Origin of the sequence: Methylobacter tundripaludum SV96, from assembly GCF_000190755.2 — a bacterium.
Taxonomy (GTDB): domain Bacteria; phylum Pseudomonadota; class Gammaproteobacteria; order Methylococcales; family Methylomonadaceae; genus Methylobacter_A; species Methylobacter_A tundripaludum.
Genome location: NZ_JH109153.1, coordinates 288,357 through 399,763, shown reverse-complemented (window position 1 = coordinate 399,763; position 111,407 = coordinate 288,357). Strand labels below are relative to the sequence as shown.

The window sequence follows — 111,407 nt, the reverse complement described above, 5'->3', positions numbered from 1 at the left end:
GCTCCATGAACAAGGTAGAAGCCCTTGAACAATGGCAAGCAAGCGAGTTGTTTGATAGCAAAGAAAGGCTCGTCCTGGAATATGCCGAAGCGGTGACTTATACCGAACGGCGGGTTGATGATGACTTGGTTCAACGCTTGCATGAATACTTTAACGAGGATGAAATAGTGGAACTCACCGGGCTCATTGCCTTTCAGAATTTATCCAGTAAATTTAACAGCGCCCTGGATTTACCTGCACAAGGGTTTTGCCGTTTACCAGATCGCAATAATGAAAAATCAACCGTTTAGCCTTGCCGTTCACCACTAATGAGGGAAACACCACTATGAACGCATGGCACAAACTATCGGTTACCGAAGCCGTAAGCCTTCTCGCGACCGATGTGGAACAAGGGCTTTCTGTCAATGAAGCGAAAAACCGGCTCACCCGGTATGGGCAGAATAAATTGCGCAAGGGCAAGCGATTTTCTGCCTTGGTCATTTTTGTCAGCCAGTTTAAAAGTCTGGTTATTTGGGTGCTGATCGGTGCGGCGGCGGTTTCCGCCGCACTGGGCGAAACTGTAGACGGCATCGCGATCATTGCCATCGTCATTTTGAATGCGATAATCGGCTTCATCCAGGAGTATCGTGCCGAGAAGGCGGCGGCCGCGTTGGCTCGTTTGACAGCGCCCCATTGCCGTGTGGTGCGCGGCGGTCATAGCGTGGTGGTCGATGCGACTGAAATTGTTCCGGGCGATATCCTGTTGCTGGAAGGCGGGGATTTGGTCGCTGCGGATGCTCGTCTGATCCAAACATCCGTTCTTCGTATCAACGAGGCGTCACTTACCGGCGAATCTCAGGCCGTAGGTAAGTTCACCGACGGCTTGCCTATGGAAACGCCTCTCGCGGATCGGAAAAACATGGCCTTCCTCGGCACTAGCGTAACGGGGGGAACCGGCCGTGCCTTGGTGGTTAATACCGGCATGGAGACCGAACTCGGCCATATCGCCAAACTTCTGGAGACCGCAGAAAGCGGAGAAACCCCATTGAAACGCCGACTCGACCGGGTAGCGCGTTTGCTGTTGTGGGCCTGTTTCGGCGTTGTTGCGCTGATTTTTAGTCTCGGCTTATTGCGGGGAATTGCGCCGTTTGAGCTGTTCCTGAGCGCGGTGAGTCTTGCGGTAGCGGCCATTCCCGAGGGGCTGCCTGCGGTGGTGACTGTCGCGCTCGCTTTGGGTGTGCAACGGATGGTGCAGCGCAATGCCTTGGTGCGGCACATGGCCTCGGTCGAAACGCTGGGCTGCGCCGAGGTTATCTGTACGGACAAGACCGGTACACTGACGATGGGTGAAATGACGGCCCGCAAGTTGATTACGTCAGACAGTTTGTATCGCATCACCGGCGAAGGTTACGGAACGGAAGGCGCCTTTTTTTCCGGCAACGTGGAAAACCTGCCGTCAAAAAGCCCGGAACTTTTCGCCTTGCTGTACGCATCGGCTGCTTGCAACGATGCCGAACTGACTTTAATAGATGGCCGATCTGAAGTCGTGGGCGATCCCACCGAAGGTGCGTTGCTGGTGGTCGCCGCGAAAGGCGGCATTACCCGCGCGGCTGTCGAGACCCAAATGCCGCGACTGGCTGCCGTGCCTTTCGATTCCGACCGCAAACGCATGACCGTCATCCGTAATCGGGAAAACCACCCCTGGGCGTTCGTCAAAGGCGCACCCGAAGTTATTCTCAGCCGTTGCTCCCTGATCCGTACCGATCAGGGAGTCAGAGCATTGACCGAGAATGACCGTAGTCGGCTGTTACAAGCCAATGCCTTATTGGCGCACGATGCCCTGCGTGTGCTGGCCGTCGCTGAACGTTCCCTGGACAACTTCAGTTTCGAAGAAAGTATGGCCGTAAATGATACGGAGATCGAACAGGGGCTTACCTTGTTAGGACTCATAGGCTTACAGGACCCGCCCCGAGGCGAGGCAAAGGAAGCTGTGATCAAATGTAAGCGGGCAGGCATCAAAACCGTGATGATCACCGGCGATCATCCGGATACTGCACGGGCAATAGGTCATGAATTGGGCATTCTGGGCAAGGGCGATGAAGTGCTCGTAGGAGCCGAGCTTGACCGCCTGGATGACGAAGCACTGAAGCAATGTGTGTCAAAGGTTTCGGTTTATGCGCGAGTTACCGCCGAGCACAAGCTACGCATTGTCCGCGCATGGAAAGCGCGGGGCGTAGTCGTAGCGATGACCGGGGACGGGGTTAACGATGCCCCGGCACTCAAGGAGGCCTCCATCGGTATCGCCATGGGCATCACCGGCACCGAGGTGACCAAGGGAGCTGCCGACATCATCATTACCGATGATAATTTTGCCACCATTGTCGCTGCCGTAGAGGAAGGACGGGGCATTTATGACAATATCGCCAAAACCTTGGCTTATTTGCTAAGCGGCAATACCGGCGAATTGATCGTGATGCTGAGCGCGGTTTTGCTGGGCTGGCCGCTGCCGCTGCTGCCGCTGCACCTGCTGTGGATCAACCTGGTAACAGACGGCTTACCCGCGCTCGCTCTGGCGACTGATCCGATTGAGCCCGGCGTGTTGAATCGCCCGCCGCGACGTTCCCAGGATGCGCTGTTCAACCGGGAGTTCCTTACCCTCACCCTGTTCACCGGCTTGCTGACCGCTGGCGTCACGCTCGGCGTGTTTGCCTATGAACTCTATATCGACAACAGCCTTGAACAAGCCCGCGATGCCGCTTTTACCGCCCTGGTGATCGCCGAGCTGCTGCGCGCATTTGGTGCGCGCAGCGAGCAGCGTACTATTTGGCAGATAGGCTTGTTTTCCAACATGCGCTTGTTCCTGATTGTGGAGGTGAGCTTCGCCTTGCAGTTGGCGATACACCATGTTCCCATGTTGCAAACGCTGTTTCAGATCGAGCCGGTTTCTCTAAATCAGTGCGTATCGTGGATCGGCGTTGGATTCATACCGCTGATTGTCCTGGAGCTGAGAAAAATCATCCGTCGCCCCCGGGCAAAGAAGGATTAAAATAAAAATAAAACTTCAAGCAGACATACAATCCTACGCTTTGGAAACGGAGTATGCAGGTTAAGTTAGCACCGAATAGAGAAGACTGAAAACCACTTAGCGACTAAATTCAAACAAACAATTGGGTGATTTATGCAAACTTTTTCTAAACGAAGTTACAAGTTGAATTATTTTCTGGCATTGCTACCGGCACTAATCTCAGTCATTTTATTAACAAGTCCGGAAGCAGAAGCTACACCGAGCTTTTCCCGGCAAACCGGTGAAGCTTGTAGCGCGTGCCATACTCAATCCTTCGGGCCCAACCTGTCGCCTTTTGGCCGTGATTTTAAATTGGGCGGGTATACAATGGGCGGAGGTAGCGGCACTGCTGCCAAACTGCCGCCACTCAGCGCTACGGTCATGGGGACATTCACCAATACCCAGAAGGATCAGACAGTACAAAGCCAAAGTCAGCCGGATGGAACGCTCCGATCCGGCTATAATAAAAACAATAATTTCACTTTTGACGAAGCGTCGTTGTTTTATGCAGGTCGTATTTATGGCAAGGTTGGTGCGTTCAGTCAATTAACATATAACGGCTATGAGGATCGACTTGCAATGGAACACACCGATATCCGTTTTGCCGATCAATTAGATTTGGGCGACACCCCAATTACTTACGGTATCTCTTTAAATAATAACCCGACCGTACAGGACTTGTGGAACACCACGCCAGCCTGGGGATTTCCTTATACCGGCAGCGGGGTACAACCTAGTGTCGGAGCGAGTCCATTGATTGACGGAGCACTGGGATCTCAAGTAGGCGGCGCTACCGCTTATACGATGATTAACAATCTGCTTTATCTGGAAGCCGGCGCTTATGGCTCATTTTCCAGCAATTTCCAGAGAGGATTCGGTATCGCCGGGCCTGACAGGGTCAGTCTCGACGGTCCTGCGCCCTATTGGCGTGTTGCTCTGCAACATGACTGGCAGGGTCACTATTTTGCGTTGGGTCACTACGGTATGAGTGCCGATGTTTTTCCCGGACGTGACAAGACTTTTGGCGCTAATCATTTTACCGATGTCGCAGTCGATGCGACTTACCAGTACATGACGAATCCGAAACATATCTTTGAAGTCAAAACGGCTTATATTTATGAAGATCAGAAGCTATCGGCAGATCGAGGGGCGGCATCCGATCCGACTACGGGTAGAACCTATCTGGCAACGTATAAAATCAATCTCGCTTATACCTTTGACCAGACTTATGGTTTGACTTTTGCGTATAACAAAATAAACGGATCACATGCTCCCCTATTTGACGATGTGGGTAATATCGTTGCTCAAACCAGACCAAACAGCCAATTCTATACAGCAGAACTGGTTTATGTTCCATTTGGCAAATCCAATTCGTATTCATATCTGATGAATTTGCGTACCAGCTTGCAGTATATTGGCTATTCTCAAGCCAATGGCACAAATACTGATGCTCAATTCAACAACACCTTCATGGTGAATGGTTGGTTAGCTTTTTAACCTGAATCTACCCGACTAAACATCGGGTAGATTACATAATTCCTCATAAAGCTCGATTAAGTGTTCGGATTATGTTTTTTTGCCGGTTTCCAAGGAAGTATCCACATCTGGTATAAGCTGATGAACAACATTGCTGCTGAAGCTAATGAATAACCATAGCCGCCAATAATCGTAATCCAGGCGAATTCAGGGTTCAGCTTGGTGAGCCACCATGAAATAACATCGATAATCAGGAAGGCAAATGGAATCACTACCAACGTAGCCTTGATCCATTCCGGAATTCCCACCGCAAATACAAAAATCGCTCCCATCAGCATAAATATAAAGGCAATGCCAAAAAGATGGACATGTGACACTTTTGTCAGCGAGGTAAAGGAAATTCCTGTATCAATACTGGCACGCTGCTGAACATTTTCCAGTTTGGAAAAATCCGGCAAGGAAGATGCCGCATGGTGGCAAGCAGTGCAATGGGTCTCAAATATATTTTTAAACCTGGAATCCCAATCTTTGGCCGGAGCGCCTGCACGCGCCCATTTGATAATTTCAATACGTACCTGCGGTGGCGCATTATTTTTCATAGAGCCATTAAGCTTGGCTTCCAGGGTTGATCCATTACGATTACCGTAATAACTGTAAACAATGTCGTCTACGGATAGTCCAGGTTTGCCATCAGCCATACCGTGGGTCAGCATAATTTGCGCACCCGCCATCAGTAAGCCGAAGCCTATGGTCAGAAGGTAGCCAGTGAACAGCATCTTTATTGATAAAGGTAGCCAAGGCAGGCCTTTTTGGAGTTCTTTATAATTCATTAAGAGGGTATCCTGTGGACATATCAGAAGGATAGACAGGCATTGTAGCAACTGACATTTGCTTTTCGTTAAAATGTTTTAATTCGAGTTCTATTGCCCGTATCTGTCAGGGCAATCGCGCTGTGTTATCCCGATGACGCGAAGTAAATAATACGTATTGCCAAAAGCATGAAAACCGGATCTCTGATTTCATCGTGTTACGAAAACTATAGGGTAAGACAATGACAAAATATGTTCATGAAACAACTTATACCTGCCCCATGCACCCTGAAGTTCGCCTGGAAAATCCTGGCAACTGCCCAAAATGCGGGATGCCCCTGGAGCCGATGGCTCCGGTGGAAAGCAAGGTTGTCGAAATTCATACCGAATATGTATGCCCGATGCATCCTGAAATCATCCGTAGCGAGCCGGGTTCCTGTCCCAAGTGCGGCATGGCTCTGGAACCTCGAGATGTTTCAGGGGAGGAACAGGAAAACCACGAACTCACCGATATGAGCCGAAGGTTTTGGGTCAGTACTGCGCTGTCGATACCCGTGTTCATTTTGGCGATGGGCCACGATCTGATGCCGGGATTGATTGCTGGCGACTTTTTCACCCACTGGTTGCAATGGATTGAATTTGCTTTAGCCACGCCGGTGGTTTGGTGGGGCGGCTGGCCGTTTTTTCAACGCGGCTGGCGTTCCATCATCAATCGCAATTTAAACATGTTTACGCTGATCGCATTGGGTATCGGCGTCGCTTGGGGCTACAGCGTGGCAGCAACATTTGCGCCGGGCATTTTTCCGCCAACCATGCGTAATTCAGACGGCATGGTGGCTGTTTATTTCGAGGCAGCCGCCGTCATTACCGCATTGGTGTTGCTGGGGCAAGTGTTGGAATTACAGGCTCGAAGCCGCACCAACCAGGCTATCAAGATGCTGCTGGAGCTGGCGCCGAAAACAGCGCGTCGGGTGACAGGCGACGGCAAGGAAGAGGATATTTCTCTTGAACAGGTCCAACCGGGCGATGTGTTACGGGTCCGGCCCGGCGAAAAAATCCCTGTGGATGGTGTCGTGCAGCAAGGTTACAGCAGTGTCGATGAATCGATGGTGACCGGCGAGCCTATTCCGGTGGAAAAAAATGTAGGTGATAGGCTGATAGGCGCTACCGTCAACGGCACCGGAAGCCTGCTGATGCTCGCCGAAAAGGTCGGCGGCGAAACACTGCTGGCTCAGATCGTGAAGATGGTCGGCGAAGCACAGCGCAGCCGGGCACCGATCCAGAAACTGGCGGATGTGGTTGCAGGCTGGTTTGTACCGGCCGTTGTCATCATTGCCATCATTACCTTGATCGTCTGGTGGCAGTGGGGGCCGGAGCCACGTTTGGCTCATGCGGTTGTTAATGCGGTAGCTGTACTCATTATTGCTTGCCCCTGTGCGCTCGGTCTCGCCACGCCGATGTCGATTATGGTCGGTACCGGCAGGGGCGCTCAGCTGGGGGTATTGATTAAAAATGCCGAAGCGCTAGAGATCATGGAAAAAATAGATACGTTAGTGATCGACAAAACCGGCACTCTGACAGAGGGTAAACCCCGTCTTATGTCAGTTATAGCAAGCAAGGATTTTTCCGAAGAAGACGTGCTGTATCTCGGCGCAAGTCTGGAAAAAGCCAGCGAACACCCGCTTGCCGATGCCATTGTTAAAGGCGCCGAAGAAAAGGGCATCAAGCTGGCTGCCGGAGAACAATTTGAATCGGTAACCGGTAAAGGTGTTCGTGGCAGGATTTCAGGCCGCCAGGTTGCGCTGGGCAATGCCCAATTAATGGAGGCGCAGAATATCGATACAACGCCTTTAAAAAAACAGGCTGACGAACTCCGTCAGGAAGGGCAGACCGTCATGTTTGTTGCCGTGGACGGCAAGCTTGGCGGTCTTGTCAGTGTCGCCGATCCCATCAAATCGTCAACGCCGGAAGCCCTGAAAGCCCTGCACGAAGCAGGGATAAAAGTCGTCATGCTGACCGGCGACAACAAAATTACGGCCGATGCGGTGGCAAAAAAACTCGGCATAGACCGGGTCGAGGCGGAAGTGTTGCCCATACAGAAAACCGAAATCGTTAAACAATTGCAGTCTGAAGGCCATATAGTGGCAATGGCGGGCGACGGCATCAATGATGCACCGGCATTGGCGCAGGCACACGTAGGCATTGCCATGGGTACGGGCACCGATGTCGCCATGGAAAGTGCGGGTGTCACGCTGGTCAAAGGCGATCTGCGTGGCATCGCCCGGTCACGGCGGTTGAGCCAAGCCACCATGAGTAATATCCGCCAGAATCTGTTTTTTGCTTTCATCTACAACGCCCTCGGCGTTCCCGTTGCAGCCGGTGTGCTGTATCCATACTTCGACATTTTGCTTTCACCGATGATTGCGGCGGCAGCAATGAGTTTTAGTTCGGTTTCAGTCATCATGAACGCTCTGCGACTGCGAAAATTATCGCTTTAAAACATCATTTATCTAAAAAAGCGATTATTTGGATTCGAAGGAGATGTTAAAGATAAACGTTTTAGATCGCTTTATTAGGGTGCGTTTATGGGTTTTTAATGCACATTTATTGTGCGAATAGAATTGAGTAGAAGACAAAAAATGCCTAACGCATTGATTTATTATAAATGGCACTATTCGTGCTTTAAAAAATAGCTGTGCGGACTGGGTTGATGCCCTATTTTTTGTGCATCAATCCGCGAGCTATAAATCCCAAAAATCATTTGGGATTTTGGTGATGTAAAGCATTCAGCTAAAGAGCGGGTTACCTGATAGGTAGCAGCGCCTATTGATCGAAGAAGTTGAATTCTCTATCCTTGCTTAACAACCTGAAAAAACGATGATACTTTAAATTTTTTTGAATTATTTAGGAGAAAAACCATGAAAAAAAAGTTACTGATTGCCTTGCTTTTAACTGTTGGCTTAGTGTCGGCATGTGCCGAGATGAACCCGCATCCAATGGATATGAACCTGGCCGTGCAAAATGCGTCATCCAAAGCCGATCATGAGGCGCTGGCGAAACACTATGAAGAAGCAGCTGAAGAAATGCGGCTTAAAGCTGAGGAACACAAGAAGCTTCTTAGTCAGTATCAGTCAAAAAGCTATCTCTACGGTAGACAGGCTGAAGATTTTAAAGCGCATTGCGAAAGGCTGATTGATGTCTATGAAAAAGCCGCCGAGGAAAACTTGAGCATGGCAAAAATGCATCGTCAGATGTAACGCTTCAAATCAGGATAATTAGATCCCTACAAACAGTCTTGATGGAATAAACTGAAATCAGCGACGATTAAAGTACCACCAAGACTGCTACCTACCATTATTCAGGTCCTAAGGCGCGCACAGCGCGCCCTACGCACGCAAGAAAAACTCAAGATAATTTGTAGGCTCTAGTTACGGTTTAACGCCGCCGCGGCATCCTGCTCGTTACCGGCCAGATGCGCGTCGCGGGGCGGCAAGACGTCGGCGACGACTTCCAGACGCTTCCAGGCCGGTGCCGGTGTTTCGCAATGTTGTTTGGGAACGAATGACGACTCTTCGACCAAGGTCATTTTGTGGATATAGCGCGGACAGTTGGGGAACATTTCCCGCACTTTTACCCGCAACACCAGTTCCGCTTCGGGCCAGTGATTTTGCAAAGGATCATCGTCCTGAATGAAAGCGCTGCCGTTTAAACGAAGACGGGCTTGGCGCTGAAAGTCGACGAACAACAGGCTGACATGCTCGTTAACCAATACATTGCCCGCCGACAAGTACATGCCGCTGCCGTCGTAAAGCGGAAAAGCCAGGGTTTGTTCATCGATAACCTTGACCAAGCCGACGCTGCCGCCTTTGTAGGAACAGTTAGGACGTCCTTCCCGATCGACGGTGGCGAAGAAAAACATGTTTTGTTCTTCGATAAACGCCTTGTCTTCAGGGCTGATTTGGCCGCTGACAATCGCATCGACGAGACGGTCGGCCATGGGCCGGGTATCGAAACGGTCTTGCAGTTGTCGACTGCCTTCATGGAAAAATTCACTCATTGCTGCTCCTGGGTGTTAGTGGTTGATAAGGATAAGTCGGGAATATAACTTAAGCTTCCTTCGATAAGAACTATGGCGGCCTGCTTGGCCTGTTCGGCGGAACCTGAATGGCGCTTCATCTGTTCCGAAACGATGGCGCCTTCGACCAGCAGGCTTAATTGCAGCGCCAGACTTTCCGGCGATTTAGAGCCGCACTGTCCGGCCAGATCGGCAATATAGCTTCGGAAATGGTCGTAAAACTCAGCAGACACCTGATGCACCGGGTTACCTTCAAGCGGAAATTCGGCCGCGGCATTGATAAAGGCGCAACCGCGAAATTCGGGAACAGCCATCCATTCGCCGATGACATCAAAAACCGCCAGCAGCTTAGCTTTGGGCGTATCGGCCTTGGCGTCAACCTGTTCGACAAACCAGACTCGAAAATCCTCATCCCGCTTGCGCAGAAAGGCGAGCACCAAATCGTCCTTGGACAGGAAGTATTTATACAGACTCATTTTTGTGGTGTTTGCCGCTTTGACAATGGCATCGACGCCGGTCGCCCTGATGCCTTGGCTATAGAACAGCTCTGATGCGGCTTGCAGGATTTTTTCTTGCAGATTTAAGGTCATGGGCGAGGGCAGTAGAAAACAGGTTGATTGTCACTATACCGGTCGGTATACTGCAATGTCAATATACCGACCGGTCAGTATATTTTTTATAACCAAACAAAAAATGGGATAACACGATGGAAATATTATTAATTGGCGCTGTGCTGATGGTTTTTGCCGTTTTGGCTTCGGCATGGCTGATGACCTTTGCAAGATGGTTCCCTGTCAAAGGCATTGATGGCGAATTCCTTACCGACTACAAAACCCTGATCAGAGCGCATATCGATTTTGCCTTAATGGCGTTGTTTTGCCTGGGGTTTTATGCGGTCAAAGTGCCGTTATCGGTTACGGCTTGCTGGCTGGTGGTGATCGGCGGGATTACCAATCCTTGCGTGTTTGTGATTGCGGCATTTGATCCTGCTTTTTGGGAAAAGACAGTCTGGAAAGTTTACTCGGCTATCAGCTTTGTTGTCACAACGATAGGCTTTGGCTGGGTGGGTATCAGCTTGTTGAATTACGCCGTGTAGTCTCTGTTTAAATATTTACCGATTACATCAGAACAGACAGGGCAGGGCCGTTTTTGGCCCTGTCTGTGTTGAACTATTCGGTCAGCCGTAGGGCACCCGTGCGCGTTTTAGCTCCCAAGGCGCGCGCAGCACACCCCTACCCATCGTTGCCATTGGACAGGCTTAACATCGGTTAATAAATTGTAAAACTCTGAACTAGATCTGACAGATTCAAATATTATCTTGGATTGAGTCGGACATTGACTGTCTCGGTTCGTCTAAAACCGGATAGTCAGTGAAAGGTCGGTGAACTTTACGAATTATTTACATGCATATAAAAGCCGCCGATTTTTTGAGTTAGTAAATATAGGTATCATTACATATTGTGTATTCAGTTCTGAATATGTATTGTTGAACCGTGGGCGGGGTGATGGATTAGCAATTTTTGACCTGATAATGTATGAACATTTTCGGCCAATTGCAGACCTGTATATCATTTTGTCCAGTCAAGCGCCCCCTTTTGAGGAAAGGCAACAAAATATAGTTAAACAAACTACGAGGATTTTAAAATGGCTGAAGAAAAAGAAAAAGACTACACATGGTGGATCGCTGGCGTTGCTATTGCTGCTGTTATTGTTTTAGTCGTGCTGCTGAAAAAGGACGAAACTAAGCATTTGCAAAGTGGTGCGGTAGAGCAGTTGCAAACTGAAACCTTCAAGAATATAGAAAAGAGAAAAACCAGCAACGTCACTGGTGACGTAGGTAATTGAAATACTCACCCCCGTTATTTTCATAACGGGGGTGTTGTTACTTTATGTTGATTCCCCTATCGGTAAGTGGTGCCCAGCGGGAAGTTCGTTTGCGTTGTTAGCACAGCACAAGCTATTGATTTATTGAGCAGCAATGACCAACGAACTTCATGCGGTCCACTTAGCATTTACTCTAATTCAGCACTAAAGCCGTTAAAGAAAATCTGGTATGTAGCATTAAAGCGGCCCCCAGAAATCCAGACACCAGTTAGAGCAGACAGGGATAGTTTCTTTGGTTCCACCTACTACCTGCATGCAGGAAAGCCAAGCCCAGGTAGATTTCTTTAAGAATTCCTTAGGAGACTATCATGAAAGCATACATTCTTTTGATAATCGTTGCCCTTGTATCGTTCAGCCCTTTTGCATTAGCCGTTGAAGAACAACAGCAGCAACCCTTGACCGAAAAGGAAACGCAGGAACGCCTGAAGCAGCTGGAAAAGGAAATAGACCAAATGCGCAAAACGAAGGATCCGCAACAGCGTAGGCATATGATGGATGAACACATGGGACATATGCGCGGCATGATGAATGATATGGGTTGCTGCGCTGAGGGTGAGGGCCAGCATGGGATGCAACAAGTGGTGCCTAAGCAATAGTGCTGCGCCTGTGTTATGAAATCATTTGTGTGGTTCATAGACATCATTGCAATATACTTGCTGTCTATGAATCACACAAATCATTGCCTATGGCAGTACCCTAACCATTACATCAGCTAGGGCTGCCAAATTCGCCGCATCGCTCTTGGTTTGGCAGCCAGCTAGCATCCGTTATCCCAGTTTAAAAATAAATCTAGCTGTATCTCACCGTCCGGTTTGGGTCGAACTGAGACAGTCAATGCCTGATGCAGCATAGACTCATTTTAGAAACTGTCAGATCAAGTCCAGAGTTTTGCAAATAAATAGCATTAAAACTCTTCCCAATCCGTCATTATCAGCAGGCTGTAAGTGTAATTGCAGTCTGTCATTGGAACGGAGATAGTAATGTAGATCGGATAATATTCCGGCTTTTAAGCTTAATCAACGCAGTAAAGCGCGCCCGTAGGATGCAATAGCATAACGTATTGCGTCGCATGGCGAGATTATCATACGGCGCAATATGCGATAAAGCTGCTATTGCGCCCTACAGGCTGATGTTCAAGTAGGTAAGGAGACTCTTGTTAGCACTTAACCGCAGCAAAAGCACGCGATAATACAATTCTGGCATCGAGCATTGATTTTTTCGTATCTTCGGCGGCGTTGCTAGCCTCGGTTTTGGCTTGTTCGATACTGAAGGAATGATCCTGGATGCGGGCTGAGGCCTCTTGGGCTTGCTCGTACAATTTTTGCGCATCATCACGCAGCCTCTGTGCATCATCGCGAGCCTGTTCAGCCAAGCGCTGGGAATTTTGAGTTTCCGAAAGCGCTTGTTGCAGTTGTGATAATACAAACTCGGCCTGAGCACGAAGACCCCGTATCCTATCTATCTCTGTTTGCGCTTCACCGCGCTGTTGTTCAATTTCTTGAGCGCGACTGGCCGACTGCTCACAAAATTGGGCTGCTTGGGCGGCGTGTTCCTGAGATTGGCTCACTGTCTGGCCGGTCACATAGGCAGATGATTGAGCGTCGCTGGCAAATCGAGCGGCTTGTTGTGCTTCATTTTCCGCCTTAATGGCTGCCTGGGCTGCCGATTGGGCGCTGCCGTTTGCATCCTGAGCTGAGTTACCGGCATTTTCAGCATGTTGTTGGGCTTGCTCGGCACAATCTTGCGCGGTCCGTGCAGAAGCCTGGCTTTCAGTCGCCGCATGTGCGGCTGTTTCGGCGTGGGTGCTGGCTTGTTGCGCTTCATCCTCTGCCTTGCCAGCTGCCTGGGCCGCTGTTTGGGCGCTGTCATTAGCACTCTGAGCTGCGTTAGCCGCATTTTCAGCATGTATTTCAGTATGATGGAGAACTAATGCGGCTTGATGAGCGTGCTGATCAGCTTGAACTGCACGTTCGGATGCGGCTTGTGCCTGTTGTTCGGCGGCTCGTTGGGATTGTTCAGCAGACTGATAGAAATCTTCGCAACGGTTTGCCGCCTGTCTGGCGCGTTCAGCTTCTTGGTTAGCAATTTCGGATGCTTCGGAAATATATTCGGACATGAGCGTTACCTTCTTATTTGGGTAATTTATTATGGTTTAAGGCTGATTGGATTCTAACAGTAAAAGTATTGACTGAACAGCATCTTGCATTGTCTTGATTTTTATCCCTTGTTTTGCCCCTGCATGGGTCGGAAATTTCTCGCCATGTAGCCGGGTAGGTCGGACAAGCTGTTTATGCCTGACTTGGCTAACGCATTTAACTGAAAAAACCGACGCTGATAGTGGTAAGTTTTGGACGTTTTATTTACGCGCTTAGTTCACGCGGGGCGATCCAGCTCAGCATGAACCTTCCTGAAATTATTCCTGTCTTCATCTAATCTTAATCAAACCAACAGGTTTCCTCTCATCTTGTTTATGTAATCTTTACGCTGTCGTAACGAATTGTGCATAACGTTGTGTCGCGATGACTTTTGAGATGAGCGATTTTGACCGTTCATCATTGAATACAGACAGAATAAGGATATTAGCGAATATGTCACTCGCTTGAATGAGTAATATCGCGGGTTACGCTCCATCCGGAATTCACGCCGTAGTCAATTGTCCTCAGTTTCAGCTCTAGGAGGCTGTCGGATTAATAGAGCGAGCCTCCCCACTTAATCACGATTAAAATTTAAAAAAGTGGTTTATTGGGATTTTTAATGCCCATAGTTCTGTTTTATGGGCAGCTCAATGCTCTTTTTCCTCTCTCACCCTCTTAATACATGCATTCTTTTTAAATTCCAGCCTATACAGACTAAATTCCATTCACTTTGGACGGATTCCAGGCCTCGAAGCTGGAATTGCCTGAATCCCTGGACGTGTTTAATGATGCCAAACACGGTTTCGACAGTAGATTTTCGCTTGCCGTAGAGTGCTTTGCCCGCTTTGGTTGTTAAGCGATGGGTCATGGCCTCAACCGGCGGTAAGGTGCTTTCGCCTATTTCCGGCTGATGCTGAAACCGGGCGTCAAGGGCTTGGTTATGGCTTTGCCGCTTTTGGGCGATGTACGGTTTTATCTTTGCATCAGCACACGCCTTTACATTGGCTTGGCTGAAGTAGCCGGTGTCGGCCAACAGGTTGTCAACACTCCCCAAGCATTCCGGGAGCTGTTCCAGTTTGGCTAAGGCCGGTTCGATTTCTTGTTTGTCGTTGGTGTGTTGGGTGATGTGATGAGCAACGATCAGGTGGGTGGCAATATCAACACTGGCTTGGGCGTTATAGGCTTGTTCAAAACCATTAGGGGTCGGCATGATGCGGGACTCTTCATCGGTCAGGCTGACTTGATCTTTACCTTGAGGCGCATCGGTAGGCGCTTGGGGGGCTTTGCCGCCCATTTTCTTGCCGGTTTCACTCAGGTGTTGTTCACGCTTAGCCTGCTTTTCGTCATACTCGGCCTTTTCTTGCGCGTAACGCGCCTTGGCACGGGCCTGGATTTCCTGTTTGGCTTTGGCAATCACTGCTAAACGGTCTTGGCGGCGTTTGAGTTCCTTGGGTACATCCATGTCTTCTGGAAGCGGGGAATTGTCGGCGGCTTCAGCCAGTTTCATCAAGGTTTCAACTTCCTGTTTGAACTGGGCTTCCAGTTGATTGGCGTAATCCCAGCTCAAGGCTTTATGCTTGCTGGCATTGGCTTTAATCTTGGTGCCGTCCAGGCTCACCGTACCCAGCTTAAGCAGCCCCAAGGTTTGTGCAAGTACCAATATCTCGACAAATAGGCTTTCGATCTCTTTGCCAAAGCGCTTGCGAAAGCTGTTGATGGTGTCGTGATCTGGGTTTTCGTTGGCGCAGATGTATTTAAAGGCCATCGAGTCATGAGTGGCTTTCTCCAGTTTGCGACTGGAAAATACGCCGGTCGCGTAACCGTAGAACAGCAACGCCAACAGCATCGCCGGATGATAGGGGCGCTTTCCTTTGCCCGCATAGACGGCTGATAGCGTCCGTAAATCCAGTTGATCGACAATCTCGACAACAAAACGGGCCATATGATCTTCAGGCAAATAATCCTGAACACACGGGGGCAGAATGTAGGGGGTATCGCGATCAATCAGGATGAATTGGGTAGCCATTTTTGTTTTTTGATTTGGTGTTTCGATAGGGTTATTTTAACACTTTTTGCACTGCTAAATCCGACAGTCTCCTAGTAATTCATAAAGGCGGCCACCCAAGCCATTTCTAAACTATGTTGTCAAAAAGCGTGAAAAATATGCCGGTTTTGCCGGAAAAGAGCGTCAAAACTTACCAGAGGCCTTTGTTATCTTATTGTTATTAAAGTACATTCCGACGTATTTAACTGAAAAAACGACGCCGGAAGCGGTAAATTTTTGGATGCTTTTTTACAATCAACGCACCAAACATAAATTATAAAATTTTATTTAACGATTGAAATATGCCCTTTTTTTGGAGAAAAACATGAGAAAAAATAATTTAGCAACAATGTTGGTGCTTTCTGCATTAGCCACTGGGTGCGCATCTATGAGTGGCTGGCGTCCGATTGTCGATCCTCGCATGGACCAACATCCAGAAACCGCTCAGCGCGACATGGTAGAGTGTAAGGCACTGGCAGATCAAGCATCGGATATCACCAAAGAAATCGGTATGGGCGCGGGTGTTGGCGCCGTTACTGGTGCAGCTGGCGGTGCAGCTGTTGGCGCTATAGCGGGTAGTGCTGCAACAGGTGCCGCAGGTGGTGCTATTTTGGCCATTCCCGCTGGATTGTGGAAAGGTTATGAAGCCAATGAGGACTTTAAACGAGCATTCAAATCATGTATGCGTCAGCGCGGCCATACACTGGTCAACTAAAGGCAACCTTGAAAAATACAGTTCAGCCAAACGCACTTACTATGCTCCGCAGTTTAAAGAGCCATCGCTAGAACCCAGCCCGCTTGATTGACGAGTACACGTCGAAGAAATTAGGGCGATACGGAATGGAGACAAAGACTTGGGTCACCGTTTAAAAGCTTTCTTCTAATGCAATCAAACAATTGGCTATTAATGCCTGATGCAGCTTAGACTCATTTTAGAAGCTGTCAGATCAAGTCCGGAGTTTTACAAACTGACGTTACGCACGGTCTAGAACCGTCGTGAAAAAGATAGATCGCAGTCAGGAAATATCTTGCTCTGTGTCTGGGAATATCCGCCGTAGGGCGTGCCGTGCGCGCCTTGTGAACTAAGGAACAGGCTTAAGCAATGACCATGAAAGGCTGAAGATTTCAATCCTTCATGGTTTAAAAATAAAACCAGCTTACGTTATTCATGCTCATTGCTAAGGCGCGCACGGCGCGCCCTACTCACATCCGTCGCGGTCATTCAGTGAAGGGGCGTTATCCATTATCAAACCCTCTTTTTGCGGTTTTCGCGGGCAATGCGTAATATCAGTTACAAATAAATAGCATTAAAACTCTTCCCAATCGTCATTATCAGCAGGCTGTAATTGTAATTGCAGTTTGACCGGCGAGCTTTTAGCTGCACTTGTCCCGGCCAGCGTTATTTCTCTTCGTGCAGGACGATGAAAAGCATGGACCAAGTTATGCGAGTTACCTTCCACTTTAAAACTGCTCATTGTGACCGTCAGATCTTGCGCCTGCTCTTCCAGCGATTCTGCGGCCGCTGCGGCTTGTTCCACCAGGGCCGCATTTTGTTGGGTCACGTTATCCATTTGAGCGATGGCTTGATTGACCTGTTCGATGCCGGAACTTTGTTCGGCGGAGGCGGCGGTGATTTCAGCCATCATACTGGTAACGCCGCGGACCGATGCGACAATTTCTTCCATCGTCAGCCCCGCCTGGGTAACCAGTTGACTGCCGCCTGAAACTTTGCCTACCGAATCATTAATCAGGTCTTTAATTTCTCCTGCGGCCGTCGCGGCGCGCTGCGCAAGGTTGCGGACTTCCACGGCCACCACGGCAAAGCCCCGGCCTTGATCTCCGGCGCGGGCGGCTTCCACCGCGGCGTTGAGGGCGAGAATATTGGTCTGGAAAGCGATGTCGTCGATCACCGAGATAATGTCCCCGATCTTGCGTGAAGATTCGTTGATGTCGTCCATCGTCATTACGACCTGGCCGATCACTTCAACGCCTTTGCCCGCGATGTCGGAGGCGTCAACGGCGAGCCGGTTGGCCTGTTGGGCGTTTGCCGCATTATGCTGTACCGCGGAGGTCAGTTCTTCCATGCTGGCGGCAGTTTGTTGCAGGCTGGCAGCTTGCTCCTCGGTGCGATGGGACAAATCATTATTGCCTGCGGCGATTTCTTTAGACGCGGTATTAATGCTGTCGGTGGTCTTCTTGATTTGGTTAATAATGGCTTTAAGCTTTTCCACGGTGGTATTGGAGTCATCCTTGAGTTGTCCAAAGGTGCCGGAATAGTCGTTGGTGATGGTTTCGGTCAGGTCGCCGCGGGACAGGGCTTCAAGGACGCGCACCACTTCATTGAGTCCGGATTCGCTGGTTTGCATCAGTTGGTTGATGCCGACGCTTAGTTCGCAGAAGAAGCCTTCCTTGCCCTCTAAGTCGAAGCGTTGGGTAAAGTCGCCTCGTACTGCGGCATCCACTACTTTGGCGACTTCCTGTTCAATACCTACTTCGGCCGTTCGATCTTTCCATTCCACCACTACGCCGAGTTTCTCGCCGCGTTCATTAGTGATGGGATTGGCGACCAGATAAAAAGTGCGTCCGGCGATAGTAATCTCGCTTCGTAAAGTCGAACTGAATTGCGCCAGCAATGCTTTCTGATGCTCCGGGTTTTTGTGAAAAGAGTCGATGCTCGCCCCCAACAGTTTGTCGAAATCGAAATGCGGCATGGACTTGCGAATGTCGGTTTCGGCCAGCCTCAGCATATTATGCACTGCCGGGTTCATGTAGATAATAGTGCGCTCATTGTCGGCGATCATCACGTTTGCACTGATGCAATCCAATGCTGTCTTGATGCGCAGGGCTTCATTGGCTATTTGGCGATCCGCGGTTATACGCTCAAGCAATTGTTGCTGCATGTTTTTCATGGTTGCCAGCAAACTGCCGCTATCGTTTCGTTTAACGGCTATAGCATTATCCAGTTTGCCGGAAGCGATGTTTCCGGCCAAAGCGGCAACATCGCCAGGCTCGCCGCCCAATTGACGAATAATGCCGCGACTGATTAATGCTGTTAATGCTACGGCCGCCGCAACGCTGAAAGCGAAAATGCCGATCAGGATGAGGCTGTACAAATGGATGGTGTTTCGGGCTTGCGTCTCATCCGTTGCATTGCGAGCCGTCGTCAGCTGCACCACTTTATCAACAGCGATGCGGTGCTGTTCGTAGGCGCTGCGCATTTTTTGGAGGCTGGCCTGCGATGCGTTGCGGTCTCCTGCCTGAACGGCAGGCAGGAAATGATGCTCGGCTTCAGTATAAAAGTCTTGCGCCGCCTGATAAGAGGTTTGAAGCAGGGGAGCATGGAGCTCCTGTTCCAAAGCTTGGCCTAACCAGTAACTATGGCGGGACTCGTATTCCGTTTTTAGCGATTGAAAACGCGTCACTAAGGCGCTGACTTCAGCAGGGTCGGCAGCTTGCGTTAATTGTAGCGTTACCAGATAGGATTCGATGATGTACTCAGGCGGAGGCAGAATATCGGCAATAATATCTTTGCCCTGAACAATGCGTTGATAAATGGGGCCATTAACATTAAGTGTGTTCATGGCTTTGAAGGTTGCGAAACCGAACAGCGAAAAACCGATGACCAAGGTGCTCAAAATGATCGTAAAACGCATTTTGATCGTTAACAGACTGGGATTTTTCATCTTATTTAACATGATGCACACCTCTTTTATTTATGATGGGATTGTTACGTGCCGGTTATGCCGAATCTCAGGGTGTGTTCGTCGCCCAACCCAAGCGATTAGAAGCGTCGCCGGAACCGGTCGGTCACTTCAATTAAGTAGAATGATCAATAGGCTCATCCAGGCAGGATCAGCGTGAATATTGATTTTCCACGAGCGGGACGGGGGTTGCACCCCCGTTCCTAGCGTTTTCGATAACTACTGCCATATTTTCATCCGTCAAACGTTTCGGACGGGGTTGCAAACCCCGTCCAGCCACATGTTCAATAGGCTTATCCATGCAGGATCAGCGTGAATATTGATTTGCAAATTAAGCGCTATTCTTCAGAGCCGTAACATTTGGGGTAGTCGATGCACACCTCGCAAGAGGGTACGCGACACAGGTACAAGCCTTCCGCTTCGCAAAGCTGCTTGTATATGAACTTTTTCCATTTCATGTCCTTGTCGTTTTTTGCGGCTAGTTCGGGAAAGTTGTATTGCAGCATGGCGCTCAATTGCGAGCGCGACCAGAGACCTAAATCCTGCCATAAGTGATCGCTGCCCAGACTGCCGGCTACGATAACGCCTATGATCCAGTCTATTTCGATAATATCGGGCTTGCTGAAATGCTTGAGCAGGTTGACCAGGTCATCTTTTTCCAGCATTCGGCTAAAGTCCAGTTTGCTACCCGATGGCGCGTGGTCCGGAATGCTGCTGCCGGGAAAAAGACGGTTTGTTAGCGCGTTAAACTGCCCGGACTCCAACCCCATCGTGTCGGGCAAAACGCCTTGTCCGGCACACCAACTGGCCATCATGCAGGCCAGCCATTCATGATTAGGACTCATCATGGACTTGGGCTTTAGCCGGGCATAGATCTGCTCCCGGTTATCCTGGAGTTGGAGAGCGGCAGACATGATTAATATTCGACCAGAATATCTTCATCCCTGACTATCATCTGGCAAGCCAAGCGCCAGGGCGACGGTATATCGTCAACAATCATTTGCTCCATTTCTTCTTTGCTGATTTTGCCGCTAACGCGCAGCACTTCTTTCTCTTTTTCGGTTAAAGGGCCGCCCATGCGTTGGTGCTTTTGATCGACACTGCTGACTTTTACCAGGCAGGTGCCGCATTCGCCATCTTCGCATTCGTAATTGATCGGGATTTTGTTTTCCCGGGCCAGTTTCAGCAGTGTTTCGGTATGACTGCCTGCTACGGCATAGACGGTTTTATCCCGGTATTCGGGATTTGAAAAAGTAACTAAAGCCATGATTTACTCCTTATGAGTGTGATGTGTGGTCGCATGTTTCCGCGTGGGGATTCACCGACGATAATTCTTATCTGCATTCCCACGCGGAGCGTGGGAATGAGAAACGTGTTTTTTAAACCGGCCGAACCTTGATTGTTCCGCCCAGCACTTGCGCTTGGCACGCCAGCCGATTATGTTTACCGGCCATGTTTTCGCGCAGGACTTTATCTTCAAGCACAGACGGTTCGGCCAGATTGTTCCAGCCTTCGGTGACTTTCATAATGCAAGTACCGCAGTCGCCTTCGCGGCAGCCGTAAGTAATACCCGAACCGACCTTTTCGGAAATCTCGATCACCCGGGTGCCCGCAGGGGCCGAAACGGTGACATTAATATCTTCAAAGGTAATTGACGCTTTCGCCATTGCTACTCTCCTGGTGTGTTAAAAAAATATTAAGCAAGATCGGCCATATCGATCACTTTGGGTTGTCTTAAACCCATTAGATCCTGTGCCATTTCATGCCCGAATTCACGACAGATTTCGATTTCTTCCTCGGTCGGAATTAACTTAATGCGTATGCCCGGAATGGGCACACGCAATTTGAGACCGCGCAAGCGATCTTCAACCATTTTCACGCCTTCCCCGGTCCAGCCGTACGAGCCGAAAACGCCGCCCAGTTTCGATTTGAGATTGATGACGGCCAGCGAGGACAATAAATCCCACACCGGTTTAACCGCATCGCCGTTAATGGTCGGCGTACCGAACAGGATGCCGTCCGCGCCTTCTATTAAGTCGACAAACGGCGCTATTTCACTGCCTTCCAGGTCGTATAACGAGACGCGCACATGCTCCACCGCCATCGCGCCTTCATAAATGGCTTCGGCCATGCGCCGCGTATTGCCGTAGGAACTGATATAAAAGATCAACAAGGTTTTTTCGCCCGCGCTGATTTCGCTTTGCAACGCCGCGGTCGATAATTCGCGATAACGCTGCACATACCGTTGCGGTTGGTCGCGTAACAGTGGGCCATGCGCAGGCAGGATTTTATTGAGCGGCAGTAAAGGTTCAATCAGGACCAGCGCCCGATTCACATACTCTTTAAACGGCCGCATGATGTGGGCATAGTAATATTCAAACGAAAAGCGAAAATCGCCGACTTCATCGTTAAACAGCCGCGCATCGCAAAAATGGCAGCCGAACACATCGCCGGAAAACAGGGTTTTTTCTTCCACTAAATAAGTGCATTGCGTATCCGGCCAGTGCAAGTAGGGGGTGTGGAAAAACGTTAAGGTGCGATCGCCCAGCGAGACATTGTCGCCGGTAAAGACCGGCGTAAAATCGAACGCATCCTGTTTTAGCAGGGCTTTGAGCATGGATTGCGCTTTCTGGGAAATGTAAAGCTGGGCTTGCGGCGCGCGGCGCATCAGTTCGGGCAATGCGCCGGTATGATCGGGTTCAAGATGATTCAGGACGATGACTTTAATTTCGTCATAACGCGCTACCGATTCCAAACGGGCAAAAAAATCATCGGCAAAGTTTTCCTTGACGGTATCGATGACGGCAACGCCCTCGCTGCCCCTGACCACATAAGCGTTGTAGCTGGTGCCGTTGGCGGTTTTTAAGATGATGTCGAAGGTGCGTAGCGACGGGTCGAGCGCACCTATCCAGTGAACGCGTTCGGATAACGTAACTGCCTGCGGTACGCCGTCAATAGACAAGACCGGAGGTTTACTCATGACCGCAACTTGCTTGTGCAAGCGGGCGAGGGCAGCTTTCTATATCCTGATGAGGCTGGATTTCTTTTAAGCCGATCCAGTTATCGACCGCGTACTGATCGAATCCCGCCATCACTCTATCGCCGACTTGCATTAAGGGGCGACGAATTAACAACGGATTTTTCACCATCAGCGCTAACGCTTCATGCTCTGTCAGGTTATCAGGTTCAATCTCGCCCTGTTTGATGGCCGGGGCGCTGTAATTGAACCAATTACGTACCGCCAATTTACCGAAAAAAGTGCGCAAGCGGTCAGGCTGCCAGGCTTCAGTCAATAAATTCAGCGCCACAACCTGATGGCCCGCCGCAGCTAATAATTTCTTTTGCCGGGTATTGTTAATGCAACCGGGTTTTTCGTAGAAATAGACAGTAGCCATCAGGATATCCTCAATCAGTGGCCCTGCAACTCGGCCATTGCTTCCGCCATTCTTTCCGGCGGAATACCGGTTAAAGAGCCGGGTAAGTTAATGGGCTCGCCCAATGAATTCAATATCGCACCTTCAATAGGGCAAATACTGGCACATTGATAGACGGGGAAGTCGCCCTCGCATTCGGTGCATTTTTTGCTGTTAACCAAAAAATGCGGTTTAGCCTCATAAATGGCTTTACTTGGACAAACCGGTTCGCAAGCATAGCAATTAACGCAGGATTCAATAATTTTTACTGCCATGACAGGCTCCTAAAATGTTTCTTGTTCCCATGCTCCGGCGTGGGAATGGATTCAGCACCGCTCCAGCGGTGCGAGACGCAGAGCGTCTCTGGCGGCGTTCCCACGCCGGAGCGTGGGAACGATAAATTGCGGCTATCCCTAGGGCGGGACGGGGTTTGCAACCCCGTCCCTAATGTTTCTGCGATGTCTGAGCTATTTAACCAATCTCAAACGTTTCGGCCGGGGCAACATGCCCCGGCCGGCTTTGTGACGTTAAATTACGCACTGGCCCTAACTGAATCTTTAGCCTCATCCAACTTACCCGCCGCCGCCATCTCTTTGTAAACAGCCAGCACAGTTTCTTCGATGGGTTCCATTGCATGTTCGCCGTTCGGTGCGATTCCGGCCGCTTCAAGTTGCTCCCAAGGTTCATATCCGACTTTGGAACACAATACCGCTTCGCATCCTGCTAAAGCGCGGATAGTCAGCTGTAAAGTGGTTTCGCCGTCGCCGCAGGTGCTGTCGCCGCCGCAATATTGATCGGCTTTACGATGACTGATAAAGCGCACACCGTCCGGCGAGGCTTCATAAATCAGGAATTCTTTGGCATGACCGAAGTGCATGTTAATCACGCCTTGACCGCTGGTGGCTACGGCCATCAGTACCGGACGCGTAGTCAGCTTGGGTTCTTCTTTAAGTTGCTGTGCCTTTTGGGCTTTTTCCAGCCGTTTACTGTCCATCTCAGCCTGTATAGCGACATGAATCACTTTGCGTTTTTCCATCGCCGCTTGATAATCGATGTCCATCTCTTCAATCTTGTCCAGCGTAAACTCGTCGCCCCGATCTTCACCCAACAAGCCCACCGCATCGGCGCGGCATTGACGGCAATGGCGCATCATGTTCATATCGCCGGAACAGCTGTCTTGCAGGTCTTGCAATTCATCGGGGGTAGGGCCGCGTTGCCCCATCACGCCGTAGAAAGTGCCATGTTCGGCTTCGGCAATCAGCGGCATCACATTGTGCAAAAATGCGCCTTTGGATTTAACCACGCGACTCACTTCCGCCAAATGCTGATCGTTTATACCGGGAATCATCACCGAGTTGACCTTAACCAAAATGCCTTTGGCAATCAGCATTTCCAAGCCTTTTTGCTGCTGTTGAATCAGTATTTTTGCGGCTTTTACGCCGGTAATGCGTTTATTGTTCCAGTAAATCCACGGATAAATCTTCGCTCCGATTTCAGGGTCGACGCAATTAATGGTGATAGTGACATGATCGATATTGTGCTTGGATAATTCCTCCACCGAATCGGGCAGCGCAAGACCATTCGTTGATACGCATAATTTGATGTCCGGCGCTTCTTCGCTTAAACGGCGGAATGTTTCAAAAGTACGTTCGGGATTGGCTAACGGATCGCCGGGGCCGGCGATACCTAGAACGGTCATTTGCGGAATAGTAGCCGCCACCGCCATGGTTTTTTTAACCGCCTGATCCGGCGTCAGCACTTCGGAAACCACGCCGGGACGCGATTCATTACTGCAATCGTATTTACGGTTACAGTAATGGCACTGGATATTACAAGCCGGAGCGACAGCAACATGCATTCTGGCAAAATAATGGTGGGCATCTTCCGAATAACACGGATGATTCTGTACCTTCTCCCGTATCGAATCAGGCAATGAATCCATTTGATTGTCGGTTGTACCGCATGAACTGGCTGAACAGCCGCCTTTAGCCGCAGGGGCATCGTTTAAGACTGGTAATTCCATAGTATCTGACCTCGTAAGTTGCGTTTACTTGCTTACTAAAGCAAAAGCACAGGCCATGCCAACGGCAGTATTTTATTTTATTGTGTTGATTTATAGGGTTATTGTTTTAGTTGGTGGGCGTTATTGTTGCAAACGCAACAGTCATGTTTTTAGGTTTTGTAATTAATGGGACAATGACTAACGTGATTTTGATCTGATGCTTTTGAATTCAATATTATTAGGTACGTCAGTAGCACCTCCCAATATCTGCATATTCGACGTATGCGTTTTTGCGGTTAATGTGCGATAGAACCGGTTATAATTGCCAAGATTTTCGTTCACGGTAAAAAACTACAAAAACAAGTTCTATGGCTAACATACGTACCCATTACGACAACCTGAAAGTTACAAGAGACGCCCCCGCCAGTGTCATCAAAGCGGCCTATAAAGCCCTGTGTCAAACTTTCCACCCCGATAAATTCCAGGGTAGCACCGAGGAAGCTGAAAGAGTCATTAGACTTGTGAATGTTTCCTATGCCGTCTTAATAGACCCGGTTAAGCGTGCAGGACATAATGCCTGGATTCGGGAGCAAGAAGCCAAAGCTAAGCAGCAGAGTGAAAAGGCACCGTTCAACGATACCGGCAAAGCAACTGAACAACAGCGACAACGACAGCAGCAACAAGACACGCAGCCACCGCCATCGAGCACTGATAGTGAAGCTATGTTTCAGCGTGCATGTGACCTGAATGATCGGGGGCGGCATGCAGAAGCCTTTTCACTTTACCGACAATCGGCAGAACTAGGTCACGCAAAGGCTCAGTTCAATTTGGGTCTTATGTATGATCAGGGCCAATATGTTACACAGGACTATGCTGAAGCGGTTTCCTGGTATAGCAAGGCAGCCGAACAAGGCAATGCCAATGCGCAATACAATCTGGCGCTTAAATTCCAATCTGGCCAAGGCGTGGTACAGGATAATACCAAAGCAGCTTATTGGTATCGCAGAGCGGCAGAGGAAGGTAATGCAAAAGCGTAATAGTGTTGTGATAACAACTCTGTCGGGGATGCTTTGTATGCCCGGCATTTCGACGCTTCAATAGGGGGATGATTTTCGGATTTTCCTATCACCTACCATCACTGTAACGTTGGGCAACGAAAGGCAGTTGCGCAATAAAGCGAACACCATTGTTCAGACAAATAATGCCTTGATTTAAACACGGTAAAACGTAATATGTAGGGCGCAATAGCGCGGCATATTGCGCCGCATGAGAAGATCGCATATTGAATTATACAATCTCAATACAAGCTTTATTGTCGATAATTAACGCTTGTTCAATGGCTTGCTTATTATCGAGCAAGGTTTTAATTGTCGTCGTTTTGGAATGATTGCCCATCTTGAGCCAGACAATCTTGGGAGGTTGCCCATGAATCAGGCCCATTTCGTAAAAATCTGCATCCTGAGTAGCGATGATGTAGTCGTTATCAATGGCATATTGGCGAATGACATTATCATTGACATGCTCCAGACCGATCAAAGCTACCTGTGTTGAACCGGGGTAGCTGTCTTGGATGAGTGGCACGATTCGCCGCGACAGGTTTTCATCAAGCAATAGCTTCATAACGCTTTGATGATTACAGATTGCCGCTCCCTATCGGCTGCAAATTGCAGGCAGGCGGTAATGTCGTCATCCGTTAATTCCGGGAAGTCTTCGACAATTTCAATACGGCTCATGCCATCGGCCAGCCAGGAAAGCACATCATAAACGGTAATCCGTAAACCTCTAATGCACGGCTTGCCGCCACGTTTGCCGGGTTCAATGGTAATCATGTTGTGATAATCAATGCTCATGGCTTTGTACTCACTTGGGGTTCGATTGAATTACATTATATCCCGTTGATTAATAAATGGGATAACAACCCACCTCAAGCTACATCATGATACCAATCCAAAAGCTCTTCGCCGCCCCAGTTTTCCGCATCGCCGGGGATGTGTTCATCGGTTTGGTATAGCGTCATTTGTCCGGGTTTGGGTGACGTTACCAATAAGCTTTCTGCATAATCAACTGAACAGCCTTGTTTGCCGGTTTCATCTTTTAGCCATTGCGCTGCCATCGCGAGGGCTTCTTGTCGGGTTTCACCAAAGCCGAAGACGGCATAATCGTGTTGCACATATAAAATAGTCATTGTTGCTCCAAATGCTTTGGGGAGTTATTGATTAAATTTTTTGATTCACCACGAAGACACGAAGTTGATATTTATTCTTCGTGCTCTTCGTGTCTTCGTGGTGAAAAACCTGCTCAAAGATTCCTTAAATTTGCTTCATCGTAATATCCAAGGTCAAAATCCGATAAGCGATTTGCCTCGGCGTCATATTCAGCAGGCGTGCGGCTTTGGCTTGTACCCAACCGCTTTGCTCCAACGCGGCGATGACCCGTTCCCGGTCGTCCATGTTTTCATCATTAAAATCAATCGCGGGTGATTTTTGCGGTTTATGACTGATAGCGGTGCCGATTTCGTCTTCCAGGCCGGTGCTGACCATCACGTCGCGATCGATGATGCCGTTCGGGCTCATGATCGCGGCGCGTTCCAGCCGGTTTGCCAGTTCGCGAACGTTGCCGGGCCAGCTGTGTTTCATCAATATGCGTATCGCGCTTTCCTTGATTTCCAGCGGTCGGCCGCCTTGCTGCTGCGAAATCCTGCCGAGCAGGAATTCGGATAACTCTGGAATGTCCTCAGTCCTGTCGCGTAATGCAGGCATGAAGACCGGCATGACATTAAGGCGGTAATACAAATCCTCCCTGAACTCGCCTTTGGTCACTTCTTCCTCAAGGTCGCGATTGGTTGCGGCAATGATGCGCACATTAACCTTGATGGTTTGGGTGCCGCCGACCCGTTCGAATTCGCCTTCCTGCAATACGCGCAGCAGTTTGGCCTGGAACGATGCGGAAATTTCGCCGATTTCGTCGAGAAACAGGGTGCCGTTATCGGCCAGTTCAAATCGGCCTTTGCGTTGGCTGACCGCGCCGCTAAACGCGCCTTTTTCGTGGCCGAATAATTCAGACTCCAACAAGGTGTCGGGCAGGGCGGCGCAATTGAGCTTTAAAAAAGGTCCGCCGGCGCAGCCCGAGTTAAAGTGAATCGCATTGGCGACCACTTCTTTACCGGTGCCTGATTCGCCGCGGATTAATACCGTGGTATTCCATTTTGCAACCTGGCGAATCAAATCGAACACTTTTAACATCGGCGGCGAATGTCCGATGATATTCTCGAAGCTGTAGTTCTTGATCAGCGCCTGTTTGAGTTGATCCCGTTCGCTGAGCAGATTGCGCTGTTTGCGCTCGATGACCCGCAACATTTTGACGCTTTGCGCAATCAGGTTGGCGATCATCTCCATAAACCGGGCGCGCTCGCCCAGAAACTGGCTGTTATCGGGCTGGGCGGCCAGCACGCCGATGGTGTCGCCTTCTTCTATATAGATGGGCGAGCCGATAAACGGCAGTTCGGGATCGTACAATCCCAGACGGCCTAAAAAACGCGGCTCTTCGGACACTTTTTCAATGACGATGGTGCTGCCCTCGTCAAGGATGGCGCCCATCAAGCCTTCGCCCGGATTGTACCGGACCGGTTCGGTAAATTTACCGCCGCCGTTGGTATGGACGACGCTGACAATCATGCTGTTACTTTCAATTTCCCGCAGCGTTATCATGCCTGAACGCATGCCCGACCGTTTGTGCAGTATCTCCAAAACCGCCTGTAATTTGGCATGCAAATCGTGGGTGCTGTTTAATACCTGACTGATGATATACAAAGTATCAAGTTCAGCTTCGATCAGTTGTATACGCTCAGCCATTCTCTACCCCCTTAAAGACCTGTTTGTGCAGAGGAAAACTGATTTTGAACCGGCAGCCTTGATCGCAATCCGGGTCTATTTCAATAAAGCCCTGATGCTGGTTAACAATCTCCTTTGCCATCACCAGTCCCATACCCGCTTGGTTGCCGCCCATGGCGCGCGTGGTATAGAAAGGTTCGAATACTTTGGCGCGTTTTTCAACCGGAATACCGGCGCCGCTGTCTTCAATGCTGACATAAATCAAATCGGCATCGGTGTCGGTAGTGATTTTGAGCCGTTGTTCCCCGCCATTCGACTCGCAGATGGCTTCAATCGCATTGTCTATTAATTGCTTGAATAAGATGCGCAGGCGGTTTTCCGAGCCCAGCATGGTCGGCAATTTTGACAAGGGTTGCCAATGCACCTCTATATCGTTACTACAGATCCGTTGGTTATTGAGCAATAAGACTTCATGCAGAATCTGGTTGATGTTAACCGGAATAACGGCAGTTTGCAGAATCTCGGGAATACATTTTTGCATGGTCGCAACGGCTTCTTCCCCGGATTGCTGGATCTGTTGCAGGATTTGTAACAGACCGGCGTGTTGATCGTCCCGCCTGTGTCGTAAAATTTGCTCGGCCGCCCTAATTTGGTTCATCGGCATTTGAATTTGGTGCATCGCTCCCAGCAATGTTTCCCTGATACCGCGCACCCGCTCATCCTCAGCCATAATGGTTTTTAAGGTTTGAATATGCAGCTCTTCCATCTGCCTGCGTTGCCGGGTGATGTCTGTTAAGGTCAGTATCAGGTACTGTTTGGATGCATTCTCAAAAAAGGCGTCGGCGTTTACCTCATTTTCTACAAACCAGTTTCCGGCGCAAGAAAACCAACGGGTTCGCTGGCTGCCCTTGCTTTCTACTTTAAACTCGCGGTTATTAAAACCCTGTTCCTTGCTTTGCAGCTGCGACCATAAATCGCCCATTTCCTCCCGCAGCAATCGTAAAAAATAAGTTGCAGGCTCGCCTTTATCAAGATCGCTGACCAGCGCTTTGTAGTTATGATTATCCAAGATAACCCTATCCTGGTCGTCAAGTACAACCATGGCGATAGGCGATGAATTAATGACGGACTCTATCAATAATTTCTGGTTAATCACCTTTTTTTCGGATTCGTACGCTTGGGTAATATCTCTGTGCATGCCGATGTAATGAGTGACTGCCCCGGTTTCATTTAACATGGGGGCAATGGTCAAATCGGATAGATAACGCTGACCGGATTTATGCCGGTTGCATAAGGTTCCGCGCCATATTTTCTTAGCACTGATGGTGCGCCATAAATCGTGATACACCTCTTTAGGTGTGTGTTTGTCCGATAATAAGGATTCGTTTTCCCCCAGAATATCTTCAGGCCGGTAGCCTGTGACTCTGCAAAACTCTTCATTAACATAAAGAATTTTGGCTTTCTTGTCGGTAATGGAAATGGCTATCGGCACCTGTTCAACCGTTTCAGCAAACAAGCTGTACAGCATCTTGTCGCCATAGCCTTCGCCAAATAAATCAGGTGCAAGTTCGCCGATGACGTTCGCCATGTTGGTATGCGTCTGTAAAAATCGCAATGAAGTTTTTTTCATGTGTTATGGCCGGGTGTGAGAGTGCTTTAAGGTAGCTTTATAAGATTACTTAGCAAATATAACGCCAACATTAATGCGAATGTTTCACTGATAACTCAATCTGACATGGCTCAACCTTGTTTGTAATGCAAGACTACGAACTAAGCGGGTTCATGAATCATAAGACATTGTAAGGTTTGCGACAAAATATTCTTATCGGTGTCGATATGTATTACTTGTAACAGTTTTCATGCACTGATTTGGGAGGTTTTATGCGGAACGCTCGGGCGACAAACGTGTTGCGTCTGCATATTCATCGAATTGGCATAATTGATGCTTTGACCTTACAAACAACCCTAGAAACAGCCTGGAAAAACAGTGAGTGAATATCTTCTTCTTTTATTAGGTACGGCTCTGGTCAACAACGTGGTTCTGGTTAAATTCCTCGGGCTGTGTCCGTTCATGGGTGTCTCGAAAAAACTGGATTCGGCATTGAGCATGGGCTTGGCAACCACCTTCGTACTGACTCTAGCGGCGATGACCAGTTGGATGCTGGAACATTTTATTTTAGCGCCTTTTAATATTCAGTTTTTACGCATACTCGCCTTTATTCTGGTGATTGCCGCCGTGGTGCAGTTCACCGAAATGGTGGTGCATAAAACCAGCCCGGTGCTGTATCAGATACTGGGGATTTTCCTGCCGCTGATTACCACCAATTGCGCGGTTTTGGGCGTGGCGTTACTCAATGTGCAAGAGCAATACGGCTTTATGCAGAGCATGATTTTCGGTTTCGGTTCCGCACTCGGCTTTACGCTGGTGATGGTGTTGTTTGCCGGTTTGCGGGAGCGTCTGGCGTTAATGGCGGTTCCGACATTATTTGCCGGTACGCCGATTGCGTTTATTACCGCCGGGATTTTATCGCTGGCATTTATGGGTTTTGCAGGACTTTACAGTAAATGATTTACAGGAAATAAACTATGTACGTTTTATCCGCCATTGTAAGTTTAACTTTGTTAGGGCTGGTTTTAGGCTTGCTGCTGGGTATTGCCGGCAAGTATTTAAAAGTTGAAAGCAGCCCGATTGTCGATGAACTGGAAGCCTTGCTGCCCGGTTCGCAATGCGGCCAATGCGGCTTTCCCGGTTGCAGGCCTGCCGCCGAAGCATTGGCTGAGGGGTGTGCGCCTGCAACAATGTGCCCTCCGGGAGGCAGCGCGCTGGCTGAACAAATCGCCGCTTTATTGGGTTTGGATTTGGATTTAAGCGACGTAAAAGAACCCGAATTACTGGTCGCCAGAGTCAGCGAAGCCACCTGCACCGGCTGTACCCGCTGTTTTAAAGTCTGTCCTACCGACGCCATTGTCGGTGCGCCCAAACAAATTCACGCGGTCGTTGCCGATGCCTGCATCGCCTGCAAGAAATGTGTCGAAGTATGCCCGACCGAATGCCTGCAAATGCACCCGATCGAAGTGACTTTGCGTAACTGGCGCTGGGCCAAGCCTCTGAATGTTCCCGTGCAACCGATGGGAACAGGGAGTAATGCCGTATGTTAAGTTTGTTTAAAAAACCGCGTTTTCGGGGCGGCGTCCATGCAGAAGAGCATAAAACCGCGACCGCGGCACTGCCCATCGCCAGCGACTTTCCGCTGCCGAAAAAACTGTATATTCCGCTGCAACAACACGTCGGCAAACCCGCAGAGCCGGTGATTATGGTCGGCGAAAAAGTGCTGAAAGGGCAGTTGTTAGCCTACAGCCAAGGCCTGATTTCCGCGCCGGTACACGCACCCAGTTCGGGTATTATTGTTGACGTTAACGACTATCCGGCACCGCATCCGTCCGCGTTGCCTATCCGAACTATCGTGCTGGAAACCGACGGCAAAGATGAATGGATGGCAATATCGGTTGTTGACGACCCGTTCCAGCTAAACCCTGAAGAAATCAGCTTTCGTGTCGGTGCGGCGGGTATCGTCGGCTTGGGAGGCGCAACTTTTCCGACTGCGGTCAAACTCAATATGGGCCGAGAGAACCATGTCGATACGCTGATTATAAACGGTTCGGAATGCGAACCTTATTTATGCTGCGACGACCGACTGATGCAGGAACGCGCCGGGGAGATTATCGACGGTGTGCGTTTGATGCTGCACGGCATGGAAACCGAGCAGGCGGTGGTGGCGATAGAAGACAACAAACCGCAGGCTTATGTTGCGATGCTGGCCGCAGCCGAACCCTATGCACAGATTAAAGTCATACAAATCCCCACCCGCTACCCGATGGGTTGGGACCGGCAATTGATCCGTTATGTAACCGGCAAAGAAGTCCCGGTCGGCTGCCGCTCATCGGAAGTCGGCGTGACCATCCACAATGTCGGCACCGCTTATGCCGTGCATAAAGCCATTCGCCTTGGGCAACCATTGCTTGGCCGCGTGGTTACCGTAGCGGGCGGCGCTGTGAAACGCCCGATGAATGTCGAGGTTCCGTTTGGCACGTTAATCTCCGAACTGTTCGAGTTTTGCGAGGTGGATAAAGAACAAACCGCGCGCATCATTATGGGCGGCCCGATGATGGGCGATTCCCTGCCGCACACGGGGTTACCCACGGTCAAGGCCACCAGCGGCATTCTGGCATTAACGAAAAGCGAACTTAAAAACACCGAGGAACAACCCTGTATCCGTTGCGCCGGCTGTGTCAGCGTTTGTCCTGCGGGATTACGACCTTTGGATATGGCGAACAATATTCGCATTAACCAACTGGATGCGGCGGTGGATTTAGGCTTGAAAGACTGTATCAGTTGCGGTTGCTGTTCTTATATCTGTCCTTCGAATATTCCATTGGTGCAGTTTTTTAAATATGCCTCGGGCGAAGTCATCGCCAGACAGCAGGCGCAACATAAATCAGAGCAAACCAAGCGTTTGATCGATGCGCGCAATGCCCGTATGGAACGTATCGCCCAGCAACAACGCGAAGACGAGTTGGCCCGAATAGCGGCCAAGGCAGAACGGGAACGGCTAAAAGCCGAGCAGGAGGCATTGGTATGATTGTGCAACTAAAACCGAGCAGCGGCGCACATGTCGGTGCTAACAACAGTGTCAGTCATATTATGTGGCAAGTCATGCTGGCGCTATCGCCTGCGACAGCGTTTGGACTGTTGTGTTTCGGTTGGCCGGCGTTGAATCTTTTTGTTATCACGGTGCTATCGGCGGTTGCTTTTGAAGCCTTATGCATGCGCCTCAAGGGCAGGGTGGCTAAACCCGTCATTATGGACGGTTCCGCCGTACTGACCGGCTGGCTGTTGGCCATGACACTGCCGCCTTGGGCACCGTGGTGGATAGGCGTGGTCGGTTCCGGGCTGGCGATTATTTTAGGCAAACAGGTTTACGGCGGCTTGGGGCAAAACCTGTTCAATCCGGCGATGTTGGCACGCGTCGCACTGCTGATTTCCTTTCCTATCGAGATGACCACCTGGGCGAATGTATCGCCGTTGTTTTTTTCGCATTCGCCGGGGCTGGCCGAAAGTTGGCATATTACTTTTTCAGGCTTGGACAATATCGACGCCAATACTGGCGCGACTACGTTGGGCTTTATCAAAACCGAGTTTTCCCAGAACCGTTTACTGACCGACATCCTGAAGGACACCTCCGGTTTTCTTAGCTTTATCGGAGGGACGCGCGGCAGTTTGGGCGAAACCTCGACGCTGTTGCTGGGTTTGGGCGGCATCTGGTTAATTCGCCAAAACATCATTCAATGGCAGATTCCGGTGTCCTTATTGCTGACCGTTGCGCTGTTGGCCGGGGTTTTTCATACCATGGACAGTGAGCATTATGTCAGTCCGCTGTTGCATTTGAATTCGGGCGCGTTGATGTGCGTGGCGTTTTTCATTGCCACCGATTATGTCACTTCGCCGAATACGTCGACAGGGCAGCTGGTGTTCGGAGCGGGTTGCGGATTGCTGATTTTTGTTATCCGTACCTGGGGCGCGTATCCCGAAGGCGCTGGGTTTGCAGTGCTGTTGATGAACTCGGCGACGCCGCTGATCGATCATTACATTCGCCCCAGAATTTACGGACGCGACCGTAAAGGCAAGCCGCTTGAAATACCGAAATCGTAAATATCGTAGGCCGGAATAATCCGGTTGCAGCGTTAGCGAAAAGCGGTGTTTCCGGCATAGCAGTGCGCATGTCTGCCGGAAACGCTTTTCTCGTGCTAACGCTTGAAAAGTCTTATTCCGGCCTACGTAAGATACGTTTGATGAGCTCGTTCCCACGCGCTGCGTGGGAATGCATTGTAGGACGCGCTGCGTCCTGTAATTGGAAAGTTTATGTTTGACGCATTGTCGGCACTCACCGTTCGCGGCGCAGCGCGCCTTGACTGCATTCCCACGCAGCGCGTGGGAACGAGACAAAATATAGGAATACACCATGAAATTTGACCCAGCAACCATCGAACGCCTGAAACAAAAAATCGCCGTTTATCGGGAATTCCTGAAAAACTGGCTGGAGCCGTCGAATTTAGCTAAGCTCAGGCCCAAGCTGGAATTTCAAACCGGCGTCTTGGCGGGATTCGCTTTGATTGCCAGCGTACTGCTGGGCGTGACCAATTGCAGCACCGAAGGCACGATCCAACGGCGGCTCGATGAAGATTTAAAAAAATCGCTGGAAGAAGTGGTACCCGCCGCTCTTTACGATAACGACATGCTGCAAGACACGCTGACCATTCCGTCCGCCGAATACAATATCGGCGCAAACGAAACCACCGTTTATATCGCCAAAAAATCCGGCCAAGTCAGCGCCGTATGTTTCAAGTTTACCGCACCTGACGGCTATTCCGGCGCAATCAATATGATCATGGGCATAGACCGCGACGGCAATATTTTGGGCGTGCGTGTGCTCAGCCACAAAGAAACTCCGGGCCTTGGCGATAAAATCGAAGTCGCCAAGTCGGATTGGATATTGAATTTTGTCGGCCGCTCCCTGGACAACTTAGCGCCTGCAAAATGGGCGGTTAAAAAAGACGGCGGCGAATTCGACCAGTTCGCCGGTGCGACCATTACCCCGCGTAAGTCGGTGCAGGCCATTTACCGCGGCTTGCAGTTATTCAAAGCGCATCAAGACCAACTGATCAATCCTTGAGGGCATTGCCATGTTTTTATCGGAAACCTATCGCAAAATCGCCGCCGACGGCATTTGGAACAATAACATCGTGTTCGGGCAAAATCTGGCGCTGTGCCCATTATTAGCCGTGACCGGAACCGCCACCAACGGCTTGGGCATGGGTCTTGCCACGCTGGTGGTGATCATCGCATCCAACGGCCTCATTTCAGTGACCCGGCATTTAATCCCCAGTGAAATCCGTATCCCGATTTTCGTGTTGCTGATTGCCGCACTGGTGACTTTGGTCGATATTTTAATGAATGCCTGGGCGCACGAACTCTATAAAGTGCTGGGCTTGTTCATTGCGTTAATCGTCACTAATTGCGCCTTATTAGGCCGTGCCGAAGCATTCGCCTCCAAGCAGCCGGTCAAACATGCACTGTGGGACGGCTTGATGATGGGCCTGGGTTTTCTGATCGTGCTGGTCGCGCTCGGTGCGGCAAGAGAAATCAGCGCGTCGGGCACACTGTTCGCCAATGCGTCAGTGCTGCTGGGCGAATCGTTCAGGTTTCTGGAAGTCACCGTTATTCCCAATTACAAAGGCTTTTTATTAATGGCGTTGCCGCCCGGCGGATTCATCATGCTGGCTTTTTTGATTGTCGGCAAACGCTTGATAGACCAGAAAATCGCAGAAAGAAAAGTATCGGTCACTGTATTAACCCCGGTTATTGCTGAGGAGGAATCATGAACGTCGGAGTTTGTTACGCACAAGTCGATAGACAACTATGGATGCGCCTGGAAGTCCCGGATAACAGCACCATAGAAGAAACCATTAACCTGTCCGGTGTATTAAAACTTTATCCCGAGATAAATCTGTCCAGCCAAAAAGTGGGCATATTCGGCAAAATTGCCGCGCTGGATACGCCTGTCAATGATGGGGACAGGGTGGAAATTTATCGCCAAATCACTGTCGATCCGCAGACGGTGCAACGGCGAAGACGTTAGGTAATAGCCATGTATATATGCGTTTGTAAAGCGGTCACCGACTCGCAGATTTTAACCGCTATCGACAATGGTGTGTGTACGCGAAAAAAACTAACCCATTGTTTCGGGATAGGCAAGGATTGCGGGAAATGCAATAAAGAAGTCAGCGCTTTGCTTGAGCAAAGAATGGCGCCCGTTCAACTATTACCTTCTGCAACCAATCAACCCATAACGATTATTTAAAGGGAAAACATCATGAAAGGCGACACAAAAGTTATCGAGTTCCTCAACAAAGCACTGGAAAATGAACTGACAGCGATCAACCAGTATTTTCTCCATGCCAGGATGTACAAAAATTGGGGATTTACAAAGCTTAACGAAAAGGAATATCACGAATCCATTGACGAAATGAAACACGCCGATCAAATTATCGAGCGGATTCTGTTCCTTGAAGGTCTGCCGAACGTGCAAAATATCGGTAAAGTGATGATCGGTGAAAACCCCAAGGAAATGCTCGGTTGCGATTTAAAGCTAGAGCAAATTGCAGTGCCTTTGCTCAGGGAAGCGATTGCTTACTGCGAGAAAGTAAGCGATTTTGTTTCGCGTGAGGTTTTTGCCCATATTCTGGAGTCTGAAGAAGAGCATATCGACTGGCTGGAAACCCAGCTTGAATTGATTGAGAAAGTAGGCTTGCAGAATTATTTGCAATCGCAAATGTAAAGTTAGGCAGGTCGGGTAATAATTTTTCATTGCCCGATATTTTAATTCCGCTAGCTCCGCTAATTCCGCTAGTTCCCAAGCTCCAGCTTGGGAATTCTGTATTGGAAGCTCTAGCTCCCCGTCTCGCGAAGCTAGAGCTTCGCCTTCTGGGTTCCCAATCTGGAGATTGGGAACCAGCGCAACAGTAAAATACTACCCGAGTTGTCTAGCCGAGGTCAGGCACAGCTTTTTGTTGGGAATCAGGCGTAGGCAGGAATAAGGCCACCAAGCGCGTAGCGCGAGGTGGCGTTTCCGGCGAATTCGGGTGGTGTTTGCCGGAAACGCCAGTTCTCGCTAACGCTCGAACTGTCTTATTCCTGCCTATAGGACTATCTCCATTTGAGAGTCGATTAACCGCCTTTCGGTCCCGCAAGCCACCAAATTATCAGACCGACAACGGGCAGCAGTAAAATCAAAATCACCCATAAAACTTGCGATCCAGTTGTAGCACCACTTTTTACGATGCTAATAATGGCCCAGATGTCCAGGACAAGCACGATAAAACCTAGTAAACCGCCGACTTGAATATCCATACGTCCTCCTAACAGGTTCGTGTTTAATAAATAAACTATTTTATCTCATCAGTTTCAGACTTTACGCTTAAAAAACAGATGAGTTCTGTACGGTAACGCTCATTGCACAGCCATCATATTGGATTATGGAAATGTCGGGCATAAACAGCATGTCCGACCGTCAGGACTATCGACGAAAAGCACGATCAGCGTATGATGTTGATTTTTGCTGTCGTCCACTTTTTATTGCAATGGTGAACCTGATGAATTCAAAAAAAATAGACCTAACAGAGGCTGACTTGTCCAAAGCCTGCGACTACATTGCCAAACAGTTTGCAGCGCATAGCTGGTGGCCAACCGAACAACCGGGCGAAGCAAAGCGGGAATTTGATTTAATGAAAGGCAGCGCAACCGCTTTGAATGTATGGTGCGAGCGATGGCTGGATGCCGGGCAATGTAAAAAAATGGAAAAAGAGCTTCGATCGTAGTCGGGTAGGTCGTCGGATAGCAGCGTCGTAGGTTGGGTTAGGCGCGTCTTTTTGCCCCGTAACCCAACAACATTCGCGCGGCAAATGTCGGGTTACGCTACGCTAACCCGACCTACGGGACTTATTCCGGTCTACATGGCTGGCTCGGCATAATCAAGGTATTTGACCAGAATGTCGCGGGTAATGGACAACATCTTCCATCGTTCAAACTTATTGGTTGGTTTTGCATTCACCCAATTGCCGTGGCGTACTGCGTCTGCGTAGTGCTTCACTGTGGTGGTGATCGCATCGCGCTCCGTACCGAGTGTCGCATGCATGTCATCCCAGCGGTCGAGTCCTGTCTTGAACACAAAGGCGGACTTGATTCCTTCGATGGCACGATAGCAATACGTTGCGCAATCTGTTACGTCGGTTATTGCTCGAAGGTAGTCGCGAAGCGCCAAACGGAAGAATACATCTCTTCCAGATAGCTGAAACGCTCGATTGAAAGCGGGAATGTGAGGATTGATACCTAAAGTCTGCCCCGGCGTTTCACCTTCCGGTCTGACGCCAAACACGTGTGGAGTACCATCTTCCTCGGTAACCTGAATTAGTTCTACCGCGTAACCAGAACCAAGTGAAAAACCGAGGGAATTGACAATAATATTTGCAACATCGTCGGCCATAATTTTTGCAGAGATCCACCCGTCAATGCTAGGAACGTTCAATGTGATTGTGACTTGTGAAGCGTCGCAACTGGCAATAGCAGTACCGCCGCCTTCAAATCCCATCTCTATGCGGCTGAACGAGACATCGGCTCGTTCAGGATGCACTCGACCAGTGACAACGTACTTCATAGCTACCTAACGAATATATACGGCATCGATTGTTTTATAAAAAACCTAATTTGTCGTATATTTTTCATAATATTATCTAATTTATTGTTTATATTAAATTAATTATAAACTAATTAGGCGAGACACACAAAAAAGCGGCGCTCGTTTTAAAAAATGTCTCATTCCGAGCTTACTTGTAATGTCTTTTCCACCCCTATACTACGTCGTCTAAATGCCCATAAGCTGGTAACGTTTCCAGTCGTTTATCTTCCAGCGGCTTACCCACCGTAAAATGATAAAGGCTTTGGAATTTATCGTCCTTGAACCCTAAAAGCTCATGCACGCTGTCATCAAAGTAACAGCCGATACCGGTGCCGCGAAGGCCTGCCGCTTCCGCTTCCAGATACAGCGTTTGACCTATCAAGCCGCATTCCCAGAACAAGCGGCGGTAAAGCCACGGCGCGGCTTCGATGGTTTCGCCGAATTCCGCAACCATGCCCAGGCTGAAGGCGCTGTCGCTGGCGATGGGTTGATGGCAGGAAAGCGTTTTGGCGATCTGCCTGCAATCTCCTGAATGCAAATGATAAAGCGGTATTGCTTCGGATACTTTCTGCCAGTCGAAATCAGCCAAGGTTGCGGCCTGCAAGGATTCAAGGGCATCGTTATGTCTCGGCAGCGCATAGATGCCGGGAGCTAAACCTTCAACGCGATGCACGAAAATAAACAGGTGAATTTTCGGCGGCCAGCGCCACAGTTCGAATGCGGCTGTGGTCGGCAAAACGGCGGCCAGCATCCGGTAAAAATCAGTCTGCGGCAGGGGAGTCATTTTGCCGTCAAACTGTTGCGCGCTGCGGCGTTGACGGATAATTTCAGTTGCCGTTTTTGTGCAGGATGATTTTATAATTGGCTGTTGTACTGCCAGCCACTCAGATTCTTCGGTTTGCGGTTTGCTGGCGGCAGTTGAGACTTCATCAATGATCGGCCACTTATACATATGATAGGCGCGAAGGCTGTCGGCTTTGCCGAACCAGTCTCCCGATTGCGCGGCTTCCAGCAGGGCCTTGATGTCTAACGGCTTGCTGTCGGCGTGGGTATTAATCCGGCAAATAATGTCGGGGGATTCATGTTCCAGCTTTTTAAAATCATCCCGATCGAGTCCTAACAGCTTGGCGATGTCGTCATCCGACCATTCGGCCTGCAATTCAACCGACCAGCCCAGCGTCGCTGCCGCGTAACGCAATGCGCCCAAGGCATGGCCTAGATCATGCTGGCAATAGCGGAAAGCTCGCTCGCCGTATTTCCAGGCTTCCCGCCAATGGACTGAAGACAAACCGATCAATATGCCGGAATCGGGCAAATTGTCGGAAAACCGACAACGCTGTTCAAGACTATGGTCGTGACTGACATAGTGGTAAACGCCCGATTTGATGAAGTTATCGCCAGGGATGGTGTGTATGCCGCTAACTCGCCGGGAGCGGTTGCGGTCATCGCCGGTGCTGATCAGATAAGCTTCAGTCGGGTGAAGGTTGCCGCTGGAAGGGTTGCAGCGCAATGCCCAGCGGCTTGGCCCGAATTGTTTCCATGCCGACAGGCCGAAGGCTAATTCCAGCAATAAACCGACATTAGCCATGTCTAACGGTTTTGACGGTATTAATTCCGGGTTATCCAGGTCGGCAAACAACGGTTCAAGTTCGGCGCCGGGTAAGGGCAGCGTGACAATCTCGCAACCGGAAAAACGCCGGAATTGATCGGGTTGGTCTTCCCAATCGATGGATTCCGGGCCTTTGGCGTAACGCTCCAGGCTGTGTTTGGTGCGATTGTGGTAGTTTAGAACGGTTTGCTTATTCATAATGCCTCAAATACAAGGAGGAATCCTCCTTTACCAAAGTGGTCCGCTGTTCAGAAGAATAGCAACCCAAAATTTCCTGCATGGAAGAAATACCTATAATCCAGCTAATAACGCGGAATGAGAAAACAATTTCCGCTCAACTGGATTAAAAAGCTCGACAAGATTCTACTTTTTCGCCTTTTGCAGTCGCTATTGCCCGGACTGCCCGCCATAGTGACAAAGCTTTCGCGCCTGTTGGCAACGAGTAGGATTTTGTCATGGCTAAACCCAGCTTAACCTATAGTCCGGACGCATTTTGAGTAAGCAAATAAGGTGCCAGTATAGTCAGAATCGGCACAAAGCCTAAACCTAAACGCGACCGATAACGGTGAAACGCAAGATTCAGATGTATGCCCAGCAGGGATGTTCCAAGTTGTTTGGCTAACGGTTCGGCGACCAGAGAGGCGAAGGGAGTGCTGATTAGCCACGCTAATAAGCCATGAAAGCCGATAGCGATGAGCTAGTGCGGGATCGGGGTGAGTGTGGAGCTTGATTTTGGCAGGGGCCATGATGATGCAGTGCCAAGGGTTTTAAGCGATTTGTGAAGCGGAGGGAAGTCTAAAAGCCAAAAGACTTCCAAGGCCGTTAAGCCCTGGAAGTCTTCAAGTCAGTGGGTCAAACAGTGTGAATGGGTGCATCATTCGCATGATAATTGGCCGGCTTTACCTCGTTTACGGTTCAGGTTAACGTTACTGGCTATGGACGCTGTTGCGAATAGCGCTGATGAGATGACGAATTCGCCGGAAATAAAGCCAATTAAGCCGGTTACAAACATCGCGCCCGTTAAAATATCTTTGTAAAAGTCGTTCATGAGTAAATCCTCGTATAAAGTTGAAATGTTTTTTAGTCTACGATTTAACTATATAGAAGATGGCTATTGTTGACAATGCCGCTATTTACGCATGGATTGTTTCTTTATTATGCATAATAGATTCATAATCTATTCATATAAGTCGAGTAGCTTTATCGCGTGGTTTCACTTAGCAAGTGAGCCAATGCTTCAGGCCGTTCACTATTTTTTCCCATTCCAAACAGGTAATAGCTTCTAGTGCCGACAGGGTGAGTGTCGGCACGGTGAATAGGCGTTGCCGGGTTAAATTGCCAAGTCTCAAACAGGCCGGTAGTCCGCTTAACTTAATTAATGGTTTTGGGCTCCATGGCCAAATCTTCAACCCAGCAACCGACCGGGTTACCCAGGTTCATGTCTTTATCTTCAAAGCGCACCAGAAAAACGCTGCGATTCGGTTCTTCTTCCACATGCCCGATCAGGGTGATTACTCCGCGGGTTCCGGCTTCGGCTAATATTTCGCCTTCGACGCCATCAGGTATTGAGCCATCATCAGTAATCGTCTTGGCGGCATAAACGACATCGCCTAACTCTAAATCTTCTACGTTCATTTCGTATCCCCTTTCATTTTGTAGCAAACCTTACATTGTCAGCTGGTTGTGTGAGTGAAACCTGTTTGATAAGACGTTATTTATTGTCCAGTTGTTTTGTTAAGACCTTATTAAACAAGCTATTAATAAGTAAATAACGAAATGGCATACAGGTTGCTTTAGGTATTAACAAGAACGATGCCATACATTCAGGAGTGCATAAAAATGATTACATTAACAGAAAAGGCCATTAGCGCCGTCGGCCGCTTTATTGCCGGTTCGGAAACACCTACAGCCGGTTTACGGATAGAAGTCACCGATGGCGGCTGCTCAGGTTATCAATACGGATTGAAACTCGAAGGCAGCCAAACGCCGGAAGACACCGTCATTGATTGCGGCGAGGTAAAGGTGTTTATCGATCCGGCCAGCTTGCCGATGCTCGACGGCATGTCAGTCGACTTTCTCGACACCATCGAAGGTTCGGGATTTAAATTTACCAACCCTAATGCGGCTAAAAGTTGCGCTTGCGGGACTTCGTTTAATACCAGTAGCGAAGGCACTGGAACTAAAACCTGTTCTTAACTTATCAGCAAATTCAATCCGAGGATAAAGCCATGTGGGACTATTCAGACAAAGTTAAAGAACATTTTTTTAACCCCAAAAATGCGGGCGCGGTCGTTGATGCCAATGCGACAGGCGAAGTGGGTTCAATCAGCTGCGGCGATGCGTTACGGCTGACGCTGAAGGTTGATGATGAAAGCGAAATCATCCTTGAAGCCGGTTTTCAGACCTTCGGTTGCGGTTCGGCGATCGCTTCGTCATCGGTGCTGACCGAAATCATTAAAGGCATGACGCTGGATGATGCGTTAAAAGTGACCAACCAGGATATTGCCGATCAACTCGAAGGCTTGCCGCCGGAAAAAATGCACTGTTCGGTCATGGGACGGGAAGCGTTGCAAGCGGCGATAGCCAATTATCGCGGCGAAGAGTGGAAAGACGACCATGAAGAAGGTGCGCTGATCTGCAAATGTTTCGCGATTGATGCGGTGATGATCGAAGAAATGGTTTGGGCCAATAAATTGCGCACTGTTGAAGATGTCACCAACTTCACCAAAGCGGGCGGCGGTTGCGCGGCTTGCCATGAAGACATTGAAGCGATTCTGGAAAAAGTATTGGCCGAAAAAGGCGAGAAATTCGATCCTACCGCCGCACCGGTAGCGGCTCCTGAAAAAGTTGCAGCCGTTAAAGCGCCGATGACCAATTTGCAACGCATAAAAAAGATCGAGGAAGTGCTGGAATCGTTAAGACCGGCACTGATGGCGGACGGCGGCGACGTGGAACTGGTCGAAGTCATCGGCAACACCGCTTACGTCAACATGACCGGCGCGTGCAACGGTTGCCAGATGGCGGCGATGACGATAGCCGGAATCCAACAACGCTTGATGGAAGTCATGGGCGAATTCATTAAAGTCGTACCGGCATCGGAAATGGCGAAGCTGGTCAATATAGAGGTGGCGTGATGACTGACATTTATCTTGATAACAATGCCACCACCAAGGTTGATCCTGCGGTGGTCGATGTGATGATTCCTTATTTCCTTGAGCAATACGGCAATCCGTCATCCATCCATAAATTCGCCGACGGCGTGGCGCGCGGACTTAAACAGGCCCGGCAACAGGTTCAGGCCTTGATCGGCTGCGAGCATGATTCCGAAATCATTTTTACCTCGTGCGGCACCGAATCCAACTCCACGGCGATTCTCTCCGCGATCAAGGCTCAACCGAACAAGAAAGAAATCATTACCACGATGGTGGAGCATCCGGCGATTTTAAGCCTGTGCGATTATCTTGAAAAAGAGGGTTACACCATCCACAGAATGCCGGTCGACAAAGCCGGACGCTTGAACCTGGAGTCCTATAAAAGATTGTTATCCGACCAGGTGGCGATTGTCTCGGTGATGTGGGCCAATAACGAAACCGGTACGATTTTCCCGGTCGCGGAAATGGCAGAGATGGCCAATGCCGCAGGCGTGATGTTTCATACCGATGCGGTACAGGCAGTTGGCAAGATTCCGATGATGTTACAGGATACCAAAATCGATATGTTGTCATTATCGGGACATAAGTTGCATGCACCCAAAGGCATCGGTGTTTTATACCTGCGTCGCGGCACCCGTTATCGCCCTTTGCTGCGCGGCGGCCATCAGGAGCGCGGCAGAAGGGCAGGGACCGAAAACAGCGCGTCCATTGTCGGCCTGGGAAAAGCCTGCGAACTGGCGCTGGAGTATATCGAGTATGAAAACACCAAAGTCAAAGCCATGCGCGACCGTCTGGAACAAGGCATTACCGAGCAGATTGGGCATTGTTTCGTAACCGGCGATATGTACAACCGTCTGCCTAACACCACCGACATAGCCTTTGAATATATCGAAGGCGAGTCGATCTTGATGTTATTGAATAAATACGGTATCGCGGCATCGAGCGGTTCGGCGTGTACCTCCGGCTCTTTGGAACCTTCGCATGTGATGCGGGCCATGGATATTCCTTACACCGCCGCGCACGGCACGATTCGCTTTTCCTTTTCGCGCTATAACAGCATGGCGGAAGTGGATAAAGTTCTGGAGGTGATGCCCGGCATTGTGGCGACCTTACGCAAGTTGTCGCCGTATTGGGACGGTAACGGCCCTGTCGCCGACCCTGAAAAAGCGTTTGCGCCGACTTATGCGTAGCAAAGTAAGCTAAATAAATTATTCACCACGAAGACACGAAGAACACGAATGGAATGACTCGTTCGCTCGTTCCCAAGCTCTGGCTTGGGAACGCAGTGAGGGAAGCTCCAGCTTCCCGAAATACAGAAAGCTAGAGCTTTCTGGACTGAGGTTCCCAAGCTGGAGCTTGGGAACCAGCGTAACCTTCTCCCTGGCGGAGAAGTAGCTATCCCACTTAACTGTTGAGCTGGAAAATGAAAACTCAAGCACGCCATATCATCATAGACGACACCACGCTCAGGGATGGCGAGCAATCAGCCGGAGTCGCTTTTTCGCTGGATGAAAAGCTGGCGATTGCAACGCAGTTGGCGGGATTGGGTGTGCCGGAGCTGGAAATTGGCATTCCGGCAATGGGGCCGGTGGAACGGGAAGAAATCAAGGCGATTGCCGCTTTGGGATTGCCTTCAAAACTGCTGGTCTGGTCGAGAATGCGCCGCGATGATTTGCATGCCTGTCTGGATTTGAATGTACACAAGATTGATTTATCCATATCGGCGTCGGACCAACACATTCAGCACAAGCTTAAACAAAGTCGGCAATGGGTTTTAAACGCCATTACCAGCTGCGTTCAGGAAGCGCGAAGTTTGAACATGGAGGTGTGCGTCGGCATGGAGGATGCCTCGCGAGCGGATGTGGATTTCTTGATACGCATGGCTGAAACCGCTCAGCTGGCCGGAGCAAGCAGGATTCGTTTCGCCGATACGGTCGGTATTATGGAACCGTTCGGCGTATTCGAGACGATCAAAAAGTTAAGAGCGGCGACCGACCTGGAAATTGAAATGCATGCCCATGACGATTTGGGACTGGCCACCGCCAACACGCTGGCCGCGGCGCTGGCAGGCGCGACTCATGTCAATACCACGGTCAATGGACTGGGCGAGCGCGCCGGCAATGCCGCATTGGAAGAAGTGGTGGTCGGCTTAAAGCAGTTATACGGCCTTGAAACTGGGGTCAATTTGCAGAATTTACCCGAGTTGTCCGAGCAGGTTGCCCGGGCATCGGGCGATGCAATCGGCAGTCGGAAAAGCCTGATCGGCAAAAGCGTATTCAGTCATGAAGCGGGCATTCATGTCGATGGACTGTTAAAGGATCCGAACAATTATCAAGGCGTCGATCCTGCCGTTGTCGGGCGCAGTCATCAATTAATCTTGGGTAAGCACTCGGGAACGCAAGGTGTGATTCACGCCTATAAACAAATCGGCATCGCGGTAAGCCGAATACAGGCACAAGCCTTATTAACCCAGGTTAGGCGCTTTGTCAGTGATACCAAAAGATCACCTCAAACCGAAGAGCTTAATCTTTTTCATCAAAATCTTTAGAGGGCGATCACCATGAACGAACATAAAGAATTGCAGTCATGCGAGCCGGAAGTTAAAGAAACGTTGGAAATACCTGATCAGGACGATCGTAATCCCGGTTCTTTTTTCAGGATACCCGGGCCACCGATGCTGGGTAAGACCGGTTGGAGTTTAAATTAATTTTATTCCTGTGAGTCTGCCGGTTCCCAATCTCCGGATTGGGAACCGGCAGAATACGGGACGCAGCGCGTCCGGCACTGCATTCCCACGCAGCGCGTGGGAACGAGGGCGAACACCTCCGTACTCAATTAGGAGTTTAAAAAATGGTTATGGCCATATCAGATAATATTAAAAGCAAAGCACAAGCGCCGCTGGGCTTTCTGGCTCAATGGCATGAAGATGTCCACTGTGTTTTCGGCCGCGACCCCGCAGCGCATAGCGTCTGGGAAATATTGCTGACCTATTCGGGGGTTCATGCGGTGCTGGTGCATCGGGTCAGCCACCGTTTGTGGAAAGCTAACTGGAAATTGGCTGCCAGAATCCTGGCCGCATTTAGCAAAATGATTACCAGTGTCGATATTCACCCGGCGGCAACTATCGGGCGGCGCCTGTTTATCGATCACGCGCTGGGCGTGGTGATCGGCGAGACGGCTGAGATTGGCAACGATGTCACTTTATATCATGGTGTAACCTTGGGCGGCACCACCTGGAACAAGGAAAAACGCCATCCTACCCTGGGCAATAACGTGATGGTGGGTTCCGGGGCCAAGATTCTCGGAGCTATTACGCTGGGTAACAATGTCCGTGTCGGCGCTAATTCGGTGGTGATCAAGGATGTGCCGCCCTGCTGTACGGTGGTGGGCATTCCCGGCCGCATTATCCAAAGTAAAGGCACGCAAATACAAAACCGGCACGGTATTGATCTGGATCATCATTTGATTCCCGATCCGGTCGGCAAAGCGATTGCCTGTTTGATCGAACGGATAGATGAACTGGAGGCCGGGCAAAAGCAGGCGCACAAAGTATTGGTTGAAGACAGTTGCGATGTGTGCGATGCGGAAAGCATTTGCACTCCCAAAAAAGAGAGTCCGGTAAAACTGGCGGCGAGGCTATAAATGGATCTGTTGGATTTTGAAGCACAAGGTTTGTATTTTGAACAAGCGGATGTTGCAGGCGTTAAAGAGATGATAGCGAGCGCGGCGGAAAATTATGCGGATGGCGATGCCGAGTTGCCGTTATTGAAAGCGTATTTTCTGGCACCGGAGTCGTTAAACGTACTGGTGGCGTTAAACCGTTTTTATTATTACCAGCACCGGCTGGAAGAGGCTTTAACGGCAACCACCAAAGCCCTGGTGGTGATCAGGCCGACCATAGCGTTTCCCGAGGATTGGCGAGAGCTGCAACCTACGCATGTTAGTAATGCGCCGGCCGATTTATTAACGAATATCCGGCTGTATTTATTTACCCTGAAAGCCGTCGGCTTTTTAAATATGCGTTTGGAGAATCTGGATTTGAGCCAGTCTATTTTTGAAAAACTGGTCGAGCTTGATAGTAGGGACAGAATTGGCGCGCAGGGATTATTGGAATTGGTGATCAAGCGCAAAGTAACTACTCAGCAGTTAGAAAAATAGAACGCTGATAACGCTGATCATTATGATTGAATAAGGTTTTTTTTGAATTGTCCAGGAAAAAGCATTTGATCGCCGTTTTAAGATTATCAGTGTTTATCATAATCATCCGTGTCATCTGCGTTCAATTGTATTTGATGGTTGAGTAGTTACAGCGCAAAACAGATGTAGGCTGGGCTGGCGCAGCGTAAGCCACTATTTTTGAACCTCGATTGTTGGATTATGCTGCGCTCGGCAATTGCTCCTGCATTGCTCTACCTCCTGCATAATCCACAGGGATGTGGGGAATGCAGATATTGCAGGAGCAAATATCTGTCCATGCAGTCGTAACCCAATTTATTAACTGGAGCAAGATCATGTTGAAAAAAGAGTTAACTGAATCATTACTGACCCTTATGCCCATAGTGGCGTTTGTTATTCTGGCACTTTACCTTTTAATTCAGGATGCCTCTTCAGTCGGCCCTCTTTAACTACCGGAGAAAAACCATGAGTTTTGAAGAAGAAATGGAAGATTTGGAATCCGCAGAAGACTTTTTGCAATATTTTCAACTGGATTACGTACCCAGCGTGGTACATGTCAACCGTCTGCATATTCTGCAACGGTTTCATGATTATTTACAAAAAGCCGCTGATGAGATGCCTGAACATGAACCGGCAAAACGGGCTATTTACAGTAAATTACTGATGCGAGCCTATCAGGATTTTGTCGAATCCGACGCACAGACCGAAAAAGTGTTTAAAGTGTTTGCCATGGGCGAGTTATCGCAAACCGCATTTGTTTCTTTAAGCGACATAAAAACATGAAGCCCGATCGCTTCGACGAAGGCCGGTTTGAATTTGGCGAATCGGTTCGGGTCACCAGAAACGTCCGCAACGACGGCACTTATCCCGGTATGGAAGTCGGAGAGCTGTTGGTGCGGCGGGGCAGTGTCGGCAATGTCCTGGAAGTGGGCACTTTTCTACAGGATCAGGTTATTTTTACCGTACATTTCCTGAGTCAGGGGCGGATGGTCGGCTGCCGATTGGAAGAATTAATAGGCGCTGACGAACCCTGGAATCCCAGCCGCTTCGAGTTCAGGGACAAGGTGGTGTGCATTATCGATTTAGGCATACAGGGTAATATTCTGTTTACTAAAGGGACGGAAGGCGAGGTTTTTAAGGTGATTAGAGATAACGAGCTGATTCAATACCATGTCGCTTTTCAGGGCAGAACTCTGCAAGTGCCTGAAACAGCTTTGGCTCCAGCGCGCCCCGAGACATTTAACGAACCAGAGGTTTGATATGACGGTAATTGAAAAACCTGTCCAGCTGGAAACTTACAATTTACTGAGGGCGGCTTTAGCCTTATTCAAAAAATCGCCCAATGAATTGGCGGGGGCTGAGTTACAGCAGGCGCAAATCCAGGCGTTAAATGAGTTCAGGATTGAGAGCAGGGTGCTGAATACGCCTGAAGCGGCGGCAGTCATCATTACCGATCAGGAATTGCAGCACGCTTATCAGGAAATTCGCGACCGCTATGACGATGAGGACGCTTTTTTCAGCGATCTGGAAAAAAACCGGCTCAGCAAAGCCAGCTTGCAGGCGGCATTGCACCGTCAGTGTAAGGTCAACACGGTGCTGGAGTCGATTGCCAGTCATGCGCCCGCTATCAGCGAGATCGACATCGGCATCTATTACCACCTTCATGCCGAGCAATTTAATTGTCCTGAACGGCGTGAAGTCAGCCATATCTTCATCAGCATTAACCCCGATTATGCTGAAAATACTCCCGAAGCGGCTTTAAGTCGCGCTCAGGAGCTCGCCGAAAAACTGCATAAAAAACCGCACAAATTTGCCGACCTGGCCTTAAGGCATTCCGAATGCCCGACCGCGTTGCAAGGCGGCGTTCTGGGTATCGTGCCGCGCGGCACGCTTTATCCTGAATTGGATGCGGTGCTGTTCAACTTGAAACCGGGGGAAGTCAGCGATGTGGTCAAATCGGAAATCGGTCTTCATCTGCTGTTGTGCAAGAGCATACAAAAGGCTGAAACCTTGTCTTTGGCAAAAGCAACCCCAAAAATACGCCAGCTAATGAAAGAACGCGCCCGGCGTACCTGCCAGCGCGCCTGGTTAGCCGGTTTAGCCACTCCTGAATCTGAGGAAAGCGATAATGAGCGATAAAGAAATCAAACACTGTTCTTTTTGCGGCATAGAGCAATCCGCTTCGGTACCTTTGATTGCCGGTAGCGAAGGTTATATTTGCGGGGCTTGCGTGTCATTAGCCAATCAGGTGGTAACCAGCTGGAGCCGGAAAAAAGAGCTTTCCGAAATGCAGGGCGCATTGCCCATTCCGGCAAAAATCAAGGAACATCTCGACCGCTACATTATCGGCCAGCATCTTGCCAAAGAAATATTGGCGGTTGCGGTTTATAACCATTACAAACGGCTCAAGCATGAAAGCGGCGATGCGGGCTTGGGCGAGTTCGACAAGGATGTGGAAATCGGCAAGTCCAACATCCTGTTAATAGGTCCGTCCGGCACCGGCAAGACGCTGTTAGCGAGCACTTTGGCAAAAATTGTCGGCGTACCGTTTGTTATTGCCGATGCGACAACGCTGACCCAGGCCGGTTATGTCGGCGACGATGTGGAAAATATCCTGGTCAGACTGCTGGATGTCGCCGAAGGCAATATGCTCAATGCCGAATGGGGCATCGTTTATCTGGATGAAATCGACAAAATCGCCCGCAGTCCCGAACAGCAAACCGGCACTCGCGACGTGTCCGGCGAAGGTGTGCAACAAGCATTGTTAAGACTGGTTGAAGGTTCGCACGTTAAGATTCCGGCCAAAGGGCGCAACAAGGATGGCGAGACCACCATGGATACGCGCAATATCCTGTTTATTGCCGGCGGTTCGTTTCCGGGCCTGGAAAAACATGTCGAAAAACGCTTGGTGCCGAGCAATTCCGCTATCGGTTTTCATGCCGAAGTGAATAAAACGGCCGAAAAACCGTCATTGGACGATATGCTGAATGCGACGCAACCCAGCGATTTACGCAAATTCGGCTTAATCCCCGAGTTTATCGGTCGCTTTCCGGTATTGGCCCCCTTGGAAGCGCTTGATGTTGACGCCTTGATCCGGGTTTTGACCGAGCCCAAAAATGCGCTGGTGCGTCAGTATCAACAACTGTTTGCTTACGAAGGCGTGGAGTTGAAATTCGAACAGGATGCCCTGGTCGAAATCGCCCAAAAAGCCATCGAACGCGAAACCGGGGCGCGCGGTTTGCGCAGCATCATGGAGCAGATCTTACGTAAAACCATGTTCGATATTCCATCCTCCGATGACGTTGAGCAATGTATTGTCGATGCCGATGTGGTTAAAGGGGATGGCCAAATCAGGTTGATAAAAAAGACTGAAGCCAAACTTAGGCAGCAGGCTGGATAGAGCGAAATGTAGGGTACGCAAAGCATTAGCTATATGACGCTGGTTCCCAAGCTCCAGCTTCGCGACTCGGGAAGCTGGAGCTTCCCACACTGAATTCCCAAGCTGGAGCTTGGGAACTAGTACAAACTTCGTGTCCTTCGTGCCTTCGTGGTGAATTATTACCTCGTTTCACGCAGAACGAAGGAACGAGAAAACCAACAAAAAACGAGAAGCTTATGAAAACCGAAGATAAAATCCGCGCTCAACTGGCAGCCCAGCCGATCATCATTTACATGAAAGGCGTGCCGACCAATCCGCAATGCGGGTTTTCGGCTAAAGCAGTCGGCATACTCGATGCGACCCATATCCCTTACGCTTATGTCAATGTGCTGGAAGCGCCGTTTATCCGGGAAAAGTTACCGAGCATTTCCCACTGGCCGACCTATCCGCAGCTGTTTGTTAACGCCGAACTGGTAGGCGGTTGCGACATTATTGAAGAAATGTCCAACAATGGCAGTTTATTGCCCTTATTAACCGCCGCCGCGCCGAAAAAAGCGGAAGCCGAAAGCGAGGCATTAAGCGTTAGCGAGGTTACGCAATTGGTGCAGCAGGGCATTGACGATGCCAAAGTGATGATCGAAGGCGAGGGCTGCGATTTAACGATCACCGTGGTCAGCGCGCAATTTAACGAGTTAACGATAGTAAAAAAACAGCAGTTGGTTCTGGCAACGTTAAAGGAACCGTTGGCCTCGGGCAAGCTTCATGCAGTCAGTGTTAAAGCGTTTACCCCGGATGAATGGCAGGAAAAACAGCAGGCTGGCGGGTTGCTGCAAATTCAGTTGTAGGAACAGGTCGCTTGTTCCAATTATGTCAAGGCGATGTCGGTATGGAGACCTTCCAGGTTTTAAAAACCTGGAAGGTCTGGCCTGTAACGTTCCCGAACCGGAGCGTAGGCACTATTAAAACACTTAGAGGGGAAAATCATGGCTAAAGTAGGCGTTTTTTTCGGTACGGATACAGGCAATACCCGGCGGATTGCAAAAGACATAACAACGGCATTGGGTTCGGCTATCGCCGCCAAGCCGGTGAATATCCGCAACGCCGCGGTGGCGGATTTGCAGGCGTATGACACCTTGATTCTGGGTACGCCCACGTATGGCGAAGGCCAATTGCCCGGCTTATCAACCGGCAATGCGACAACCAGTTGGGAGGAGTTTTTGCCGACGCTGGCCGGGCAGGATTTCAGCGGTAAAAAAGTGGCGATTTACGGGCTGGGCAATCAAAAAAGCTATCCGGTAGAATTTGTCGATGCGATGTTTTATTTGTACGAGCAGTTTAAACAATGCAGCGCCACCCTAATTGGTGCATGGGATACCGAGGGTTATAACTTCAAAAACTCTAAAGCCGTCGTCGATGACCGCTTTGTAGGCTTGGTCTTGGACCAGGAAAACCAAAAAGAGCTCACGCCGGAAAGACTGGATACATGGTTGAAAATGCTGGCGAAGGCTTGGGATTAAAGTCCGGATCAGTCATGGCGAACGACCACACAAAACCAGCCTGTACGCGTGATGAATTGGATAAAGCCGACTATTTAACGCGGCAAATCCGTTTTAAAAAGCAGCCGGTTTCGGCCATTATGTTTGCGTTTGAAGGCATTGCCTATGCGTATGTCAATCATTGTATGCACATGCACAGACCGTTAAATTGCGAGCAGGACGCCATCTTCGATGAAACCGGCTTATATCTGCGTTGTTCGATGCACGGTTTTATCTTCGATCCCAAAACCGGAGAGTGCCAAAGTCCGGTTTGCTTTGGGCAACGCTTGCAATCGCTGCGTCTGGAAGAGATTGACGGCACCCTCTATTTTGCCGAAAAGCATCTGACCCTGATCGATTGAACGGTGATAGCGATGATAGAAGAATTAGCGGTCGTGGTGAAAATAGAAAACCATCAGGTCTGGGTCGAAGGCGGACAAAACAGTGCCTGCGGCGGTTGTCTGCAAAAAGCCTCATGCACCACCAATGCAATCGGCAGCGTTCTCAAGAAAAAGTCGGTGCCGGTCGATAGCGATATTCAACTGAAAACCGGCGATCGAGTCATGGTCGCTATCGATGAAAACCTGCTGCTACGCGCGTCCCTATTATTATATCTGGTGCCGTTAATCGCCTTGTTTACCGGCGCAGGCATGGCCGACTGGCTGTTGCCGGTTGATGCCCACTACGCGGATTTATGGACTGCCGGCAGCGCCGTGCTGAGCTTTATCGTTTCGCTATGGCTAATCAACAAAGCGCAAAGTCTGTTGATACTGAATTATTACGCCCGGCCTGTCGTCGTCAGGAAGGTCTAACCTTTGATGCCGGTATGAATGTTTGGGCCATTGATAAAGATATTCCGCTTAAGCTGCTGTTATTGGAACTGGTGCATCGTTACGGTGAAAATACCTTGGCGTTGAACAATCAGGAGCAGCATTTTCAAGCTATCGAACTCTGCACCGTTAACGAACCGGATATTTCCGCCTATATCTACACCTTCGGCCAGAATTCAGGACGTTACGGCATAGACCTGAAATACCCGATTTCCATGCATAACATTGTCGGCGAAAACGAAAACCTGACCTTGGATCAAATCATAGAGATCATCTCCACTCATCTTTTTTCTTAAACCCTGTACAGTATGAATCAAGAACAACACACCGAATTTCGCTATTTTGTCAGTTACAGCGGCGTCAAACTGCCGTTAAAGCTGGTCAACGAGATAACCGGAGACAGCTTAAACAATCGCAACACGTATTATCGCAGCCGTTTCGATGACCAGGACAGAATGCTGCTTTGCCAGAAAGTGGTTTATGGCGAGGTTGAATCCGAACATCAGTATCAATATTACGATGACGGCGTTTTAAAGTATGCGCAAATAATCGAGGACGATGAAGTGCGTGAGATTCACTTTAATGAGTCGGGCGAGATGGTGTGACTCCATAGGCATCAATTTAAGAGATAACACCACGAAGACACGAAGAAAAAACCAAGGTAAAAACTTCGTGCTCTTCGAGTCTTCGTGGTGAATTAATCATGTTATTGATTGAATATCTTTAAGCTGATGCGTATGGCGAGATAGTTTAACTCGACCGGTTTTGAGTTTAATTTCTTTGAAAAGCATCTAATTTGAAAAACAGTTGCTTGCGGGGATAACTTTACGGAACGTTAAGTTGATGCGTCCCTCCATCACGTTTTGATCGATTGGAACGCTGTGCAGCCAATGGTGTTGAAAATTCGGCTGCATAACCAGCAAAGTGCCGCTACGCAATAATACCCGGCCGTTTTCCGACGATTGTTTATGCCTGAACTCGAAGTGGCGTTCCGCGCCGAACGTCAATGACGCGATAAAGGGTTGTTCGCCCAGTTCCGGCTCATTATCCGAATGCCAACCGACATAATCATTGCCGTCTCGATACAGATTAACCAATACCGAATTAAAGGAGAAATTTAAGGCCGACTCGATTTGGGTTCTGATCTCGGACAGCAACGGCGTCCATGATCGGGTTTGCAACAGGTTGTTACTGTAGCTGTAGCGAATGCCCGGATCGGCATGCCAGGTTTGTAATCGGGGCAGGGTAAATTGCCGTCCGGCGACCGTATATCGATTATCAGGCCAATCTTGTTCATGCAGTAAACGCCGATAGATGCGTTCGCATTCGGCGGCATCGTAAAAGTCTTCAATGATCTCAAGTTCGGAGCCGTGTGCCATCGACTTACGCGTCGGATTGCATGTTAATGTGAGTTGCCAATGCGGTGTCCATCGTCGTCACATGCAGTCCGAACCACTGCGGAAGGCGGTCTTTGACAAACGAACGGCCAAAAGCAATCAGCCCTTTATCAACCCGCGATTTAAATTGCTTGAACTCCCCGAGAACCCGTTGATGTTCGCCTTTGTGATCGGTCACTCCCGGAAAGGAAAACTGCTGCATCAACTGGTTTTCCCGATCAAAATGCTGTTCGGTCTGTTCGTATAATTGCTGGAACAAGGCTGGGAAAGTTGCGTTATCGGCAGTTTCCAGCTTGTTTAACAGGCTGATAAATTCATCATGATCGTTATCGATTGGCTCATAGCCGACGATAGGCGTGGCGGCTTTTTCAATTATTGTCATTTTGTGTTCTCCTCATTTTTACGTGCTACGTCACTGCCATTAAGTTAATGATTTTAGTGAGCGCTGGTTTCCAAGCTGGAGCTTGGGAACCAGCGTATTCCTTAACTCGCTCGCGTTTCCACGCGCCGCACTTGTTGTTATACATAAGTATTGAAAAGCACGTCATCCCGGCAGGGATTCATGTCAGGCTATCCTGCCTGACACCCTTTGGGTTAATGCAAATCCGTTCCAGACGGATTTGTGCAGGGATCCAGGTTACATGGACGTATACAGCTCGCCATCCATGGCACTGGATACCCGCTTCCCGGCGGGTATGACGGCTTATGTAAAGACGAGTGCTCTCCAGTCTGGGGCGCTCCGACGTCTCGAACCGCAGAGCGGTTCAGGCTGCATTCCCACGCAGCGCGTGGGAACGAGGGGGAATATCCTCTGTAGGGCATGCTTTGGGAGCTAAGGCGCGCACGGCACGCCCTACGCATGGGTCACAGCTCGTTATCTATTATCAAACCGCGTTTTTGAGGTTTTTAGGCTAATCCAAACGATAGCCTTCCTCCATCAAGACGCGCCTTACCACCGGGCGTTCAAGCATCAAGCGATAGTGTTTCAGGCAATTTTTCGGCAGCGTAATCCCGGTTTTGTAGGCCCAAAATTCGACATAAAACAAAGCTGCATCGGCGATGCTGAAAGAACCCATGACATAGCCTTCAGCCGGTAAACCGTCATTAATGACGGCAAAGCCTCGCGTAACGATGTCCATGCCTTGAGCTCTAGCGGCTTCAAAATCGGCTTCGTTGACCGCGAACCGGTCGGTCGTAAAAATTCTGGCAAAACCCTGGCCGTGAACGGTGCCGACCACGTAATCCATCAACTCGATAACATGCGCGTCGCCGTCCGGGTCGTCGGGCAACAGTTTGGCTTTGGGATAGCTTCGCGCCAGCCAATAGGCGATCGCTTGAAATTCCGTCAATGCAGTGCCGTCGTTGCGCACCAGCGTCGGGATGGTGGCTTTCGGGTTTACGGCAAGATAGTCCGGCGTATTTTGATCCCCAGCCATTAGATTCACGAGATGCGCTTCGAAAACCAAGTCGAGTTCTTCCATTAAAATATGGATGCCTGTCGAGCAGGAGCCGGGCGTTAAATACAATTTCATTCGATTTTCCTGTGGGGTTTGAACGGACTGCGTTACCGGCATTCCAGAAAGTGGGTATTAACCGTTAAAGCAAAGTTTTGCCAAAGCCCGGCGATGTCCCGCATCACCGCGTTAAGGTAAGTTTTGTCCGGTTTGTGTTCGTCGGGGAAGTTGGATAATGCGCAGGAGGTGCGGTGTTTATCGACGACAAACAGTAAGAAGTCGTCGGTGAAGCCGTTGAACGCGCTTAACGCTTGCCTGGTTAAATCGGATAATCCTTGATCAACCGGGCTTGCGGCGCTATCGAACGGCAGCGTTTTTACAAAGGCCAGTGCTTCGTCATAAGCCTGTTCCAAAACGATCAGCACATTGCGTTGCAAGCAGCCGTCCCATTGTTGCCGCGAAAGGTCTTGGGCAAGCAACTGCACGTATTGTTTTTGCAACACCGGCTTTCGTTCGGCGATATAGCGGCGCAATTGAGCGATGCTGTCGGCGTTGGTTATCATTAATGTCCTTCGGTTAAATGCATAGCTATCTATACAACTTTTTTGTATTATAAATACAATGAGTTACAAAGCAGCTTGGCTCCCTCTCCTGCTGGAGAGGGTTGGGGTGAGGAGAATAAAAACAACCCTTTATATCCCCCTCATCCCAACCTTCTCCCTCAAGGGAGAAGGGGCCGGTACTTGTGTAGATACTTATGGTTAAATGCGACGGAAGCATTAATTTAATTTCTCCAGCAAGCCCGGCTTAATCTGTTCCAGCCAGCCGATAATCCGGGTTGTGGTCATTTCGGGTTGGCTATGATGATCCAGCACCAGGCCGACAAACTTATTGTCGATAACCGAGTGCGAGCGGCTGAAATGGTAGCCTTCGGTGCTCCAGGCTCCGATAACCTCTGCGCCGTAAGCAACACAGTGCTGATACAAATGAATCAGCGAACTGGCAAAGCGATCGTAATATTTCTGTTGATTGCCCAAACCGAACAGCGCAATTCGCTTTCCGGACAAGTCGGCATCATCGAGGCGGAATAAAAACTCTTCCCAGTTCCCCTGTTCACTGCCTGTGGTTCTGCCGGGCAATTCTCCGACCCCATAACTGGGCGCTCCCAGAATCAGGGCTTTATATTGCAATAATTCCGACACCTTGGCCCGATTCACATTAGCCGGTTCGCTGGCAATGTCATCGCCTAAAACCCGGTACATGATCTGGGCCATCGCTTCCGTCATGCCTGTCTCTGTGCCGTAAAATATTCCGATCTTGTTCATAATGAAACCCAAGTTAGTCGTCGATTAATGCACAGCAATATTTAAACCAACACCTAGTTTATTGAGTGGAAGCGGCCGTTGGCGCGTTCCGGAAGTAAACCTGCTTAGAGAGCCGTTGGTCATCTTAGTAACAATACGGCCGAAAAGTGGGCGGGTTTGTTACAAAATAACGACGCACCAGGGTGGGTTGGACACGATCCAGCGTTTGTCATCTCCTCGCCCTATCAATGACTTATGCTTATTTTTCACGCTTTCAAGCAATGCGCTACATGTCTGGCATCATAATTGATGCTTTATAAGCACTATGGATTTGGAAGCTGAACATTATGACCACCTACGCCATCGGCAATGTAAAAGGCAATTACCGGTTACTGGTAAAATTACTGGAGAAAATCCAGTTTGATCCGGACAACGATTGCTTATGGTTTACCGGTAATTTAGTCAATGAAGGGGCTGAGTCTCTGGCTGTACTCAGGTTCGTCAAGGACTTGGGTAAAAAAGCCGTTACGGTGTTGGGCAATCAGGAGTTGCACTTGTTGGCATTAGCGGAAGGTTTCGCACACCCCGAAGCGGGCGATACGCTGGATGACATTCTTAACGCCCCGGATCGGGACGAACTGTTAAAGTGGCTGCGTCGCCGGGGCTTTATTCATCACGATTCCAAACTCAACTTTACCCTGGTGCATGCGGGCATTCCTGCTGAATGGAGTTTTAGCCAGGCGTTAACCTTTGGCTATGAAGTTGAATCGGCATTATCGCAAAATAATTACATGGCTTTACTCGAAAACAGGGAGCAAGGCCAATCCCGTTGGCATGCAAAACTCAGGGGGTGGAAACGGCTGAGTTTTATTATCAATGCCTATACCCTGATGAAATATTGCGACGAGCAAGGCAAACTGGATTTCAATGCCGGCGGTGCGGTAGGAACTCAAGCGGAGGGTTTGCTGCCTTGGTACCGGCTGCCCGACCGTCTTACGTCCAATTTGAATATTATTTTTGCCGATGATGCTGATTTTGAAGACGACATTTTTCCCGGCATTTATCCTTTATCAAGCCAAGGACAGCTATCCGCATTGAAGTTGGCGGTAAGGCCTGAAAGAATCAGCATAGCCTGCTCGGAAGAGCTATTGGGCAAATAAGTGATCGGAATGCCCGGTTTATTTACGTGATAATGTTATGCGGGATGTTTTATCTCTCTTTTGACTGGGTATTAAAAGTTATCGCATATCTTCTTGCAAATATGACTAATGATGAGTTTTAAACTTTACTCAAAATCATAGAGCATTGTTATTTATGTTAACTCCGAGGTAGTTCGCTATGACAGCTAACGACCCATTGCAAGCAGTCAAATTTGTTTTAAAAACAAGAAAATATTTAAATGAACGGCCGATCAAAACATTAGACACTTCTCATCTTCCGCCAGCTAAGACTAAAAACTGTCAGAGGTGATCATAAATCAAACCAGCAAAGTGTTACGCGAGATAGTTCGGCTTTATTGTTTGGCACCCAAAAACGCCCTCACGATCAACATGAGGGCGTCATGAAAGCTCATCTCATCGCTAGACGACGGGGTTCAACTCGAAGGAATTTTTCTTCGTCAAAAAAAATTGAAAATACTTATCCTTATAAATGAGGAGAGCCTCTAAAAACCGCGCATTGTCAGTCTCTAATTTCGAAAAATTTTGCGACACAACCGGGCTAAGTGGGAGCACCGTCCACCGCCCCACTAGCATTCCGCCTTCGGGGTGTTTTACAGATACCCTCATGTTTTCTGGCTACTAGTGTCTGTGCCTCAATTGGCCAGACGCTGATGGTGCCTTGGATATGGCGTCCTGCAAGACAGACAGGGAGCGGGCGGATATGGAATCTGGCCGGACGGTAAGGGGCTCGCCGACACTGATGCTACATATCAAACCTACGCATTGCTCTGGATTTTCGTTGGACTCGGCTATATTACCTCCGCCATCGGTGACGCCCTGCACGTCGAATCCGAGATCAGCATTTCTGTCGGCGCGGTTGTTCGATAGCACCACACCGGCGAGACCGTCCGGGTAAGGGATAGACTGATTCCCAAAGACTCGCAGAGTGGCTCGAGCAGTTACTCCATCGTCATCAGGCTCGGCGCCATCAGGCAAACCCGTGAGCGAGTTAAAACCGTTACGGTTCAGACGATTACCGCTCACGTTCGTATTCTGAGCAGGACATCTTAGTGGCACAGATGAGTCGTCGCAAACAACCTCGATAAGTGCCCCGGAGTGGCTGCTGCGGCTTATCTGATTCCCTATGATCTGGTTTCCCTCAAACGCAGGAAAGATGCTTGTACTTTGGGGGAGCGCAAGCATGTTGATGCCCACCCTGTTCTCCCGGAAGATGTTGTGGCGAATCTTGTTGTTGTTGACCCCTCCGCCGTCTTCGTCCCAGAGATTGCTCCCCCGAATGTTGCCTACGAAGTTGTTGTGCTCAATCAGCACACCATTGCTTTTTTGGATACTGATTGCCCACCCATTTCCGGTGAACTTCGAGTTCCTCACCGTCCCGCCGTCACCGTAATAGAAAGACAGGGCGACATGGGGGATGTTTGTAAGGGTACTGTTCTTTACGGTGAAGTTGCTTCCAGCTTCAATAAAAAATCCGCGGGGTGCGCCGGCGCTTGTGATCGCGAGGTTCAACAGAGTCCCGTGATCGCCGAATGCCCAGTTGATGCCGTTGGTTTGGAGTGCCCCATTACGTATTGTGAGGCGGTCGCCTTCGACTAAAATAGAGCCTGTTGTGAGGGTGAATCCATTAAGGCTGAAAAACTTATTGTTCTCATGCCAACGGAAGCCGGTGTCGCAGGTTGTATCTTCAGTGAGACTATAACCACCTTGGACAACGATTACTCCCGGGCAGTCCAAGGGTGTTTGGGTGTCTGCATGCGCAAACGGTACGAGTAACATGAGACACCCGAAGGTTGCTAAAAAATGAAAGACTGTGTTTTCGTATTTTGTTTTCATGCTTTATTTTCCTCTAAGTATCGCCCCGTAAAGCAGTGGGCGGGCTGCTAACAGCCCCAAGGCTGCCTTTCGAACTGCTTCTGATTGTGCATGAATTTCCTATTTTTGAATTATTGGTTATTTCGAAAAATCATATTAGGTAGAGCGACTTACGATGTAATTGAGCTAGTTACCCATGAATTACGGTGAACTCATCTAAATTAAGTACGGTTTACAATAACCCTTTTAATAGCAATTACAATACGTACAAATACCCCCTGAGGGATGAATTGTTTGCGCCTAGTGACGGAAATCACTCAGCTCCATCCTTAAATTCATATTCACAGTCCTGTTTTGGCTGAAAGTCGGCATTACCCCTTTCAATACCCGATACTAACAACTGCAACCCGGTTAGGTAATTGATTGCTTTGGATTTCTGTCCTGTCGGGTGTTATAGTCCGAGAAAATTCACACAATATTTGATCATGATCGGATTTATTCTTTGCAGCGTGTCTCTGGCGGCTCTGGTACAGAACCAAAACCAATTTCTACCGCTACTTGCCACGCCGGTAGCTTTGGGCGTCGGCTTGGCGCTGATGGCTGCCAGTTTGCTGGCGGGCTATTTTAAAAAAGCCCCCACCGTTATCTGGCACGACGGATTTGCCACCAGCGGCCTGTTAGTCTGGTATGCATACTGGATGCAAGAGTTCAACTACGATGCGCCGATGTTCTTTTTCTTCCCGCTGTATTTCGCGTTGTTAACCTCAATCGTGACGCTAACCTTGATCAACAAGAGTGAATATTTCGACCTGGAATCTATCCGGCACCTGCGACACCTGGAAAAAAACAGCTATTTTAATATCGGTACGATTGTGGTGTTTGTGCTGATTAGTCTGCTGATTACCCGCCACTACATGCTTTACCCGATAGCGATGACGTTTTTCATAATCCGTCATACGATGACCGCCTGCCTGGAAATTATCGACAGCTGATACGTTTGTTTGCAGGGCAGGGCGAAGCCATTTGCAGGCGCGCCGGTCTCTTATTCTTCCAATGATTTAACGCGACGCCGGAAAGCCTGCAAGGCCGCACTTTCCATTATAATGTCGGTTCTTTCCTGGATATTTCTTGAACCATGCCTAACAACGCGCCCTTTCAACGAGCCGCAGACGCCCCGCCTTTGCCCACCGGTATTGTTAAGTTTATTGTGTACTGCTTAGCCGGTTTTCGCGGCTGGATTTTCCTGATGATGCTTTTGGAAACCGGGCAGGCGGCATGCAGTATTCTGGTGCCTTATGCGATTAAAGCCATTATGGACGGCGTGACCCATTTGTCAGGCGCGACGGTGCTGGAAAGTCTACGCGGGCCGTTGTTGCTGTTGGCGGGTTTGAACGTGGCGGAAATCCTGTTTAGCCGGGGGAGCGGCGCGGTATTGATTATCATGGGGCCGCGTTTGCGTCAGCGCACTACAAAAGCCTTGTACGCCTATCTGCAATATCATGCGCCGCGTTATTTCGGCAGTCATTTTGCGGGCGCTTTGGCCCATCGCATCAGCGAAACGGCGATGAGCGTCAATCACACGACATGGTCGGTGCTGTGCGATTTCTGGCCCATTCTGGTCACTTTCGCGGTTTCTATCGGGCTGCTATTCAACGTGCATCAAGGCTTGGGCCTGTTGGTCGCGGGCTGGGTGTTCGCGTATGTGAGCCTTTCATATTGGCTGGCGACGCGCTGTCAGCCTTATGCGCAGGGTTACGCGGCGACTCGCAGCCTGGTAAACGGCAAGATTGTCGATGCGGTGACCAACATCCTGAATGCCAAGTTGTTTGCACGCTTGCATTTTGAGCGGGAGTTTCTGGACGGTTTTTTGGAAACGGAAGTCCAGGCCGGGCGTCGCACTTTTTGGTATATGGAACGGGTGCGCTGGTTCCAGTTTACTGCCGCCGCCATGCTCAAAGTCGGCACGGTGTACTATGCGTTGACGTTGTGGGACAGTGGTTTGATCGGTGTCGGCGATTTCACCATGAGCATCGGGCTGGCTTTACTGATTATCAGCGATGCGCGCAATCTGACCCGGCGCTTTTTGGAGTTTTTCGAATATGTGGGCAATGTTGCAAACGGTGTGGAAACCATCGTTCAGCCGCATGAAATTGTCGATGTGCCGGGCGCGTTGCCGCTGGAAATCAGCCAGGGCCGGATTGAATTTCGTAATGTGTGTTTTAGTTATGAGCCAGGTCAGCCGGTGTTCGACGGCTTGAATGTCGTCATCGAGCCGGGGCAGAGGGTCGGGTTGGTCGGCTTTTCCGGTTCCGGAAAATCGACTTTCGTCAGCCTGATGTTACGCAACTATCAGCTGCAAAGCGGCAGGATCCTGATTGACGGCATGGATATTCAGCAGGTTTTGCTGGATTCGCTGCATGAGCAGGTGAGTTTAATCCCGCAAGACCCCAGTTTGTTTCATCGCAGCCTGAAAGAAAACATCGGTTACGGTCGCTTGGCGGCGGATGATACAGCCATTGAGGCGGCGGCGCGCATGGCGCATGCCGATGAGTTTATCAAGGTGATGCCTGAAGGTTACGATTCCTTGGTTGGCGAGCGCGGGGTCAAATTATCCGGCGGCCAGCGTCAGCGCATTGCGATTGCACGGGTGATGTTGAAAGATGCGCCGATTCTGATTCTGGATGAAGCCACGTCCAGTCTGGATTCGGTCACCGAGCGTACCATTCAGGAAAACCTCGACCGCGCGATGGGCCGCAAGACGGTCATTGCCATTGCGCACCGTTTGTCTACGATTGCGCATTTGGACCGGATTTTGGTATTCGATCAAGGGCGCATCGTAGAAGACGGCGGACATGATCAACTCTTGGCGCAACAGGGTGTTTATTATCGTTTGTGGACTATGCAGGCAGGCGGTTTCCTGCCGGAACGAGAGGAAAGCAACCCGCTGAACGGTTCAGCATCGAACAAGGATTAAACGAATCATTTTGTTAATGACCGGTTCAGATTCGCTGTAGTATTCTTTAGCCTCAAATCACAATTCATTGAAGGATGCTCACATGCGAAACAAAGCGATTTTATTCGGTTCATTTTTATTGGTTTCCAGCTCAGTGTTTGCCGAGCAGGGTTTGCTCGAAGGTGTGGCAAAACAAGCGGCTAAAGATACCGCTACAGTCGTAGCGCCGGACGCTGTTAAAAAGGCCGAGTCTGCCAACCAAACGCTGGAAAATGCCAAAAATTTAAAAAAAGGCGTAGAAAACGCGCCTGATGCGGTTAAAGATCAATTGAAAGAAACGCTGAAGGAATCAGTTGAGAAAAAGGTCGATCAAGCAACGCCGGAAGAGACAAAAAAAGCCGTTGAAGTATTAAAAGCCGGTAAAGAAAAGGTTGAAAGTGCGCCCAAATCCACTAAGGCAGTCAAGAGCAAAGTTAAAGCAAAAGCCGCTGAAAAGGCGCTGGATCTGTTGCGTTAATCTTCGACTAAGGTCGGCTTTATGTCGGGTAAAAAAATGCGTATGAGTCTGTCAATGCGCGGCATAAATGATCTTGCTTTCCCTGAATGGCCGCAGCTAAATCTGCGGCCATTTTCATTTTTAAGGCCGTATCCGTATTAGCGGGCCTTACGCTTTACTTACACTTGCAACGGCGTATCTGATCAAAAATTCCGGTATCCGTTGTTCCAGCCAATACTCCGGTTTAAAGGGGATTAATCCTGAGATGAAGCCTACATGACCGCCGTGTTGGGTCAATTCCAATTGTACACAGGGCGATATTTCATTCAGGTTGGGCAGCACTTCTTGGGTCATAAACGGATCGTCAACGGCCTGGATCACTAACGTGGGCACCGAGATCGATTTGAGATATTGCCTGGAACTGGAGCGTCGGTAATAGTCGTGTACATCGTCAAAGCCATGCAATTTGGCTACGACCCGATCGTCGTATTGCCAGAACGACTTGATTGTCGACAAATCGCCCAGTTCCTTGATCTTCATGGCTTCTTGAGCTTGACCTATGCTTTCAAGATGCAGCAGTTTGACGCGCATATAGGCTTTTAACTCTCTCAGTAAATTGAAGCGATAGAAGGTTGAAAAACCGTTATCCAGTTTTGTCGAGCAAATTCCCAGCAGCAACGGCACCGAAACCGCGACCGCGGCAAACAGATTTAACCGGTCGCCTTGTTCGCCCAGCCACTTTAAAAGCACATTGCCGCCTAATGAAAAACCTACGACGCCTAAAGGCGTTTCGGGTTCGCGTTGGCGCAAAGTTTGATACAGAAAATCAATATCTTCCGTTTCGCCTGAATGATAACAACGCGCTTTGTTATTGGATGCGCCGCTACAGCCGCGGAAATTAAGCGCGGCACTGCGAAAGCCTTGTTTGAGCAAGACGCTTTGCAAACCTTTGATATAGTCCGATTGCGAGCTGCCGGTTAAGCCGTGGATCAGCATAATCAGCGGCTGGTTACCGGTTCCGCAATAATCGATGTCGATAAAATCATGATCGGGAGTCGTTAATCTTTCGCGGCGATAATCGGGCGGATTAGGCGTTGTTCTTAATAAGGCCGGATAAAGCGTCTGTAAATGGCTGTTGCATAACCACCAGGCGGGCTTGAAGGTTGTTTTGGTAAGCATGGGCTATAGAATTCCGTAACAAGGATGCCTGATTGTAATACCATTCGCGAACAATCAATTAATCTTGGCGGTTACCGATATGAAAAAAGTAGTTATTTACAATCACGGGAAAGACAGCATACCTTGGGGCGAGAAGACCGTGCAATTTGCCGAGGTTGCCAAAAGCTACGGCTATGCGTTTGAAAGTCCGGATTACCAAGAACATTCGGATCCTGATAAGCGGGTCGAGCAACTGCTGGCGATGGATTTATCCGGCTACGATGAAGTCGTATTAATCGGCTCCAGCATGGGCGCTTATGTTGCAACCGTGGCCTCGGAATCGATTAAACCCAAGGGACTTTTCCTGTTGGCGCCCGCGTTTTATCTGCCCGGCTACCGGCAAACCGAGTTTACACCGACGGCTGAAGATATTCGGGTATTCCACGGCTGGCAGGACGATATTGTTCCGCCGGAAAATGCCTTTCGGTTTTGCCGAAAGTACCGCGTCCGTTTGAATCTATACGATACCGATCACCGGATGCTCAGTGCGATGCCACAGTTAATTGATGAATTCAGCCGGTTCTTGGCAGGGTTTGGCGGGTGATGACTTTATAAAGTTGAGTTTTAGAGCTGACGGCCTCATATCGTCAATAACCAAACTCAACAACAAGGCCATCCCATGACTACTTTGCACATTGTTTGCCCCCATTGCCATGCGGTAAATCGTATAGCGTCCGAGCGCTTGAGCCAACATCCCCGTTGCGGTCAATGCAAAGAGGCTTTGTTTACCGGGCATCCTTTGGAATTAACCGGCCGCAATTTTCAACAGCACATTGCCCGTAATGATATTCCTGTGGTGGTCGATTTCTGGGCGTCCTGGTGCGGGCCGTGCAAGATGATGGCTCCAGCCTATGCCCAAGCGGCTGCTGCACTTGAACCCAAGGTGCGTTTGGCCAAACTCAATACCGAGCAGGAACAGGATATTGCCGGGCAATTTAATATTCGCAGCATTCCTACGCTGGTCATATTCAAATCCGGCCGCGAAATAGCCCGCATGTCAGGCGCGATGAGCGCTGCGGATATTGTGCGCTGGGTCAACAGTAACGTTTGAACCCGGTACATAGCCTACTTGTCTTCGGCACTTTCGATTTCCTTTAAAAATTGGGCGACCCAGTGTTTGACGCGCGGCAGGCAGTTATTTAGCGAGGCCTGTTTTTCCGGGATAGCGAAGAAATCGGGTTCATGAAGGTAGGGGTTTTTGATGCTGCCGACATCGATGGCATCGTGACTGAGATCGACTATACGTCCGCCGATGATATTGTATTGATGCTGATAGTGGCCGCAGATCGAGCCGCCGAACACCTGATTCATGAACAGGCTGCCGTATTTGCACGATCCGGAAAGATCGGCTGGAGGAAGCACATGCCGTTCGGCAGCCTGCTCGCACCATTTACGAAACACAAAAATCTTGGCTTGCGCGAAACGGTCGTAGGAATAGGCGAGTTGCGCCTCCCGGTCTAAAGTCCAATCTGTCATGTTAAGGGCCTAAGTGAATTACATAGCGGCCCTCCACGATGGATTGGAGGGATAGAGGAGCGGGTAGGGCGGTTTTTTGTCCGCCCTACTTGAGTTCAGTGCGTCTTAACAAACCTCATCATGCGTAAACCTGACCCGTTCTTCAGCCGAGCGCCCCAGGGCTTTGGCAAACCACGGCGGCGGCGCATCGAAGACTTTTTGAAATTCCTTTAACTGATCGACCGCTTCGGTGACATCGGGGATCTTGATCGGGTAAATATCGGCGCGTATCACTTTAGCCGCCGCCGGGCCGCCGATGGATTGCACGAACATGACATGACAGTCTTTGATCAAATTGGCGCGAAACAGGTTTCTGTCCTCGCTGCTGTCGGCTTCAATCGTCGAGCGTATATCAACCAGTTTGTAATCATCCTGCGATAACTGATAAACCAGAAAACGGATGCAGGAACCGAAATGCCCGTTAATCAACGCGCCGCTGTTTGAACCGATGGCGACGCGGATAGAGTCCGGCATATCGCCGTCTTTATAAGGCAATATTTCCGGCAGGTCTTCATCTTCGGCCTCGTCGCCCCACAGGTAACGCACCGCCAGTTTGATATTGGCAAGACCGATGCCGATGTCCTCGCCGTCCTCTTCGCCGTCCAGGCTGCCTAAACCGGTTTTAAGATTGGTGACGGTGATGGATTTTAATTTTTCATCATCCAGCGGCGAGCCGACTCGCTCGTGTAATATTTCCAGCAGCCTGGGTACGTCGATACCGGGCAGGATGCGTGAGGCTAAGGCAATGCGTAAGGCTAGTTCACGGGGCAATGCTTCCATTTTAATCTCCTGATTTAACAAGCTTGGATAATAATTTGAGTATTTTTCGGGTGGAGGCTAAATCCAGCGCAGTGAAATCGTCGTGCGATTTAAGGTCTGGATCGGCGCCGGCCGCCAATAGTTGTTCGACAACTTTTTCCCTGCCGCTGGATGCCGCAAAAATCAAGGCGGTAGCGCCGGAGGCGGAGTTTTGATGATTAATATCGACGCCTGCCTGAATCAGGGCATCGATACAGTCGCTGTTATCGGCATAACACGCCGCCCACAATGCGTTATTGCCGTATTGATCGATAACGTCCGGCGCTGCATTCTGTTCGATCAAAAAACGGACTACATCGCTACGGCCTTGCCGGCTTGCCAATATCAACGGATAAATGTTGTCACTGTTCTTTAAAACCGGCCGGGCTACAGAGAAATAGTTGTTTTGCAACCAATCCCGTATTTCAGGCTTCATCACGCTTCCTGATGTTTTTCTTTCCAGCCGGAATAACCGCCTTCCAGACTATAGACATCCTTGAAGCCGAAATCGCTGAAAAATTCGGCAAGGTGCTCGCTGGCATGGCCGTAATAGCAATAAATCAACAGGCTGCGCTGCTTATCGCCGCGCTTAACCAATGAATCTTTTAAGCCTTCATGAACGTGCAGAGCGTCTTCCAAATGTCCCGCCCTGTAATCTTTCATGTCCCTACAGTCCAGGATCATAGGCTTGGACTCTTTAATCAATTGTTCGGAATCGGCAATGGAGATTGTTTTGTATTTCATGGCAGTTTAATGACTCGGAAGGTCATTCCTCAACAGGATGCGAAGGTTGTAGTAAAACTAACAATAAAATAGATTTTGTTACTATTAAATGTCGTTAGTGGCTCTATTTGTTAGCGTTAAGGGCTATATAGATGCTATACAAATTACTCTAGCAAATTAGTTGCCATAATTTTGAACAGTGCGCGCTTTCTGGGGTTGGCGAGATATTTCAGGCAAAAAAAAGCGCCCTAGTCGAGAAAATAGGGCGCGGAAGGTACAACGCTCAGGAAAGGCTATGCAAACGAAACAAACTATGTAAATTATATATGCAGTAATAGTGCCAACATTTAATTCTCTTTTATTTCAATTGGTTGAGTCTATTTTAGTGATAACCACTATAACATTTGCACCAAACGCAGCTATTTGTGTTGGTTAACTGCCCTGATTTAGTGCACTTTCTGCGGACTTTTCCAGATCCATGCCCCGGAATATCGAGCAACGCTTGAATACATCCAAGGTCGGCGTTACTTTTTTGTGTTGGCAAAACTTGGCGACCAGTTTGGAAAGCCCTTTGATATCGCGGCCTGTCGCTTCCGGGAAGCTATCCACTAATTGATTAATTAAATCAGCATCAACATCCAGCTCGAATTGCTCGATCATGACCTGCCAGATTCGGCGGCGTGCATCGGCGTCCGGCGGATAATACTTAATCAACGCGATACAACGGGAAACAATGGCTTCATCAATGTCATCCACACGATTGGTGGTCAAAAACAGCAAGCCGTTGAAATATTCAAGCACCCGTAGAAATACCCCGACGACCGCATTCATCGCGATATTATTGTCGCGCCGCTTGATGTAAACATCCGCCTCGTCGATCAGCATCACCGCGCCCCAGCGCTGAGCGCGGGTTAATACGTCTTTTAAGGCTTTTTCCATCTCGCCGACGTTGAGTCCCAATTGCCCGGAATGCACGCGGTACAGCGGGCGTTTGATAATTTCGGAATAGACTTCGGCAGTCAAGGTTTTACCCACTCCGGCTGGCCCTGCGCACAGCACCGTGGTGCCGCCCGACTTGCCTTCAATAATGTCATCCATCAGGACATCCATTTCGGCGGTAAGAATATCGATCAGATCAATCTGTTCTTCGCGAAGAATCAGCTTTTGTTTTAATTCCGGTTGATAGCGATAAGGCTTGATGTCATTCACATGCACCCATAAATGATGATGCAGTTCCAGATGAAACATCAGCAGGTAGCAATGTACCGGCAGCTCGGTAAACAGGCCTTTGGGGATTTCTTTTTCCGATGCTTCAACTTCATTTTCGATCTTGAGGTCATAGCGATTGCTTTTGGCGGCTTTGCGTAAATACTTGGCAAGAATGTCGCCTTTGGCATCCACCGATAAGGCGCGCTCGCTGAGGATGCTTTCATCATTAACCAGGCGCGCAGTCCCGCCTTCGGTAGACAAAACCACGACATCCTTGCGCGCCCAATCGGTGCTGCGATGCGAAGCGGTGGGATCTTCGGCATAAAATCCGGTGCCTTTGCCTAAAAACTGTGTGCCGGACTGGCCGCACCATTCGAAATAACGTCCGGCGGCATCGTCATAAGTGGCGATAAGTTCAGGCGTTTCTTTAAGAAAGCCTTTGGCGACGAAAATTTCCGTGACCGTTTTATCGGCAATGTCCCGGGCGCGGATAGTAAGGGTTGAGGTCGCCACTTTACCTTTGGCATTGGCTTTGAGTTCAAGCGTGACCCGTCCGGTTTCTTCCTCGCCCGAAGGCGTAAAGTCCAGCCGGGTGACCACGTAGGCCATGGGTTTTCCGGCAACGTTGGTCTGGAATAACCAACCGCGTATCGCGTCATTGATAAGATAACGGGCAATTGCGGGTAGCAGCAGTTCCAGGTCGTGTTCTTCAAACTTGACGGTATCGTCGTTCATCGCTTTTTGCAGCGTTGAAAGCAACGCGACATGGCCTTGCATTTCAGTCCCGGCATTTTTGTAAAGCGACTGCAAAAAACTCAGCTCGGTGTTGGACAGTTGCTTGAATGACACCTCGGCTTTATTGCCGAAACGCAATTGATCATTCAATGCCGCCAGCCCCGGAAACTCACTGACCATGGCTTCGACATACTTGCGCTCAATCTGAAGTTTCATAGGATCTCTCTATCAATGCGTTGAATAATGAAGCGGGGTGGCTGTACAACACTGACGGGCGTTTAAATCCCGGCAGTGTTGTCAGCATCAGTGAAAAGCGGAAAATTATCTTTTAAGCAGGAGGTTCAGAAGGGCAATAATCACAATCTTAAATTGCGCCTACTGCCGCGTCTTTAATCACTTCGATAGTGTTGTCTTCGGCTTCGGCAAATGAAACGAGCGGCGTCTTCGGGGTATACGATTTGGCTGCCGCGTAAGCGATGGCGACCTTATCTTCAGCGGATTGACCCTTCAGCTCGCTTTTCTCAATATATAATTCTTCGAGCAATTCATTCCAGACCAAGCCTTCCTTGAAAGGCATTAATTTATAGGTAACGCCTTCCAGTTCGACCTGCAAGCCTTTACCGATATTTTCTACATAGATTAAAGCGATGCAGTCTTCGGCAAGATCGGCTTTATATTTTTCGACAAGAACGGGTAACAAATCGAGCGTAGGCAACAGGCCGTTGATAAATTTGATCTTGTCGTTTTCAACGATCAAGGCTGAATGAATCAACAAGGCTTCAGGCGGTCTGCGGTCGGTTGTTGAACCTTCGCGTAGCGATCCTTCTTTTAAAACCAGGTCGCCGCGATAAGCATAAACACCCGCAGTGCCGGTTTGACCGTTGACCAAAGTGACAGTTAATAAGCCTTTATCTTGATAGGTTTCGAGTAGCATTGTTTTTTCTCCGGATGGGTAATGTGTAAATTTTAGTATTAACCTTGATAAAGCAGGGTTTATGCCATGTTAGAATGTCGCTATATATTTATTTAAAAACAGCAGGGTAGGAGTGTTTTTGTGACTTGATTGTCGTGGTTATAGATGTTTAACCTAACAACTCAAATTTATTTTGTACGTAATTGTCGTAAACCATACATTTCAGTGAGGGGATCGCTGGTGTGCTGGTGTGCTGGTGGGCGCTAGTTCCCAAGCTCCAGCTTGGGAATTCGGTGTGGGAAGCTCCAGCTTCCCGTCTCGCGAAGCTAAAGCTTCGTCATCTGGGTTCCCAAGCAGGAGCTTGGGAACCAGCGTATTTCTTAACTTAATGGCAGTGACGCCGGAGCGTGGGAACGATATAACTTCGTGTTCTTCGTGTCTTCGTGGTGAAAAATTTTTAGCTTGCATTAACTCGATTCGGGGAGCGCGTTGCTGACATCCCACAGCCGCTTATAACTGCTATCCATACGCGAAAGCTTGGCCGTTACTTGATTGAGCCGGTTAAATTCAGGAAACCGGCCTTTGTTGCCGGTGCTGTACCATCGCTCCATAGCCAGGGTCAGCAGCTGTCTGCTCGTATAGTCCTGAGCTATCTGGCTCTTCAGCCACATCATGCTGTTACCGGGCGTTAAGTCGACAATCCGGTAACGCACCGCATCGTCAAAAATGCGCACCCCGCCGCCTTCCGCCGCAGTTTGATGCAGCTTTACGGGATCAATCACTTCAACACCGGCCAGATAGTCAATGCCGAATTCATGCAGTTCGGGCAACCACGGCACGGTCGGGCCCATCAATACGGTGGTGGCGTGTTGAGCAAGCTCGGCCAGACGCGGGAAAGTTTTATTGGTAATGGAACTGGCCGTTAAAAATACCCAGTCGGCGTCGGGCAATAAAAATTCGCAGGCGGGATCGGGATAGTCGCCCGGCATGGGCTGCCGTTCGATGATGCTGAGGTTGACCTGGTCGGCATAGCGTTCAATGCCCGGATAACGGCCGATAACAACGACTTTTTTGCCTTGCAGCCGGGGCAGGAAATGATCGAAAACAGCCAGATTGGCGCTGTCGGGAGCTGGCAACAGAGTTATGCCTGACGGCAGTTCATAGCGGTTTAAGCTGCAATTAATAGCCGCCATGGCAACCGTCGCCTTGTAAGGCTCCCAATCGGTAATCCATCCGGCCAATTCCGCCAATGTTCTACCGGCCAAGGTACCCGGCCACGATAAGGTGCGGGTGGGAAGGCCGGGGCTCATCGCCAAGCCTGTATGCTGTGCTTTACAAACCGTCCAAACCGGACCGATGCTTAATTCGGTGACTTGCGTATCGCTACCGGCATAATCCAGCAACAGCTCATAAATTCGCGCCGGATTTTCCATAGCGGCTATTCGGGCATTTCCAGCAACTTGGCTTCGGATTTAATCTGTTCGGCTTTGCCCCAGGCGGTGACGCCCTCGACAAAGCGACGGGTCTTGGTCGGATGCGGCTTGACGACATCGTACTCTGCGTAAAAGGTGCCGTCGCTATTGAACTGAAGCCTGCCGATGCGCTGTTTTTTAGGCTCATCGTACCAATAGCAGGCTAAGTTATCCGCTCCGGCATAAGGGTCTTTGATGAGTACAAAATCGGCATCATCGTAGCGCGGATAGTGACGAATGTCCGCTTCAGTAAAACCCAGTTCGTTGATTTCTTCAGTCAGCCGCTGACAGACGCATTCAGCCAGCTGACGGTTTATAGCGATGTGTTCGGATAAATTCATGACTCGGTAATCCCCGCGGCTAAATCCATAATGACCGACGCGCCCGAAAGGTCTTTGGGGTCCAGTTGTTGCAGGTGCGACAAAACAAGCTGCGCGTCAGTGGTAAAACCTTGCCTGAGCTTGATAAATGCTAAGGCCTTCAGTGTGTACAAATAAAACAAGGTGCTGTCATTGGCATACAAGTTCCATTCTGGCCGGCTTTGAACCAGTCTACGATAGTCGTTGGGAAAGCCGCCTTGTTTTGCCGCCTCTTCCAGACCTGCCAAAACAATCCGTTCCGCATCAACGAGACGCTTTTGAAAAAAATAAAACTTATACAGCGCAAAATAGGTTTGCAAACAATGGCTGTCCAGCGATTGCGCTTGTAAAAACAGGTTTTCCGCGCGGCTCGGGTCAACCGAGCTTGCGGCGACCGCCGCTTGCAGAAGATTATTAACTTCGTTGGGCATATTCGGGCTAAACATCACCCGTTCCTCTACAAACGCAACTGAGCCCATTACCAGATCTCGGCAGGAACCATCAGCTCGGCAACCGGTTCGCCGCCGAGCAGATGCTGCTCGATGATGGTTTTTACGTCATCTTTTTTCAGCTTGCCGTACATAATCCCTTCAGGGTAAACCAGAACGCTGGGACCCATCATGCAAGGCCCCATGCAGCCGGTGTTGGTCAGGGCGATTTTTTCAAACAGGTTGCGGGCTTGAATTTCGTTCATGAATTCATTCATGATTTCGGCGCAACCGCTGCTGGCGCAGGAACCCCTGGGATGTCCCTGCGGACGGTTTTGGGTGCATACAAATACATGTTTTTCGGGTCTGGGCATGATTGTGATCCTTTTAAAAAAATTATTCAGCGGTTAGAAAATGGAACGCAGATGCCAAAAGTAGGCGCCTCTAGGCGACGCTGATAATTATGATTAAATAAGATTTTATCTGTGTTCATCATATTCATCTGCGTCATCAGCGTTCCATTGCGATTGATGGCTGAGCCTTTACGCAGCTTGTTTATGTTCGTGGGTAAAACAGCTTTTTGGGCACACTTTGGAGCACGCTTCGCAGCCGATGCAATCGAGTTTGTTCTTTAAACTCATGACCATGCTGTTGTCGTCATCGTCTTCAAAATCGCCGTAATCGTCATCAAAGTCATCCGGGTCGAGGGCTTCGGCTTTTTCCACCAAATCGAAAACATCGCGCGGGCAGACTTTAAAGCAGCGGCCGCAACCGATGCAGGTTTTTTGATTGATGTCGGTGACGTAAGCGGGCGTCCACTCCGTGCCGCCAAAGGTAACGCCGGTTACAAAATCAGACATGGCTATTCTCCTGCTCAGGCCGCTTCAGTTTGCGCGGCAATTAGTTTTTGGTTGGCTTCATCCCAGGCTTTGCAGGCATCGTAAGTCGCTTGGGCGATACCCAGCAGATCACCGTATCCTTCGGGCAAGCTGTCTTCAATTAGGTCATGCAATACCATCGCTTGCTCATTGGCCAAGCGTTTGGTCTTTTTGACTTCTTTTTCCAGTTTTTTCAATTCTTCAGACATAAGCGCCTCCTTAGTCGGTTGCAGCCGCATTGTATTTTTCGATTAATCCCAGCGCTTTTTCGATGGTTTGGTCGCTTTTTTCGCGCAGGTCTTCCAGGCTTGAGAAGCCGAAACGATGGGTATCGCGCAAGATTTTATCGACCACAATCAGCTTGCCGACCATGATTAACGCGCGGCCAAAGCCTTCGTGGCTGAGATGAACCATCGGTGCAGCCATCAGGCCGGTTTTTTTCTCAATCAGCGTCGCCAATGAGTTGTAATAGGCTTTTAAGCGGGCAATGGTGATTTCATCAGGATCGCCGATCACCGGGATGTTCTTTTTGCGTTCTTTGGTCAGCACGATAGGGTCGATGATTTTTGCTTCCGACCAACCTTCATAGGTATCGTAAGTATCAATCGCGCGTAATTGTTTGATCATGTCTTTGACGATGTCGGAACCTAGATTGGTATCGTCTTCTTGTACGACTAATGCAGCAATGGCCATGTTTATTTCTCCGTTAAGTGATAAATTTATTCTCGTTCCCACGCGCTGCGTGGGAATGCGGTGTCGGACGCGCCGCGTCCCGTGTTTAAGCAACATGCATTTCTATATGCTACCCCTAGGAGGCTGTCGGATTAATAGAGCGAGCCTCCCCACTTAATCACGATTAAAATTTAAAAAAGTGGTTTATTGGGATTTTTAATGCCCATAGTTCTGTTTTATGGGCAGCTCAATGCTCTTTTTCCTCTCTCACCCTCTTAATACATGCATTCTTTTTAAATTCCAGCCTATACAGACTAAATTCCATTCACTTTGGACGGATTCCAGGCCTCGAAGCTGGAATTGCCTGAATCCCTGGACGTGTTTAATGATGCCAAACACGGTTTCGACAGTAGATTTTCGCTTGCCGTAGAGTGCTTTGCCCGCTTTGGTTGTTAAGCGATGGGTCATGGCCTCAACCGGCGGTAAGGTGCTTTCGCCTATTTCCGGCTGATGCTGAAACCGGGCGTCAAGGGCTTGGTTATGGCTTTGCCGCTTTTGGGCGATGTACGGTTTTATCTTTGCATCAGCACACGCCTTTACATTGGCTTGGCTGAAGTAGCCGGTGTCGGCCAACAGGTTGTCAACACTCCCCAAGCATTCCGGGAGCTGTTCCAGTTTGGCTAAGGCCGGTTCGATTTCTTGTTTGTCGTTGGTGTGTTGGGTGATGTGATGAGCAACGATCAGGTGGGTGGCAATATCAACACTGGCTTGGGCGTTATAGGCTTGTTCAAAACCATTAGGGGTCGGCATGATGCGGGACTCTTCATCGGTCAGGCTGACTTGATCTTTACCTTGAGGCGCATCGGTAGGCGCTTGGGGGGCTTTGCCGCCCATTTTCTTGCCGGTTTCACTCAGGTGTTGTTCACGCTTAGCCTGCTTTTCGTCATACTCGGCCTTTTCTTGCGCGTAACGCGCCTTGGCACGGGCCTGGATTTCCTGTTTGGCTTTGGCAATCACTGCTAAACGGTCTTGGCGGCGTTTGAGTTCCTTGGGTACATCCATGTCTTCTGGAAGCGGGGAATTGTCGGCGGCTTCAGCCAGTTTCATCAAGGTTTCAACTTCCTGTTTGAACTGGGCTTCCAGTTGATTGGCGTAATCCCAGCTCAAGGCTTTATGCTTGCTGGCATTGGCTTTAATCTTGGTGCCGTCCAGGCTCACCGTACCCAGCTTAAGCAGCCCCAAGGTTTGTGCAAGTACCAATATCTCGACAAATAGGCTTTCGATCTCTTTGCCAAAGCGCTTGCGAAAGCTGTTGATGGTGTCGTGATCTGGGTTTTCGTTGGCGCAGATGTATTTAAAGGCCATCGAGTCATGAGTGGCTTTCTCCAGTTTGCGACTGGAAAATACGCCGGTCGCGTAACCGTAGAACAGCAACGCCAACAGCATCGCCGGATGATAGGGGCGCTTTCCTTTGCCCGCATAGACGGCTGATAGCGTCCGTAAATCCAGTTGATCGACAATCTCGACAACAAAACGGGCCATATGATCTTCAGGCAAATAATCCTGAACACACGGGGGCAGAATGTAGGGGGTATCGCGATCAATCAGGATGAATTGGGTAGCCATTTTTGTTTTTTGATTTGGTGTTTCGATAGGGTTATTTTAACACTTTTTGCACTGCTAAATCCGACAGTCTCCTAGGCGGGACGGGGTTTGCAACCCCGTTCCTAACGTTTCCGCTATATACCAAAGCAAAGTGGTTACGCTAAACGTTTCGGACGGGGCAACATGCCCCGCCCGGCGTTGATGAAATATCACTCATCCCAGCCTTCATCTTCCATTTGATTAAAGCGCTGAGGATCGGGACTCTTATGCTGATTAATCGCCTTTGCCAGCCAACTGGAGGGCCCAGCTTTCATCTCATTTTGCAGGTCAACGATCAGGTCTTTAATCTTGCCGCCTTCATGGACCTTGACCGGCTGTATGTTTTTGGTGATCAGTTGGTTAATGGCCGAACCGCCAATGGCTTGGCAATACACCGCCGCACAGCCATCCAGTAATTCGATCTTGACCGACAGCTTATCTTCATTGCCGTCCTGGCTGAGTTCGCCGAATTGGGCGGCTTCCAGCAATTGCGCGTCGTCCATATCCACCGCATAAATCGCGAAGGATTTGGCCGAGCCGAAATGTTGGTTTACCGTTTCCATATCGGTCGTGGCAAACGCTATTTTTAATGCGGTTTCCATAAACTTCCTCTCATCAGTGCTTTGCACTATGTGCATGCGTCTTGTTAATGACATGACAGCGGGTAGTCTGTTAGTTCGCTGGCGGGTTTTTGGGCGTACACCGAGCGGTAAATCGGAATTTCTTCATGCGAAAAATTGATGACCAGGTTGGCCAGATCAAACAGCGTTTGCCGGGAGCCGCGATAACCGATCCAGGTTTTCTGGTAGCCGCCGATAATGTCGTACAACGGGAACCCGGCTCTCAAAATAGGCGTGCCCAGCCGTTCGGCGGTATCGACAGCGTGAGAATTGCCGATCACCAGTTGCACCTTGTTGGCTTTGCCGATCAATTCCATGTCTTCAAGGTCGCCTATTTTGATGCTGGCGACGGGGATTCGCGCCAACAGCGGCACGTTGCAGGAAGTGACCGCGGCAACGACTTCCGCACCCATTTCCTGAACCTGATCGACAAACGCATTCAGTAAATCCGCATCGGCGGCAATGGCGATACGTAATTGGCCGAGCATAAAATGCGTGTCGAGCATGGCGTCCTGTAACTGCGAGCGCTGCCGTTCAATGCGCTCAGGCACATCGTGACCGCTGATTTCAGCCAATGCGGAAATCAATGCATCATTGGCTTTCAAGCCGTAAAGATGATCGAGGGCATAGGTCGGTACGCCGGTTTTTTGTTCCAGCAATTCCGCCGCTTTGGTTAGCGATGGGCCGATAACCACCGTCGCCAGCGCATCGCCGAGCGTCGCCATTTCAGATATCAGGGTGCCGCCGATAGTGACAGGGCTGAAATCTTCATCGGTCAAACAGCCGTCCAGCGAATCGGAAATATCCGGTACGAAAACCGGCCTGAGCTGGAATTGCTCGAAAATATCCCGAAGCGCTTCGAGATCGCCTGGTGTCAGCATGTAATTGACCAGGACATTGACCTGGCGCTTTCGTTTGCCGGGATAAGTTCCGGCCTCCTTGGCATCCGGTACCAAAGCGCGAATAATTTCAGTCAGAGTCGCCGCAAAACCGGTTTCGACGCTGCCGGTAAAATCCGGGGTATTAACCGCGACAACTGCAATATCGGCAAATTCCGGATTAGCTTCCCTAAATTCCCTGACATTCCGGTGTACATCAGCGCCTTGTGTTTCTGCCAAACCGGTAGTCAAAATAGTAATCAGGGCAGGGCGGGATTTTTCGGCAATGGTAAGAATGCCCTCGCGCACATTTTCGTCCGCTCCCATCACCGAACTGCCTTGATCCATTGCCGTACTTTGCAACGGAATAGGTTCCCTGAAGTGGCGTACAAAAAACACTTTGGCAAATGCGGTGCAGCCTTGCGAGCCGTGCAGCATCGGCATGGCGCGATTAAAACCCAATGTCGCCAGCGAGCCGCCTATCGGTTGGCTGGCTTTCAGCGGATTGACCGATAGCGCTTTGTTTCTTTTCAGGATGTCAGCCATTGCTCGCCTCCTCGTCAATATTTGATACTGCTGAATTAAGAGTGGGAGCTCCTTCTCCCTGAGGGAGAAGGTTGGGATGAGGGGATTCAAATAAGCTTTTTTCCTTATTTTTGACTTTCCACGGCGCAGGCGCTCTAACCGCCTCCCATACCGGGCTTTCAATCGTCAATGCCAGTTGGCGCACCAGCTCCAGCATGCCTTGGTAGCCTTCATAACCGAATTCGCGTTCCTGGTTAATATCCAAAAACGGAACCTTGGCTTTCAACGCGGTGTACATGTTGCGACCGCCGGCGATCAGGATGTCGGCCTTGTAGTCATGGACGATTTTCAGCAATGCTCTTGGGCTGCCGTCGTCGATCATCACCGTATCTTCGCCCATCAATTCACGGATTCTGGCCTTGTCTTCTTCGGTGGATTTTTTGGTGCCGGTCGCAACCACCACCATGCCCAAATCCTGCAACGCGGAAATCACCGACCAGCTTTTTACGCCGCCGGTAAACAGCAACACCCGTTTGCCTTTCAGGCGCGCTTTCCACGGCTCCAGTTCTTTCCTGATCCGGGTTTCTTCGCGCTGTATCAGCGCCTCGGTGCGTTCTGTTAAGTCGGCATCGTTAAGCACTTTGGCGAAATCTCTTAACGATTGGCTGGTGTCGGTAATGCCGTAGTAACTGCCTTCAAACCACGGCGTGCCGTACTTTTGTTGTAATTTACGAGCGACGTTGATCATCGCTTTCGAGCAAACCATCATATTGACTTCGGCTTTGTGCATGGTTTGCACTTCGCGGAACCGCGCATCGCCGGACAGTGTGCATAAGATGCGCAGACCCAGTTCATCGAACAGCGGCAACACATGCCAGAACTCACCGGCGATGTTGTATTCGCCGATCAGGTTAACGTCATGGATCTTTATTTCCGCGCGTTGAACGGTTAACGGCAAGGGGTCGGGATCGCGGGTGCCGATCACATGATTAACCATGGCGTCGCCGGCAATGCGGTTGCCCAGATTCTTGGTGCCGTAAAATCCGGCAGAATCAATCGGCACCACCGGAACGCCCCAGCGCTCCTGGGCGGACTTGCACACCGCGTTAATGTCATCACCGACCAAGGCCGGGACGCAGGTGTTGTAAATAAACACGGCGGGCGGTGAGTAAGTATCTATCGCTTGCTTGATGGCATGGAACAAGCGTTTTTCCGAGCGTCCCATCACGATGTCCTGCTCAGTCAAATCGGTGGTCATGCCGATGCGGTATAAATCCGCTCCGGAAGAGCGCGTGCCCCGGTTGTCCCAGGAACTGCCCGCACAAGCAATCGGCCCGTGGACGATATGCGCGACATCGGCAATCGGCAGCAATGCAATCTGCGCACCGTCAAAAGCGCAGCCGCCTGCAGAAGCGCCGGGTTTGGGTTTGGCGCAACCGGATTTTTCCTTCTTGTTATGCTCACAGGCAGGTTCGTCCAGCAGCGCGGCAATGTCTTTAGTTGATTTCATCGGCTTGACCAATAGCTTTGTTTGATTAAGCTAAAGCAATCGTTGTGCCATTTTGTATGGCATTGAAATTGTTGTATTTTGTATGGGATTGGCTTGTAGCAAAGCTTACAAAATGGAGAAGAGGTATTACAAAGGCAATAACGACGATGTACGGTAAACATAGAGGCCGAAGCATACATTGCGCTGCACAAATGTACATTTGTGGTTTTGTTGTTTTCAATGTTATGCTGTTTAAACCACGAAGTCTGGAAGGAGAAATTTATGCGCCTATCTATCGAAGTAACTCAGGAACAACATCAACGACTCAAAGCTGTATCGGCTTTGCGGGGGCAGAGCATCAAAGACTATGTCTTGGAACGTGTCTTTCAGCCGTTGCCGGAAATAAATGCAGCAAGCGAGGAAGACGCATTGCGCCAACTGGAAGCGTTCCTGAAGCCGCGTATCGAGGCAGCAGAGCAAGGGGGAGTCGTCAACAAGTCCGTACAGCAGATTTTCGAGGAAACTCATCAAGAAGAAATGCAGTAACCAAATGCCGCCTTATGAGTTAACTCCTTCAGCAGAAGATGACCTCAAAGACATCGCCCGTTATACGTTGAAGCAGTGGGGTAAAAATCAGTCTTTGCAATATGCGGGACTGCTTGAGCGACGTTTTCTCGAAATTGCCGACAGATCGTCTTTTTCGCGTTCCTTCTCTGAACGCTACCCTCAAATACAGGTAACGCGGTGCGAGCATCACTACATTTTTTATATTCATCCTGAAGGGAAGCGGCCTTGCATTATCGCAGTTCTTCATGAGCGGATGAATAAGGTTGCGAAGCTTGAAAACCGTTTGGATTGAAATAACGATGGATTTTGAAAGCGTTTCTTGCTATGCCCAAAGCAGTATAATCCGGGGCAACAGAAAACAGGAGCCAAGACAGACCATGAGCACACCACACAACCACAATACATAACCAATGCAAACAGACAAAAATTGTCGGTGATTTTGCCAATGGCAGATTATCTGGAGTTGTTAGAAGACTTTGAAGACTTGGCTACCATTGCTGAGCGTAAAGATGAAAGTACTATTCCGCTTGAGGACGTTTTAAAAGAAGATGGATTAAACTTCGAAGTGCAATCTTAGTATTCACGCGGCGCAATACGCTATTACGCCCTACGGGGCTTAAATTTTAGAATGAAATCGCAATTATCAAATTTTCTCTCCTCTTCTCGATACAGTAATGCGAGAGAGTTATTATTAACGAGTAGAATAAAACACGATCTGCTGCTGGCGGCGGCAGTTTGCGGTTACGATTTACTAATTTATACGCCAACAGTTGATTGTGATGGATTTGATTTAATTTTCGATGATCGACTCACACTTGTCCCCATTCAACTTAAAACTGTCGCAGGAAAAACAAATAGCTGGAAAATTCACAGAAAATTGATTCGCCCGCTATTTTCTAACCTGGAAGGTTTTCGACTTCACTCACCTTCGCATGGAGCAGGACGTGGCGGTGGAATTCTTCTTGTTGATATTAAGGAAGAACATCATGGCGAGTCATTGGAAATCAGCTACTTCTATAGTGACTTCCTCATAATTCATCTTTTCCTTGAAAATTTATTTCAACCCAAAAGAATCTCTCCATTCAAAATTGATGCTCTCAAATACGAAATAATCGGTCAAATAGATGGCATGTTTAAGTTACCCAAGTGGGCTTTCGTAAAAGCCAAATCGCCTGAACATTTACTTGCATTAGCAGGATTGAGCAGCAGGGTGAACAGCCTATGGAGAGAGCATATGTATGAATTATTGTGCTGCAAAAACATCCCAAACTTCCTGTCTGTATTTGGCACTGAATATGAGATGAGAGAGTACATAAAAGAGCAAGTTGCTAAGTTGATAGACACTTAGCAAGTGGGCCAGATGAAACGGAGGAACAAATGGAGACAGGTCTTTTTTTGAAGAAAGTCAAAGTCACAAAACACAGATTTACCATTAAAATATCAACTTCTAACCTATCAGATGGAATCATCGCATGAAAATCATTTCCTGGAATGTCAACGGCGTTCGCGCTGTGCAAAGCAAAGGCTTTGCCGAAACGCTGGCGCTGCTCGATGCCGACTGCATTCTGTTGCAGGAAACCAAGGCCCAGGCCGATCAGATCGACAAGGCGCTGGAAGGCATTGACGGCTACCGGGTTTATTCCAACTGCGCCGAACGCAAGGGTTATTCCGGCGTCACGATCTTATCCCGGAAGGAGCCGCTGCAAGTTATCAGCGACATCGGCATTGTCGAGCATGACCGCGAAGGCCGCGTGATCGTCGCCGAATTCGAGAATTTTTTCCTGCTCAACGTTTATGTGCCGAATTCGGGCGAGGCATTGGCCCGGCTGGATTATCGCCAAACTTGGGATATCGAGTTTCTGGCCTATTGCCGGCAACTGCAAAAGAAGAAGCCGCTGATCGCTTGCGGCGATTTTAACGTCGCACACCAGGAAATCGATATTGCGCGGCCGAAGCCGAATTATAATAAATCGGCCGGTTATACCCAGGTTGAAATCGACGGATTCAGCCGTTTTCTCGATGCCGGACTGGTTGATACCTTCCGGCATTTCCATCCGGACACCGTCGCCTACAGCTGGTGGAGTTTCCGCGGCGGCGCCAGGGCAAGAAATGTCGGTTGGCGGATCGATTATGTGTTGACCAGTAAAACACTGGCCGGCAACGTCAAGCAGGCCTTTATTCTGCCGGAGATAAGCGGATCGGATCATTGCCCGGTCGGCATCGAGATTGATTTTTAAGATGCCTATACGCGAACAATTGATGCGCGCCCATCGCGCTGCATTGTCGAATTGCAGCCGATGCCCCGAGATGATCGGTCCGGTCGTGAGCGGGAGCCCGGTACTATCGAAGATTTTGCTGATAGGGCAGGCGCCCGGCGACAAAGAAGGCGGTTTCGGTAAACCGTTTGCCTGGACGGCAGGTAAAACGATGTTCAAATGGTTTGAGCGCATCGGGCTTGATGAACAGGCTTTTCGGCAGCGTGTCTACATGGCCGCCGTGTGTCGCTGTTTTCCGGGTAAAAATCCGAAGGGCGGAGATCGTGTGCCGAGTCCGGCCGAAATCGATAACTGCGCGGGCTGGCTGCAGGCGGAAGTCGATTTGCTTAAGCCCGACCTGATCCTGCCGGTCGGCAAACTGGCGATTGGCCAATTGATGCCGGTTAAAAGACTGAACGATGTGATCGGCAAGCTTCATCCCGTTACTTTTCACGGCCACCGCACCGAAGCGATTCCGTTGCCGCATCCGTCCGGTGCGTCGACCTGGCATCGGACCGAGGCGGGTCTTGCGCTGCTGGAATCGGCATTGACGATCTTGCAACAGCATCGGGCCTGGCAACAAATTTGCCAAGATCGTATGGCGGATATTGCGTAGGTTGGCGCTGAGGTACGAAGCCCAACAATTCAGTGGGCTTCCTTACGTCGGCACCAACCTACGAAAACTTAAACTCTCAACAAAGCCTTAGTCATTCTTTCGGAAAGTTGTTCTTCGACGAATTGCGGTTCGTTGGGCGGATACAGTTCCACTTCATCCAGTTCAAAATTATATTCTTTGCCCAATGCAATCAGTTCTCTGATTTTTTGAACGGCTAACAGCTTTTCTTTTAATTCAGGATCTGCTTTTGCGTGTTCAGAGAATGCTTTTATTTGTGCAATTGACATGGTGTTTACTCCTATGGTTTAAAAATATGCTTTGCATTGCAAAGCAGGTGATGAAAAATCGAGTGTTCGCTACACGCTATAAGGCGTGTTAATCCAGTCTTTAAGTACCGCGACATCGCGTTCGGGTAAATAAGAAAAATCTCCGCTGATATCCTTAAAAACCGCTACGCCGCTGTGCGGAGAAACCAGCTTGCCTTTAACCATATAAAAGAACCAGGCAAACGGATAACCGGCCTGCCGATCGAAACGGGTCAACAGGGTATGCAGCGAGGTGCCTTTCTTGCCGTTAATATCGTCCAGTTGCGGGACGTTTTTTTGCTGGGTATTGATGATTTCGACGTTGATTATTTGTTCCCCAAAGCGCCCGGTATGCCTGAAAGGCCGGACAATCCAGTCATCGCAAAGCGCGGCTTTTTGCTGGGCGCTGCTTCGGTTCCAGTCATCCATAAAACGTTGCGCCGGATGTTCTTTGATATGGTATTTATTGATTTCATCCATGAAAATCGACACGTCAGTTTTACGTCGATAAGAATAACGCGAGGTTCCAATGCAGAATGTTTCTATGCATTCCGGGTCCAGTGGATCAATAAATTCTTCTAAATCCTCAGGCGGACACTGTTCGCCGACCAGCAACCGGTCCGACATCTCATGGGTTTTATCGATGTCGATCTGGATGAATTGTTCTGCTTTGCTGCCGGTTTGAATAACAAAATACAGGGTGTTGCCGGTTTGCCGCGTGGCAATCAGCTTTTGTTCCCGTGCGTGATCAATCAGGGTTTGCAGGTTTTTGCCGCATTCGATATAGGTTCTTTCGGTCCATTCAATCAAATCATTGGCGATGCGGTTGCCGTCCATATCGACAATGCCGCCCAGGCGATACCATTCGGCGCCTGTTCTGGCCAAGCGAATCGGGTAGTCGGGGTTCAGCGATTGAAGTTTAGCGAGTATTAATTCATCGTTGTGGTCGGGCAGGGTGTGCTTACAGATTTTTGCAAGCTGTTGCCCGTCAAGTTGAAAAGGTTGATCAGCCATACACTGTTTCCTATTTCTCGATCCCATGCGTTGCATGGGCAATGCTTGTTAATCGTTCCTGCGCCGCAGCCCGGACATCAGGCTCGGGATCGTCAAGCAGACCGACCAATGCTTCGGGAGCAACGCGCTGGGCCGCGGTATAGCGCACGACCCAGTCGGCATCATTGAGCATGATCACGGCATCGTCCGGGTTCATCCGCTCGGCGACAATGCGTCTGACTTCAGGTGCATTGTCATGAGCCATTAAACCCAGGCTGACTTCGGGCAAACGTTCGGCAACGATTTTTCGCACTTGCAGGTCTTCATCGCGAATAAAGCGGAACAGGCGTCCTTCCGGCAGCCTTCTGGCTATCGTTAATCTGACGATATAGTCTTGGTCGTCAGCCATCTTTTCCAGATCGGCGGGCGCAATGCGATCCGCTACGGTCATGCGCACTTCTCTATCCGGATCATCGATTAACAGATGCAGCTGGGACACGGGTATCCGATAGGCGATTGCGCGCCTGACTACTTCATCTTCATCATGAATCAAGTCGGTCAATGCCTTTTGCGGTGCGTAACGGACCGCAATAGCGCGCCTTTCCCAAAAATTATCGTGCAGATAGTGCTCGGCATAACCGGGATTGACTCGAAAAAAGCGGTCGATTTGCCTTCCGCTTTCAACGAATACGCAGGTATCGCCGGGCATACAACGCCCCATTAGCAGGGTTTTGCCGCGAAAAGGGCATAGGCTGCAATCGGCAAAAGGAACGCTGACAGGATTTTCACGATTGGACATGTGAAGTACCGTTTAGTCCGCAATGACTTCTGCAACGACGATGCCCGTTGCAGCTTCATAATCATTGGTCAGGCACAGACAGTGTTCCCGGCCATCAACTAAATAAAGATTGAAGTCTTTATGCTCAATGACCGGCGTATTATTGGGCAGATCGTCATCCATACAGTAAGTGAAATGGATCGATTGGTACTGCTGTCTTAGCACCGAAATCGTGCTTTCATCGACACCCAATGCTTCGATTTCTGCCGCTATGGCGTTGACTTGATTTGTGGTGATCATCCCGTCGCTTCCCTTTCAAACCTGAATCGATTAGTTGCATCAATGCCCATGACTTTAGCCAGCCAGGGCGGCGGAGTTCCGGCAATAACGGTTTGCAGCTGATCGATGATGTCGGCAATGCTTTCAATGCCGGGCAGCTTCATGGGGTGTATGCCCAGTTTGACAATCTTTGCCGCCGCAGGACCGCCAACCGAGGCGATATAAAGTACCTGGCAATCCTGAATCAGTTCCGCCCTGAACACGTTTTTATCATCCACTTCCAGGCCCTTAGGTATGTCAGGGTTACGGATGTCGATTAACCGGGCCTCATCGGCTGAAACCTGATAAACCATGAATTGGCTGCAAGAACCGAAATGGCCGTCAACGTTAATGCCGTCATTACTGGCACAGGCGATACGAACGGAACCGGGCATGTCGCCGTCAACATAGGCTTGTTGTGTCTGCGCGGTAGGGTGAGTATCCAGGCCGGATTTAAGAATGCTTAAAGCATGGGTCAGTAAAGGTTCGTCAACATCTAAAAACTCACCCGCCAGCGCGGTTTTGAGTGTTTTCAGGTTAATGCCGACAATTTTTTCTTCAGTGATGGGAAGGCCGATGCAATCGGTCAATACCGAAAGCAAGCGTTTGGCATCGGTATCGGGCAGAGCGCGAGCCGCCAGCCCGATACGTAAAGCCAGTTCTCGCGAGAGTGTAGCCTGGCTGTTCATCTGCTTATGCCTCAAGCGGCAGAATGCAGTTATCGATAGGGCAAACTTTGACGCATTGAGGAATGTCAAAATCGCCTTCGCATTCGGTGCAGGTTTTTTTGTCGATTTTAAAGACAATAGAACCTTCTGTGATTGACATGGTTGGGCAGACCGGTTCGCAGTCGCCGCATGAAATACAATCCGCTTCAACAATATATAAGGCCATGATTATTCTCCTGAATCTAAACGTTTTGCGCGCAAGGTAACGGGGAAATCCGGCTGTTCATCCATCGGTTCGAAATAATATTTTGATCCGTCGCTAAGCAGGACTTCACCGCCCCATTTATCGGGACTATCGAATTCAACGGATTCCGCCACTTCTTCCAAATCTTTTTTGGGGACGTAGAAGACTAATTTGCCCTCTGCATTTTTTTTCAACATGACACTAGGCATTGAGTTCTCCGTTTACACGCATTGATAAATCCCCCCTAACCCCCCTTTTTCAAAGGGGGGATGAACTGTTCCTCTTTTTCAAACGAAAGGATAAACAGTTCCCCCTTTGTAAAAGGGGGCTAGGGGGATTTGACTTAACGAATCAAATCGTAGTTATAGTCAGTCGTACCCATACCTTTGGTTTCTTTATCCAACTGTTCCAGAACGGCATTAACCAAGGTTGTCAGCATATAAATAGCGCCTTCGTAACCCAGCGTTGTCATTCTGTGCAGGTGATGCCGGTCAAAGATTGGGAAGCCAATGCGGATCAACGGCACTTCAAACTCTTCGCCTTTATAGAAGGTGTCGCGTTGAATGAACTTGCCGTAAGAATTGCCGATCATGAAGTCCGGTTTGTTGGTAAAGACCAATGAACGGAAATGCCATAAATCTTTGCCGGTATGGACGACGGTTTTTTGTCCATAAGGCGAATCTTTGAGCATTTTATCCATCGCTTTCGCCCAACGTTTGTTGGCATGGTTGCACAATACGTCGGTCGGTTCAGCGCCCATTTCCAGCAGGAATTTGGTCATGCCCATCACAAAATCCGCATCGCCGTACAAGGAAAACTTCTTGCCGTGCATCCAGGTGTGCGAGTCAGTCATCATGTCCACCAAGCGACCACGTTCCAGTTCCAAGGAAGCAGGAATCGGTTTGCCGGTCAGTTCGGAGATTTTCATCAGGAATTCATCGGTCCATTCCAGGCCCATCGGAATATTGATGGCTGTAGCGGGTTGATGCATGATGGTTTGCACATACTTTTTGGTTTTTTCCAACTGCCAGGGTTGCAACAACAAGGTGTCGATCGCGTTAGGCGCGTCTTTCACTTCAGCTTGGGTCGTGCCGCCCGCATACATGCGGAAAGTGCCGTCTGCCGGTGTATCCAATACTTCGGAAGGATCGCTCAATAACGAGTAATCAACGCCCATTTCCTTCATCATGCGGTGCATGACGCGGTAGTTGCCCAGATAGGTTTCGAAGCCGGGAACCAGGTTGATCTTGCCGTTTGAACCGACTTTCTTGTCGTCCATATGATTCAGGGTGAAATAGCGCAACATGCCTTCGAACATGTTATCCCAACCCGTAGTATGGCTACCGACAAAGCTTGGGGTATGCGCATAAGGCGTTGGAAATTCCTGTTCGATATGTCCGGCTTTTTTAGCGTTATTGATAAACGCATTTAAGTCGTCGCCGATAACTTCAGCCATACAGGTGGTTGATACGGCAATGATGTCAGGCTTATACAACGCTTTGGCATTTTCCAAACCGGCCATCATGTTTTTCTGGCCGCCGAAAACCGCCGCATCTTCAGTCATGGAGTCTGAAACGCAGGCAACAGGCTCTTTGAAATGACGGTTGAAATAGGTACGGAAATAAGCGACGCAACCTTGCGAACCATGAACATAGGGCATGGTCTTTTCAAAACCCAGCGCGCAAAGTACCGCGCCTAAGGGTTGGCAGGCTTTAGCAGGGTTTACGGTTAACGCTTCACGGTTAAAATTGAGTTCTTGGTATTCCTTGGTGGTTGTCCACTGAAACACTTCATCAATTTTTTCCTGGGGATGACGCTCTTCATAAGCTTCACGTTTGTTGGCGAGGCTTTCCTTGTATTCATCGTTACGGAATAAAGGGTAGCTCGGTTGTATGTTTTCGACTTCTTGACTCATGATAATCTCCTACGCGCCACTAATCTGTGGACGACGGTTGAAGGAGTAGGAGCGGGTAAGGGGGAAGCCCCGCTCCTACACAAAATTAAGCGCTTGCGGCGACCGCTACATCTGAACTTTCAGCTGTTTTCCAGGGCACTTTCACCTGTTTCCAGCAAGGGTTATTCAGTGTCATGTCCATATCTCGGGCGAAGATGGCGAAGCCGTCATAACCGTGATAAGGACCGGAATAATCCCAGGAGTGCATTTGGCGGAACGGAATACCCATCTTTTGAAAAATGTACTTTTCCTTGATACCGGAACCGATCAAGTCAGGTTGAACTCGCTTAACGAACTCTTCAAACTCATAACCGGTTACGTCGTCATAAATCAACGTCGCATTGCCCATTTCCTTGATAGTACGGTCATAGTCATCGTTATGGCCGAATTCATAACCGGTACCGACCACTTCCATACCCAAGTCTTCATACGCACCGATAACATGACGTGGGCGTAAGCCTCCGACATAGAGCATCACGCGTTTGCCTTGCAGGCGCGGTTTGTATTTGGCGATAACCGCATCGTATTCAGCTTGGTATTTAGCGATAACTTTTTCAGCGCCGGCTTGAATCGTTTCATCGAATAACGCGGCAATTTTGCGTAACGATTCGGCAATTTTGGTGGGGCCGAAGAAGTTGTACTCAATCCAGGGGATTTTGTATTTTTCTTCCATGTGCCGCGCAATGTAGTTCATTGAGCGATAGCAATGGATCAAATTCAATTTCACCTTAGGCGTTTTTTCCATTTCCGCAATGGTGCCGTCACCGGACCATTGAGCCACTACACGCAAGCCCATTTCTTCCAGCAAAGTACGCGAAGCCCAGGCATCGCCGCCGATGTTGTAGTCGCCGATCACAGCGACATCATAAGGCGTCGTGGCAAAGCTTTCGTCGCCGTCACGGTTTTCCAATACCCAGTCGCGAATCGCATCGTTAGCAATGTGATGACCCAGCGATTGGGAAACACCGCGAAAACCTTCGCAACGAACCGGCACGACAGGTTTGCCGATTTCTTTGTTGGCTTTTTTGGCGACCGCTTCAATATCATCGCCGATCAAACCGATCGGGCACTCAGATTGAATACTGATACCTTTGTTTAATGGAAACAATTCTTCGATTTCGTTCATGATTTTCGCGAGCTTTTTATCGCCGCCGAAAACAATGTCTTTTTCCTGAAAATCGGAAGTAAAGTTCATCGTGCCGAACGTATTGATACCGGTAGTTCCGACATAATAGTTACGGCGACCGGCGCGCGAATACTGTCCGCAACCGACCGGGCCGTGCGAGATATGAATCATATCTTTAATCGGGCCCCAAACCACACCCTTGGAGCCTGCGTAAGCACAACCGCGAATGGTCATTACGCCGGGTTGGGATTTACGGTTTGAAGTAATACATTTGTTCGATTTTTCCAGGGATTGATCGTTAACCGCCAAATGCTTGGCGCGATCTTTCCTTGCTTGTTCGGGATAGACTTCCAGCACTTCTTGAATAAGCGCTTCGGTCTCTTCTTTTGTTAGAGCAGCCATGAGTGTCTCCTACTTATGCCGTGGGTAATCCCCCAACAGACAGGTTTTAGGACGGGAATCCCGTAGAGACGCGATTTATCGCGTCTCTACGGTTGGTCATTTATTAAGCGGTTGCTTCAGCGGCCGCTGTTACACCGATGATAGATTCGTCTTCTTGATCGATAATGCCGAATTCCATCATCAATTCTTCCAGTTCATCCATAGTGATAGGTGTTGGAATAACGAAGTTCTTGTTATCGCGAATTTTGATAGCTAAATCACGGTACTCTTGCGCCTGCTTATGTCCTGGTTCGTATTCGATAACCGTCATGCGACGAATTTCAGCGCGTTGTACAACGTTATCACGCGGTACAAAGTGAATCATGGTGGTGCCGATTTTTGCAGCCAAAGCTGAGATCAATTCATCTTCACGTGCAGTTTCACGTGAGTTACAAATCAAACCGGCCAAACGCACACTGCCTGAGTTAGCGTATTTCACAATACCCTTGGCAATGTTATTAGCCGCATACATCGCCATCATTTCGCCCGAGCAAACGATGTAAATTTCTTGCGCCTTGTTTTCACGGATTGGCATGGCAAAGCCACCACACACAACATCCCCAAGTACATCATAAAAAACGAAGTCAAGTTCATCATCATAAGCACCTTCTTCTTCAAGGAAGTTAATCGCAGTGATAACGCCGCGACCCGCACAACCGACACCAGGCTCAGGACCACCTGATTCAACGCATTTAATACCGCGGTAACCCGCTTTCAGTACATCTTCAAGCTCTAAATCTTCAACACTACCCGCTTCAGCAGCCAAGCTCATAATAGTAGTTTGAGCTTTTGCATGAAGAATTAAACGGGTAGAGTCAGCTTTAGGATCGCAGCCAACTATCATTACACTGTTGCCCAATTCCGCTAACGCAGAAACCAGGTTTTGAGTTGTAGTAGACTTACCAATTCCACCTTTACCATATATTGCACATTGACGTAATGCCATGATCTTCTCCTCTTATAGGACGTTGTTGTTAATGACATTAGGGATAAAGCAAGGGGTGTGCCAATTGCTTTTGTTGTATTTATGTCATTGAATTGTATTGATTATTGTTGTTTCGGCAAAGCGTAAGCAACGTTGTCTTTCAAACATTTTGTTATGTTCTGTAAGCTTAGTAACAGTACGGTTATTTAGCCTTGTCCTAATATCCATAGGAATCTACGCAGGCTATATCGCCGTCATTCCGGCAGGGATTCGCTACGCGCTCTATCGGGTCACGTCAGACTCCTGCCTGACGCCCTTCGGGTTAATGCAAATCTGTTCCAGACAGATTTGTGCCGGACCCGTTAGAGCGCGTAGCGAATCCAGAACACAGGGATGTGAGAGCATCCAACGACAAACTATTCAATAAATGGTTTTATCGTTTCCACGCAGCGCGTCACTGCCATTAAGTTAAGAAAAAATGTTAATCGAGTAGGGCGCGCCGTGCGCGCCAAAGGGATAGCAAGGTTTTTGTGCTGGTTCCCAAGCTCCAGCTTGGGAACCAGCGTGTTTCTTAACTTAATGGCAGTAACTCTGAAGTGTGCCGGATGTATTCCACGAGGAGCGACGATGCCACCTATTGGAGTCTAAATCGAATATTCGTGCCTGCCTTAAAGTTCCTGCGCCTATATATAAAAGTGTCGATACTGATTTATTGAAGATTTTGTGTTTGTAGATAGGATAAACAACAGAAGAATTGTTACAAACAGAACAAAATCCCAACCGCCTGTTTTCGAAGAGAATCATTTAATCATTTCATAATCATAAAGTTACGCTGTTTATCATGAATCGGTAAAAACTGGATTAAATATTGCTTAAGTAAAAAGATATACCTACTTAATAATGGAGTTTGCAATGTCTTCTACCGATTTTTCTGAAATACTTGATGGGTTGTACGAAAACAAGGTCGTACCTTATCTGGGGCCGGGCGCGCTTTTTGATGCAACCAATAAATTGACCGGAGCACCGATGCCTGCCGATAGCCATAGCCTGATTTTGGCGATGAATAACGGCAACCCGATGGCTCCCAAGCTTATGTATGAGTTTCCCAGGGCGGCGATGAACCAGGAGCTAAAAAGAGGCCGGAACTTTCTGGGCCAGTTTCTCACCAAGCTATACGGCGAAACCGAATATACGCGGGCGTCAGTGCATGATTGGCTGGCGGAATGGCGGCCTGCTTATGTTGTCGATATAAACAGGGATACCCAATTGCAAGATACCTATTCCGATGAAGAACATACGCTGATTGTCGGTGTTGCAAGAATCACCGCCAGCCAGTTCCGCTTTAAAATATATCACTTCGATGGCAGCGATTATTTTGAAATCCCGCAGGAACAGGTCGACCATAGATTGCCCATTTTGTTTAAACCTCTGGGTACGCCCAAGCCGGAAGCCAACTACATCGCTTCGGATGCCGATTATGTCGATTACATCACCGAGCTAATGGGAGGCTTCGCTATCCCTGACTTTCTTAAAGAGTACCGCAAGGGCAAACAATACCTGTTTATAGGCGTGCCGCTCAACAGGGATTCGGAGCGCATGGTGATGAGCGACATCGTTTACGGCGCGGCAGAGAAAAAAGGTTGGGTTTTAAACAAAAACCCGACCGATAAGGAAATCCGCTATTGTAAAAAAATAGGCTTGGAAATCCTGGATGTGGATGTTGAAGAACTACTGGCTACCGTACTTGTCTAATGACCCAGTCCGACGCATTCACTCATCATCGCCTGTTGCTTTACTACAAAGGCGACATCAGCGCCTTGATGCTGTTCGCCCAGCACAGCAACGGCAGCATCTGCTTTCCGGAGCCGCTGCCCGCGTTGTCCAGCGCACTGGAGCCTGAAGAATTCATCACCGAAAAAGTCAGCACTCATCCGGCCATGCTGGTTAACAACATCAATCAGCTTTTGCAACTGGACAACGACCTGTTGCGCGTCGAACCGGAGTTTAGCGAACAAATCGACGCGCCCGGCGGCATTATCACCGTCCACATGGCGCGCTTCATGCTGCTCGACCCGCCGCACAAACTGATGCAAAGCCGGGATTGCCGGATGAGGACCTTGCCGGAACTGCGCGGCAGGCCGCCTGCGGAAATGGAATTGTTGCGCCGCGCCTATGCCAAGGTGATGTAGGCCCGAGATGTTTGATTTTATGGACATGAGCTACGATGAACTCGGCGAGCCGATCGGCTCGGGGCCGTATATCCCGGATGCCGCGGAATGCATGCGTTGCGGCATCTGTATCGCTAGTTGCCCGACTTTTTGCTTGTTCCAGGTTGACGAAGAAACCCCGCGCCGACGCATTCGCACCATCAGCAAAATATTGGTTGAAAACCTGCCGATCAGCGCCGATGAACGCCTGCATCTGGATAACTGCGTACAATGCCGGGCCTGCGAAACCGTTTGCCCAAGCCGGATGGCTTACGGGCAGTTGTTCGATCAGGCTCAGGCACAGTTAAAGGTTAATCCGGGGTGGTTGGCAAAACTGGCATTCAATCTGATTGAAAATAAAGATTGGCTGAGGCGGTTAATGCCGTTGCTGGCTATTTACCTGAAATCGGGTCTGCAAAAACCGTTACGAAGCACCGGATTGTTGAAAAAACTGCATTTGGCGGATGCCGAAGCCTTGCTGGGTAAACCGGCATTACAGGCATTGGCGGTTTCTTATCCGACCAGTGTCACGAAACGCGGCCGGGTTGCGCTGTTCACCGGCTGCATCGCCGAACATTTCGACCGCGAGACCTTGCTGGCAGCAATCAAGCTGCTCAACGCGATAGGCTACGAGGTGCTGGTGCCGCCGCAACAAGGTTGCTGCGGAGCGATACACCAGCACAACGGCCAGTCTGCCGCCGGTTTGATCGACAACAATATCGCTGTGTTCAACGCGATGGACGTCGATGCCGTGCTCCACACCGCCACCGGTTGCGGGGCGATGTTGAGCGAATATCAAAATGATGATGAAGTGGGACAACTGTTCCGGCAACGCTTGTGCGACATCAACGAGTTTTTATTAGAACACTGGCCGGACGAGCTGCAACTGACGGCATCCAATCTAAAAGTCGCAGTACATGAACCATGTAGCCAGCGCAATGTCCTTAAAAATCGGCAAGCTGTTTATGCGCTGCTGCAAAAAATCCCCGGTCTAAGCATTACCGCGCTGGCCGAGAACCACATCTGCTGCGGCGCAGGCGGCAGCTACATGCTGACGCATCCAGATAACGCCGGGCAGTTGCGGGCTTTAAAGCGGCAAATCATCACCGATTCGTCGGCGGATTTGGTGGTTAGCGGTAATTTTGGTTGCGGGGTTTATCTGAATGCCGATGGGGGCAGGGTGGAGCATCCTTTATTGCTGTTGGCTCGGCAGTTGCCGTAGATGTAGGGTACGCATCGCGTACCATTTCCAAAGTATTCCTGTCACTCAAGCTCCAAAAAGGTGCGCGATGCGTATCCTACTTGGCTTCTTTTTTTATATCGTCCCAAGATACAGACGCAACCTTACCGGAAACAAGTTCTTGATACCTAAGTTCGGCTAATTCAGCCCATGTCTGCTCAACGCTTTCATCTTGGCTGATTTCAAGCGAAGAAATTAAACAATGAGCAACCAAGGCTCTTTCGTCAACATTCAATTGCTTTGCATTTTCTAAAACTTGATTAATGTTCATGGCCGATTTATCCATTAATTTGTATTTTTGAAATTTAGCATGTGGCTGAAAAGCACATAACTCTTGATTATTACAATAAAAGGGGTGCTCGATGTTTGGCTGATCCTATGCACTTGTCACCAGCAATGTATCCAGCCAAGCTTCAAAGTCGTTGTAATTCTTTTTGGAAAAAATCTTGGCAGGGAAACGCGCCAGTTCTTCCGCTACGACTTCGCGCTGACAAAGGTTACTCATATCATTGTCAGTCGTCAAAGCGTCCACGTAAGGCACAAATGTCGAGATGTGGTCAATATCATTTTGGCGAGATATGCCGAAGTTCGCATTGAATTTCTTGGGGTTGGGTCGATATCCTTGCCACCGCATCCTGAGTAGTTCCGCCTCAAAAGCAATTTTAATTCGCAGGGCGGGACATATTAGAATTGGATTGCTTTTCAACAGCTCCGACCATCGCAGGAGCACAGCCGATTCATCCAGTCCATTTACAACATCGCTAACAATTCGGCGAAACGGGGCATCGGATAGTTGTGGGATTTGGTTGGAGATTGGCTTTCCAGTTTCAAATTCTTCTGTGAGCTGCTGCATTATCAACAATATTTCGCATTGTTGATTGTAAGCATTAATACCTTGCTGTATATCGTTGCGCCAAAGCTCGGTAACGTGATTTAGACAATCACGAACCCCACGGCAGTCAGGTATATTCTTAACTTGCCGATCAATGATATTGAGGAATTTTTCGTTTATCTCGTCACGAGGCAGCGCATATGCGCGATTTAACCTTAGCCGCCAGGAGTTCGTAGGCACAACATTCATCCCAACCTGCCACCGATGGGGATCGTCTAGCCCAATATCGGTAAAAGGGAAAGGATCAGTGCCATCTTGTTCTATGAGCATTCTTCTGGTCTGGGCAGCAAAAACATCGTAGAAGTTACCAGCGATATTCCCATTAGCAAGATTATTCTGGAACTCCCAAAGTATCATCCTATTTTTCGTGTATTCATCAGGGATAGCCGATGTCTCGATACTATGGATATCGGACACTAAAAGAAAAATCTTCTGCTGTACTTTCAGTTCATAGAGTTTGTGATAAAGACGCTTTTCGATTCCCGTCTCATTCGCAGGAAAGCATATATCCGATAAGAACGATTGATCCAAGTACACAAGTTTTTTGCGGATTGATGGAAGCTGAAACGGAGTCCATATTTTGCATTGCGAACAATACCCTCGAGCCTCGTCTTTTTTTATGCTTTGTACAACATCTTGGACATTCAGGGTGTGCCCGCAATGTGGACACATAAAGCAGTTATGTTCAGAACAGAGCATCGGAAGCTATCAGCCTATACATAAGTAAAATATACATTTTCCTCGTTCCTACGCGCCGCGTGGGAATGCAGTCGAGGCGCGCTGCGCTCTGTGGCAGCCCGCAGCGCGGGCCGTCGCAGTTCCCACGGAGCCCGTGGGAACCAGAAAAAGTGCCGCAGCGATGAAGATAAAACGATCTTTCACAATGGCACGGCTTCCTGGAGTATCCTTTGGCACAAGTGTTTATTTAAGCCCCTTTCACTGACAATATCGACTTTGCGTTTTAGTGCGTCGGATAACGCTAAGCTCAATCCGACCTGATCCAAAAGCGTTGTTCCCGGCAGAAAATCCACCAGCAAATCGATGTCGCTGTCTTCGCGTTCCTCTCCGCGTATGACGGAACCGAATACGCGCACATTGACAGCATGATATTGACCGGCAATGTCGAGAATACGCTGTTTTTGTTGCTGTAAGGTTTGAAATAAGCTGGACATAAGTGATTCTTGTAGCCTACAAGGCAGTGTTGATGCCGTAAGATACTGACCTAACATGCTTTTCCAGTCAATTGTTTTCAGCGAGTAGACAAATGGAATACGGGGCATCGGGGTCACGAAATCTCGTATTACGCAAATTCCTACGGGCTGTTTGTTAACATTAATATACAAAGGTATGCATCACGCTCTCTACCAAGTGTTCTCCGCAAAGAGTTATACTGAAATCTTTAGCGGAAGAAGTTTTTTAGGCATACCAGCAAATATTGACGGAACTCGAAACCAGTATCGAATTTCTGCCGCCTCAACGAAGATCATACGAACATTCTTTAATATCGCTATGATTTTTAACTGCTTTAAGGTTTGTGCGATGAAAAATATCACTATATGGGTCTTAGGTCTGAGCTTATGTTCTTTCAATGCAGCCTATGCGATGAGATGCGGGAACCACCTGGTTAAACCGGGCGATTATAAAGATGATGTTCTGACTCGATGCGGTGAGCCCGATTTTGTTGAAACTCACACTAAAATAGTGGGCAGAACGTTACATTTTTCGGGTAGAACCATTGATTTGCAACAATATGAAGAGATACAAGTAGATGAGTGGGTATACAATTTAGGTCGTTTACGTTTGCGGCAATACCTTCGTTTCGAAAACGGCAGGTTAAAAGAAGTTAAAAGCTTAGGCCGAGGGTATTAAAGCGGTTTCTGGTAATGGAAGGGCGAGGCATCGGGCCGCTAAATCACGTATTACGCAGGCTCCATACAGGCCAAGTTCCCTTGCAGCCGTCGGGTTATTTCCAGACCGGATGGATGCCGTAATCATGAGGAAACACCGTGATGTATTGCACCACCCGCGGATAATGCGCCAGGTTACGGCCGCTGCCGTGCGGCAAGGCGTGGCGCCAGAGGACGAAATCTCCGGCGGAACCGGTAACCGGTTCCGGCCCCAGACTCTCCAAATCCTGTTCACGCGGATTTTGCTCCGGTGCGAGTTTTCCCAGCCATTGATCGATACGGCGATGAAATCCCGGTACGCAACGAAATGCGCCTTGTTCGGCGCTGGTATCGCTTAAGTACAGCAATCCATGAATACCGAAAGGGATCGGCAAGGCAAGGCTGACGTCCCAGTGCAGACGGCTGGGGCCGGATATATCGATGCCGCCGCGCTCCGGCCGGTTCAGGCTGGAGCGATCCACGGTAGTCCACAAGTCATCGGTTCCCCAAAGCTGCTCGAATGCTTTGCGGATGCGCTGCGACGCGCGGTTTTTATTCAGGACCGGATGCTGGAACAGCGGCACCCAAAACGTATGCGTTTCGTCGTACCAAGTCTCGGGGTTTTGCGGGTCCATGCCGAGAAAGTCCCATATCGCCGCTTCGGCTTCCCGGCAATCTTCTACTGAAACCGCGTTGCGTAACACCACGTAGCCGTTTTCCTGCCAAAACGCCAAGTCCGCTGCCGACAATACCGGTTCATGAATATCTGTTCCCTCAACGGGATAGGTACGGTGCGGTTGTTCCAGATAATGTCTAACCATTTTATTGAGGCGCTCGACTAAAGTGCGCTCAGGGACGCCGCCGAGCTTTTGCACAATCCATTGTTCGAATTCGGCATAAGTTGGACGCTGTTGGAACAGGTATTCCGCCGGTTCCACGATGCCCAGTCCCAAGCCCTGCATCAGTGTAAAATCCAGCCCGTATTCGTCCCGCACGCTGTCCTGGTCAAGCCGACCCCCGACTTCCAGCAGCCGTTTGCACCAATAGCGCCGCAAGTGCAGCACGCCCAATTCACCGGTTTCCATTGAAGAAATGCCAAGTTCAGGTTTTGCAGTCATCTATTTTCCGTTTGTTGTTCAGCGCTGTAACCGCGCCAGCTTGTGCAGGCCGACCGTGGGCGGCGCGCCGAAGGTCTTGCGGAATTCATGACTGAAATGGGCCGAGTCTGAAAACCCGGTAGCATGCGCCGCGCTAGTGAAGTTGTTGCCTTTTATGATTTCGCGTATCGCCTTCCGCATCCGGTTCCAACCTCGATAACGGCGGAAAGGAACGCCGATCTGTTGCGTGAACAGGTGCTGAAACCGCGAGGCGGACAGCCCGACCGTTCCGGCCAGCGTTGCCACCGAGGTGAGATCGTCGCCGTGTTCGAATAAAAACTCCACCACCTGGGCTATGCGCGGATCGATCGGCTCGGCGCTTGCCCGTCGTTTGGCAAAGCCCATCAGGTCGGCCAACGGTTCCGCAGTCCATTGAGGATTGTAGCGGTCTTCGTACAGGTCGCGCATGAATGAAATCTCCCCGGCCGTGCCGACCAACGCGCCGTTGACCTCGCGGGTATTGCGGATCAGCGGTTTCAGGGCATCGGCTCCGGCGATGTTCGGCTCGATATAAAACACCGTCAGCGGATCGCCGCCTATATCCAGCTCATGCAGGACACCGGCGGGAATAATCGCGGTGCGGCAGGACAACCAATCGCCGCCATCCAGTCGCAGGCGAAAATTGCCGTAAATTCCGGCGAGAAAAACCGGTGCGCCGTGCTGATGGCTCGCATTGTAATACAGCGGTCCGGTAAAAAACGTGCGGCCGTCGCTGATGTCCCAGAGCGCGTCGAATTTGACGGCCTCCGTCGCAGCACGTTCATACAAGCGAGGACTGTCTGCCATTGTTTATACTCCTTATTGTCTTGAGCCACCCGTTTTCAACGTAGGCGTTTGCGATGCAGTTTAGTCAAATCACCGACGATTGACAACTGACAGCGGCTTGAGCAATTCGCCGACATTGGCGTTCAACAAGACGGGACCCAAGTCCCCGTATAACGATGAGGATAACCATGACAAACCAAAAAATGACGATGACCAACCTTTTTCTTGTGGCGTTTGCCGGACTGTGTCTGGCGATAGCGCTTACCATCGCCTGGGTGCTCGGCGTCACACTGTTTTTCCCCGATGGCGTCTTGGCCGGACACCTCGTCGAACGGGCCGACATTATCAGGGCCCATATCGACTATTTGATGATGTCCCAATTCCTGTTTATCTTTTTCCTGCTGTTTCGGCAGTATGCCATCGATCCGCCGGTCTGGGTCGTTGCCGCCTGTTGTTTCGGCGCTTTCTTCAACCCATTGTCATTTCTGGTCAGAGGCTTGACGCCGAAGCCTTCGGTTGTCGCGACGATTCCTATTGAAGCGCATTTTCCGTTTCAGGCGGGATTGAGCTTCACGCTGACGACGGTCGGGTTTCTCACGGCTGTGGTGTTGGTCGTCAGGGCGGCCTGGAAATTGAGATCGGTGAAGAATTGAGGCTGACTTGCTGCCGCAATGTGCGGGGCTGTCTTCGGTGGGATGCACTCATCCTGGCGCAGCCTCGTACTCTATTTTTTAATAACTGATGTTACGCAGTTATTCGAATTTAGACTGCATTAACATTTTTATTATTAAAAGTGTCGCTACCGCGACGATTATTTGAATCGGCTTCTCGCACCCGAAGGCGAGTTACTTTCTTTTGCTTCGCCAAAAGAAAGTAACCAAAGAAAAGGCGACCCGGTTGCCGCTTGCGTCCTGCGCTCCTCGCTTTTATCGAGGGTCAGCAGAAGGGGCTCCTGCCCCTCTGCTGACGTGCGGCATCCCTGCCGCACCCCTAACGGGCTGTTCTCGATAAAAGCTCCGGTGCTCGGCGCGGCAAACGGGAGAAGTACCACCCGTGCGTAACATCAGTTAATAAATTATCAAGACAATTGCCTTAAAATGACAAATGCAGACATGTCGGCTTTTATCAAAACTCAGTAAAATAATAAAAAATCGGTAGCTTTGGTTAAATTCCATTTACTCAATAACCCCGTATTTACGCAATAACGACAACAACTTATAGCCAAGGCTCACTCATGATGAAACACTATTTGCTGGAAAAACCGTCGCCCTGGATTGTTAAACACGCTCCGTTGATACCTAAAGCGGGGCGGGTACTCGACCTTGCCTGCGGTAACGGACGCCATGCAATCTGGCTTGCCAAGCAAGGCTATCAGGTCGATGCGATTGATCGCGATGCGCAGGTGGTATCAAGCATGGAGGGGATGGACAATATCAATGTGTTTGTTGCCGACCTTGAAGCAGGCGACTGGCCTTACCCAGACCGGAAGTATGACGGATTAATCGTCAGCCGTTATCTGTATCGGCCATTGCTCCATACTCTTCCCGCAATGCTAAATCCGGGCGGAGTGTTGATTTATGAAACCTTCATGGCGGGTAACGAGCGCTATGGCAAGCCCAGCAATCCCGATTTTTTGTTGCTGCCGGATGAACTGTTCGAAATCTATTCACCTGTGCTGAATATAATCGCGTTTGAGCAGGGTGAAGAGACAATGCCACGGCCTGCCGTTATGCAACGCATTTGCGCGGCTAAGATATAAGCCGGTTAATGAACCGTGCGAGTTACCTTGAGCATAAGACGAGCCAGGAACAACAAAAATATTACGCCAACCAGGGTTGGAAACAATAAAAACGACCAGTCCGGCCGGGTCAAAAAAATAATCACAGGATTGGAACCCGCAGGCGGGTGAACGGTACGCGTGACCAGCATCGTAGCCAAGGCGGTGCCGCCAGCTAAAGTCATGCTCCACCAGTCGGGACCGACGAATTTGAGAAAACCCAAGCCGATTAAAGAGCAAAGGACATGGCCGACGATCAGATTGCGCGGTTGCGAAAATACCGCATCCGGGAATCCGAACAATAACACACAGGATGCACCGAAAGAGCCCAATATCCAGGGCTGACCGGAAAGTTGACTCAAGACGGCAATAGAAGCGATAGCCAAACTCGATCCGAGCCAAGCCAGCGCAATAGACGATAGTGAAGGTCTTGGCGGAAGGGCTTTACCGCCATTTCTGATTATATTTCTAAGCGACATGAGTTAAGCCCCTCCTTCCAAGTCGGTAAAGGGGATGCCGGCAATGACCTGCGCATCCCCTGTTTCAGCTCAAGCGATTGTTATCAATCCTTCTTGAACTGGGCGGCTTCTTCCGATCCGCCGGTGGCATTGCCTTTACTATAGGAATGCGCACCGACACCGGCCAGCTGACCACCTTGGACAATCAGGTATTCATCGCGGATGGGGCGGCCTTCAAAGTAGCACTCCAGAATCTCGCGGGTACCGGCAGCGTAACGTGTCTGTGCCGACAGGCTGGTGCCCGAAATGTGCGGTGTCATGCCATGATTCGGCATGGTGCGCCAAGGGTGGTCGTTGGGCGCCGGTTGCGGGAACCAGACATCACCCGCGTAACCCGCCAATTGACCGCTTTCCAGCGCATCGACAATCGCATCGCGGTTGCATAGCTTGCCGCGTGCGGTGTTGATCAGGTAAGCGCCGCGTTTGAAGTTTTTCAGCGTCTGCTCGTTGAGCATATGCTCGGTTTCAGGATGCAGCGGACAGTTTAAGGTCACGACGCCGCACACTTTGGTCAGGCTTTCCAGACTGGAGTGATAGGTCAGGTTAAGCTCCTGCTCGACCGCGCTGTATAGTCCCGCGCTACGAACATAGGCGTACAACGCGAACACCGAGTCGGTTTTCAGCATGATGTTGGGGGTTATGCCCGCTTCGCGAAAGGCCGCATCGATCAGGCGGCGGGTTATTCAAGGCAATAAGTCGCTAGTCGGTCCGGCGGTATCGAGATAATAATGGCCGTCGCCATGGCTGATCACCCGTTGATAGGGCAGGGCGTCAAGTTCGGTGAGGTAGGCAATGGAATGGGTTTTGATCAGGCAATAGATGACCTCGCCCTCCTGCAAGGCCATGTCCCGGCATGCGCCCGGCGTAATCTCGGCCAGCAGCGTAGTGCCGCAATCGACCTGCACGATCAGGCTTTCGCCGCTGGGAATCAGCGCGCAGATTCGGCCCTTGATTTGATTTTGTATCGATATGCCGTCGATATAACTACGCGACAAGGCTATGTCGTTGGCGCGTATCGACACTTGCGCTTCACTGCCGACAACTAAATGCGGCCGTAGCGGCAAGGTCAGCGGCAGGCCGAAGCTATGGGCCTGGCTGCAACCGGACACATAGTCGTGGCGGCGGACGGTCACCGGCAAAATGTTGTCGATCTGGCGGATGCCCAGATAGCGCAGCATGCCTTGCTGTTTGGCGACATCAAGCAACGAGCCGTTGTGCAGCACTTTGCCTTGTTCGAGTACGATCAGCCGGTCGGTCAGCTCCAGAATTTCTCCCAAGGATTGGCTGGCATACAGCACCGGCAAGCCCAGCTCATGCTGCAAGCGTTTCAGAATCGGCAGCAGTTGCATTCGGTAACCGTTGCCGATCGCGGCAAAAGTTTCATCCAGTAACAACAGCCGCGGCGATTTCAGCAGCGAGCGGGCCAGCGCCACCCGCTGGCGTTCACCGGCGGAAAGCAGTTCGATGACATGATTGAGGATAGGGCCCAGTTCCAAAAGCTCGATTAAAAAATCCCGTTTGAAAATGCGGCGGTGTTTCAGCGTGCGGTTATAGGTGGCGGTCAGGTTGTCGCGAACGGTTTCGGCCGAATCGGCACAGTCGATCTGTAATACCGCGCCTACAGGACGCTGTTCGCGCGGCATCATGATGCCTTTGCGGCTGTCGAACATGATTTTGCCGTCCAGCACGATATGTCCGCTTTGCGGTTGAATGGTACCGGCGATCAAACCGAGCACCGTGCTTTTACCGGCACCGGATTTGCCGAACAGGCCGACGCTGGAGTCGCTGATCGACAGGCGCGTGGTCAGGTCGAAATGTCCCCGGCGCAGTTTTACATTCATTTCCAGAAGCATGGTTACCTCTGTTAATTAAAAGGGGACAAGTTTCCTCGTTTCCACGCGCTGCGCTCGTCGTTATACACAAGTCTTTAAAAACACGTCATCCCGGCAGGGATTGCCGGGATCCAGAAGCCATGGATGGCAATACCGAAACAGGCAGCAAGTACGCCATAAAAAATTGCTCAATAAAATCAACCGTTCACATCCCTGTGCTCTGGATTCCGGCAATCCCTGCCGGAATGACGATCTACCGCAGACACTTGTGTATAACGATGAGCGTAGCGCGTGGGAACGAGAAAGCGGATGTTATATCTCCAGTTTATCAACCGGCGACAGCCAGAATCACCGCGCCGGCCTTGAACACCGCAGTGGCCGGTTTGCCTTTGCTCAAGCCCAAAGCTTCGACGCTGTCGTTAGTCACGGTGGCGGCAACCTGCTCGCCGCCTTTTAACTCGATATCGACTTCGGCGTTGACCGCGCCGGGTTTGACCTGGGTTATCATGCCTTGCAGCTGGTTGCGCGCCGAAAGCCGGTAGCCGCCGAAATCGGTAACGATGATGATTTGCGGGGCTTTGACCAGGGCGATAACTTCAATGCCGGTTTTGATCGCCAGCTTTTCGACGGATTCCTTGGTAATGGAGGCGACGATGGTTTCGCCGCCCTTTAAGCCGACATGAACTTCGGCATTGACCGCGCCGATGAGCACTTCAGTGACGGTACCTACAAACTGATTACGAGCACTTGCTTTCATGATGAATCTCCGGGGTGTTGGTTAATTTAATAGTGATGTACCCTTGATCTGCACGTAAACCGCCATGCCGATCTGCAAACCCAGCAACAGCGCCGATTTGCGGGTGATGTGCGCCAGCAGCGCTTGATCGCCGACCTGGTCGCATCGGTTCCCTACCGATTGCGACGCTTCCGCCATCCTTGGCAGTCGTAACTGCACTACGCTCTGGCCGTCGCGACCGTCGGCGATGCCGGTGATGGTCGCGGGCAGTACATTGAGTATGCTGGTGGCGGTTGGCGCTTCAAGGGCGATGCTGACATCGCGGGCGTAAATCTGTACCCGTAACGGTGTGCCAACCTCTGCATCGACCGCCGGTAGGCTGAGTGAACCTCCGGCAAAGGCGACGCGGGTCAGATGATAGTCGGCTTCATGTTCGGCGACGGCCGCCTGCCAAACCGTGGCGGCTTCCCGATCTTGCGCCAGCGGCACGTCGAGACGGCTTTGCGTTTCCGATAGCGGCCCCGAAGCCAGCGCCCGACCGTCTTCCATGATCACCAGCGTGTCGGCCAGTTGCGCGACTTCCTGCTGGGAATGGGTGACGTACAGCACCGGAATATCCAGTTGCTGATGCAGGCGGCTTAAAAACGGCAGGATTTCCTGCTTCCGTTTGAAATCCAGCGACGCCAGCGGTTCGTCCATCAGCAGGACTTCAGGATTAAGCGCCAAGGCCCGAGCGATGGCGACCCGTTGCCGTTCGCCGCCGGACAAGTGTCCGGGCATGCGCTCAAGTAAATGACTGATGCCCAGCAGTTCAAGGGTTTGCTCCAGTTTGACCGTGCCTGAATTGTGTTTGATCCGCTTCAAACCGTAGTGAAGATTCTCCCGTACCGTCAAATGCGGAAACAGGTTGGCTTCCTGAAACACATAGCCCAGCGGCCGTTTATAAGTAGGCAGGAACAGGTTGCGCTCGCTGTCCTGCCAAATATGGCCGTTGATTTCAAGGAAACCCAGCGGCGCCTGTTGCAGTCCCGCAATGCAGCGCAGCAGGGTGGTTTTGCCGGAGCCGGAATGGCCGAACAACACCGTAATGCCGGTGCCGGGCAGTTTTAAATCGACGTCCAGTTTAAAGTCGCCGTAGTCGAGTTGGAAGCGGGCTTGGATTGTTGTCATGTTTATCACTTAAGCGGGTGAGCGACGGGATGTGTTTTCAGCGCGGTGTACAGCACCAGCAATACGCTAAACGAGAACAACAGCAAACAGCCCGCCAACCAGTGGGCTTCGCTGTATTCCAGGGCTTCGACATGATTGTAGATTTGCACCGACACCACGCGGGTTTTGTCGGGAATATTGCCGCCGACCATCAATACCACGCCGAATTCGCCGACGGTATGGGCAAAGCCTAAGATAGCGGCGGTCATGAATCCGGGTTTCGCCAGCGGTACGACGACGCTGAAAAAAGTATCGAAAGGGCTGGCGCGCAAAGTCGCCGCGGCTTCCAGGGGATGTTCGCCGATCGTGGCGAACGCGGTTTGCAACGGTTGTACGACAAACGGCAACGAATACAGCACCGATGCCACCACCAATCCGGGAAAGGTAAACGGCAAGGTGCCAAGGCCCAGTTCGGTGGTCAAGCGGCCGATAGCGCCGTTCGGCCCCATCATTACCAGCAGATAGAAGCCCAGCACGGTCGGCGGCAACACCAGCGGTAGGGCCACCAGCGCGTTGCAGACGCCTTTCCAACGCGATGTAGTGCGCGCCAGCCACCAGGCCAACGGCGTTCCCAGCAACATCATCAGCAGTGTGGCATAACCTGCAACTTTGAATGTCAGCCACAAGGTGGCAATATCGGATGCGCTTAACATGGCTTCAAGGTTGGTTGGGGAGGTTGTAACCGTATTTACGGATAATCGTTTGGGCCTGCGGCGCTTTTAAAAATTGCAGCAGTGCCGGTGCGGCTGGATTTTCCACGCCTTTGCTCAGCAATATCGCATCTTGCCGAATTGGCGCATGGCGGTCGTCCGGTACGATCCACCCGGAGCCGCTGCCGATCTTGCCGTCGGCGATAACCTGCGACAGCGCCAGAAAACCCAGTTCGGCATTGCCGGTACTGACGAACTGGTGGGTTTGCGAGATGTTTTCGCCCAGCACAAATAAAGGTTGCAGCTTTTCAAAAAGCCCCATATGTTTCAACACTTCCAGCGCCGCCGCACCATAGGGAGCCAGTTTCGGATCGGCCAACGCCAGATGTTTGAACCCGTCTTTACTAAGGATTTGGCCTTGCTCGTCGACCAATCCCGGCGTTGCCGACCACAGCACCAGTTTTCCGAGCGCGTAGGTGAAGCGGGTATCGGCCACCGCCAGCCCTGCATTTTGCAATTTGATCGCGTTTTCCGCATCCGCAGCCATAAACACTTCGAACGGCGCGCCGTTCTCGATTTGGGAGACGAATTTGCCGGAGGAACCGAACGACAGCTTGGCGCTGTGACCGGTAGATTTTTCAAAAGCCTCGGCGATTTCGGTCATCGGTTTGGTGAAGTTTGCAGCTACTGCAACCAGCACCGTATCGGCCCAGGTTGCAGGAGCGATTAAAAGCAGCCATGCGGCGAGGATAGAGCGAAAAAAACGATTATGTAACATAAAATTCTCCAATAATTAAGTGATGTGTTGCTATGGCATGCCGCGCATACCGTTTACTGCGTAATCATCCCCGGCTGCTAAAAGCGGCGCTATGCGTAACCGCTTATCCATGCCGCCAAACCTTAATCGCCGAGATCGCCAATATCAACGCCAATGACGGCAGTAATACGTCTGCCGGAATCATTCCGAGCAACTGGCCGCCCAAGAAAGCGCCAAATAGTGATCCGGCAGCCATCGCCAGCGCAAAGTCACGGTTCCGGCCCAGCACCGCGAAACTCCGGTCGGTGCTGTAGCGGGCGAAGCCGGTCAGTATGGTGGGCAGGCTGACCGCCAACGACAAGCTCCCGGCAAGCTTGATGTCGGTGCCGAATAGCAATACCAGCGTGGGAATCAGCAGCTCTCCGCCCGCGACGCCCAACAACGAGGCGACCACGCCTATGCCAAAACCCGCGAGCACACCGGCGGCAACTTGAGGCGCGCCGGAAAGCGGTGGCAGGCTTGCGTTTGCCGGGTTATGGCCGAATACAAGCAACAAGGCTATTGCCGCCAATAACACGGCGATGACTTTGTAAAAGCTTTCGGTTTTTAGCTTTATCGCCCAGCCAGCCCCGAACCACGCGCCTAACAGACTTCCTGCCAACAGGTTCAGAATTATGCTCCAATGTGCCGCCAGCTCATTGAGCGGGACTGTTCCCATCCTGAATGGCAGCGCCGAGGCCACGACAATAAGACTTATCGCTTTATTGACAATAACGGCTTCCAGGGCGGCGAAGCCGAACGGCCCAATTAATAAGGGCAGGCGAAACTCCGCGCCGCCCAGTCCAATCAGGCCGCCCAATGTGCCGATAATGGCTCCGCTGCCGAATACGCTCAGCTTATCTGTTTTCATCGGCTCATCAATCCGTCAAAAACGCAACATGCTTTGTACATAGACATAATTGACGTCATTCTTATTAGTTGGCGCATTGGCGGTTTCCTTGGCGAAAGTGTCTTTGAACAGATGTGCCCAGCTGGTTTCGAAATTCAGGCTGCTGTTGAAATCCCAGCGAGCTGTCAGTTCGAGTTGCTGGCCGATAAAGTTATCGGTTCTACCCGTGGTATCGCGCAGATTGGCTGAGGTCCAACTGTCCTTATCCTCGGCCAGCCAGTAGAGCCGGTGACTGAGGCCAAGCTGCACATCGCTTCGCGGCGCGGCGGTTAAGCGCAAGCCCGGCGTATTGATATTGCTGCGGGCAAAGGCGCCGTAAATGCCGGTTGCACCGAACTCGAAGCGCCGCGCGCCATACAGAGTATCGAAACGCTGATCTTTTCTATCGTTGGGGTCGTGATCGCCGCTGGCGTAATCGTATTCCAGCGCCAAACGCGGCGACCAGGGAATATCAAAGGTGTAACCGGCATCCAGGTGTTGATACCAGGCGGAATGGTCCAAATCCGTGCCATTGTTGGCGGCGGTCGATGAACGCACCGTGCCGAATTGGCCGATGGTTTCGGTTTGAAAATCGAATGCGCCCTTGGCCGGTTTCATGTAAAAGCGCATGCCGGGCGTGAAATAACGGCGGTTGGCAGTCTGGCTGCGGTTGCGGTCGCCTTCGTCCAAATGGTACAAATACAATTCGGCATTAATGCCCCAGGCGATGTCGTATTTTTCCAGGATTCCGCCGGAAAACCAGGTTTGGTATTCCGGTTCATCGAAACTGTGGAATCCATCAAGAAGTTGCGCCGAGTTATTCGGATAGCGACCGACCGGTTTGGTCACAAAAGCATTGAATTGCCAGTTGTTATAATCGAGCAAACGCAGCCGTATGCCGTCGAAACTATTGATGGTGTTGCGCATCGCGTTTCTGGCAATCAACCGGCGACTACCGAAATTAAGCGATTGACGACCGACGATGACTTCCGCTCCCAGACCGCTGTAGGCTAAGTTCTGATCGGCCCAGGCCAGATAACCCTGGATAAAGTCAGCCTCGTCTACGTGGGTGTTATTGATCCCGGAGCCGCTATCGGAGCCGAACTGCCGTGCATCCAGAAACTCGGCTCCAGCGCGTAGGTGATTGAAGCGCGCCTCCAGGAATACGTCGGTTTGCAACGGAATTTGTTGGTCGCCGCCTTTACCTCCGGCTTTGAAACTGCCGTCCATGGTTTCGTAGCGGGTGCGCTGTTCCACCGACAGAGACAGCCATTTCGGTAGGTTCAGTGTATCGTGCAGATTCCAGACCGGTTTTTCGTATTTGTCCGAACCGAGTAAAGGATCAGACATTTGGCTGGAAAAAGCGGCAAACGGGGGTTTGGTGTAAGTTTTCTTTTCGGCGGCCTGAATAGCGTTGTTGGCGCCCATGCAAAAACCGCTGGCGACTATTAAACTGAGTGTATGGTTAACAGTAACGCCGGTAAAAGATTTTCTTCGCATCATCAATGACCTATAATTGTAATTATAATGTTCACATCGACGCTGATTCGTCGATGTATACAGCGTCTTATTCGGGAAAACTAAAAATAAGACACGGCTCCAGTTTAACAACGTTATGTATCAAAGTACATAACGTTGTTGGTGACAATGTTCCTTAGAGCAAGTGACGTGCCAATTATTAACATGGCGGTTACATCATTGAATTGTTTTGATTATTGTTTTGCGTCAAAAGAGTAAACAATGTGGTGTTTCAAACATTTTGTTCTGTTCTGTAGACTTAATGACAGTGCAGTGACTTAACACTGTCCTCACACCATTAGGGAAATAATGATTAATTCAAATCTTGTACCGCAACACAATCTTTTATGGCTGACAGCTTAAACCACAACAATATTTCAACAGCCTGGGTCGATGGCGAATTGCGGTTAGTCGGACTGGATAGCCGCATGATCGGCTTGCTAAGGGCGATAGATCAAAGCGGCTCAATCAATCAGGCCGCCAAGCAGATGGGCTTGAGTTACAAAGGCGCCTGGCAAATTATTGAAAGAGCTAACAACGGCGCACCGAAAACATTAGTCAGCACCGCCACGGGCGGCAGCAAAGGCGGCGGCACCTGTTTAACCGAGGCCGGACGCTCTTTGCTGGCGCTGTTTACCCGCTTGGAACAACAGCATCGGCAGTTTCTCGATCAGCTCAATCGTAGTCTCGCCGACGACCCGGATACGGTCTTGTTGTTGCAGCGGCTGGTGGTTAAAACCAGCGCCCGTAACCAGATTTTTGGCTGTATTACCGCGATTCAAGCCGGTGCGGTGAATGCCGAGGTCAGCGTGAAATTGAAAGGGGGCGAACAGGTTGTTACCTCCGTAACCTTGACGTCGCTTAACGATCTTGGCTTACAGGTCGGCGCCGATGCGGTTTTGTTGGTCAACAGCGCCGACATAACGCTAACAGTCGATTCCGATCCCTATCGGTTTACAGCGCGTAATCGTTTGTCATGCAGTGTGATTCGCGTCCAACAGGACGAGGTGAATGCGGAAGTGATTGTTTTGTTGCCCGGCGGCGAAACGCTGGTTGCCATGGTTACGCCGCAAAGCGTACAAAGCCTGGCGCTTATGCCCGGCATGCCGGTATGGGCGATGTTTAAAAGTAATGCCCCGGTTCTGGGCGTCATGTCTCCGCTTTGATAACGGTTAATCCATCTTCAACAACCGACCGGAATTGCGTTCATTATATGAATTCAAGCGCTCTGGATTTTTTATTGTCCGTCAAGTGTAAACGTTCAACCGGATTGATATAATGACAGTCGATTTTGTACTGCGAGACTGGAACGCTTGGGCTCCCGGAATGAGCTGTCACGAAGATTGGCAAAAGTGGCGCGACCATCAGACCTTTGCCCAAGAGGAAAAAGCGGCCATACCGGCTGCGGTGCCCAAGATACTGCAACGCAGATTAAGCCCATTAGCCAGAGCGGTTTTTAATGCCGCGGACGGTTGTATTGATAGCGATAAGTCATTGCCTATTGTTTTCAGCTCCGCCCATGGCGAAGTGAATAAATCATTGGAGATGCTAAAAAGCATGCAGAAAGGTGAGGAAGTTTCTCCGACAGCCTTTAGTTTGTCAGTTCATAACGCCATAGCGGGATTGTTTTCAATAGCCTATGACTGTCACCAGGAAATTACCGTGATTGCGCCGGGCCAGGACGGTATTGCTCCGGCGTTTATTGAAGCCCTGGGGCTTTTGCAGGAACACCATAGCGAGGTGCTGATCGTGTTGTATGATGAACCGCTATCGGATTTTTATCCGTCGTTGCCGTTTGCGCTCAATGCGCCTGCCATTTGTGCGCTGGCTTTAAAAGTGTCTTTAACCGGGAACGGCTTGCCGTTGCAATTTAACAACTCATCCGCGCATCGCGACGATGGCGAGCAGGCTTTGCAGATACTCTCTTTTATAAAATTTCTTGTTGCCGACGATAACACGTTGGTGCTGGGCAATCATAGACATAGCTGGGAATGGCACAAAAAATAGCGGCAAAATTAGGCTATGGCTGGCGTCTTCTGGCAACAGGATTAAGTTTTTTTAGTTTTGGCGTCGGCGGTTTATTGCTG

General features: G+C 49.9%; 128 protein-coding genes and 1 pseudogene (2 of these 129 cut by a window edge). 58 read left to right on the top strand and 71 right to left on the bottom strand.

The features are described 5' to 3' along the window. From METTU_RS14940 to METTU_RS14930, 3 genes are all read left to right on the top strand, one after another. Window positions 1-290 carry the 3' portion of a carboxymuconolactone decarboxylase family protein gene (locus METTU_RS14940; RefSeq protein ID WP_006892596.1) on the top strand. 280 nt of this gene lie to the left of the window's left edge, so 290 of the gene's 570 nt are visible here — the last part of the coding sequence; its start codon lies off the left edge, out of view; the stop codon is at window positions 288-290. Between the two features lie 35 nt (window positions 291-325). After that, window positions 326-3,025, top strand: a complete 2,700-nt coding sequence (locus METTU_RS14935) for a cation-translocating P-type ATPase (protein WP_006892595.1) — start codon at window positions 326-328, stop codon at window positions 3,023-3,025. Window positions 3,026-3,157: 132 nt separating this feature from the next. Beyond that, window positions 3,158-4,540, top strand: a complete 1,383-nt coding sequence (locus METTU_RS14930; protein ID WP_006892594.1) for a hypothetical protein — start codon at window positions 3,158-3,160, stop codon at window positions 4,538-4,540. A gap of 56 nt (window positions 4,541-4,596) precedes the next feature. Here METTU_RS14930 and METTU_RS14925 read toward each other — a convergent pair whose 3' ends face one another. Further along, a complete protein-coding gene (locus METTU_RS14925) occupies window positions 4,597-5,349 on the bottom strand; it encodes an Aq_1264-related membrane protein (protein WP_006892593.1) in 753 nt (250 codons plus the stop codon). A 221-nt stretch (window positions 5,350-5,570) separates the two neighbouring features. On the opposite strand from METTU_RS14925, the gene METTU_RS14920 reads away from it, so the two are divergent. Continuing rightward, on the top strand, window positions 5,571-7,826 hold the full coding sequence (locus METTU_RS14920) for a copper-transporting P-type ATPase (RefSeq protein WP_006892592.1): 2,256 nt from the start codon (window positions 5,571-5,573) through the stop codon (window positions 7,824-7,826). A gap of 420 nt (window positions 7,827-8,246) precedes the next feature. Next, entirely contained in the window at window positions 8,247-8,585 is a 339-nt protein-coding gene (locus METTU_RS14915) for a hypothetical protein (RefSeq protein WP_006892591.1), read from the top strand. Between the two features lie 167 nt (window positions 8,586-8,752). Here METTU_RS14915 and METTU_RS14910 read toward each other — a convergent pair whose 3' ends face one another. Further along, window positions 8,753-9,385 (bottom strand): pyridoxamine 5'-phosphate oxidase family protein, encoded by a 633-nt coding sequence (locus METTU_RS14910; protein ID WP_006892590.1) that lies wholly within the window; start codon window positions 9,383-9,385, stop codon window positions 8,753-8,755. Further along, window positions 9,382-9,993 (bottom strand): TetR/AcrR family transcriptional regulator, encoded by a 612-nt coding sequence (locus METTU_RS14905; protein ID WP_006892589.1) that lies wholly within the window; start codon window positions 9,991-9,993, stop codon window positions 9,382-9,384. The genes METTU_RS14910 and METTU_RS14905 overlap by 4 nt, the downstream gene beginning before the upstream one ends. Before the next feature lie 116 nt (window positions 9,994-10,109). On the opposite strand from METTU_RS14905, the gene METTU_RS14900 reads away from it, so the two are divergent. The 3 genes from METTU_RS14900 to METTU_RS14890 all read left to right on the top strand — a co-directional run bounded on the left by METTU_RS14900 (window position 10,110) and on the right by METTU_RS14890 (window position 11,883). Next, entirely contained in the window at window positions 10,110-10,499 is a 390-nt protein-coding gene (locus METTU_RS14900; protein WP_006892588.1) for a hypothetical protein, read from the top strand. Window positions 10,500-11,047: 548 nt separating this feature from the next. Further along, the gene (locus METTU_RS14895; RefSeq protein ID WP_006892587.1) at window positions 11,048-11,248 is read left to right on the top strand and encodes a hypothetical protein; all 201 of its coding nucleotides are present in this window, start codon (window positions 11,048-11,050) and stop codon (window positions 11,246-11,248) included. 347 nt (window positions 11,249-11,595) lie between these two features. After that, window positions 11,596-11,883, top strand: a complete 288-nt coding sequence (locus tag METTU_RS14890) for a hypothetical protein (protein ID WP_006892586.1) — start codon at window positions 11,596-11,598, stop codon at window positions 11,881-11,883. Between the two features lie 560 nt (window positions 11,884-12,443). On the opposite strand, the gene METTU_RS14885 is transcribed toward METTU_RS14890, so the two are convergent. Together METTU_RS14885 and METTU_RS14880 are read right to left on the bottom strand one after the other, a co-directional pair. Further along, window positions 12,444-13,403 carry a coiled-coil domain-containing protein gene (locus METTU_RS14885; protein ID WP_006892585.1) on the bottom strand — a complete coding sequence of 320 codons (960 nt, stop codon included), beginning with the start codon at window positions 13,401-13,403 and terminating at the stop codon, window positions 12,444-12,446. A 686-nt stretch (window positions 13,404-14,089) separates the two neighbouring features. Next, entirely contained in the window at window positions 14,090-15,448 is a 1,359-nt protein-coding gene (locus METTU_RS14880) for an IS1182 family transposase (RefSeq protein ID WP_006889238.1), read from the bottom strand. Window positions 15,449-15,791: 343 nt separating this feature from the next. On the opposite strand from METTU_RS14880, the gene METTU_RS14875 reads away from it, so the two are divergent. Next, window positions 15,792-16,181, top strand: coding sequence for a glycine zipper family protein (locus METTU_RS14875; protein WP_006892584.1), 390 nt, complete (start codon window positions 15,792-15,794; stop codon window positions 16,179-16,181). Window positions 16,182-16,773: 592 nt separating this feature from the next. Here METTU_RS14875 and METTU_RS14870 read toward each other — a convergent pair. The 8 genes from METTU_RS14870 to nifB all read right to left on the bottom strand — a co-directional run bounded on the left by METTU_RS14870 (window position 16,774) and on the right by nifB (window position 24,603). Then, entirely contained in the window at window positions 16,774-19,161 is a 2,388-nt protein-coding gene (locus tag METTU_RS14870) for a methyl-accepting chemotaxis protein (RefSeq protein ID WP_006892583.1), read from the bottom strand. 344 nt (window positions 19,162-19,505) lie between these two features. Continuing rightward, the gene (locus METTU_RS14865; RefSeq protein WP_006892582.1) at window positions 19,506-20,081 is read right to left on the bottom strand and encodes a nitrogen fixation protein NifQ; all 576 of its coding nucleotides are present in this window, start codon (window positions 20,079-20,081) and stop codon (window positions 19,506-19,508) included. A gap of 2 nt (window positions 20,082-20,083) precedes the next feature. Further along, a complete protein-coding gene (locus METTU_RS14860; protein WP_006892581.1) occupies window positions 20,084-20,434 on the bottom strand; it encodes a 2Fe-2S iron-sulfur cluster-binding protein in 351 nt (116 codons plus the stop codon). Window positions 20,435-20,546: 112 nt separating this feature from the next. Continuing rightward, the gene (locus tag METTU_RS14855) at window positions 20,547-20,834 is read right to left on the bottom strand and encodes a 2Fe-2S iron-sulfur cluster-binding protein (protein ID WP_006892580.1); all 288 of its coding nucleotides are present in this window, start codon (window positions 20,832-20,834) and stop codon (window positions 20,547-20,549) included. A 29-nt stretch (window positions 20,835-20,863) separates the two neighbouring features. Beyond that, a complete protein-coding gene (locus METTU_RS14850) occupies window positions 20,864-22,147 on the bottom strand; it encodes an FprA family A-type flavoprotein (protein WP_006892579.1) in 1,284 nt (427 codons plus the stop codon). Then, window positions 22,140-22,562, bottom strand: coding sequence for an ArsC/Spx/MgsR family protein (locus METTU_RS14845; protein ID WP_006892578.1), 423 nt, complete (start codon window positions 22,560-22,562; stop codon window positions 22,140-22,142). The genes METTU_RS14850 and METTU_RS14845 overlap by 8 nt, the downstream gene beginning before the upstream one ends. Before the next feature lie 14 nt (window positions 22,563-22,576). Beyond that, window positions 22,577-22,855 carry a 4Fe-4S dicluster domain-containing protein gene (locus METTU_RS14840; RefSeq protein ID WP_006892577.1) on the bottom strand — a complete coding sequence of 93 codons (279 nt, stop codon included), beginning with the start codon at window positions 22,853-22,855 and terminating at the stop codon, window positions 22,577-22,579. Between the two features lie 257 nt (window positions 22,856-23,112). After that, window positions 23,113-24,603 (bottom strand): nitrogenase cofactor biosynthesis protein NifB, encoded by a 1,491-nt coding sequence (nifB, locus tag METTU_RS14835; RefSeq protein WP_006892576.1) that lies wholly within the window; start codon window positions 24,601-24,603, stop codon window positions 23,113-23,115. Between the two features lie 347 nt (window positions 24,604-24,950). Here nifB and METTU_RS24070 point away from each other — a divergent pair, with 347 nt between their 5' ends. Continuing rightward, the gene (locus METTU_RS24070; protein WP_006892575.1) at window positions 24,951-25,619 is read left to right on the top strand and encodes a J domain-containing protein; all 669 of its coding nucleotides are present in this window, start codon (window positions 24,951-24,953) and stop codon (window positions 25,617-25,619) included. A gap of 250 nt (window positions 25,620-25,869) precedes the next feature. Here METTU_RS24070 and METTU_RS14825 read toward each other — a convergent pair whose 3' ends face one another. From METTU_RS14825 to nifL, 5 genes are all read right to left on the bottom strand, one after another. Next, window positions 25,870-26,202, bottom strand: coding sequence for a DUF5615 family PIN-like protein (locus METTU_RS14825; protein WP_006892574.1), 333 nt, complete (start codon window positions 26,200-26,202; stop codon window positions 25,870-25,872). Then, entirely contained in the window at window positions 26,199-26,432 is a 234-nt protein-coding gene (locus tag METTU_RS14820; RefSeq protein WP_006892573.1) for a DUF433 domain-containing protein, read from the bottom strand. Before METTU_RS14820 ends, METTU_RS14825 begins: the two co-directional genes overlap by 4 nt. A gap of 74 nt (window positions 26,433-26,506) precedes the next feature. Next, window positions 26,507-26,767 (bottom strand): hypothetical protein, encoded by a 261-nt coding sequence (locus METTU_RS14815; RefSeq protein WP_006892572.1) that lies wholly within the window; start codon window positions 26,765-26,767, stop codon window positions 26,507-26,509. Window positions 26,768-26,891: 124 nt separating this feature from the next. Further along, a complete protein-coding gene (nifA, locus tag METTU_RS14810; protein WP_006892571.1) occupies window positions 26,892-28,433 on the bottom strand; it encodes a nif-specific transcriptional activator NifA in 1,542 nt (513 codons plus the stop codon). Further along, on the bottom strand, window positions 28,426-30,042 hold the full coding sequence (nifL, locus tag METTU_RS14805; protein ID WP_006892570.1) for a nitrogen fixation negative regulator NifL: 1,617 nt from the start codon (window positions 30,040-30,042) through the stop codon (window positions 28,426-28,428). The genes nifA and nifL overlap by 8 nt, the downstream gene beginning before the upstream one ends. 357 nt (window positions 30,043-30,399) lie before the next feature. Here nifL and rsxA point away from each other — a divergent pair, with 357 nt between their 5' ends. The 9 genes from rsxA (at window position 30,400) to bfr (ending at window position 36,808) form a co-directional block, all read left to right on the top strand. Further along, the gene (rsxA, locus tag METTU_RS14800; protein ID WP_006892569.1) at window positions 30,400-30,981 is read left to right on the top strand and encodes an electron transport complex subunit RsxA; all 582 of its coding nucleotides are present in this window, start codon (window positions 30,400-30,402) and stop codon (window positions 30,979-30,981) included. A 17-nt stretch (window positions 30,982-30,998) separates the two neighbouring features. Beyond that, on the top strand, window positions 30,999-31,571 hold the full coding sequence (locus METTU_RS14795) for an RnfABCDGE type electron transport complex subunit B (protein ID WP_006892568.1): 573 nt from the start codon (window positions 30,999-31,001) through the stop codon (window positions 31,569-31,571). Continuing rightward, window positions 31,565-33,052, top strand: a complete 1,488-nt coding sequence (gene rsxC, locus METTU_RS14790) for an electron transport complex subunit RsxC (protein ID WP_006892567.1) — start codon at window positions 31,565-31,567, stop codon at window positions 33,050-33,052. Before METTU_RS14795 ends, rsxC begins: the two co-directional genes overlap by 7 nt. Then, entirely contained in the window at window positions 33,049-34,122 is a 1,074-nt protein-coding gene (locus tag METTU_RS14785; RefSeq protein ID WP_006892566.1) for an RnfABCDGE type electron transport complex subunit D, read from the top strand. The genes rsxC and METTU_RS14785 overlap by 4 nt, the downstream gene beginning before the upstream one ends. A gap of 310 nt (window positions 34,123-34,432) precedes the next feature. Further along, complete coding sequence (gene rsxG, locus METTU_RS14780; RefSeq protein WP_006892565.1) at window positions 34,433-35,143, top strand: electron transport complex subunit RsxG; 711 nt, start codon at window positions 34,433-34,435, stop codon at window positions 35,141-35,143. 10 nt (window positions 35,144-35,153) lie between these two features. Then, window positions 35,154-35,852 carry an electron transport complex subunit E gene (locus METTU_RS14775; RefSeq protein WP_006892564.1) on the top strand — a complete coding sequence of 233 codons (699 nt, stop codon included), beginning with the start codon at window positions 35,154-35,156 and terminating at the stop codon, window positions 35,850-35,852. After that, a complete protein-coding gene (locus METTU_RS14770; protein WP_006892563.1) occupies window positions 35,849-36,109 on the top strand; it encodes an RnfH family protein in 261 nt (86 codons plus the stop codon). The genes METTU_RS14775 and METTU_RS14770 overlap by 4 nt, the downstream gene beginning before the upstream one ends. Before the next feature lie 9 nt (window positions 36,110-36,118). Beyond that, window positions 36,119-36,331, top strand: coding sequence for a (2Fe-2S)-binding protein (locus tag METTU_RS22600; RefSeq protein WP_006892562.1), 213 nt, complete (start codon window positions 36,119-36,121; stop codon window positions 36,329-36,331). Between the two features lie 12 nt (window positions 36,332-36,343). Further along, the gene (gene bfr / locus METTU_RS14765; protein WP_006892561.1) at window positions 36,344-36,808 is read left to right on the top strand and encodes a bacterioferritin; all 465 of its coding nucleotides are present in this window, start codon (window positions 36,344-36,346) and stop codon (window positions 36,806-36,808) included. A 389-nt stretch (window positions 36,809-37,197) separates the two neighbouring features. On the opposite strand, the gene METTU_RS14760 is transcribed toward bfr, so the two are convergent. Beyond that, on the bottom strand, window positions 37,198-37,380 hold the full coding sequence (locus METTU_RS14760; RefSeq protein WP_006892560.1) for a PLDc N-terminal domain-containing protein: 183 nt from the start codon (window positions 37,378-37,380) through the stop codon (window positions 37,198-37,200). A 242-nt stretch (window positions 37,381-37,622) separates the two neighbouring features. Between METTU_RS14760 and METTU_RS14755 the strand changes: the two genes are divergently transcribed. Next, window positions 37,623-37,847: a hypothetical protein gene (locus tag METTU_RS14755; RefSeq protein ID WP_254257980.1), complete on the top strand. Its 225-nt coding sequence runs from the start codon at window positions 37,623-37,625 to the stop codon at window positions 37,845-37,847. A gap of 131 nt (window positions 37,848-37,978) precedes the next feature. Here METTU_RS14755 and METTU_RS14750 read toward each other — a convergent pair whose 3' ends face one another. The 4 genes from METTU_RS14750 to METTU_RS14740 form a co-directional block, all read right to left on the bottom strand. Then, window positions 37,979-38,683 (bottom strand): DUF8168 domain-containing protein, encoded by a 705-nt coding sequence (locus tag METTU_RS14750; protein WP_006892558.1) that lies wholly within the window; start codon window positions 38,681-38,683, stop codon window positions 37,979-37,981. Between the two features lie 193 nt (window positions 38,684-38,876). Further along, complete coding sequence (locus METTU_RS14745; RefSeq protein ID WP_006892557.1) at window positions 38,877-40,511, bottom strand: SagB/ThcOx family dehydrogenase; 1,635 nt, start codon at window positions 40,509-40,511, stop codon at window positions 38,877-38,879. A gap of 676 nt (window positions 40,512-41,187) precedes the next feature. Continuing rightward, window positions 41,188-41,361 (bottom strand): hypothetical protein, encoded by a 174-nt coding sequence (locus METTU_RS23700; RefSeq protein WP_006892556.1) that lies wholly within the window; start codon window positions 41,359-41,361, stop codon window positions 41,188-41,190. A gap of 323 nt (window positions 41,362-41,684) precedes the next feature. Continuing rightward, window positions 41,685-41,948 (bottom strand): nitrogen fixation protein NifZ, encoded by a 264-nt coding sequence (locus METTU_RS14740; RefSeq protein ID WP_006892555.1) that lies wholly within the window; start codon window positions 41,946-41,948, stop codon window positions 41,685-41,687. Between the two features lie 204 nt (window positions 41,949-42,152). On the opposite strand from METTU_RS14740, the gene METTU_RS14735 reads away from it, so the two are divergent. The 17 genes from METTU_RS14735 to METTU_RS14655 all read left to right on the top strand — a co-directional run bounded on the left by METTU_RS14735 (window position 42,153) and on the right by METTU_RS14655 (window position 53,990). Next, on the top strand, window positions 42,153-42,509 hold the full coding sequence (locus METTU_RS14735; RefSeq protein WP_006892554.1) for a HesB/IscA family protein: 357 nt from the start codon (window positions 42,153-42,155) through the stop codon (window positions 42,507-42,509). Window positions 42,510-42,541: 32 nt separating this feature from the next. Then, window positions 42,542-43,447, top strand: coding sequence for a Fe-S cluster assembly protein NifU (gene nifU, locus METTU_RS14730; RefSeq protein ID WP_006892553.1), 906 nt, complete (start codon window positions 42,542-42,544; stop codon window positions 43,445-43,447). After that, window positions 43,447-44,655, top strand: a complete 1,209-nt coding sequence (nifS, locus tag METTU_RS14725) for a cysteine desulfurase NifS (protein ID WP_006892552.1) — start codon at window positions 43,447-43,449, stop codon at window positions 44,653-44,655. The genes nifU and nifS overlap by 1 nt, the downstream gene beginning before the upstream one ends. Before the next feature lie 233 nt (window positions 44,656-44,888). Continuing rightward, the gene (nifV, locus tag METTU_RS14720) at window positions 44,889-46,013 is read left to right on the top strand and encodes a homocitrate synthase (protein WP_006892551.1); all 1,125 of its coding nucleotides are present in this window, start codon (window positions 44,889-44,891) and stop codon (window positions 46,011-46,013) included. 12 nt (window positions 46,014-46,025) lie between these two features. Beyond that, the gene (locus tag METTU_RS23695) at window positions 46,026-46,172 is read left to right on the top strand and encodes a hypothetical protein (RefSeq protein WP_006892550.1); all 147 of its coding nucleotides are present in this window, start codon (window positions 46,026-46,028) and stop codon (window positions 46,170-46,172) included. Between the two features lie 143 nt (window positions 46,173-46,315). Further along, window positions 46,316-47,107: a serine O-acetyltransferase gene (gene cysE, locus METTU_RS14715; RefSeq protein ID WP_006892549.1), complete on the top strand. Its 792-nt coding sequence runs from the start codon at window positions 46,316-46,318 to the stop codon at window positions 47,105-47,107. Next, window positions 47,108-47,623 (top strand): hypothetical protein, encoded by a 516-nt coding sequence (locus METTU_RS14710; RefSeq protein WP_006892548.1) that lies wholly within the window; start codon window positions 47,108-47,110, stop codon window positions 47,621-47,623. 483 nt (window positions 47,624-48,106) lie between these two features. Further along, window positions 48,107-48,424 carry a nitrogenase-stabilizing/protective protein NifW gene (gene nifW, locus METTU_RS14700; RefSeq protein ID WP_006892546.1) on the top strand — a complete coding sequence of 106 codons (318 nt, stop codon included), beginning with the start codon at window positions 48,107-48,109 and terminating at the stop codon, window positions 48,422-48,424. Then, window positions 48,421-48,900 carry a nitrogen fixation protein NifZ gene (locus tag METTU_RS14695; RefSeq protein WP_006892545.1) on the top strand — a complete coding sequence of 160 codons (480 nt, stop codon included), beginning with the start codon at window positions 48,421-48,423 and terminating at the stop codon, window positions 48,898-48,900. Before nifW ends, METTU_RS14695 begins: the two co-directional genes overlap by 4 nt. 1 nt (window position 48,901) lies before the next feature. Continuing rightward, complete coding sequence (gene nifM, locus METTU_RS14690) at window positions 48,902-49,780, top strand: nitrogen fixation protein NifM (RefSeq protein WP_006892544.1); 879 nt, start codon at window positions 48,902-48,904, stop codon at window positions 49,778-49,780. Then, the gene (clpX, locus tag METTU_RS14685; protein ID WP_006892543.1) at window positions 49,770-51,041 is read left to right on the top strand and encodes an ATP-dependent Clp protease ATP-binding subunit ClpX; all 1,272 of its coding nucleotides are present in this window, start codon (window positions 49,770-49,772) and stop codon (window positions 51,039-51,041) included. The genes nifM and clpX overlap by 11 nt, the downstream gene beginning before the upstream one ends. Before the next feature lie 215 nt (window positions 51,042-51,256). Then, window positions 51,257-51,865 carry a Grx4 family monothiol glutaredoxin gene (gene grxD, locus METTU_RS14680; protein ID WP_006892542.1) on the top strand — a complete coding sequence of 203 codons (609 nt, stop codon included), beginning with the start codon at window positions 51,257-51,259 and terminating at the stop codon, window positions 51,863-51,865. A gap of 138 nt (window positions 51,866-52,003) precedes the next feature. Next, complete coding sequence (locus METTU_RS14675) at window positions 52,004-52,537, top strand: flavodoxin (protein WP_006892541.1); 534 nt, start codon at window positions 52,004-52,006, stop codon at window positions 52,535-52,537. Then, window positions 52,504-52,917: a Rieske (2Fe-2S) protein gene (locus METTU_RS14670; RefSeq protein ID WP_006892540.1), complete on the top strand. Its 414-nt coding sequence runs from the start codon at window positions 52,504-52,506 to the stop codon at window positions 52,915-52,917. The genes METTU_RS14675 and METTU_RS14670 overlap by 34 nt, the downstream gene beginning before the upstream one ends. A gap of 12 nt (window positions 52,918-52,929) precedes the next feature. Next, on the top strand, window positions 52,930-53,367 hold the full coding sequence (locus METTU_RS14665; protein WP_006892539.1) for a SoxR reducing system RseC family protein: 438 nt from the start codon (window positions 52,930-52,932) through the stop codon (window positions 53,365-53,367). Further along, window positions 53,292-53,681 carry a hypothetical protein gene (locus tag METTU_RS14660; protein ID WP_254258105.1) on the top strand — a complete coding sequence of 130 codons (390 nt, stop codon included), beginning with the start codon at window positions 53,292-53,294 and terminating at the stop codon, window positions 53,679-53,681. The genes METTU_RS14665 and METTU_RS14660 overlap by 76 nt, the downstream gene beginning before the upstream one ends. Window positions 53,682-53,693: 12 nt before the next feature. Beyond that, window positions 53,694-53,990 (top strand): DUF6156 family protein, encoded by a 297-nt coding sequence (locus METTU_RS14655; RefSeq protein WP_006892537.1) that lies wholly within the window; start codon window positions 53,694-53,696, stop codon window positions 53,988-53,990. Window positions 53,991-54,176: 186 nt separating this feature from the next. On the opposite strand, the gene METTU_RS14650 is transcribed toward METTU_RS14655, so the two are convergent. The 5 genes from METTU_RS14650 to METTU_RS14630 form a co-directional block, all read right to left on the bottom strand. After that, window positions 54,177-54,764, bottom strand: coding sequence for an alpha-ketoglutarate-dependent dioxygenase AlkB family protein (locus tag METTU_RS14650; RefSeq protein WP_006892536.1), 588 nt, complete (start codon window positions 54,762-54,764; stop codon window positions 54,177-54,179). Window positions 54,765-54,768: 4 nt separating this feature from the next. Continuing rightward, entirely contained in the window at window positions 54,769-55,164 is a 396-nt protein-coding gene (locus METTU_RS14645; protein ID WP_006892535.1) for a bacteriohemerythrin, read from the bottom strand. Window positions 55,165-55,693: 529 nt separating this feature from the next. Continuing rightward, on the bottom strand, window positions 55,694-56,314 hold the full coding sequence (locus METTU_RS14640; RefSeq protein ID WP_006892534.1) for a glutathione S-transferase family protein: 621 nt from the start codon (window positions 56,312-56,314) through the stop codon (window positions 55,694-55,696). Window positions 56,315-56,346: 32 nt separating this feature from the next. Continuing rightward, entirely contained in the window at window positions 56,347-56,799 is a 453-nt protein-coding gene (locus METTU_RS14635; protein WP_040580853.1) for a hypothetical protein, read from the bottom strand. 216 nt (window positions 56,800-57,015) lie between these two features. Beyond that, window positions 57,016-57,561 (bottom strand): flavodoxin, encoded by a 546-nt coding sequence (locus METTU_RS14630; RefSeq protein ID WP_006892532.1) that lies wholly within the window; start codon window positions 57,559-57,561, stop codon window positions 57,016-57,018. A 326-nt stretch (window positions 57,562-57,887) separates the two neighbouring features. On the opposite strand from METTU_RS14630, the gene METTU_RS14625 reads away from it, so the two are divergent. After that, window positions 57,888-58,700: a symmetrical bis(5'-nucleosyl)-tetraphosphatase gene (locus METTU_RS14625; RefSeq protein WP_006892531.1), complete on the top strand. Its 813-nt coding sequence runs from the start codon at window positions 57,888-57,890 to the stop codon at window positions 58,698-58,700. Window positions 58,701-59,339: 639 nt separating this feature from the next. On the opposite strand, the gene METTU_RS14615 is transcribed toward METTU_RS14625, so the two are convergent. Continuing rightward, the gene (locus METTU_RS14615; RefSeq protein WP_006892529.1) at window positions 59,340-60,554 is read right to left on the bottom strand and encodes a right-handed parallel beta-helix repeat-containing protein; all 1,215 of its coding nucleotides are present in this window, start codon (window positions 60,552-60,554) and stop codon (window positions 59,340-59,342) included. A 464-nt stretch (window positions 60,555-61,018) separates the two neighbouring features. Between METTU_RS14615 and METTU_RS14610 the strand changes: the two genes are divergently transcribed. The 3 genes from METTU_RS14610 to METTU_RS14600 all read left to right on the top strand — a co-directional run bounded on the left by METTU_RS14610 (window position 61,019) and on the right by METTU_RS14600 (window position 64,003). Continuing rightward, a complete protein-coding gene (locus tag METTU_RS14610; protein ID WP_006892528.1) occupies window positions 61,019-61,525 on the top strand; it encodes a hypothetical protein in 507 nt (168 codons plus the stop codon). A 143-nt stretch (window positions 61,526-61,668) separates the two neighbouring features. After that, on the top strand, window positions 61,669-63,507 hold the full coding sequence (locus METTU_RS14605) for an ABC transporter ATP-binding protein (RefSeq protein ID WP_006892527.1): 1,839 nt from the start codon (window positions 61,669-61,671) through the stop codon (window positions 63,505-63,507). Between the two features lie 82 nt (window positions 63,508-63,589). Beyond that, the gene (locus METTU_RS14600) at window positions 63,590-64,003 is read left to right on the top strand and encodes a hypothetical protein (RefSeq protein ID WP_006892526.1); all 414 of its coding nucleotides are present in this window, start codon (window positions 63,590-63,592) and stop codon (window positions 64,001-64,003) included. A gap of 147 nt (window positions 64,004-64,150) precedes the next feature. Here METTU_RS14600 and METTU_RS14595 read toward each other — a convergent pair whose 3' ends face one another. Then, window positions 64,151-65,161 carry a hydrolase gene (locus METTU_RS14595; RefSeq protein ID WP_006892525.1) on the bottom strand — a complete coding sequence of 337 codons (1,011 nt, stop codon included), beginning with the start codon at window positions 65,159-65,161 and terminating at the stop codon, window positions 64,151-64,153. Window positions 65,162-65,240: 79 nt separating this feature from the next. Between METTU_RS14595 and METTU_RS14590 the strand changes: the two genes are divergently transcribed. Next, window positions 65,241-65,744, top strand: a complete 504-nt coding sequence (locus METTU_RS14590) for an alpha/beta hydrolase (protein ID WP_006892524.1) — start codon at window positions 65,241-65,243, stop codon at window positions 65,742-65,744. Between the two features lie 75 nt (window positions 65,745-65,819). Continuing rightward, window positions 65,820-66,251 (top strand): thioredoxin TrxC, encoded by a 432-nt coding sequence (gene trxC / locus METTU_RS14585; protein WP_006892523.1) that lies wholly within the window; start codon window positions 65,820-65,822, stop codon window positions 66,249-66,251. Window positions 66,252-66,265: 14 nt separating this feature from the next. Here trxC and METTU_RS14580 read toward each other — a convergent pair whose 3' ends face one another. From METTU_RS14580 to nifE, 17 genes are all read right to left on the bottom strand, one after another. Next, window positions 66,266-66,676, bottom strand: a complete 411-nt coding sequence (locus tag METTU_RS14580) for a hypothetical protein (RefSeq protein ID WP_006892522.1) — start codon at window positions 66,674-66,676, stop codon at window positions 66,266-66,268. Between the two features lie 105 nt (window positions 66,677-66,781). Then, window positions 66,782-67,495: a dinitrogenase iron-molybdenum cofactor biosynthesis protein gene (locus METTU_RS14575; RefSeq protein ID WP_006892521.1), complete on the bottom strand. Its 714-nt coding sequence runs from the start codon at window positions 67,493-67,495 to the stop codon at window positions 66,782-66,784. Between the two features lies 1 nt (window position 67,496). Continuing rightward, window positions 67,497-67,949 carry an ankyrin repeat domain-containing protein gene (locus tag METTU_RS14570; protein ID WP_006892520.1) on the bottom strand — a complete coding sequence of 151 codons (453 nt, stop codon included), beginning with the start codon at window positions 67,947-67,949 and terminating at the stop codon, window positions 67,497-67,499. Then, entirely contained in the window at window positions 67,949-68,257 is a 309-nt protein-coding gene (locus METTU_RS14565) for a thiosulfate sulfurtransferase GlpE (protein WP_006892519.1), read from the bottom strand. Before METTU_RS14565 ends, METTU_RS14570 begins: the two co-directional genes overlap by 1 nt. A gap of 411 nt (window positions 68,258-68,668) precedes the next feature. Continuing rightward, window positions 68,669-70,396 carry an ATP-binding protein gene (locus METTU_RS14560; RefSeq protein WP_006892518.1) on the bottom strand — a complete coding sequence of 576 codons (1,728 nt, stop codon included), beginning with the start codon at window positions 70,394-70,396 and terminating at the stop codon, window positions 68,669-68,671. A gap of 148 nt (window positions 70,397-70,544) precedes the next feature. Continuing rightward, the gene (locus tag METTU_RS14555) at window positions 70,545-71,114 is read right to left on the bottom strand and encodes a hypothetical protein (RefSeq protein WP_006892517.1); all 570 of its coding nucleotides are present in this window, start codon (window positions 71,112-71,114) and stop codon (window positions 70,545-70,547) included. A gap of 446 nt (window positions 71,115-71,560) precedes the next feature. Beyond that, complete coding sequence (locus tag METTU_RS14550; protein ID WP_006892516.1) at window positions 71,561-72,526, bottom strand: DUF364 domain-containing protein; 966 nt, start codon at window positions 72,524-72,526, stop codon at window positions 71,561-71,563. A gap of 5 nt (window positions 72,527-72,531) precedes the next feature. Next, window positions 72,532-72,906 carry a hypothetical protein gene (locus tag METTU_RS14545; protein ID WP_006892515.1) on the bottom strand — a complete coding sequence of 125 codons (375 nt, stop codon included), beginning with the start codon at window positions 72,904-72,906 and terminating at the stop codon, window positions 72,532-72,534. Then, window positions 72,903-73,370 (bottom strand): hypothetical protein, encoded by a 468-nt coding sequence (locus METTU_RS14540; RefSeq protein ID WP_040581239.1) that lies wholly within the window; start codon window positions 73,368-73,370, stop codon window positions 72,903-72,905. Before METTU_RS14540 ends, METTU_RS14545 begins: the two co-directional genes overlap by 4 nt. 32 nt (window positions 73,371-73,402) lie before the next feature. Further along, entirely contained in the window at window positions 73,403-73,756 is a 354-nt protein-coding gene (locus METTU_RS14535; protein WP_436969957.1) for a (2Fe-2S) ferredoxin domain-containing protein, read from the bottom strand. Between the two features lie 138 nt (window positions 73,757-73,894). After that, window positions 73,895-74,212, bottom strand: a complete 318-nt coding sequence (gene fdxB, locus METTU_RS14530) for a ferredoxin III, nif-specific (RefSeq protein WP_006892512.1) — start codon at window positions 74,210-74,212, stop codon at window positions 73,895-73,897. Window positions 74,213-74,226: 14 nt separating this feature from the next. After that, window positions 74,227-74,439: a CCE_0567 family metalloprotein gene (locus METTU_RS14525; RefSeq protein ID WP_006892511.1), complete on the bottom strand. Its 213-nt coding sequence runs from the start codon at window positions 74,437-74,439 to the stop codon at window positions 74,227-74,229. A gap of 10 nt (window positions 74,440-74,449) precedes the next feature. Next, entirely contained in the window at window positions 74,450-74,923 is a 474-nt protein-coding gene (locus METTU_RS14520; protein ID WP_006892510.1) for a NifX-associated nitrogen fixation protein, read from the bottom strand. 246 nt (window positions 74,924-75,169) lie between these two features. Beyond that, a complete protein-coding gene (locus METTU_RS14515) occupies window positions 75,170-76,528 on the bottom strand; it encodes an IS1182 family transposase (RefSeq protein ID WP_006889238.1) in 1,359 nt (452 codons plus the stop codon). Between the two features lie 188 nt (window positions 76,529-76,716). Beyond that, window positions 76,717-77,148 carry a nitrogen fixation protein NifX gene (gene nifX, locus METTU_RS14510; protein ID WP_006892509.1) on the bottom strand — a complete coding sequence of 144 codons (432 nt, stop codon included), beginning with the start codon at window positions 77,146-77,148 and terminating at the stop codon, window positions 76,717-76,719. 44 nt (window positions 77,149-77,192) lie between these two features. Further along, on the bottom strand, window positions 77,193-78,590 hold the full coding sequence (nifN, locus tag METTU_RS14505) for a nitrogenase iron-molybdenum cofactor biosynthesis protein NifN (protein WP_006892508.1): 1,398 nt from the start codon (window positions 78,588-78,590) through the stop codon (window positions 77,193-77,195). Further along, window positions 78,583-80,079, bottom strand: a complete 1,497-nt coding sequence (gene nifE, locus METTU_RS14500) for a nitrogenase iron-molybdenum cofactor biosynthesis protein NifE (protein WP_006892507.1) — start codon at window positions 80,077-80,079, stop codon at window positions 78,583-78,585. Before nifE ends, nifN begins: the two co-directional genes overlap by 8 nt. Window positions 80,080-80,340: 261 nt before the next feature. Here nifE and METTU_RS14495 point away from each other — a divergent pair, with 261 nt between their 5' ends. From METTU_RS14495 to METTU_RS14470, 6 genes are all read left to right on the top strand, one after another. Then, on the top strand, window positions 80,341-80,604 hold the full coding sequence (locus METTU_RS14495; protein ID WP_006892506.1) for an antitoxin: 264 nt from the start codon (window positions 80,341-80,343) through the stop codon (window positions 80,602-80,604). Between the two features lie 4 nt (window positions 80,605-80,608). After that, window positions 80,609-80,917, top strand: coding sequence for a type II toxin-antitoxin system RelE/ParE family toxin (locus METTU_RS14490; protein ID WP_006892505.1), 309 nt, complete (start codon window positions 80,609-80,611; stop codon window positions 80,915-80,917). A gap of 153 nt (window positions 80,918-81,070) precedes the next feature. Continuing rightward, complete coding sequence (locus tag METTU_RS24850; protein WP_302050592.1) at window positions 81,071-81,202, top strand: hypothetical protein; 132 nt, start codon at window positions 81,071-81,073, stop codon at window positions 81,200-81,202. A gap of 51 nt (window positions 81,203-81,253) precedes the next feature. Further along, window positions 81,254-81,973, top strand: a complete 720-nt coding sequence (locus METTU_RS14480) for a hypothetical protein (RefSeq protein WP_006892503.1) — start codon at window positions 81,254-81,256, stop codon at window positions 81,971-81,973. 124 nt (window positions 81,974-82,097) lie between these two features. Continuing rightward, complete coding sequence (locus METTU_RS14475; protein WP_006892502.1) at window positions 82,098-82,862, top strand: exodeoxyribonuclease III; 765 nt, start codon at window positions 82,098-82,100, stop codon at window positions 82,860-82,862. Between the two features lies 1 nt (window position 82,863). Continuing rightward, complete coding sequence (locus METTU_RS14470) at window positions 82,864-83,496, top strand: uracil-DNA glycosylase family protein (protein ID WP_006892501.1); 633 nt, start codon at window positions 82,864-82,866, stop codon at window positions 83,494-83,496. Window positions 83,497-83,564: 68 nt separating this feature from the next. On the opposite strand, the gene METTU_RS14465 is transcribed toward METTU_RS14470, so the two are convergent. From METTU_RS14465 to nifH, 10 genes are all read right to left on the bottom strand, one after another. Then, window positions 83,565-83,783, bottom strand: a complete 219-nt coding sequence (locus tag METTU_RS14465; protein WP_006892500.1) for a Nif11-like leader peptide family natural product precursor — start codon at window positions 83,781-83,783, stop codon at window positions 83,565-83,567. Window positions 83,784-83,852: 69 nt separating this feature from the next. After that, window positions 83,853-84,815, bottom strand: coding sequence for a hypothetical protein (locus tag METTU_RS14460; protein ID WP_006892499.1), 963 nt, complete (start codon window positions 84,813-84,815; stop codon window positions 83,853-83,855). A 10-nt stretch (window positions 84,816-84,825) separates the two neighbouring features. Beyond that, window positions 84,826-85,593, bottom strand: coding sequence for a 4Fe4S-binding leucine-rich repeat protein (locus METTU_RS14455; protein ID WP_006892498.1), 768 nt, complete (start codon window positions 85,591-85,593; stop codon window positions 84,826-84,828). Between the two features lie 12 nt (window positions 85,594-85,605). Continuing rightward, window positions 85,606-85,872, bottom strand: a complete 267-nt coding sequence (locus tag METTU_RS14450; RefSeq protein WP_006892497.1) for a DUF6129 family protein — start codon at window positions 85,870-85,872, stop codon at window positions 85,606-85,608. Beyond that, on the bottom strand, window positions 85,869-86,579 hold the full coding sequence (gene nifX, locus METTU_RS14445) for a nitrogen fixation protein NifX (RefSeq protein ID WP_006892496.1): 711 nt from the start codon (window positions 86,577-86,579) through the stop codon (window positions 85,869-85,871). The genes METTU_RS14450 and nifX (METTU_RS14445) overlap by 4 nt, the downstream gene beginning before the upstream one ends. A gap of 4 nt (window positions 86,580-86,583) precedes the next feature. After that, on the bottom strand, window positions 86,584-86,784 hold the full coding sequence (locus tag METTU_RS14440) for a 4Fe-4S binding protein (RefSeq protein WP_006892495.1): 201 nt from the start codon (window positions 86,782-86,784) through the stop codon (window positions 86,584-86,586). Window positions 86,785-86,786: 2 nt separating this feature from the next. Further along, window positions 86,787-87,011 (bottom strand): putative nitrogen fixation protein NifT, encoded by a 225-nt coding sequence (nifT, locus tag METTU_RS14435; protein ID WP_006892494.1) that lies wholly within the window; start codon window positions 87,009-87,011, stop codon window positions 86,787-86,789. A 134-nt stretch (window positions 87,012-87,145) separates the two neighbouring features. Next, window positions 87,146-88,717: a nitrogenase molybdenum-iron protein subunit beta gene (gene nifK / locus METTU_RS14430; protein ID WP_006892493.1), complete on the bottom strand. Its 1,572-nt coding sequence runs from the start codon at window positions 88,715-88,717 to the stop codon at window positions 87,146-87,148. A gap of 85 nt (window positions 88,718-88,802) precedes the next feature. After that, entirely contained in the window at window positions 88,803-90,284 is a 1,482-nt protein-coding gene (nifD, locus tag METTU_RS14425; RefSeq protein WP_006892492.1) for a nitrogenase molybdenum-iron protein alpha chain, read from the bottom strand. A 103-nt stretch (window positions 90,285-90,387) separates the two neighbouring features. Next, a complete protein-coding gene (nifH, locus tag METTU_RS14420; protein WP_006892491.1) occupies window positions 90,388-91,269 on the bottom strand; it encodes a nitrogenase iron protein in 882 nt (293 codons plus the stop codon). 891 nt (window positions 91,270-92,160) lie between these two features. Here nifH and METTU_RS14415 point away from each other — a divergent pair. The 3 genes from METTU_RS14415 to METTU_RS14405 are packed head-to-tail and all read left to right on the top strand — an operon-like array spanning window position 92,161 to window position 94,677. Next, window positions 92,161-93,000 carry an SIR2 family protein gene (locus tag METTU_RS14415; protein WP_006892490.1) on the top strand — a complete coding sequence of 280 codons (840 nt, stop codon included), beginning with the start codon at window positions 92,161-92,163 and terminating at the stop codon, window positions 92,998-93,000. Beyond that, window positions 93,000-93,437 carry a hypothetical protein gene (locus METTU_RS14410; protein WP_006892489.1) on the top strand — a complete coding sequence of 146 codons (438 nt, stop codon included), beginning with the start codon at window positions 93,000-93,002 and terminating at the stop codon, window positions 93,435-93,437. Before METTU_RS14415 ends, METTU_RS14410 begins: the two co-directional genes overlap by 1 nt. Before the next feature lie 7 nt (window positions 93,438-93,444). Next, window positions 93,445-94,677, top strand: coding sequence for a (Fe-S)-binding protein (locus METTU_RS14405; protein ID WP_006892488.1), 1,233 nt, complete (start codon window positions 93,445-93,447; stop codon window positions 94,675-94,677). Window positions 94,678-94,753: 76 nt separating this feature from the next. On the opposite strand, the gene METTU_RS14400 is transcribed toward METTU_RS14405, so the two are convergent. The 3 genes from METTU_RS14400 to METTU_RS14390 all read right to left on the bottom strand — a co-directional run bounded on the left by METTU_RS14400 (window position 94,754) and on the right by METTU_RS14390 (window position 96,759). Further along, entirely contained in the window at window positions 94,754-94,966 is a 213-nt protein-coding gene (locus METTU_RS14400; RefSeq protein WP_006892487.1) for an addiction module protein, read from the bottom strand. Window positions 94,967-95,071: 105 nt separating this feature from the next. After that, on the bottom strand, window positions 95,072-96,124 hold the full coding sequence (locus METTU_RS14395) for a hypothetical protein (RefSeq protein ID WP_169624941.1): 1,053 nt from the start codon (window positions 96,122-96,124) through the stop codon (window positions 95,072-95,074). 341 nt (window positions 96,125-96,465) lie between these two features. Continuing rightward, on the bottom strand, window positions 96,466-96,759 hold the full coding sequence (locus METTU_RS14390; protein WP_040580839.1) for a nucleotidyltransferase family protein: 294 nt from the start codon (window positions 96,757-96,759) through the stop codon (window positions 96,466-96,468). A 367-nt stretch (window positions 96,760-97,126) separates the two neighbouring features. Between METTU_RS14390 and METTU_RS14385 the strand changes: the two genes are divergently transcribed. After that, the gene (locus METTU_RS14385) at window positions 97,127-97,456 is read left to right on the top strand and encodes a DUF2845 domain-containing protein (RefSeq protein ID WP_006892484.1); all 330 of its coding nucleotides are present in this window, start codon (window positions 97,127-97,129) and stop codon (window positions 97,454-97,456) included. A gap of 94 nt (window positions 97,457-97,550) precedes the next feature. On the opposite strand, the gene METTU_RS14380 is transcribed toward METTU_RS14385, so the two are convergent. Together METTU_RS14380 and METTU_RS14375 are read right to left on the bottom strand one after the other, a co-directional pair. After that, window positions 97,551-98,591: a phytanoyl-CoA dioxygenase family protein gene (locus tag METTU_RS14380; RefSeq protein WP_006892482.1), complete on the bottom strand. Its 1,041-nt coding sequence runs from the start codon at window positions 98,589-98,591 to the stop codon at window positions 97,551-97,553. Between the two features lie 18 nt (window positions 98,592-98,609). Beyond that, window positions 98,610-99,416 carry a helix-turn-helix domain-containing protein gene (locus METTU_RS14375; protein WP_006892480.1) on the bottom strand — a complete coding sequence of 269 codons (807 nt, stop codon included), beginning with the start codon at window positions 99,414-99,416 and terminating at the stop codon, window positions 98,610-98,612. Between the two features lie 167 nt (window positions 99,417-99,583). Between METTU_RS14375 and METTU_RS14370 the strand changes: the two genes are divergently transcribed. Further along, window positions 99,584-100,048, top strand: a complete 465-nt coding sequence (locus tag METTU_RS14370) for a hypothetical protein (RefSeq protein WP_006892474.1) — start codon at window positions 99,584-99,586, stop codon at window positions 100,046-100,048. 581 nt (window positions 100,049-100,629) lie between these two features. Then, window positions 100,630-101,154, top strand: coding sequence for a class I SAM-dependent methyltransferase (locus METTU_RS14365; RefSeq protein ID WP_006892473.1), 525 nt, complete (start codon window positions 100,630-100,632; stop codon window positions 101,152-101,154). 5 nt (window positions 101,155-101,159) lie between these two features. On the opposite strand, the gene METTU_RS14360 is transcribed toward METTU_RS14365, so the two are convergent. The 9 genes and pseudogenes from METTU_RS14360 to METTU_RS14320 form a co-directional block, all read right to left on the bottom strand. Then, window positions 101,160-101,651, bottom strand: coding sequence for an HPP family protein (locus tag METTU_RS14360; RefSeq protein ID WP_006892472.1), 492 nt, complete (start codon window positions 101,649-101,651; stop codon window positions 101,160-101,162). Between the two features lie 83 nt (window positions 101,652-101,734). After that, window positions 101,735-102,256, bottom strand: a pseudogene (locus tag METTU_RS14355) (NAD(P)-dependent oxidoreductase); the annotation flags it as partial. Window positions 102,257-102,373: 117 nt separating this feature from the next. Then, window positions 102,374-103,531, bottom strand: a complete 1,158-nt coding sequence (locus METTU_RS14350; RefSeq protein WP_254257977.1) for a molybdenum ABC transporter ATP-binding protein — start codon at window positions 103,529-103,531, stop codon at window positions 102,374-102,376. 319 nt (window positions 103,532-103,850) lie between these two features. Next, window positions 103,851-104,279: a TOBE domain-containing protein gene (locus METTU_RS14345; RefSeq protein ID WP_006892465.1), complete on the bottom strand. Its 429-nt coding sequence runs from the start codon at window positions 104,277-104,279 to the stop codon at window positions 103,851-103,853. 21 nt (window positions 104,280-104,300) lie between these two features. Beyond that, window positions 104,301-105,428: a molybdenum ABC transporter ATP-binding protein gene (gene modC, locus METTU_RS14340; RefSeq protein ID WP_006892463.1), complete on the bottom strand. Its 1,128-nt coding sequence runs from the start codon at window positions 105,426-105,428 to the stop codon at window positions 104,301-104,303. 5 nt (window positions 105,429-105,433) lie between these two features. After that, window positions 105,434-106,120, bottom strand: coding sequence for a molybdate ABC transporter permease subunit (modB, locus tag METTU_RS14335; RefSeq protein ID WP_006892461.1), 687 nt, complete (start codon window positions 106,118-106,120; stop codon window positions 105,434-105,436). 4 nt (window positions 106,121-106,124) lie between these two features. After that, a complete protein-coding gene (gene modA / locus METTU_RS14330) occupies window positions 106,125-106,895 on the bottom strand; it encodes a molybdate ABC transporter substrate-binding protein (protein WP_006892459.1) in 771 nt (256 codons plus the stop codon). 103 nt (window positions 106,896-106,998) lie between these two features. Beyond that, entirely contained in the window at window positions 106,999-107,784 is a 786-nt protein-coding gene (locus METTU_RS14325) for a sulfite exporter TauE/SafE family protein (protein WP_006892458.1), read from the bottom strand. Window positions 107,785-107,799: 15 nt separating this feature from the next. After that, entirely contained in the window at window positions 107,800-109,302 is a 1,503-nt protein-coding gene (locus METTU_RS14320) for an alginate export family protein (RefSeq protein WP_006892457.1), read from the bottom strand. Between the two features lie 365 nt (window positions 109,303-109,667). On the opposite strand from METTU_RS14320, the gene METTU_RS14315 reads away from it, so the two are divergent. From METTU_RS14315 to METTU_RS14305, 3 genes are all read left to right on the top strand, one after another. Continuing rightward, complete coding sequence (locus METTU_RS14315) at window positions 109,668-110,486, top strand: TOBE domain-containing protein (RefSeq protein WP_006892456.1); 819 nt, start codon at window positions 109,668-109,670, stop codon at window positions 110,484-110,486. Between the two features lie 112 nt (window positions 110,487-110,598). Further along, window positions 110,599-111,327: a beta-ketoacyl synthase chain length factor gene (locus METTU_RS14310; RefSeq protein ID WP_006892455.1), complete on the top strand. Its 729-nt coding sequence runs from the start codon at window positions 110,599-110,601 to the stop codon at window positions 111,325-111,327. Beyond that, on the top strand, window positions 111,312-111,407 hold the start of the coding sequence (locus METTU_RS14305; RefSeq protein WP_006892454.1) for a lysophospholipid acyltransferase family protein. Its footprint extends 699 nt past the window's final position; the window shows 96 of its 795 coding nt (coding positions 1-96); the start codon lies at window positions 111,312-111,314; the stop codon falls past the right edge of the window. The genes METTU_RS14310 and METTU_RS14305 overlap by 16 nt, the downstream gene beginning before the upstream one ends.

Coding starts and splice junctions, on each gene's coding strand:
- METTU_RS14935 (WP_006892595.1), top strand. CDS start 326: ATGAACGCATGGCACAAACTATCGGTTACCGAAGCCGTAAGCCTTCTC.
- METTU_RS14930 (WP_006892594.1), top strand. CDS start 3,158: ATGCAAACTTTTTCTAAACGAAGTTACAAGTTGAATTATTTTCTGGCA.
- METTU_RS14925 (WP_006892593.1), bottom strand. CDS start 5,349: ATGAATTATAAAGAACTCCAAAAAGGCCTGCCTTGGCTACCTTTATCA.
- METTU_RS14920 (WP_006892592.1), top strand. CDS start 5,571: ATGACAAAATATGTTCATGAAACAACTTATACCTGCCCCATGCACCCT.
- METTU_RS14915 (WP_006892591.1), top strand. CDS start 8,247: ATGAAAAAAAAGTTACTGATTGCCTTGCTTTTAACTGTTGGCTTAGTG.
- METTU_RS14910 (WP_006892590.1), bottom strand. CDS start 9,385: ATGAGTGAATTTTTCCATGAAGGCAGTCGACAACTGCAAGACCGTTTC.
- METTU_RS14905 (WP_006892589.1), bottom strand. CDS start 9,993: ATGACCTTAAATCTGCAAGAAAAAATCCTGCAAGCCGCATCAGAGCTG.
- METTU_RS14900 (WP_006892588.1), top strand. CDS start 10,110: ATGGAAATATTATTAATTGGCGCTGTGCTGATGGTTTTTGCCGTTTTG.
- METTU_RS14895 (WP_006892587.1), top strand. CDS start 11,048: ATGGCTGAAGAAAAAGAAAAAGACTACACATGGTGGATCGCTGGCGTT.
- METTU_RS14890 (WP_006892586.1), top strand. CDS start 11,596: ATGAAAGCATACATTCTTTTGATAATCGTTGCCCTTGTATCGTTCAGC.
- METTU_RS14885 (WP_006892585.1), bottom strand. CDS start 13,403: ATGTCCGAATATATTTCCGAAGCATCCGAAATTGCTAACCAAGAAGCT.
- METTU_RS14880 (WP_006889238.1), bottom strand. CDS start 15,448: ATGGCTACCCAATTCATCCTGATTGATCGCGATACCCCCTACATTCTG.
- METTU_RS14875 (WP_006892584.1), top strand. CDS start 15,792: ATGAGAAAAAATAATTTAGCAACAATGTTGGTGCTTTCTGCATTAGCC.
- METTU_RS14870 (WP_006892583.1), bottom strand. CDS start 19,161: ATGTTAAATAAGATGAAAAATCCCAGTCTGTTAACGATCAAAATGCGT.
- METTU_RS14865 (WP_006892582.1), bottom strand. CDS start 20,081: ATGTCTGCCGCTCTCCAACTCCAGGATAACCGGGAGCAGATCTATGCC.
- METTU_RS14860 (WP_006892581.1), bottom strand. CDS start 20,434: ATGGCTTTAGTTACTTTTTCAAATCCCGAATACCGGGATAAAACCGTC.
- METTU_RS14855 (WP_006892580.1), bottom strand. CDS start 20,834: ATGGCGAAAGCGTCAATTACCTTTGAAGATATTAATGTCACCGTTTCG.
- METTU_RS14850 (WP_006892579.1), bottom strand. CDS start 22,147: ATGAGTAAACCTCCGGTCTTGTCTATTGACGGCGTACCGCAGGCAGTT.
- METTU_RS14845 (WP_006892578.1), bottom strand. CDS start 22,562: ATGGCTACTGTCTATTTCTACGAAAAACCCGGTTGCATTAACAATACC.
- METTU_RS14840 (WP_006892577.1), bottom strand. CDS start 22,855: ATGGCAGTAAAAATTATTGAATCCTGCGTTAATTGCTATGCTTGCGAA.
- nifB (WP_006892576.1), bottom strand. CDS start 24,603: ATGGAATTACCAGTCTTAAACGATGCCCCTGCGGCTAAAGGCGGCTGT.
- METTU_RS24070 (WP_006892575.1), top strand. CDS start 24,951: ATGGCTAACATACGTACCCATTACGACAACCTGAAAGTTACAAGAGAC.
- METTU_RS14825 (WP_006892574.1), bottom strand. CDS start 26,202: ATGAAGCTATTGCTTGATGAAAACCTGTCGCGGCGAATCGTGCCACTC.
- METTU_RS14820 (WP_006892573.1), bottom strand. CDS start 26,432: ATGAGCATTGATTATCACAACATGATTACCATTGAACCCGGCAAACGT.
- METTU_RS14815 (WP_006892572.1), bottom strand. CDS start 26,767: ATGACTATTTTATATGTGCAACACGATTATGCCGTCTTCGGCTTTGGT.
- nifA (WP_006892571.1), bottom strand. CDS start 28,433: ATGGCTGAGCGTATACAACTGATCGAAGCTGAACTTGATACTTTGTAT.
- nifL (WP_006892570.1), bottom strand. CDS start 30,042: ATGAAAAAAACTTCATTGCGATTTTTACAGACGCATACCAACATGGCG.
- METTU_RS14795 (WP_006892568.1), top strand. CDS start 30,999: ATGTACGTTTTATCCGCCATTGTAAGTTTAACTTTGTTAGGGCTGGTT.
- rsxC (WP_006892567.1), top strand. CDS start 31,565: ATGTTAAGTTTGTTTAAAAAACCGCGTTTTCGGGGCGGCGTCCATGCA.
- METTU_RS14785 (WP_006892566.1), top strand. CDS start 33,049: ATGATTGTGCAACTAAAACCGAGCAGCGGCGCACATGTCGGTGCTAAC.
- rsxG (WP_006892565.1), top strand. CDS start 34,433: ATGAAATTTGACCCAGCAACCATCGAACGCCTGAAACAAAAAATCGCC.
- METTU_RS14775 (WP_006892564.1), top strand. CDS start 35,154: ATGTTTTTATCGGAAACCTATCGCAAAATCGCCGCCGACGGCATTTGG.
- METTU_RS14770 (WP_006892563.1), top strand. CDS start 35,849: ATGAACGTCGGAGTTTGTTACGCACAAGTCGATAGACAACTATGGATG.
- METTU_RS22600 (WP_006892562.1), top strand. CDS start 36,119: ATGTATATATGCGTTTGTAAAGCGGTCACCGACTCGCAGATTTTAACC.
- bfr (WP_006892561.1), top strand. CDS start 36,344: ATGAAAGGCGACACAAAAGTTATCGAGTTCCTCAACAAAGCACTGGAA.
- METTU_RS14760 (WP_006892560.1), bottom strand. CDS start 37,380: ATGGATATTCAAGTCGGCGGTTTACTAGGTTTTATCGTGCTTGTCCTG.
- METTU_RS14755 (WP_254257980.1), top strand. CDS start 37,623: ATGAATTCAAAAAAAATAGACCTAACAGAGGCTGACTTGTCCAAAGCC.
- METTU_RS14750 (WP_006892558.1), bottom strand. CDS start 38,683: ATGAAGTACGTTGTCACTGGTCGAGTGCATCCTGAACGAGCCGATGTC.
- METTU_RS14745 (WP_006892557.1), bottom strand. CDS start 40,511: ATGAATAAGCAAACCGTTCTAAACTACCACAATCGCACCAAACACAGC.
- METTU_RS23700 (WP_006892556.1), bottom strand. CDS start 41,361: ATGAACGACTTTTACAAAGATATTTTAACGGGCGCGATGTTTGTAACC.
- METTU_RS14740 (WP_006892555.1), bottom strand. CDS start 41,948: ATGAACGTAGAAGATTTAGAGTTAGGCGATGTCGTTTATGCCGCCAAG.
- METTU_RS14735 (WP_006892554.1), top strand. CDS start 42,153: ATGATTACATTAACAGAAAAGGCCATTAGCGCCGTCGGCCGCTTTATT.
- nifU (WP_006892553.1), top strand. CDS start 42,542: ATGTGGGACTATTCAGACAAAGTTAAAGAACATTTTTTTAACCCCAAA.
- nifS (WP_006892552.1), top strand. CDS start 43,447: ATGACTGACATTTATCTTGATAACAATGCCACCACCAAGGTTGATCCT.
- nifV (WP_006892551.1), top strand. CDS start 44,889: ATGAAAACTCAAGCACGCCATATCATCATAGACGACACCACGCTCAGG.
- METTU_RS23695 (WP_006892550.1), top strand. CDS start 46,026: ATGAACGAACATAAAGAATTGCAGTCATGCGAGCCGGAAGTTAAAGAA.
- cysE (WP_006892549.1), top strand. CDS start 46,316: ATGGTTATGGCCATATCAGATAATATTAAAAGCAAAGCACAAGCGCCG.
- METTU_RS14710 (WP_006892548.1), top strand. CDS start 47,108: ATGGATCTGTTGGATTTTGAAGCACAAGGTTTGTATTTTGAACAAGCG.
- nifW (WP_006892546.1), top strand. CDS start 48,107: ATGAGTTTTGAAGAAGAAATGGAAGATTTGGAATCCGCAGAAGACTTT.
- METTU_RS14695 (WP_006892545.1), top strand. CDS start 48,421: ATGAAGCCCGATCGCTTCGACGAAGGCCGGTTTGAATTTGGCGAATCG.
- nifM (WP_006892544.1), top strand. CDS start 48,902: ATGACGGTAATTGAAAAACCTGTCCAGCTGGAAACTTACAATTTACTG.
- clpX (WP_006892543.1), top strand. CDS start 49,770: ATGAGCGATAAAGAAATCAAACACTGTTCTTTTTGCGGCATAGAGCAA.
- grxD (WP_006892542.1), top strand. CDS start 51,257: ATGAAAACCGAAGATAAAATCCGCGCTCAACTGGCAGCCCAGCCGATC.
- METTU_RS14675 (WP_006892541.1), top strand. CDS start 52,004: ATGGCTAAAGTAGGCGTTTTTTTCGGTACGGATACAGGCAATACCCGG.
- METTU_RS14670 (WP_006892540.1), top strand. CDS start 52,504: ATGGTTGAAAATGCTGGCGAAGGCTTGGGATTAAAGTCCGGATCAGTC.
- METTU_RS14665 (WP_006892539.1), top strand. CDS start 52,930: ATGATAGAAGAATTAGCGGTCGTGGTGAAAATAGAAAACCATCAGGTC.
- METTU_RS14660 (WP_254258105.1), top strand. CDS start 53,292: ATGGCTAATCAACAAAGCGCAAAGTCTGTTGATACTGAATTATTACGC.
- METTU_RS14655 (WP_006892537.1), top strand. CDS start 53,694: ATGAATCAAGAACAACACACCGAATTTCGCTATTTTGTCAGTTACAGC.
- METTU_RS14650 (WP_006892536.1), bottom strand. CDS start 54,764: ATGGCACACGGCTCCGAACTTGAGATCATTGAAGACTTTTACGATGCC.
- METTU_RS14645 (WP_006892535.1), bottom strand. CDS start 55,164: ATGACAATAATTGAAAAAGCCGCCACGCCTATCGTCGGCTATGAGCCA.
- METTU_RS14640 (WP_006892534.1), bottom strand. CDS start 56,314: ATGAAATTGTATTTAACGCCCGGCTCCTGCTCGACAGGCATCCATATT.
- METTU_RS14635 (WP_040580853.1), bottom strand. CDS start 56,799: ATGATAACCAACGCCGACAGCATCGCTCAATTGCGCCGCTATATCGCC.
- METTU_RS14630 (WP_006892532.1), bottom strand. CDS start 57,561: ATGAACAAGATCGGAATATTTTACGGCACAGAGACAGGCATGACGGAA.
- METTU_RS14625 (WP_006892531.1), top strand. CDS start 57,888: ATGACCACCTACGCCATCGGCAATGTAAAAGGCAATTACCGGTTACTG.
- METTU_RS14615 (WP_006892529.1), bottom strand. CDS start 60,554: ATGAAAACAAAATACGAAAACACAGTCTTTCATTTTTTAGCAACCTTC.
- METTU_RS14610 (WP_006892528.1), top strand. CDS start 61,019: ATGATCGGATTTATTCTTTGCAGCGTGTCTCTGGCGGCTCTGGTACAG.
- METTU_RS14605 (WP_006892527.1), top strand. CDS start 61,669: ATGCCTAACAACGCGCCCTTTCAACGAGCCGCAGACGCCCCGCCTTTG.
- METTU_RS14600 (WP_006892526.1), top strand. CDS start 63,590: ATGCGAAACAAAGCGATTTTATTCGGTTCATTTTTATTGGTTTCCAGC.
- METTU_RS14595 (WP_006892525.1), bottom strand. CDS start 65,161: ATGCTTACCAAAACAACCTTCAAGCCCGCCTGGTGGTTATGCAACAGC.
- METTU_RS14590 (WP_006892524.1), top strand. CDS start 65,241: ATGAAAAAAGTAGTTATTTACAATCACGGGAAAGACAGCATACCTTGG.
- trxC (WP_006892523.1), top strand. CDS start 65,820: ATGACTACTTTGCACATTGTTTGCCCCCATTGCCATGCGGTAAATCGT.
- METTU_RS14580 (WP_006892522.1), bottom strand. CDS start 66,676: ATGACAGATTGGACTTTAGACCGGGAGGCGCAACTCGCCTATTCCTAC.
- METTU_RS14575 (WP_006892521.1), bottom strand. CDS start 67,495: ATGGAAGCATTGCCCCGTGAACTAGCCTTACGCATTGCCTTAGCCTCA.
- METTU_RS14570 (WP_006892520.1), bottom strand. CDS start 67,949: ATGAAGCCTGAAATACGGGATTGGTTGCAAAACAACTATTTCTCTGTA.
- METTU_RS14565 (WP_006892519.1), bottom strand. CDS start 68,257: ATGAAATACAAAACAATCTCCATTGCCGATTCCGAACAATTGATTAAA.
- METTU_RS14560 (WP_006892518.1), bottom strand. CDS start 70,396: ATGAAACTTCAGATTGAGCGCAAGTATGTCGAAGCCATGGTCAGTGAG.
- METTU_RS14555 (WP_006892517.1), bottom strand. CDS start 71,114: ATGCTACTCGAAACCTATCAAGATAAAGGCTTATTAACTGTCACTTTG.
- METTU_RS14550 (WP_006892516.1), bottom strand. CDS start 72,526: ATGGAAAATCCGGCGCGAATTTATGAGCTGTTGCTGGATTATGCCGGT.
- METTU_RS14545 (WP_006892515.1), bottom strand. CDS start 72,906: ATGAATTTATCCGAACACATCGCTATAAACCGTCAGCTGGCTGAATGC.
- METTU_RS14540 (WP_040581239.1), bottom strand. CDS start 73,370: ATGTTTAGCCCGAATATGCCCAACGAAGTTAATAATCTTCTGCAAGCG.
- fdxB (WP_006892512.1), bottom strand. CDS start 74,212: ATGTCTGATTTTGTAACCGGCGTTACCTTTGGCGGCACGGAGTGGACG.
- METTU_RS14525 (WP_006892511.1), bottom strand. CDS start 74,439: ATGTCTGAAGAATTGAAAAAACTGGAAAAAGAAGTCAAAAAGACCAAA.
- METTU_RS14520 (WP_006892510.1), bottom strand. CDS start 74,923: ATGGCCATTGCTGCATTAGTCGTACAAGAAGACGATACCAATCTAGGT.
- METTU_RS14515 (WP_006889238.1), bottom strand. CDS start 76,528: ATGGCTACCCAATTCATCCTGATTGATCGCGATACCCCCTACATTCTG.
- nifX (WP_006892509.1), bottom strand. CDS start 77,148: ATGGAAACCGCATTAAAAATAGCGTTTGCCACGACCGATATGGAAACG.
- nifN (WP_006892508.1), bottom strand. CDS start 78,590: ATGGCTGACATCCTGAAAAGAAACAAAGCGCTATCGGTCAATCCGCTG.
- nifE (WP_006892507.1), bottom strand. CDS start 80,079: ATGAAATCAACTAAAGACATTGCCGCGCTGCTGGACGAACCTGCCTGT.
- METTU_RS14495 (WP_006892506.1), top strand. CDS start 80,341: ATGCGCCTATCTATCGAAGTAACTCAGGAACAACATCAACGACTCAAA.
- METTU_RS14490 (WP_006892505.1), top strand. CDS start 80,609: ATGCCGCCTTATGAGTTAACTCCTTCAGCAGAAGATGACCTCAAAGAC.
- METTU_RS24850 (WP_302050592.1), top strand. CDS start 81,071: ATGGCAGATTATCTGGAGTTGTTAGAAGACTTTGAAGACTTGGCTACC.
- METTU_RS14480 (WP_006892503.1), top strand. CDS start 81,254: ATGAAATCGCAATTATCAAATTTTCTCTCCTCTTCTCGATACAGTAAT.
- METTU_RS14475 (WP_006892502.1), top strand. CDS start 82,098: ATGAAAATCATTTCCTGGAATGTCAACGGCGTTCGCGCTGTGCAAAGC.
- METTU_RS14470 (WP_006892501.1), top strand. CDS start 82,864: ATGCCTATACGCGAACAATTGATGCGCGCCCATCGCGCTGCATTGTCG.
- METTU_RS14465 (WP_006892500.1), bottom strand. CDS start 83,783: ATGTCAATTGCACAAATAAAAGCATTCTCTGAACACGCAAAAGCAGAT.
- METTU_RS14460 (WP_006892499.1), bottom strand. CDS start 84,815: ATGGCTGATCAACCTTTTCAACTTGACGGGCAACAGCTTGCAAAAATC.
- METTU_RS14455 (WP_006892498.1), bottom strand. CDS start 85,593: ATGTCCAATCGTGAAAATCCTGTCAGCGTTCCTTTTGCCGATTGCAGC.
- METTU_RS14450 (WP_006892497.1), bottom strand. CDS start 85,872: ATGATCACCACAAATCAAGTCAACGCCATAGCGGCAGAAATCGAAGCA.
- nifX (WP_006892496.1), bottom strand. CDS start 86,579: ATGAACAGCCAGGCTACACTCTCGCGAGAACTGGCTTTACGTATCGGG.
- METTU_RS14440 (WP_006892495.1), bottom strand. CDS start 86,784: ATGGCCTTATATATTGTTGAAGCGGATTGTATTTCATGCGGCGACTGC.
- nifT (WP_006892494.1), bottom strand. CDS start 87,011: ATGCCTAGTGTCATGTTGAAAAAAAATGCAGAGGGCAAATTAGTCTTC.
- nifK (WP_006892493.1), bottom strand. CDS start 88,717: ATGAGTCAAGAAGTCGAAAACATACAACCGAGCTACCCTTTATTCCGT.
- nifD (WP_006892492.1), bottom strand. CDS start 90,284: ATGGCTGCTCTAACAAAAGAAGAGACCGAAGCGCTTATTCAAGAAGTG.
- nifH (WP_006892491.1), bottom strand. CDS start 91,269: ATGGCATTACGTCAATGTGCAATATATGGTAAAGGTGGAATTGGTAAG.
- METTU_RS14415 (WP_006892490.1), top strand. CDS start 92,161: ATGTCTTCTACCGATTTTTCTGAAATACTTGATGGGTTGTACGAAAAC.
- METTU_RS14410 (WP_006892489.1), top strand. CDS start 93,000: ATGACCCAGTCCGACGCATTCACTCATCATCGCCTGTTGCTTTACTAC.
- METTU_RS14405 (WP_006892488.1), top strand. CDS start 93,445: ATGTTTGATTTTATGGACATGAGCTACGATGAACTCGGCGAGCCGATC.
- METTU_RS14400 (WP_006892487.1), bottom strand. CDS start 94,966: ATGAACATTAATCAAGTTTTAGAAAATGCAAAGCAATTGAATGTTGAC.
- METTU_RS14390 (WP_040580839.1), bottom strand. CDS start 96,759: ATGTCCAGCTTATTTCAAACCTTACAGCAACAAAAACAGCGTATTCTC.
- METTU_RS14385 (WP_006892484.1), top strand. CDS start 97,127: ATGAAAAATATCACTATATGGGTCTTAGGTCTGAGCTTATGTTCTTTC.
- METTU_RS14380 (WP_006892482.1), bottom strand. CDS start 98,591: ATGACTGCAAAACCTGAACTTGGCATTTCTTCAATGGAAACCGGTGAA.
- METTU_RS14375 (WP_006892480.1), bottom strand. CDS start 99,416: ATGGCAGACAGTCCTCGCTTGTATGAACGTGCTGCGACGGAGGCCGTC.
- METTU_RS14370 (WP_006892474.1), top strand. CDS start 99,584: ATGACAAACCAAAAAATGACGATGACCAACCTTTTTCTTGTGGCGTTT.
- METTU_RS14365 (WP_006892473.1), top strand. CDS start 100,630: ATGATGAAACACTATTTGCTGGAAAAACCGTCGCCCTGGATTGTTAAA.
- METTU_RS14360 (WP_006892472.1), bottom strand. CDS start 101,651: ATGTCGCTTAGAAATATAATCAGAAATGGCGGTAAAGCCCTTCCGCCA.
- METTU_RS14350 (WP_254257977.1), bottom strand. CDS start 103,531: ATGAATGTAAAACTGCGCCGGGGACATTTCGACCTGACCACGCGCCTG.
- METTU_RS14345 (WP_006892465.1), bottom strand. CDS start 104,279: ATGAAAGCAAGTGCTCGTAATCAGTTTGTAGGTACCGTCACTGAAGTG.
- modC (WP_006892463.1), bottom strand. CDS start 105,428: ATGACAACAATCCAAGCCCGCTTCCAACTCGACTACGGCGACTTTAAA.
- modB (WP_006892461.1), bottom strand. CDS start 106,120: ATGTTAAGCGCATCCGATATTGCCACCTTGTGGCTGACATTCAAAGTT.
- modA (WP_006892459.1), bottom strand. CDS start 106,895: ATGTTACATAATCGTTTTTTTCGCTCTATCCTCGCCGCATGGCTGCTT.
- METTU_RS14325 (WP_006892458.1), bottom strand. CDS start 107,784: ATGAAAACAGATAAGCTGAGCGTATTCGGCAGCGGAGCCATTATCGGC.
- METTU_RS14320 (WP_006892457.1), bottom strand. CDS start 109,302: ATGCGAAGAAAATCTTTTACCGGCGTTACTGTTAACCATACACTCAGT.
- METTU_RS14315 (WP_006892456.1), top strand. CDS start 109,668: ATGGCTGACAGCTTAAACCACAACAATATTTCAACAGCCTGGGTCGAT.
- METTU_RS14310 (WP_006892455.1), top strand. CDS start 110,599: ATGACAGTCGATTTTGTACTGCGAGACTGGAACGCTTGGGCTCCCGGA.